Raw genomic sequence first — 114,932 nt, 5'->3', positions numbered from 1 at the left:
CGGCCAGCTCGACGTGGCGGTCAGGGAGGGCGACGGAGTTGTCCCAGTGGGCGCCGACCGTGCTGTCCGGGTGCCACCAGAGGGAGAGCTTGCGGCAGGTCCCGGTCTCGGCACCGGTCCAGCACCGGCTCTGGCCGTGCACGCCCCACAGGCGGGTGATGATGTCGAACGCCCGCCAGCCGCGCATCTGGAAGTCGGCGGGGGCGGTCGCGCCGAAGTCGACCTCGGTGCCGGTGGCGACCGAGGTCTTGGCCGCGGTGTAGCTGGTGTAGGGCGTGCTGGTGGTGAACGGCCGCACCTGCCACAGGCCGGAGTCGGCGGTGAAGCGCACCCACACCTGGGACAGGGTGGTCGTGGCGGGGAAGCACACGCGGTACGAGCCGTCCTGGGCGCTGGTCAAGCCGGTGCCGTAGGTCGTGACCTGGCTGCCGGCCGTGGTGCGTCCCTCGACGCGCACACCGGCGTTGCGGACGGGCTTCCACGTGTTGTCCGGGGTGGCGTGGCTGTAGCTGCCCTTCGCGCAGACCTGGTTCGCCGCGGCCTGCGCGTCCTGGACCGCGGTCCGCGACACGGTGGCCATGTCGGCGCCGTCCGCACCGGCCCTGGACGCACCGGGCTGTCCGGCCACGGTGAGCGTCGCGGCGGAACGGGCGGGGCGCAGCCGGGCGTCGGTGCGCACGGTCGCCTCGACCTGGGCGGGACCCGCCTGCACGGCCGTGACGCCGAAGCGCACGGTCCGCTCGGCGCTCAGGCCGATCGACTGCTCGGCGACCGTGCCGAACCCGGCCGTGCGCGGTGCGGAGAGCCCGCCGCGGTCGGTCAGCCGCAACCCGGCCGGCAGCCGCACGACGAGCTGGGCCCGGTCGACGCGGGCCTTCGGGCGCAGGTGCAGGGTCGCGGTCGCGGACTCGCCGACGGCGGGCAGCCGGTCCAGCGCGAGCTCCGTGTCCACACAGGACTCGGGTGCCGGCGGGCACTCGGCGGCGGCGGTCGCGGGCAGGGGGACGGCCAGCGCGGCCGCCGACGCGACCGCCAGGGCGGTGATGAGGTGGGGAACCATTGCAGGGGAGCCTTCCGGGCCTGGTCACACCGTTGTGACGACCGAAAGGATGGGTCGCGGGGCCCGCCGCGGCAATGACGTCGGGACGCCCTCGCCAATTGTGTGAAAAAGGTGCCGCCACGGCCGGGACGCGGCCTCAATGCTGTGAAAAACCGGTCACCAGTGCCAGCGGGTGCCGACCACGCACGGCCGCACGTCGTGGACGACCAGCGCGCTGGTGCCGGACGCGCCGACGTGCAGCGGCTCGGTGGTGTGCTCGGGTGCGGCCGGTCCGTCCTTGCGGAACGTGTGCCCGCCGGCCGGTGGGTCGCCTTCGAACCGGACCAGCTGCGCGTACTCGCCTACGGGACTGCGCAAGCGCCGGGAGTAGAACTCGACCGGCGGACCGGGCGGCGCGCACAGCCCGTACTCGACGACGGTGTGCTCGCCGGGTTTGAGCGGCCGGTCCAGCAGCAGCTCGGCCACGATCAGCCCGGAGGCGGCGTCGACCACCGTGCGGCCGACGCGGCAGAAGTCGACGGCCGTCAACGCGGGCGTGGTGCCCGGTTCGTCTGCCTCGTAGCGCACCAGGTACCGGTGGACGAGTCCGCTCAGCCCGCGCAGGACCACCCTGGACCGCACACCGCGTTCGGTGCGGTCGGCGCGCACGGTGAAGACGTCGTGCGCCGACACGAGCCCGCACCGGCCCTCGTCCGGGTCGTCGAGCTCGGCGACGAGCGGTGCGACGTGCGGGCTGTCCGGCCGGGTGACCCAGCGCCCGCGCGGGCGTGGCGCGCCCAGCAGCACGACCAGCGAGGCCGGTGGCAGGCCCAGCACCCGTTCCAGCAGCTGCACCGCGCGCAACGACTCCGGCCCCTCGGGGCGGCGGTGGCCGCGGCGCCAGTAGCTCAGGGTGGCGATGCCGATCTCGGTGCCCTGCTCGGCCAGCCGGTGGCGGACGCGGTCGAGCGTCAGCCCGCTGGCGGTGATCGCGGCGTCCAGCGCCTCGGCGAACGACGCGAGCCGTTCCCGGCCGACCTCCTGGGACATCACCGGCCTCCTGGAACTCGTCGTCCCGGTATGGTCGGCGGCTTCGTGCGGGAGTTCAAGTGCGGGGTTCGCGATGTGGACGGTCGTGTGGTGGCACAGCGCCCGGCGAGTCCTGGTCTCGCCGGGCGCCGTGCGTTCAGGGGGTGTTACGCCGCGCCGTTGAGGAACGCGGTGTACAGCAGGGCGTTGGGCGAGCTGGACCCGATGCCCGTCAGGCGGTTGGTGGTCGCGTTGCGCACGAGCGCGTCACGCACCTGCGCCGGCGTGGCGGAGGTGTTGCGCGCCAGGTACAGCGCCGCCGCACCCGCCACGTGCGGCGAGGCCATCGACGTGCCCGACATCGTCGCCGTGCCGGTGGTGCTGGAGTAGGAGGCCGACACGATGTCCGTGCCCGGCGCCCAGATGTCCAGGCACGAGCCGTAGTTGCTGTCGAAGCGGCGCTCGTCCTCCCAGGTCGCGTTGCCGACGGTGACGGCAGCCGCGACCTTCTGCGGGCTGTAGTAGCAGGAGTCGTCGGTGGAGTTGCCCGCCGCCTGCACCCACTGCACGCCGCTGGCCACGACGGCCTTGACGGCGTTGTCGATGGCGGGGGTGTTGCACCGCTGGCGGCAGCCGATGCTGTAGTTGACCACCGCGGGCTTCACGGCGTTCTTGGCGACCCAGTCGGCGGCCGCGAGGATGTCGTCGTCGTAGGCGTCGCCCTTGCAGTTGAGCACGCGCATCGGCACGATCGTCGCCTTCTTGGCCACGCCGTACTTCGTGCCCGCCGCGGTGCCGGCGACGTGGGTGCCGTGGCCGTTGCAGTCCTGGGGCGTGCGGTCGTCGTCGACGTAGTCGTAGCCCGCCGCGATCCGGCCGGTGAACTCGCTGTGGCTCGCGTTGATGCCGCTGTCGAGGATGTAGATCCGCACGCCCTGGCCCGCGCTCGACGGGTAGCTGTAGCTCCTGTCGAGCGGGTAGTCGCGCTGGTCGATCCGGTCCACGCCCCAGTTCGGCGTCGGCGTCTGGGTGTCCATCGTGGACATCCGGTTGACCTGCTGGACGTAGGCGACCTTCGGGTCCTTGGCGAGCTTCGCGGCCTGGGTCGCCGACATGGTGGCGGAGTAGCCGTCGACCACCCGGTCGTAGGTCTTGCGCACCGTGCCGCCGTACCGCTGGACCATCGCCGCAGCCGAGGCGTCAACGTTGTCCTCGCCCTTGAACACCACGATGTAGCGGTCGGCCACGGCGTCCGAGGCACCCGCGTTCAGGATCGCGGGACCGGCCTCGGGTTGCGACGCGGCGGTGCCGGCGGTCATCGCCACCACACCGGCCGCGGCAGCCGCGCAGGCGACCGCCCTCATGATTTTGTTGCGCATCGACGTGCACCTTTACTTCGCAGGGGATGCGGGTTCAGGGACCGCGGTGGTGACCGCGGTTGCTCCGCTCCACGAACGTAAAAGTGCGGTTGTGCAGCCGACAACACTCAAAGCTGCGGCCGGGACGACCACGTACCGCACCACCTACCGCTAACGGCGGGCGAACGACCGTTATCCGTTATCCGGTACGTGGACGGTCTTAGGGCGCTACCGCGCGGCGCACGCTGTCGCGCAGGAACGCCCGGCGCCGCTCGTGCTCCTCGGCGGCTTCGTCGGCGGTGGCCGCGTACACGTTGCTGACCGGCGACCACGCCATGGACATGGCGATCACCACGGCCATCACGTCGAACGGCTCGCCGGCGCGGACGAGCCCGGCGGCCTGCGCCTGGGCGATGGCCTCCAGCTTGCCCGCGTCCACCCGGTCGGCGTCGGCGACGAGGTGGCCGGTGGGGCGGCGTTCCAGCCGGGCCCAGGTGGCGAGCCGGATCAGGTCGGGCCGCTCCAGGTACTCGTCGTACAGGCGCACGGCCCAGCCTGCGAGGTCGGTGGCGTCGATGGGGACGACGTCCATGATCCGCTCCAGCGACCCGGAGAAGATCGCGTCGAACAGCCCGTCCTTGCTGCCGAAGTAGCCGTAGAGCTGGGCCTTGTTCGTCCGTGCCGCGGCCACGACCCGCTCGATGCGGGCACCGGCGATGCCGTACTCGGCGAACTCGCGGGTGGCGACGTCGATGATGCGCTGCCGCGTGGCCTCGCCGCGGGCGGTCAACCGCTGGTCGGACATGGTGCCAGCCTACAGACAGAACAGTTGGTTTGCTTTACCGGACGCCTGGGGTTAGCGTGAAATAGACAGAACAGTCTGTTTGGAGGAGAGCCCATGAGGACCACCACCGGCTGGCGGGCCCACGACGCGACCACGGTGCGCGCCGCCCCGATCCCCCGCCGCGACCTGCGCCGTGACGACATCGCGGTGCGCGTGGACCACTGCGGTGTCTGCCACACCGACCTGCACTCCCTGCGCGCCCACGACGGCGGGACCGTGCTGGTGCCCGGCCACGAGTTCACCGGCGTGGTCACCGAGACCGGCCAGGACGTGACCGCCTTCCGCGTCGGCGACCCGGTCGCGGTCGGCAACATCGTCGACTCGTGCGGCACGTGCCCGATGTGCCTGGCGGGACAGGAGAACTTCTGCCGCGAGTTCCCCACGCTGACCTACGGCGGCACGGACCGGCACGACGGTTCGACGACGCTGGGCGGTTTCTCCCGCGAGTACGTCGTGCGCGAGAGCTTCGCCCATCCTCTGCCGCCCGGCCTGGACCCGGCCGCCGCCGCGCCGCTGCTGTGCGCGGGGATCACGGTGTGGGAATCGTTGCGCGCCTTGGGAGTCGGCCCCGGCACGCGGGTCGCGGTGAGCGGCCTGGGCGGCCTCGGCCACCTCGCCGTGAAGTTCGCGGCAGCCCTGGGCGCGGAGGTCGCGGTGGTGACCCGCTCGGCCGACCGCGCGACCGACGCCACCCGCCTCGGCGCGCACGACGTGGTCGTCTCCACCGACCCCGGGCAGATGGCCGCGGCCCGCGACCGCTTCGACGTCGTCCTCGACACCATCCCGGTCGCCCACGACCTGAGCCCGTACCTCGGCCTGGTCGCCCTGGACGGCACGCTCAGCCAGGTCGGGCACCTCGGCCCGATCACGGTCGAGGCGCTGGACCTGCTGGTGGGCCGCAAGAAGCTCAGCTCCGCCGGCAGCGGAGGCCTGGCCGCCACCACCGCCATGCTGGAGTTCTGCGCCACCCACGGCATCACCGCCGACGTCGAGGTCCTGCCGTCGGCGCGGGTGAACGAGGCACTGGACCGGCTGGCGCGCGGGGACGTGCGGTACCGGTTCGTGCTGGACCTGTCCGACCTGTCCTGAACCGGAGCACCGCGGCGAGATCGCGTCCGCCGGGTGGTCAGAGGCCGCGCAGCAGCAGCTCCAGGGCGAAGTCGAACCGGTCGTGGCCCTCGCCGGCGCCGATCTTGTCGGCGTGCTCGACGGTGTGCGGGAAACGGCTCACCGGCAGCATCCGCAGCCGCGCCAGGGCCTCGGCGCGGTCGACGACGCGCGTGTCCCGGCCGCCGTCGGGGTGCCGGCGCAGCGACGCCTCGACGGTGTAGGCGCTGACGTACAGCAGTGCCGCGTCGATCGTCCACGCCGCCGCCTGCGGGTCCACGCCGCCGGCCAGCAGGATGCCGAGCATGCCCTCGGTGATGCGGAGCGTGTCGAGGTTCTTCGGCGCGGCCGACAACGCGGCCTGCGCGATGCCGGGGTAGCGCAGGAACTCGTCGCGCAGCTGCCCGCAGACGTCGGCGAACTGGGCCCGCCACCGCTCGGCGTCCGGTGCGGGCAGCGCGACCCGCTTGCCCAGCGCGCCGATGAGCAGGTCGTCGAGCTCGGCCTTGTTGCGCACGTGCGCGTAGAGCGAGGCCGGACCGGTGTCGAGGGCGGCGGCGACCCGGCGCATCGTCAACGAGGCGTAGCCGTCGGTCTCCACGATCCGCAGGGCCGTGTCGACGATGCGGCCGACCGTGATCGGTTCCTTGCGCGCCGCGGGCTGCTCGTCCAGTGCCGCGATCTGCGCCGCCCACTCGTCGCGTGCCGAGGCGCTCTTCCGGTTCATGGCACTCAGCCTACAGTTGACACGAACATCGTTCGTAAGTAGAACGATGTTCGTGTCAACCTCCACCGCGCAGCCCCGCCTGCGCTCCCCCGGTTCCCTGCGGGAGGCGTGGATCGCCCTCGCCGGGCTGTCCGCCGTCTTCCTGTTCGAGATGCTCGACGGCTCGATCCTCACCGTCGCGTTGCCCACGATCGGCCGCGACCTGCACGCCTCGACGACCGCGCTGCAGTGGGTGTCGAACTCCTACGCCGTCGTGTTCGGCGGGCTGATGCTCGTGTTCGGTGCCGTGGCCGACCGGGTCGGGCGGCGCCGCGTGATGCTCGCCGGGCTCGTCCTGCTCGGTGCCGCGAGCCTCGCGACGCTCTTCGTCACGTCCGTGGGCGAGCTGGTCGCGGTGCGGTCGGTCATGGGCGTCGCGGCCGCGATGACCACACCCGGTTCGATCGCGCTGGCCTTCCGGCTGTTCCGCGCCGACGACCTGCGCGTCCGCGCGATGACGCTGATCTCCACGGTCGGTCTCGTCGGCCTGGCCATCGGCCCGCCGCTCGGCGGCGCCCTGCTGACCGTGGCGCCGTGGCAGGCGCTGCTGCTGGTCAACGTCCCGATCTCGGTGCTGGCGTTCGCCGGCATCGGCCGCGGCGTCGAGGCCGACACCGCGGCCGAGCTGCACCGCGACCCGGCGGACCTCCTCGGCGGCGTGCTCGGCACCGCGACCATCGTGCTCGCCCTGGTCGTGCCGACGTTCTTCGTCGAACGGGGCGCCTCGTCGTGGCTGCCGTGGACCGCCTCCGCCGCAACGGTCGTGGCAGCGGTTCTGTACGTCGTCCGCGCGCGCACGGCCAGCCATCCGTTGCTGGACCTCAAGCTCGTCGCACGGCCGCTGGTCGCCAGCGGTCTCGCGCACAAGGCGGCGACCGGGCTGGCGGCGGCCGGTCTCACCTACCTCGTGACGTTGCAGCTGCAGCTCGACTGGGGCTGGTCTCCCGCGCTCGCGGCGGCCGGGATGCTGCCGCAGGTCGTCGTGCTGATCGCCGGTGGCCCGCTGGTCACCCGGTTCGTGCGCGCGGTGGGCCTGGACCGGGCGGCGTGGCTCGGCGGGAGCTGCGTCGTGACGGGCCTCGCGGTGTACGCGCTGCTCGGGCGACTCGGCTACGCGCCGGTCGCGGCCGCTCTCGTGCTCGTCGCCATCGGCATCCGCGTGGTCGGCGCGGTCGCGGGCGTGAACGTGCTGAAGGGCCTGCCGGAGAACCGGACCTCGATCGGTGCGGCGCTCGTCGACACCGCCTCGCAGGTCACCGCCGCCGCTGGGGTCGCCGTCAGCGGCACGGTGCTCGCGGTGCTGTTCGCGGGCGGCATCGCCCAGCCGGGGTGGAGTGCCGCGCAGACCGTGCAGTTCGAGCGGGCCGTCACGATCGGCGGTCTCGCGCTCACCGCCCTGTCGGCCGCCCTCGTCGGCTGGGGCTTCGTGCGCGCCCGGCGGGTGTGAACGGCGGACGTGAGCGGCGCTCGAGCCGGCCCCGAGAGCATGAGAGCGCTCTGGTCTCGGACGAGAGGGTGCACGCCGATGCTCAGCCCTGCCAAGCCCAGCACCACCGCCTCCCCCACCGCTCCCAGGGCGCGCTTCGCCCGCCCCGCGGCTCTCGTGGCAGCGGTCGTGGCCACCTCGGTCGCACTGGCGCTCGTCGCCCACGCCGTCTACACCCGCGACCCGTACTGGGGCCTGCGCTGGACGGTGGACCTCAAGGTGTACCTGGCCAGCGGGCAGGCGGTGCGCGACGGCCGGTCGCTCTACGACCTGGTGGTGCTGTCGCCGCTGTACGGGCCGATGTCCTACACCTACCCTCCGCTGGCCGCCGCCGCGATCTTCGCGCCGCTGTCGTTCCTGCCGGCCGGAGCGGCGGGCCTGCTGTGGAACACCGCGTCGCTGGCCGCGCTGGGCGCGGTGGTGTGGCTGACGGTGCGGATCGCGGGGGTCCGGCGGCACCGCGGCCTGCTCGTGGTCGCCGGTCTGGTCCTGGTGTCGTTGCTGCTGCCGGTGCGCGTGCAGCTGATCGCCGGGCAGATCAACGCATTCCTGCTCCTGCTGGTGCTGCTGGACTTCCGCCCCGGCGCGGGGCGGTGGCGGGGTGTCGGCATCGGCATCGCGGCCGGGCTGAAGATCACGCCGTTGCTGTTCATCGGCTACCTGCTGGTGACCCGGCAGTGGGCGGCGGCCCGCACTGCGGCGCTGGCGTTCCTGGGCACGGTCGCGGCCGGTTTCCTCGTCGCACCGGGTGACTCGGCCCGGTACTGGGGTGGGCTGGTGCTGGAGTCGTCGCGGGTGGCCGACGTGTACGTGACGCCGAACCAGTCGTTGCCGGGCGCGCTGGCCAGGGCGCTGGGCACGGTGGGGTTCGACCGGTCGTGGTTGCCCGTGCTGGCGCTGGTGGCGGTCTGCGGCCTGGCGGTGGCCCGGTCCGCGCACCGCCGGGGGTCGGACTTCCTGGGGTTCTCGGCCGCGGCGGTCACCAGCCTGCTCGTGTCACCGGTGAGCTGGGAGCACCACTGGGTCTGGGTGGTGCCGCTGCTGGTGTGGCTGGCGGCCCACGCGCACCTGCGGCGGTCGCCGGGCCTGGCGGTGCTCACCGCCGTGGTGTTCGTGGTGTTCGCCGTGCGGTGGTTCGCGCTGCTCGACGTGCCGGAGGTGCCGCCGCTGTCCGGCGGGCTGACGGTGTGGCAGCAGCTCGCGGCGGGGCTGTGGCCGCTGACCGGTCTGCTGCTCCTGCCGGTCGTGCTGGCCGCGGCCCGCGCACCGGCGCTGAGCAGCACACCTGCCGCGCAGGCGGTATAACGTCCACCCCGGACTCATCAGTACACAGCAGTGACGGCGGTCACAGGTCGGGGACGCTCGGGGCCGGAGCGGACAAGTACCAGCGTGACCAAGCCCAAGGAGCGCGCCGTGGACGGCAGCAGGCCGGACCTCGACGGTGAGGACCCGGCCGCCGCGTTCACCGCGCTCTTCGACACCCATGCCCCTGCCCTGCGCGGCTACCTGGCGGGCCGCGTCGGGCTCGACACCGCCGACGACCTGGTCGCGGAGACGTTCCTCGTGGCCCTGCGCAGGCGCGGCGCCTACGACCCGGCCCAGGCGCCGGTGCGCGGCTGGTTGTACGGCATCGCGACGAACCTGCTGCGCAACCACGTGCGCACGGAGCTGCGCGGTTACCGGGCGACCGAACGGCTGCACACCGAGACCGAGCACTCCCACGACGCACAGGTCGCCGCCAGGGTGGACGCCCAGCGCCAGCTCGCGCGGACGTTGCCGAGGCTGTCGGTGCAGGAGCGGGACCTGCTGCTGCTGACGTCCTGGGCCGGGCTGGACCCGTCCGAGGTCGCGACCGCGCTGAACCTGCCTGCCAGCACGGTCCGCTCACGCCTGCACCGCGTGCGCACGAAACTGCAGGCACTGCTCACAGGGGAGTCGTCATGACCGAGTTGGACGAAGCACTGGACCTGCTGCACCGGGCTGACCGCACGAGCACCCGCCCGCTCGACGCCGTGCGCGCCAGGGTCGTCGAAGCCGCGGCCACGGGCACCGTGGTTCCGCTGCGCCGCCGCAAGCTGCTACCGGTGACCGTCGCCGCGGCCGCCGTGGCACTCGTCGCCGCGGGGGTGGTCGTGGTCCGCGACACCGACGCACCGTCCCAGGCACCGCCTGCCGCCGCGCCCCCGGTGTCCGCGTCGCCGAGCCCCACCGAACAGCAGGTGGCGCTGCTGTCCGCGGCCGAGCTGCTCGACGACGCGGCGGGCAAGATCACGCCGGTCGACCAGCCGGTCGGGCCCGGCCAGTACCGCCTCATCACCGAGCACGGCACGTACGCGCGCGGCATGATGTTCGGGTCCTCCGTGGACAATCCCCAGCCGATGAGGGGCGCCACCTACGCGGTCGAGCTGACCTACCAGACGTGGATCCCCGCGGACGTCACGCAGGAGTGGGTCAACCGCCGCACCCAGAACGGTGAGGCGAAGTGGCTGGGCGGCAACGTCCCGCAGTCCGAGGCGCCTTACACCAACCAGGACACCGACACCGGCGAGCGCCGCGGCAAGTGCGGTGACTTCTTCCCGAAGTCCCAGCCGCGCAAGGTGTGCGGCGACCCGACCGACTGGGACTCGCCCGCGTTCTACGCCGCGCTGCCGCGTGACCCGGCGGCGCTGTACGAGTGGCTGCGCAGCACCACGAGCCAGCGCGGTTCGACGCCCGCGGCCATGTTCGCCAAGGCCACCGAGATCCTCCGCGCCGGCTTGATGCCCGCGGACCTGCGCGCCGGCTGGTACCGCGCCATCGCGAAGATCGACGGCGTCACGGTCTCCCCGCAGAAGGTGACCATGGACGGCCGCACCGGCGTCGGCATCACGCTGACGGACCGGCACGAGCGCGTCGAGCTCGTCATCTCCCCGGAGACGGGCGACTTCATCGGCGACCGCAGGCTCACCGGTCCCGGCAGCGAGTACACCTGGCTGCCCGAGGGCACGGTGCTGACCTCGACGGCGATCACGACGAAGGTCGTCGACAGCGTCGGCTGAGCCGGTGGCGCGGGAAGGCCGGTCGCGGGTTCCGCGGCCGGCCTTCCCGCGCCGGGCACGCGCACCGAACCGCCGTCTGGCAAGGTCAGGACCATGAGTGATCGGCAGGCCCGTGTGCTCCGCGCGTTCGAGACGTTCTTCGCCCCGGCGGCGGAGCCGTCCCCGTCCTGGGTGCTCGACCTGTTCCGCCGCACCGCCACCACCGTGCCCGCCTACCGGGACTTCCTGGCCGAGCACGGGATCGAGCCGGAGTCCGTGCAGGCGTTCGCGGACTTCCAGCGCCTGCCGCTGACGGAGAAGGCGAACTACCACCAGCGCCACCCGCTGCCCGACCTGTGCCGCGACGGCACCCTCGCGGCCTGCGACATGATCGCCGTCTCGTCCGGTTCCAGCGGCAAGCCGACGATCTGGCCGCGGTCTCTGGAGGACGAGCTGCACGTGGCCCGCCGCTTCGAGCAGGTGCTCGTCGACGGCTTCGGCGCGGACGAGCGCAGCACGCTGGCGGTCGTGTGCTTCCCGCTCGGCACGTGGGTCGGCGGCCTGTTCACGCAGGCGTGCGTGCGCCACCTGGCCGCGAAGGGCTGCCCCATCACGGTGGTGGCGCCGGGCAACAACAAGGCGGAGGTCCTGCGCGTCCTGCCTGAGCTCGCACCGCACTTCGAGCAGACCGTCCTGCTCGGCTACCCGCCGTTCGTCAAGGACGTGGTCGACTCCGGCACCGACTGGTCGTTCGACGTGAAGCTGGTGCTGGCCGGCGAGGTCTTCAGCGAACAGTGGCGCGACCTGGTCGCCACCAGGGCCGGCATCGCGGACCCGGTGCACGACATCGCCGCGCTCTACGGCACTGCCGACGCGGGCGTGCTCGGCACCGAGACCGCGCTGTCGGTGGGCATCCGCCGCTTCCTCGCCCACCGCCCCGACCTGGCGCGGCTGGTGTTCGGCGACCCGCGCCTGCCGACCCTGGTGCAGTACGACCCCGCCAGCCGCTTCTTCGAGGTCGTCGACGACACCCTCGTGTTCACCGCAGACGGCGGAATCCCGCTGGTGCGCTACCGCATCGGCGACGAGGGCGGCCTCCTCCCCCACGCCGAACTGCTCGCACTGTGCGCCGAACACGGCTTCACACCACCCGACGGCCCGCCGCTGCCGTTCGTCTACGTGTTCGGGCGCTCGCTGTTCACGGTGTCGTTCTTCGGGGCGAACGTGTACCCGGAGAACGTGACGGTGGGGCTGGAACAACCGGAGATCAGCGCGACGGTGACCGGGAAGTTCGTGATCGAGTCGGTGGAGGACGCGGACCGCGACCGGTCGCTGCGGATCACGGTGGAGGTCGCGCCGGGCGCCACCGCCGACGCACCCGCGATCGCGCAGTCGGTGCGGGCGCAGCTGCTGCGGCTCAACAGCGAGTTCGCGAACTACGTGCCGGTGGAGCGGCAGCTGCCGGAGGTGGTGCTGCGACCGGCCGGGGACCCGGAGTACTTCCCGGTGGGGGTGAAGCACCGCTACACACGCCCCTCATAGCCTGCTCCGCACCTCGGCGAGATCCTGCAGGCACATGGTGTGCACAGAACCGGAGTCGTACTCGGGACACAGGGCGACCGCCCTCTGGAGCACCTCGACCGCTTCCTGGAGACGTCCCGCGTCTCGGTACGCACGACCGAGCAGACTGAGCTTGTAGGCCTGGGCAAGGGGATGCCGCACGCGGCCTTGCGCCCGAACCAGGCTCAGAGCGCTTTCATGGCACTGGATCGCCTCTTCCAGGCGACCCAGCCCCCGGCAAGCCTCACCGCGGTTGCTCAGGAGGTTGTCCTCGTAGTGGTCGATCTGCTCCAAAGCAGCCCGCTCCTGCTGCTCGCACCACTCCAGCGACTCGTTCCACCTGCCCAGCTCACCGCTCGTGCCGGCGAGGTTCCCCAGCAGGGTGGGCAACCAACCCGCGTAGCCGATGTCCCGGGCCACCTCCAGTCCTTGCAGCAAGAGCTCACGAGCACGTTCGAGCCGACCTGCTTGTCTCAACGGGAAACAGATGTTGTTGAGGGTGACGCACTCCCCGTGCCGGTCCCCGTGCGCACGCCGCAGATCCAGGGCCCGGCTGTGACAGGCGAAGGACTCCTCGTGCTGCTGTTTCTGGGCGAACAGAATTCCCAGGCTGTTCAGGACCTCGGCCTCGGCCCAGGTGTCACCCAGGAGCGTGGCGGCGTCCAACCCGATGTGGGTGGCGGTGTGCCATTCCTCCCAGCGGTGTGTGTTCATGTAGTAGCGCGTCAGCAAGGCCGGCAGCTGCCAAGCCGGCCCGTTCACGCCGCTGTCGTGTGCGCGTCGTGTGACCGCGACCAGGTTCGCGTGCTCGTCTGCGATCCACGCCAGCGCCTCCTCCCTGGAGCGGAACCTCGACGGCACGACCCTTGCCGGCAACGGATCCGGTGTGAGAAGTCGGTAGTGCGGGTCCAGCACCCGTTGTGTGTTCGCGACGGTGTGCACGTACCAGCCGGCCACGCGCGCAAACGCTTCACGTTGCTCGGCAACGGTTTCGTCCCGGCGCGCACACTCGGCCGCGTAGAGCCGCACGAGGTCGTGGAACCGGTAACGCCGACCGTGCGCCTCCAGCAGGTGCGCTCCGACCAGCCGTTGCAACGACCGCCGAGCCTCACCGCCGACGAGTGCGTCAACGGCGGCGGCACTGATGTCCGGTCCTGGGTGCAAGCCGAGCAAACGGAAGGTCCGCGCGTCCTCTGCGGACAACGCGCGGTACGACGAAGCGAAGACGGCCCGCACCGCGCTGGGGTCCGGCGACAACGCCTCGAGCCGTGACTGCTCGTCCGCCAGCTCCGCGACGAGGTCCGGCAGTGGCACGTTCGAGGCGGCGGCCCGTTCCGCGATGATCCGCAACGCCAGCGGCAGCCGCCCGCACAGCTCGGCGAGGTTCTCGAGCGCCGCCACCGGCATGTCGTGCAGCTCGGCGGCCAGGAGCTCGACCGCCTCGCCGAGCGGCAGCACGTCCACGGTGACGCGGTGGGCTCCCTCGCGTGCCACGAGGCTCGACAACGCGCTGCGGCTCGTCACCACGACGCGGCAGAGGTTGCTCCCGGGCAACAGCGGACGCACCTGGTCCGCGGTCGCCGCGTTGTCGAGCACGATCAGGACCCGGCGGTCGGCGAGCAGCGACCGGTACAACCGCTGGCGGGCTTCGAGGTCGATCGGGATGTGCGCGTCGGGCACGTTGAGGGCGCGCAGGAAGCCTTCGAGCACCAGCCCCGGTTCCGCGGACGGTTCGACGGGGTCGTACCCCCGCAGGTTCGTGTACAGCTGGCCGTCCGGGAAGCGGTCCTGGACCCGGTGCGCCCAGTGCACCGCGAGCGCTGTCTTGCCCACCCCTCCCGCTCCGGCGAGCGCGGAGATGACCAGCGCACGCCCGTCGGCCTCCAACAGCCGGTCGAGCCGGTCGAGGTGTTCCGCGCGGCCTGCGAATCCCCGCACGTCGCACGGCAGTTCCCGCGGTACCGGCAACGCGGGCGACGAGCCGTGCACGTGCACGTTCCCGGCCTGCACCACGGTCCTGACGTCGCCGTGCACCGTGTTGTGCGTCAAGTTGTCCGGCTTCTCGGCCATCCGAGAACCATACGCACCCGAACAATCGGCCGGTCGACGTGGCCGCGTGGCCTCAACCCGTGCTCAGCTTCACCGCGGCTGTGGTCGGGGTGGCGACGATCCGCGACCGGTACGCCAGCACGCTCAACGCCACAGCCGCCAGCGCCACATAACCGTCAACCTCGTGCACAGGAATCATGAACACCGCGGTGACGATGACGAACATCGGCCAATGACCGCGCAGCACGAGCAACAACAACACAGGCACGCACCACACCCAGTGGTGCAGCCACGAGACCGGGGACGCCAACAGGCCGGCGGCCGCGATGACGAACAACGCGACGACGTCGTCATCGGAGCGCCACGCCACGAACGCCGCCGCGGCCACGGCGACGACTGACAGCACCACCCACAGCAGCGACCGGGTGCCGGGCTCCAGGCCGAGGCCGCGCAGCAGCCCCTGGATCGACTGGTTCGTCTGCAGCGCGACGCCGCTGATCCGTTCGGGGTTCACCATCGCGTGGAACCAGAACTGCACCGAGTCGCGCGGCGCCACCAGGAAGCCCACCACGGCCAGGCCGGTGGAGGTGGCGGCGGAGGTCAGCGCGGCCCGCCAGTCGCGGCGGACGAGGAAGTACAGCACGAAGATCAGCGGTGTCAGCTTGACCGCCGCCGCCACGCCGACCAGCGCGCCGCGGAAGCGACGGTCCGTGACCGCCAGGCAGTCGACCACGACCAGGCCCAGCAGCAGGAGGTTGATCTGGCCGTAGCCGAACGTCGACTCCACCGGGTCCAGCGCCAGCGCGGCGATCGGCGCGACCGGGCCGAGCGTCCACCGCAGGCCGGGCCGCACCCGGCCCGCCACGGTGACGCACACGGCGGTCAAAGCGACGAAGCCCGCGGTCAGCAGAAGCGGGTTCAGCGCCCACCCCGGAACAAAGCTCATCGCACTGAACGACACGGCCGCCAGCGGCGGGTAGGTGAATGGCAGCCCCGGGTCGAGTGGCGGGCCGGTGAACCCGGAGTAGAGCGGATTGCCCGTCAGCCAGGCGAGGCCGCCGAGCCGGTACACGTCGAGGTCGATCGGGTAGTGGCCGTGCCAGCGGATCAGCAGCCCGACCAGCGCCAACACCCACGCCAGACCCACCACCGGACGAATTCGGTGATTTTCTGCACGCTGGAGCAACCCATTGAACTCTGACACGTCTTTTCCCCGGTTCGAACAAAGAAGAACGATTACCCCGACGCTATCCGCGGAATGCGCGCACCACCTTGACGATTGACCGGCAGAACCTCCGGAAGAAATTCTCACCGAAGCGACGAGGACGCGAACGAGAACTGCCGGGTCGTGGCAACATGGCCCGGTGAGCTCGTTCGGGGACTTCCTGCGCTTCTACCGATCCCGCGTGCCGCTGACCCAGGAGGAGCTGGCGGACCGCACCGGGCTCAGCATGCGCGCGATCAGCGACATGGAACGCGGCCGGACGCTCACCCCGCAGTCACGCACGGTGCAGCTGCTCGTGAGCGGGCTCGGGCTGGCCGGGGACGAGGCCGCCGAGTTCGCGGCGCTCGCGCGGGCAGGGCGGGTGCCGGAGGCGGAGGTCCGGCCGGAGCCGCCCAGCGCGGTGCTGCCGGCGGCGAGCCTGCCGCCGGTGCTGCTGGAGCTGACCGGCCGGGAGGCCGAGCAACGGGCCGTGGACGGGTTCGCGCGCGAGGCGGAGTCGTCGGCGCTGGTGCAGATCGCGGTGCTGCACGGGCCGCCGGGCGCGGGCAAGACGGCGCTCGCGGTCGACGCGGCGCACCGGCTGGGCGCGCGGTTCCCGCACGGCGCGGTGTTCCTGGACCTGCGCGGGATGGACGCCGAGCCGTTGTCACCGGGGCGGGCCGCGCACCGGTTGCTGCGGTCGTTCAACGTCGACGAGCGGCAGATCCCCGCGGACCCCGAGGACCGGCTGTCGCTGTACCACTCGTTGTTGCGGGACCGGACGGTGCTGCTGGTGCTCGACAACGCCGCCGGCGAGGCCCAGGTGCGGCCGCTGATCGCGTCGAGCCCCGGCACGATGGTGCTCGTGACCAGCAGGAACACGCTTACCGGCCTGGACGCGCGGCACCGGCTCGCGGTGGACCTGCTGCCGCTGGAGCGGTCCGTCGCGCTGCTGCGCGCGGTGGCGGGCGACCGGGTGGACACCGAGCCCGAGGCGGCCCAGCGCGTGGCGGAGCTGTGCGGGGGCATGCCGCTGGCGCTGCTCATCGCGGGCAACCGGCTGGCCAGCAGGCCACAGTGGACGGTCGAGCACTTCGCGACGCAGCTGGCCGACGAACGGCGGCGGCTGTCGTTGCTCAAGGCGGGCGACCTGCAGGTGCGCACGGCGTTCGAGAACTCCTACCACCAGCTCAGCCCGGACGCGGCACGGCTCTTCCGCAGGCTGGCGCTGGTCCCGGGGCCGGACACGAGCGTGGAGCTGGCCGCGGTGGTGGCCGACGAGGACGGCGGGCACGGCGCCGAGGAGGTGCTGGAGGAGCTGGCCGACGCGAGCCTGCTGGGGGTCAGCGAGACGCCCGGCCGCTACCGGCGGCACGACCTGCTGCGGGTGTTCGCCGCCGAACGGCTGGAGCTCGACGAGGACCCCGCCGTGGTGCGCGAGCTGAGCACCCGGCTGCGGCACTCGCTGCTCGACATCGCCACGACGGCCGCGCGCCACTTCGACCACGACGACCCGCCGGTGCGCTCGGAGTCGTTGCCCGACAAGGAGTCCGCGGGCCGGTGGCTGGTGATGGAGCTGGAGCACTGGCGCGGTGCGCTGCGGTCGGCGGCCCGGCTCGGCGAGCACGAGCGGGTGCTCGCGCTGGCGCAGGCGATGCACTGGTACTCGGACCTGCACGGGGTCGGCGAGCTGTGGCGTGAGGTGTTCCGGGCGGGAGCGGACGCGGCGCGCGCGTTGGGCACCCCGCGGGACACGGTGGAACAGTTGAACTACTTGGCGTGGGCGCAGTACGCGTTGTGCGGGCAGCCGCGGGAGGCGTTGGTGGCGCACGAGCAGGCGGCGGCGATCGAGGTCGACGACACGGTCACGCAGGCGTGGACGTGGTACTACGGCTCGGCGATCCTGCGGCGCAACGGGGAACCGCGGCGGGCGGTCGAGCTGGGGCGGCGCGCGCTCGCGTTGTTCGAGGAGGCCGGGTACCCGATCGGCGAGAACCTGGCGTTGTCGTTGCTGGGCCTCATGCTGCACGGCACCGGTGAGCTCGGCGAGGCGGTCGAGGTGCAGCGGCGCAGCGTCGAGCAGCACCGCGCGGCCGGCGGCGACGAGGAGCTGCTGGCGATGATGCTCATCCGGCTCGCGACCAGCCTGGCCGCCACGGGCGACGTGGACGGGGCGCTGGAGTTGCTGAACGAGGCGGAGTCGTTGTTCTCCAGGCACGGCACGACCGCCGGGGTCGCGCGGGTGCGGCACAACCGCGGTCTGGTGCTGATGGACGCGGGCCGGCTCGGCGAGGCGCGCGAGCAGCTGCTGTCGGCGCTGGACGAGGCCCGGCTGTCCGACCACCGGATCGAGGTCTTGGCGCGACTGGCGGAGCTCGCCGACGTGGCCGGTGACGCCGCGCAGGCGCGCGAGCTGCGGGTGCGGGCGCTGGCCGAATGCGACCGCTACGACACGCCCGCCGTGCGCGCGATGGCCGCCAAGTTGACCGCCGACCTGGCCTGAGCAGGGACACGGCCGGTCCGCCAGAGGAACAAGACCCGTCTTCGAGCCCGGGGATCGGGCCGCGGCGCGCGGTGAACAGGACCGCCGTCCCGCGATGTGGATCGCGCCCCGACGGCGGCGGCTGTGGAAGACCAGCCCAAACAACGTCCATTGTGGACTCCCAATGCATTTGGTTCGGATGCGTGGATTGTTCGGGTTGACGTGTCTCGATAAGGTCCGCCTATCACCCGTTGCACGGAGATAGGCGGAAAGCTTGATCGACGAGGAAGGCGCTCCTCGGCCGCCTTCGGACGCGGAGCTGATCGACGCCGTGCGCCGCGGTGCGGTCGAGGCCTACGGCCGGCTGTACGAACGGCACGTGCGCGCGGCGCTCAACCTCGCCCTGCAGCTCACCGGGTCGTCCGCCGACGCCGACGACCTGGTCTCGGACGCGTTCGCGAAGGTGCTCTCGGCACTGCGCACGGGTGGTGGCCCCGACGCGTCGTTCCGGCCCTACCTGCTCACGGCGGTGCGCCACACGGCCTACGACAAGACCCGGCGCGACAAGCGGCTGGAGCTGGCCGGTGACGTCGAGGAGGTGCCCGGCGCGACCCGCGTGACGAGCGTGCAGTTCAGCGACACGGCGGTGGCCTCGCTGAACCAGTCGCTGGCGGCCACGGCGTTCGAGTCGCTGCCGGAACGCTGGCAGACCGTGCTGTGGCACACCGCCATCGAGGGCCAGTCGCCCGGCGAGGTCGCGCCGATCCTGGGCCTGTCCGCCAACGGCGTCTCCGCGATGGCCCACCGCGCCCGCGAGGGCCTGCGCCGCGCCTACCTGCAGGCCCACGTGGCCCGCGACCCCGCGGAACGCTGCCGCGCGACCGTCGCCAAGCTCGGCGCCTGGACCCGCGGCGGCCTGTCCGCGCGCGAGTCGATGCAGCTCGACGCCCACCTCGACCGCTGCGCCGAGTGCCGCGCGATCGCCGGTGAGCTGGCCGACGTCAACGCCGCCCTGCGCTCCGTCGTCGCACCCCTGGTCCTCGGCGGTGCCGCCGCCGGTTACCTCGGCTTCAGCAAGGCGAGCGCACTGGCCTCCGCGGGCGTCTCCTCGTGGTTCACCGTGGCCGCCGCCTCGACCGCCGCCGTCGTCATCGTCGTCACCGCCGGCGTCAGCGCCCCGCTCAACCCGCCGAGGGCCGACACCACCGCTCCCCCGGCCGCCTCGTTCACGTCGACCGCGCCCACCACCGGCCTGACCACCTCGGGTTCGGTCGTGACCACCACGTCCGGCACCGCCGCAACCGAAACCGCGACCTCCGGCGCGGCCCAGACCTCCGGTGCCGCGAACGCACCCGTCCCCGGCACCCCCACCACGACCACCGGCCAGGACACGTCGAACGGCGAGCCGTCGCTGGTGATGGGTTCACCCCCGGACGTCGGCATGACCACGAACGGCCCACCCACCCCGGTGGAGATCTCCCTGAGCAACGTCGGCTCCGGCACCGCACCCCCGTCCACACTGACGCTGACGCTGCCCGCCGAGCTCAAAACCGTCGGGGCGGGTTCCACGGGCGCGGGCGAGGTCGGCTGCCCGGCCGGCAAGGGGCAGGTGACGTGCTCGGCGGGCGAACTGGCCGCCAACGAGTCGATGCGGTTCGTGCTGCGGTTGCAGGCGGGGCCCAAGGCGAGCAGCGGGGTCATCACGGGGGTCACGAACACCGGGCTGCGGGTACAGATCCGGGTGACGATCACGCCGAAGTAGCCGCACCCGGTTCGCCGGCAAGACCGACGCCCGGGCACCCGGCCGATCCGCAAAAGGGTGACGCGGTCGTCGTTGTCGAACAGGTCGGGATTGGTCTCGATCACGGGGTGCGACGGAAATCCGACGGTGCGCGGATACCCGTTGCGGCCCGCGTGCCGCCGCCGGAACCGCACCATTTCCGGCGTGAACAAACGCGCCGGCAGCCGGTGGCCGCCATGGCGGACCCGCGCGGAGCAGCGGGTCGCGCCCCGGTAAAGCGCGCGCAGGACGATGTCGTTGCCCAGACCCGAATGCGCAACGCGGCATTCGAGCCCGATTAGCCGCGCCCGCCGATGTCATTGAACTGTCCGGTTTCCGACATGAGCGCGCCGCACCGCCGCCGGATTCCGCCGGAGCCCTAGGATGACGTCATGACGGAGACGGCGAAAAGACGACCCGGGCCTCGCATCGAGGAGGTCGCGCGGGTCGCCGGGGTGTCGAAGTCGACCGTCTCCCGGGTCATCAACGGCGAGCCGTACGTCAGCACGAAGGCGCGCGAGGCCGTGCACGCCGCCATCGCGCAGCTCGGCTACTCCCCCAACCAGGCCGCCCGCGCGCTGGCCGGCAACCGGGCGAACGCCATCGCGCTCGTCGTGTCGGAGCCGACCGGGCGGGTGCTGAGCGACCCGTTCTTCGCGGGCGTGCTGCGCGGGGTGCACTCCGAACTGGCCGGGCGGCACGTGCAGCTGCTGCTGATGATGAGCCAGCCGTCGGACACCGACGACCTGGTCGCCTACCTCGCGAGCGGGCACGCCGACGGTGCGCTGCTGGTCAGCCTGCACGGCGAGGACCCGCTGGTGCCGATGCTGCACGAGATGGGCATGCCGGTCGTGGTCGGCGGGCGGCCGCTGGGCAACACCAGCGTGCCGTTCGTGGACGCCGACAACTTCACCGGTGGCCTGGAGGCCGCGCGGCACCTGGTCTCGTTGGGGCGCAAGCGGATCGGCACGGTCGCCGGCCCGAAGGACATGGCGGTGGGCGCGGACCGGCTGAGCGGGTTCCGGCGCGGGCTGAGCGAGGGCAAGATCGCCACGGACCTGGTGGCGCACGCGGACTTCACGCCGGAGAGCGGCGCGCGGGCCATGGCCGAGCTGCTGGAGCAGGCGCCCGACCTCGACGCCGTGTTCGTGGCGGCGGACATCATGGCGGTGGGGGCGTTGCAGACGCTGCACGCGCAGGGCAAGCGGGTGCCCGACGACGTGGCGGTGATCGGGTTCGACGACTCGGTGCTGGCCGCGACCTCGACGCCACCGCTCACCACGATCCGCCAGGACGTGGAGGAGCTCGGCCGCACCATGACGTGGCGGCTGCTCGCGGAGCTGGCCGGTGAGGACGGTCTGCCGCCGTCGCTGCTGCTCCCGACCTCGCTGGTGCGTCGCGCCACCGCCTGACGAACTGAGAGCACCCCCTCGTTCGCTTGACGCGCCACCCGGCTGCGGTAAAGACTCCTCACTGTTTCTGGGAGCGTTCCCAGAACGCCGCCGCCGCCAGAGGAAGTCGCCAAGTGAACAGACGAGCCGGCATCGACGAGGTCGCCCGGCTGGCCGGGGTGTCCAAATCCACCGTGTCCCGCGTCCTCAACAGCGCACCACACGTGAGCGAACGGGCGAAGGCTGCGGTCAAGCGCGCCGTCGTGCAGCTCGACTACACGCCGAACCAGGCCGCGCGGTCACTGGCCGGGCACCGGGCCAACGCCATCGCGCTCGTGCTGTCCGAACCGAGCGGCCGGGTGCTGTCCGACCCGTTCTTCGCCGGCCTGATGCGCGGGGTCCACGCCGAGTTGGCGGGCCGCACCCAGCTCGTGCTGATGATGAGCCAGCCCGGTGACGTGTCCGCCTACCTGACCGGCGGGCACGTGGACGGCGCGCTCGTGGTGAGCCTGCACGGCCACGACCCGCTGCTGTCGGTGTTGCAGGAGAACGGGTTGCCCGTCGTGGTCGGCGGCCGTCCGCTGTCGGGCGGCACGGTGCCGTTCGTGGACTCGGACAACTTCACCGGCGCCCAGGAGGCGACCAAGCACCTCATCTCGTCGGGACGGCGGCGGATCGCGACCATCGCGGGCCCCGCGGACATGGCGGCGGGCCTCGACCGGCTGGCCGGGTGGCGCCGCGCCATGAGCGGCCGGGCCGCCGACCTGGTGGTGCACGGCGACTTCACGTCCGAGGGCGGTGCGGCCGCGATGGCGGCACTGCTGGACCGGGACCCGGCGCTGGACGCCGTGTTCGTGGCCGCGGACATCATGGCCCTCGGCGCGCTGCAGGTGCTGCACGCCCGCGGCCGGTCGGTGCCCGGTGACGTGGCGGTGATCGGGTTCGACGACTCGGTGCCCGCCGTACCGCCGCTGTCGACCGTGCGGCAGGACGTGGAGAAGTTCGGGCGGATGCTGACGTGGCGCCTCCTCGCTGAGGTGGACGGCGAGGAGGGACTGCCGCCGTCGGTGCTGCTGCCTACCTCGCTGGTGCTGCGGACAAGCGCCTGACCAGGTCTGCGAACTCCGCCACGTGCTCACGGTGGGTGCGGTGGCTGAGCACGCACAACCGCAGCGCGAACCGGCCGTCGAGCCGGGTGCTGGACAGGAAGAACCGCCGCGAGTCGTTGATCGCCGTGAACAGCCGCTCGCTCGTCGGGTCGTCAGCGGCCCGGAACACGACGACGCTCAGCTCCGAGGGCAGGACTTCGAGGCCTTCGACGTCGGCGAGGGCGGTGCGGACCTCGGCGGCCAGGTCGAGCTTCTCGTCCAGCGCCTCACGGAACGCGGCCACGCCGTGCAGGTGCAGCGGGAGCCAGACGCGCAGGCCGCGGAACTCGCGGGTGAGCTCGGGCCCGAGGTCGGAGTAGTTCGGCACGCCGGTGTCGTGGTCGAGGTCCTGCAGGTAGTCGCCGTCGGCCACGTGGGCCGCGCGCAGCCGTGCCTCGTCCCGGACGAGCAGCACGCCGGTGCCGTAGGGCAGGAACAGGCTCTTGTGCGGGTCCCAGGCGATGGAGTCGGCGCGTTCGATGCCGCGCAAGGCCTCCCGGCCGCGCGTGGTCAGCTGGAAGGCGCCGCCGTACGCGCCGTCGACGTGGAACCACAGCCCCTCCTCGTGCGCGAGGTTGGCGATGGCGTCGAGCGGGTCGACGATGCCGGTGCTGGTGGCGCCCGCGGTGCCGACGACCAGGAACGGCTTCAGGCCCGCCCTGCGGTCCTCGGCGATCAGGGCGCGGGCCGCGTCGACGTCCATGCGCAGGCCGGGCACGACGCGGACGCGGTCGGCGGGGAAGCCCGTGATGCGCGCGGCTTTCGCGACGCAGTGGTGGGTGTGCGCGGTGACGTAGATCGTCCCGTCCGCGGTGGCGCCGCGGTCCTCGCGGGCGGTGTGGACGGCGGACAGGGTGGCGAGCGAGGCCCCGGTCGTGAACACACCGCTGGAGCCGGCGGGCAGGCCGAACTCGGTGCAGAACCAGCGGATGACGCTGTGTTCCAGCGCCACGAGCGCGGGCGCGGTGGAGGCGACGCCGGTGTAGCGGTTGGTGACCTGGGCCAGGAGCTCCGCCAGCGCCGAGCTGTAGAGGCCACCGGCCGGGAAGTAGGCGAGGAAGCGCGGGCCCGCGGTCTCCACGGACTGGCGTGCGGCCTCCCCGAACTGCGCCAGCAGGTCGGCCAGCTCGCCGGGGGCCTCCGCCGGTGGTGGGGGCAGCAGTGCCCGGCCCGGTGTGGAGGCGGGCGCGGCCTCCAGTCCCTCGACGAACTCGTCGACGAACGCGGTGACGGCCTTCATCCACTCGGCCCTGGTCTCGCGGTCCGGTTGCAGCATGAGCACACGGTACGAAGCCCGCGCGGCGCCGCGCTCGCGGGATGCGGCCTTACAGCTCGGTGTTGATGATGGCCTCCACCAGCACCTCGCCGTCGTCGGTGAGGGTCACGGCGTCGGCGTCCATCGTGAGCAGCCCGCGTTCCCGCAGCGAGGTGAACTTGGCGAGCCGCGGCTCGTCGAACAACGACCGCCCGAAGCGGGCGCGGTGCAGGTCGTCGCGCACCGGCTGCAACGTGGACAGCGCCATCTTCACGCTCCTGGCCTCCTGCGCCTCCTCGGTGAACCGGGTCGCCGATCCGAGCGGCACGCGGCCGGCGTCCACGGCCTCCGCGTAGGACTTCCACTGCACGTCGGTGATCGCCTCCGAGGCGCGGCAGCTGGAGCTGCCGCCCAGGCCGATCGCGACCTCGGCCTCCTGGCGGTCCTGGTCGACCATGATGGACTTCCACTTCTCCGGCCCGAGGCCGTCGCGTGCGAAGTACATCGTGGGGTGCTCGGTGTAGCCGGCGGCGCGCAGCCCGTCGGTGAGCACCTCGCGCATCCGGTACTGCTCGGCCAGGGTCGGCCAGAAGTGGCCGTTCTGCACCAGCTTGTCGCGGTAGGCGGGCAGCTGCCACGGTGCCGGCTGCTCTCCGGCGACACCGGTGCGGGTGTCCGAGTAGGACTTCAGGTGCAGCTTGGTGCAGACGACGGCGGTGATCTCCTCCTCCAGCACGACGTCGAGGTCGCGCCGCACGCTGTCGACGGTCTGGTCGAGCAGCCCGTACATCAGGTCGATGCTGATCCACTCGAACCCGGCGCTCTTCGCGTTGCGCACGAAGTCGACGCACATCTGCGAGGTGTGCTCGCGGCCGCACTCGCGCAGCACCGGGTCGTCGAACGACTGCACGCCGCTGGAGAGCTTGGTGCAGCCCAGCTCCCGCAACGCCGCCAGCTTCTCCGGCGTGAACGTGCTGGGGTCGCCCTCGAACCGGATGGTGGTGTCGTCGGTGAAGCCGAAGTTGTCCCGGTAGAAGTCGAGCAGCCGGCGGATCTGGTCGAGCGGCAGCAACGAGGGCGTGCCGCCGAAGACGTTGAACTCGCCGACCGGCGCCTTGGCCAGCTCGGGCACGCGGGCGAGCCACAGCTGGGCCTCGCGGATGTTCCAGTCCACCCACCTCGTCAGCTTCTCCGTCGCGTTCGCGCCCTTGACGAGCACGACGGGGTACTGGCAGAAGCGGCACTTGTAGGCGCACGTGGGGATGTAGGACCACAGGTGGATGGGTGCGGTGCCGACGAGCTGGTCGCTGAGGTCGTCGAGGAAGCCGTCGACCGGATAGCCGGGGACGTTGCCGGGGAAGACGTGCGCCCCGAACGGGTCCTCGGTGACGTACTCCAGCAGGTGGGCGTTGGCGGGGTCCTGCAACGAACGCCAGACCCTCGGTTCGCGGTCCATCAGAACACTCCTCCGTTGCCGAAGTAGTTGTGCGCCTCGCCGGACTCGCGGTCCTCGCAGTAGTACTTCACGAACTCCGCGAACCGCTCTTGCGGCACGTCGGCGAAGCACTCCGGCAGCGGCGGCGGGTAGCCGATGTCCTTCCCCACCGCCGCGCGCAGCCGTTCGAAGAGCTCGTCGCGGAACTCCAGGTAGAGCCGGTAGGAGGGCGTCTTGTAGGAGTGGATCGGGGTGAGGTCGACGACCCGCATCTCGTCTTTGATCTCGGCGATCCGCCGGCCCAGGCGCTCGGCCAGGTCGGCGCCGAAGAACGCCACCACCGCGTCGTCGTCGAGGAACGACGGGGTGAGCAGCACGGGCAGGATGGTGTTCTTCGGCGTGAAGTCCTTGATGGAGAACTCCCACGCCTGCAGCGCTTCCTCCTCGGTGAGGTCCGCAGTCTGCGCCTCGGTGTCGGGGCGGATGTCGCGCATGACGATGATGCCGTCGGACCCGTAGGCGCGACCGGTGATGACCTCGTCGATGGCGTGGTTGACCCGGCGCGGGTTGATCTCGACCTTCGACAGCGGCGCGTAGGTGATGTCGAAGCCGGAGCCGCGGACCTTGATGCCGAAGTCCCAGTCGTCGGAGAGGTGGTTCACGAACCGGCCGTTGTGCAGCTGGTAGCAGATCTCGATGCCGCCGACGCGTTCGTAGGCCTCGCGTTCGACGGCGAAGCCCTTGCCGTCGGGGAAGCCTCCGAACAACGCGAACGTGACCGCGCGGCACCGCAGGGTGCGCTGGATGGCGTCCCACAACCGCGGCCGGCCGGTGAAGTGCTCGGCGTTGTAGTAGTAGTCGCACACGCCGATCGCGGCCTTGTCGTCCTCCATGGCGGCGAACAGCTCGGCGAGCCACCGGCGGTCGACGCGGCAGTCGGCGTCGGCGGAGACCAGGTAGAACCGCTCGCCGGGGTCCTTGCGGGCACGGCTGCGCTGGGCCGCGTAGTCCATGCCCGCCTTGCGCGCGCACGCCACGCCCTGTTCGGGTTCGGAGATCACGTGCAGCGCGAGACCGGGGTGGTCGGCGGCGAAGCGGTGGGCGATGGCGACCGTGTCGTCGGTGGAGTTGTTGTCCACCAGCACGATCTCGTACCGGTCGCGCTCGATGCCCTCCTGGTCGTGCAGGCTGGTGAGGACGGCGTCGAGGTTGGCCGCCTCGTTGTAGACGGGCAGGACGACGCTGAGCCGCACGTCCTCCCCCATGGCCGGCGGGAACAGCCGGTCGACCAGTTCGTTCGCCGCGGTCCTGCTGTGCAGGCCGAGCTCCTGGTTGTGCGCCACCACTTCCGCCCTCCTCTCCGCGTTGGTCATCAGCTCGTGGACGTCTCTTGCGAACTCCGGTGTCGGCAGGTCGTGGGCCAGGACGTCCAGCACCGGCGCCCGAAATCCCGGGTAGACGGTGTCGTACAACGCGTACCGGCTGGTCAGGTACGGCACGCCGGCCGCGACCGCCTCGCTGATCGGGTTGCCGTAGCTCTCGTAGTCGTACGAGGTCAGGAACGACACGATGTCGGCGTGCGCCAGCAGGTCTCGCACGGAGAACGCGTCGCCGGCCGACTCGGCCTGGGCGAGGGTGCCGCCGAAGACCACGCGCCGGGTCAGGCCGAGCTCGTCGACGAGCGCGCGCAGCTTCACGGTCTCGGCGGGGTGCTCACCGGTGTCGCCGGCGATGAACAGGTGCACGTCGTCGGGCAGCAGCCGGAGCAGGTGCAGGTCCCTGTCGATGCGCTTCTGCGGGATGATCCGGGTGAACCGGGCGATCAGCCGGACGTCGTCGGGGATGCCGTGGTGGCGCTTGAAGTCCGCGCGGCCCGCGCGGTGCGGCGGGCTGAAGGTGTTGGGCAGGACGTCGATGTTGCGCAGGTGCGGCTGCCACTCCAGGGTGCGGCACAGGGCTTCCTCGTGCAGCGCGAAGTAGTGGATGTGCGGTGAGTCGCGCATCGGCGGCGTGCCCGGGAAAGGGAACGTGCCGTACTTGCCGGGTTCGCTCTGCCACATCATGTCGTGGTCGCGCCAGAACACGAAGCGGCCCAGCGCGTGCCGGGCGCCGTAGCGTTCGATCGCCTGGTGGAGGGCGGTCGTGTAGGCGACGTTCTCGGGCAGGGTGCCGTTCTCGACCATCACCGTCGTGACGCCGCGGTCCTCCCAGGTCTGCTCGATCCGCCGGGCGATCCGGTCCGCGACCTCCCGCACGCAGGGAGTCTCGTCGCGCTGCACCGCCTCCAGGGTGGCGGTGACGAACGCCTGGTCGTAGCCGCTGACCTCGTCCAGGCCGTCGACGCGGTCGAGCGTGATCCAGTCCGGTACCTGTTCGTCCTGGTAGGGGCGGAAGAACGGGCCCTTGTCGGCCTTGATGTCGTAGCCGAGGTCGAGGTGGACCCGGTGACCACGTCCGGCGAACAGCGCGGCGGTCTTGACGAACTCGACCACGACGCCCGACATCGCCGTGGCGTCGAAGGACACTCCCCACAAGACGGCCATGCGCACCCGCTCCTGGTCGAAACCCCATCCACGACCGAACCTAATCCGAAAGCGCTCTCCGGACAGATCGCCGTCTCAGCAGGGGACGTGGGGAAAGGGGTTTCACCACAGATCCGGCACGGGGCGTGACGCATACCGGCGGTTAACACCCGCTCGGCCCAATCTCGCCACAGACCCGGTAACGCTCCGCTGCCGTTGTGGTGCACGGCGACGTCTGCCGGCCGAACGTGCTGGTGCGCCGGAGAGCTGGACGAGGAGGCCGCAGCCGCGGTCAACCGCGACTACGGCCTCGTTCCCGACCCCTCGGGCTCTACTGGGTACCGCTTGCCCTAACCCTGTTCGTACGGGGTGCGTTCGCCGGCTTCGACCTTGAACGGCAGGTGGTTGCCGGCGGGCGGCAGCGGGCAGGTGGCGTAGGCCGTGAACGCGCACGGCAGGTTCACGGCCCGGTTGAAGTCGAGCACGACCTTGCCGTCGACCGGCTTGGCCGAGATCTCCCGGTTCGCCGCGTAGGTGGTGACGCCGCTGGTCTCGTCGGTGAACAGGATGGTGATGCCACCGTCCTTGCCGTTGAACGCCGTCAGCGTGTGCTCGGCGCCGTCGTGCGTGAACCGCACACGCCCTGGTGCCTCGTACACGTGGCTGAGCCCTTCCACGACCGCACCGACCGTCGTCGGCACAGGGGTGTCGAACGGCTCGAAGACGCCTTCGAGCACCCACGCCTCGTCGGGCTCGTACGCCGGCACGCCGCGGAAGCTGCTGAGCACCTCGGCCTTCGGGTCGTGGATGCGCACCAGGTAGCCGCCGCGCCGGGCGATCTCGATGTCCACGTCACCCGCCCGGACGCGCGTGCCGGGGCCGCTCTGGACCAGTTTGAAGCTCGTGGGTTCGGTGATCGGCACGCCGTCGTGCGTGACCTCGGCACCTTGCGGGTCGAAGTGCGCCTCGTCGTCGTCCTGCCACCACAGCCCCGGTATGCCGTCATAGGCGCGAGGCTTGGTCTCCAGCCAGTCGAGTGACACCAGCGCCAGCCATCCGTAGGGATCGGCCAGGCCGCGTTCCCGCTCCGTCTTCCACGTCTGCCAGTTTTCCGCGAAGCCGCTCATGTCATTGCGAACGATCTGCTCGCGCAGCGCCTTCCCCGTCTCAGCTGCTGAGAAGCCGTCCGTCGCTCGACCGGGTCAACGCCTGCGGAAAATCTATGAAAAAGTTTGCAGGATTACGCCTGCTTCTCAAGTAATCCTCCTGGCGACTTGCGGAAAACTTTTGCAACGACTTTCCTGGATCGCTGACACCGCACCCACGGAAGGCAAGGACATGTCCCAGGACTGGTGGCGACACGCCGTCATCTACCAGGTCTACGTGCGCAGCTTCGCCGACTCGAACGGCGACGGCGTCGGTGACCTGCCCGGCATCCGCTCACGCCTGCCCTACCTCCGCGACCTGGGCGTCGACGCGGTGTGGATCACGCCGTTCTACGCCTCGCCGATGGCCGACGGCGGTTACGACGTGGCCGACTACCGCGCGGTGGACCCGTCGTTCGGCGGGCTCGACGACGTGCGGTCGCTGGTCGAGGACGCCCACGGGCTCGGCATCCGCGTGATCGTCGACATCGTGCCGAACCACAGCTCCGACCGGCACGAGTGGTTCCAGGAGGCGCTGGCCGGCCGCAACCGGGAGCGGTACGTCTTCCGCGAGGGCGTCGGCGACCAGCCGCCCAACGACTGGGAGTCGGTGTTCGGCGGCCCGGCGTGGACGCGCGTGGCCGACGGGTCCTGGTACCTGCACCTGTTCGCTCCCGAGCAGCCGGACCTCAACTGGGACCTGCCGGAGGTGCGCGAGGAGTTCCTGTCGGTGCTGCGGTTCTGGCTGGACCTCGGCGTCGACGGGTTCCGGGTCGACGTGGCGCACGGCATGGTCAAGGCGGCCGGGCTGCCCGACATCGGGCACACCGACCAGCTGAAGCTGCTGGGCACCGAGCCGCTGCCGTTCTTCGACCAGGACGGTGTGCACGACATCCACCGCGAGTGGCGCAAGGTGGTGGACTCCTACCCCGGCGACCGCGTGCTCGTGGCCGAGGCGTGGACGCCGTCCGCCGAGCGCACGGCGATGTACCTGCGTCCCGACGAGATGCACCAGGCGTTCAACTTCCACTACCTCACGGCCGAGTGGAGCTCCGGCGCGTTGCGCTCGGTGATCGACTCGTCGCTGGCGGCGGTGGCACCGGTGGGCGCGCCCACCACGTGGGTGCTGTCCAATCACGACGTTCAGCGGCACGTGACGCGGTACGGCGGCGGTGAGACCGGTGTGCGCCGTGCGCGCGCTGCGCTGGCATTGATGCTGGCGCTGCCCGGTTCCGCGTACATCTACCAGGGCGAGGAGCTCGGTCTGCCCGAGGTGCTCGACCTGCCCGACGAGGTGTTGCAGGACCCGATGTGGGAGCGGTCGGGCCACACCGAACGCGGCCGCGACGGCTGCCGGGTGCCGCTGCCGTGGTCGGCGTCGGGCCCGTCGCTCGGGTTCGGCACCGGCGGCTCGTGGCTGCCGCAGCCCGCGGACTGGGCGAAGCTGAGCGTCGAGGTCCAGGCCGCCGACCAGGACTCGATGTTGTCGTTCTACCGCACCGCTTTGCGCGTGCGCCGCGACCACCCGGCGCTGGGCGCCGGAGACGGCGTGACGTGGGTGGACGGGCCCGTGGACGTCCTGTGGTTCACGCGCACGCGCAAGGACCGGCGGGTGTCGTGCGTGGTGAACCTGTCCGGTGAGGTCGTCGCCCTGCCCGACCCCGGCGCCGTGCTGCTGGCCTCGTCGTATTACGGGGTGCGCGACGGCTCGCTGCTGCTCCCGCCGGACACCGCGATCTGGTTCTGACCAGCCGGATTTCCCGGTTCACCGAAAATTGTCAGACCCCCTGAGTACGGTCCAGGACATCAACTCCGGATTGGACTCAGGGGGTACGGCGTGCGCAGGTGGGAGCTCGTCTCCGGTGGCTCGGCGAAGTTCTGGGAGGTGGAGCTGACCGGGTCGGCGGTGACCGTCCGCTTCGGACGCCTCGGCGCCGCCGGGCAGACCCAGACCAAGGAGCTCGCCTCGGCGGAGGCAGCCGCGGCGCACGTCGCGAAGCTGGTGGCGGAGAAGGAGAAGAAGGGCTACCGCTCCACGTCGGCTGCCTCTCCCGACGCCGTGCAGCCGGGCGCCGCACCGTCGACGTCCAGCCGGCCCGCAGCCACTACAGCGCACACCACCGGCCATTTGACGGCCACTGCGCCTCTCGGCCAACCTGCCGCACAGCCCGCGGCTGCCACCCCCGCTCCGTCCCAGCCGAGCACCGCCCCCACCTCCACGCCTCCTTCCCCACCTCCCGTGGTGGACGAGGACACCTGGAGGATGCCGAAGGCGTGGCTGCGCGAGGCCATCCGCCAGCGCGGCTTCGACCCGGCGCCCGAGTTCACCCTCGCCCCCGAGCTCGCCGCCACCGCCCGCGCCCGCGCCGCGGACCAGGTCGCCACCTCCGACCGCCTCCTCGCCGCCGAGGACTCCCACCCCGACCTGGTCGAGGCCACCCGCCAGCACCTCGCCGGCCGGCACAACCCCGTCGGTGCCGCCTGCGTGGCCGCCATGACGGCCAAGGACGTGGCGACGGTGCACCACTGGATCGCCGACCACGGGCTCGCGTTCGCGGTGGAGGCCGTGGTCGAAAGCCTCGGCATCCAGGCCGGCAGCAAGTGGCTGCCCCAGCGGAGCGCGCCCAGCGAGCCGCACCTGTACCGCTACGGTGCCGCTGTCCACCCGCGGGTGGACAGCACGACGGGCCGGATGCTGACGGCGACCCGGTACGCGCTCGCCGTGGCCGACGACGCGGAGCGCGCGGAGGCCGAAGCCGTCCTGGAGCGGTTGAGCACCCCCGACACGGAGTTGGTGCGGGCCTACCTGGTGACGTGGCGGGCCGACTGGTTCGACCGGGCGTGCCGGGCGCAGTCCGGGGCGAGCTGGTGGATGACGATCTGCAGCGCCAGCACGCTCGACGAGGTCGACCGGTCGCACGCGTCGCTGAACACGGGGACGACGGTCCTGTACACGGCGGTGTACGTGCTCGGACCAGCGGTCGCGCCGCTGCTCGCCGCCGACCTCGACAGCACCTACCAGCGGTCGGACCGGCGCAAGCAGGCGTTGAGGGTGTTGCAGCAGCTGCCGTGCGACGAGGCGTTCACGGCCCTGCTCGACCGGCTGGACACCAAGTACGTGCGGCCCGCCGTGCTGTCGGCGATGGCGGCGTTCCCGCGGCGGGCGGCCCGGCTGCTGGGTGAGCGGGCGGGCAGCGACGCGGCCGTGCGGCAGCTGCTGACCGCGCACCTCATGTCGCACCCGTACGTCGAGGCTCCCGAGGGGTTCACCCCCGTCGAGACCGACCAGGTGCCGGAGGCGCCGGCCGAGGCGTTGCCCGCGGTGCTGGCCGCACCGCCGTGGCTGCACCGCAAGCCGCCGGTGAAGCCGGTCGTCGTGGCGGCCCTGCCGGTGCCCGGGCCGTCGGTGGTGTGGGCGCCGGGTGAACGCCCGGAGTGGCTCCGCGAGGGCTACTGGACCACCTACCAGACCTGGCAGGAACTCCTGGTGGAGTTCCACGAGCGCAAGATCGCCTACCGCGCGCGGAACCTGTTCGCGCTGGCGCCCGAGGAGGTGGTGCGCCCGCTGCTGGCCGACTGGAACCCGAACACGGGCTGGGGTGCCGAGCTCACCGGCAAGATGCTGGCCGCCCGGTTCGAGCTGGACGCGCTGCCGCCGCTGCTGCGGATGGCCGAGGCGAACTCGAACAACGCCGTGGTCCTGCTGCCGTTCGCCACGCCCGAGGTCGCGGCGCTGATGGCGGACTGGTTCGTGCGGCTCAAGCAGGTCCGCAAGGTCGCCCTGGAGTGGCTGGCCCGGCACCGCGAGACGGCCGTGCGCCTGCTCGTCCCCGCAGCGCTCGGCAAGCCCGGCGCCGACCGCCGCGCCGCCGAGGCGGCGCTCCGCCAGCTGCAGAACACGGGCGTGGACGTCGTGGCCGCCGCGCCCAAGGCGGCGGCGGAGGGTCTGCGCGCCCTGCTGTCCGTCGACCCGGTCGACGTGCTGCCCGCGAAGCTGCCGGCCATCGGCGAGTGGGCCGACACCCGGCTGCTGCCGCAGGTGCTGCTGCGCGACCGCAAGCAGGCCCTGTCCGCGCAGGCGGCGAGCCACCTGCTGATGACCGCCGCACTGTCCAAGCCCGGCGACGTCTACGCGGGCCTGCTGCTCGCCCGCGAGGAACTCGACCGCGACTCGCTGGCGGAGTTCGCGTGGACGGTCTTCCAGCGCTGGCTGGAGATCGGCGCCCCGTCGAAGGAGGGCTGGGCGCTGACCGCGCTCGGCTGGTTCGGCGACGACAGCACGGTGCGCGCGCTCGCGCCGTTGATCCGCGCCTGGCCCGGCGAGAGCCAGCACACCAGGGCCGTGACGGGTCTGGACGTCCTCGCCGACATCGGCACCGAGGTGGCGCTGTCGCACCTGAACAGCATCGCGGAGAAGGTCAAGTTCAAGGCCCTCAAGACCCGCGCGCAGGAGAAGGTCTCGCAGACCGCCGCCGAGCTGGGCCTGTCCCGCGACCAGCTGGCCGACCGCCTGGTGCCGCGTCTGGGCCTGGACGACGAGGCGTCGCTGGTGATCGACTACGGCGCGCGCCAGTTCCGCGTCGGCTTCGACGAACAGCTCAAGCCCTACGTGCTGGACCCGGACGGCAAGCGCCGCAAGGAGCTTCCCAAGCCCGGCGCGAAGGACGACCAGGACCTCGCCCCGCTGGAGCACAAGCGCTACGCGGGGTTGAAGAAGGACGTCCGCACGATCGCGGCCGACCAGATCCACCGCCTCGAACGCGCCATGGTCGACCAGCGCACCTGGACCGCCGCGGAGTTCCACGCGGTCCTCGCCGCGCACCCGCTGCTGTGGCACATCGTCCGCCGACTGGTGTGGATCACCGACGAGGGCCTGTCGTTCCGCCTCGCAGAGGACCGCACCCTGGCCGACTCCGGCGACGACGAGGTCACCCTCCCCGAGACCGCGACCGTCCGCGTGGCGCACCCGGTGCAGCTGCGCGACTCGGCGGACGCGTGGGGCGAGGTGTTCGCCGACTACGAGATCCTCCAGCCGTTCCCCCAGCTCGGCCGCCCGCTGCACGTCCTGCCCGAGGGCGAGGACCTCCTGCCGCACCTGAAGAAGTACAGCGACGTGCCGTACCCGGTGGGCAAGATCCTCGGCCTGACGAAGAGGGGCTGGGTCCGCGGCGAACCCCAGGACGCCGGCGTCGAGTGCTGGATCACCCGCCCCCTCCCCGCAGGCGGCGCCCTGGTGGCGTCGCTCGACCCCGGCATCGCGGTCGGCGCGGTCGACGTCTTCCCCGAGGTCAAGTTCGACGACCTCTGGTACTCCCCCGACGGCCGGGGCTACTGGTCCGCCCAGCAGAATGCCTCGACCGCGGTCGAGGTCGACGCGATCACGACCTCCGAGCTGCTGTCCGAACTGGAGTCCCTGCAGTCGTGAACACGAACCAGAGGAGCACCGCGGTGCGCAGGTGGGAGCTGGTCTCCGGCAGCTCGGCGAAGTTCTGGGAGGTCGACCAGAACGGCACGGAGGTGACCGTCCGCTTCGGACGGATCGGCACGGCCGGCCAGACCCAGGTCAAGGACCTCGCCGACGAGGCGAAGGCCACGGCCCACGTCGCGAAGCTGATGGCGGAGAAGGAGAAGAAGGGCTACGCCGCCGTCGGCACAATGGCAGCCACGGCGCCCACGGGCGGCACGGCACCTGCACTCGGCACGGCACCGACAGTCGGCACGGCACCGGCTTCCAGCGGCTCGGCCCAGTCCAGCGCCACCCAGCCCGCAGGCGCACAGCCTGGCGCTGCCCAGCCCACCAACTCCCAGCCCGCTGCGGCCCAACCCGGCGCCGCACAACCCGGCGCTGCCCAGCCCGCAACCGCCCCATCCTCCGCCACATCCACCGTGCCGGACTCCCCCACCCCACAACCGGCCGCCTCCACCTCCTCCCCTTCCGACGCTCCGACCAACACACCATCCGTCGCCCCGACCGACACCCCACCTCCCGCCGTCGACGAGGACGCCTGGGAGATGCCCAAGGCCTGGGCCCGCACCGTGATCCGCCAGCGCGGCCTGGACCCGGCCCCGGAGTTCACCCTCGACGCCGCCCTCGCAGCCAAGGCCCGCCGGCAGTTCGCCGACAACGCCGAGCTGATCGACCGCGCACTGGCCGGTGCGGCCCCCGACCTCGTCGAGGCGACCCGCCGGCACCTCGCCGGCCGGCCCAGCCCCCTGGGCGCGGCGGCGGTCGCGACCGTCACGTCGTCCGGTCAGCCGGTGGTGCACGCGTGGATCGCCGACCACGGCGCGGCGTTCGCCGCCGAGGCGGTCGTCGAGTTCATGGGACTGACGTTCTCCGACGAGTGGAACGCCAGGAAGGCGGCCTGGGACAAGGCCTGCCTGCACCGGGTGACCGACGGTTTCCACGCGGCGGCCGACACCGCCGAGGCCAAGATGCTCATCGCCGTCCGGTACGCGCTCGCGGTCGCGGACGACGCGGAACGGGCCGCCGCCGAGACCGCCCTGGAGGAGATGGGCGCGACGGACCGGGTGAAGGAGCTGCGGTCGTTCCTGGTGCCGGAGCGGTCCGACTGGTTCGCCGAGGTCTGCGCGCTGCCGCACACGTCGAGCAAGTGGTGGATGCTGCCGTGCACGGCGCGCAGCTACGAGGACTTCGTGCGTGCCGAGGCGTCGCTGACCAACTCGGCGTTCGTGCTGTACACGGCGGCCTACGTGCTGGGGCCGGCCATCGCGCCGTTGCTGGCGCAGGAGCTCGACGAGGAGTACGGCTGGGCGGACGGCCGCAAGCAGGCGGTGAAGGTGCTCGCGGTGCTGCCGACCGATGAGGCGTTCACGGTCCTGCTCGACCGGTTGACCGCGAAGTACGTGCGTCCCGCTGTGCTGTCGGCGATGGCGGCGTTCCCGCGGCGGGCGGCCCGGCTGCTGGGGGAACGGGCCGGGCGCGACGACGAGATGCGCCGGCTGCTGACCGCTCATCTGATGTCGCACCCCGAGCTGGAGGTGCCGGCCGAGGTCCGGGCGGTGATCGCGGAGCACGAGGTGGACGTGTGGCCGGAGGCCGAACCCGGTCAGTTGCCGCCGCTGCTGGCGGCGCCGCCGTGGCTGGACCGCAGGCCGGCGCCGAAGCCCGTGGTGCTGACCGGCCTGCCGCTGCCGGCGCCGTCGGTGCGGTGGGAGGACGGTGAACGCGACCAGTGGCTGGAGTCCGGCCGCGAGTGGATCACCGCCCACCACAGCTGGCGCAAGCTGCTCAAGGACTTCAAGAGCGGCAACATCGGCTACTACGACAACGACCTGTTCCTGGCGGCACCCGAGAACGAGGTGCGGCCGCTGCTGGCGCAGTGGACGCCGAAATACACCTACAGCGTCGAGGAGTGGGGCAAGCGGATCGCCGCGCGGTTCGAGCTGGACGCGGTGCCGCCGTTGACACTGCTCGCGCAGTCCACTCCGGGTGCCGGTGGCGTGGTGCTGGTGCCGTTCGCCACGGCCGAGGTGGCCGTGGTGATGGCCGGGTGGTTCGCGCGGACCAAGCAGCCCCGGCGCTGGGGGCTCGCGTGGCTCGCCCGGCACCGCGAGCAGGCCGCCCGGCTGCTCATCCCGGTGGCCGCGGGCAAGGCCGGTACCGCCCGCCGTGACGCCGAGGCGGCCCTGCGGCACCTGCACGGACTCGGGGTCGACGTGGCGGGACTCGCCGCGGAGTGCGGTGCGCAGGCGGCGGTCGACGCCGTGCTGTCGGTCGACCCGGTGGACGTGCTGCCCGCGAAGCTGCCGGTGATCGGCGAGTGGGCGGACACCCGGCTGCTGCCGCAGGTGCTGCTGCGCGACCGCAAGCACGCGCTGTCCCCGCAGGCGGCGAGCCACCTGCTGATGACCGCCGCGCTGTCCAAGCCCGGTGAGGTCTACGCCGGGCTGCCGGTCGCGCGTGAGGCGCTCGATCCCGCGTCGCTGGCCACGTTCGCGTGGGCGGTGTTCGAGCAGTGGCACCGGTCGGGTTCGTCCAAGGAGAGCTGGGCGCTGCACGCGCTGGGCTGGTTCGGCGACGACACGACGGTGCGCGCGCTGTCGCCGTTGATCCGCGCCTGGCCGGGTGCCAGCCAGCACGCCAGGGCGGTCGCCGGTCTCGACGTGCTCGCCGACATCGGCACCGAGGTGGCGCTGTCGCACCTGAACAGCATCGCCGAGAAGGTGCCGTTCAAGGGCCTCAAGACGCGGGCGCAGGAGAAGGTCTCGCAGATCGCCGCAGAGCTGGGGCTCTCGCGGGAACAGCTCGCGGACCGGCTGGTGCCGCGCCTGGGCCTGGACGACGCGGCCTCGCTGGTGATCGACTACGGCCCGCGCCAGTTCCGCGTCGGCTTCGACGAACAGCTCAAGCCCTACGTGCTGGACCCGGACGGCAAGCGCCGCAAGGACCTGCCCAAACCGGGTGCCAAGGACGACCAGGACCTCGCCCCGGTGGAGCACAAGCGGTTCTCGGCGTTGAAGAAGGACGTCCGCACCGTCGCCTCCGACCAGATCCAGCGGCTGGAGCGGGCGATGGTCGACCAGCGCACGTGGACGGCCGAGGAGTTCCAGACGGTGCTCGCCGCGCACCCGCTGCTGTGGCACATCGTCCGCCGGCTGGTGTGGCTCACCGACTCGGGGCTGTCGTTCCGCCTCGCCGAGGACCGCACGCTCGCCGACTCGAACGACGACGAGGTGGCGCTGCCCGCGGACGCGACCGTGCGGGTCGCGCACCCGGTCGCGCTCGGCGACTCGCTGGCGGCGTGGGGCGAGGTGTTCGCCGACTACGAGATCCTGCAGCCGTTCCCGCAGCTCGGCCGGCCGCGGCACGTCCTGCCGGCCGGTGAGGACCTGTTGCCCCGCTTGAAGAAGTACTGCAACACGCCACACCCGATCGGCAAGGTCCTCGGGCTGACGAAGAAGGGCTGGGTCCGCGGCGAGCCGCAGGACGCCGGCGTCGAGTGCTGGATCACCCGGCCGTTCCCCGGCGGCGGAGCGCTCGTCGCGTCGCTCGACCCCGGCATCGCGGTCGGTGCCGTCGACGTCTTCCCCGAGGTCGGTTTCAGCGACATGTGGTTCTCCCCCAGCGGCCGCGGCACGTGGTCCGCGCCCAAGGACGCACCTCGCTCGTACGAGGTCGACCCGATCACGACCTCCGAGCTCCTCTCCGAACTGGAGTCCCTTCAGCCATGACCAGCACCCAGACGATGCAGCGCCCACCGGCCGAGGTCCGCTACGCCGACGAGCTCGCCCGCCTGCGCGACTCCGACACCGCGCCGAAGCCGCCGGGCTGGGCGCTGAGCCTCGAAGCCGCGCGGCGGTTCGTCGTCGGCGACGAGAAGCGCGGTGTCAGCAAGAAGTTCGTCGGCGACCCGTCGCTCGTGGACCGGGCGCTGGTCACGCTCGCGACCAGCCGCGGGCTGATGCTCGTCGGTGAGCCGGGCACGGCGAAGTCGCTGCTGTCCGAGCTGATCGCGGCGGCGGTGTGCGGCGAGTCAACGCTCACGATCCAGGGCGGCGCGGCGACCACCGAGGACCAGATCAAGTACTCGTGGAACTACGCGCTGCTGGTGGCGGAGGGACCGTCGCCGCGGTCGCTGGTGCCGGCGCCGATGCTGCGGGGCATGGCCGAGGGCAAGGTCGTGCGGTTCGAGGAGATCACCCGCTGCCCGCTCGAGGTGCAGGACTGCATGCTGTCGATGCTGTCGGACCGGGTGATGGCGATCGGGGAGCTGAACGGCCCGGACGGCATGGTGTTCGCGCAGGACGGGTTCAACGTGATCGCCACGGCGAACACGCGCGACCGCGGTGTCAACGAGATGAGCGCGGCGCTCAAGCGGCGGTTCAACTTCGAGACGGTGTTCCCCATCGCGGACTTCGACACCGAGCTGGCGCTGGTCGAGCAGGAGGCCGCGAAGCTGCTCGACCGGTCCGGTGTGCAGCTCGCGCCGAAGCGGGACGTGCTGGAGGTCCTGGTCAGGACGTTCCGGGACCTGCGGGAGGGCAGCGACCGGCTCACCACCGTCATGAGCACCGCGGAGGCGGTGTCGGTGGCGCACGCGGTCGGGCTGCGCGGGTGGTTCCTGCGCGGTGAGCAGGGGTCGGCGGCGGACGTGGTCGAGTGCCTGGCGGGCACGGCGGCCAAGGACAACGCCGAGGACCTGGCCCGGCTGCGGCGGTACCTGGAGCAGCACGCGCCGCGCCGCAAGGGCAAGCAGTGGCAGGAGCTGCACCGCGCCCGGCACCTGCTGCCCGGCTGATGGGGGCCGTGTTCGTCGGCGTCCGGCACCACAGTCCCGCCTGTGCCCGGCTGGTCGCCGCCACCGTCTCCGCGCAGCAGCCGGCGTACGTGCTGATCGAGGGCCCCGCGGACTTCAACGACCGCATCGACGAGCTGCTGCTGGGCCACGAGCTGCCGATCGCGTTGTTCAGCTACTCCGACGAGCACGCGTCGTGGGCACCGTTCTGCGACTACTCGCCGGAGTGGGTGGCGATCGCGGAGGCACGCCGCTGCGGGGCGGAGGTCAGGTTCATCGACCTGCCCGCGTGGCACAGGGCGTTCCGCGACGTCAGCAACCGGTACGCCGACGCGGAGCTGCGCTACACCGAGGTGGTCGAGCGGCTGTGCCGGGAGTTCGCGGTCGACAACGTCGACGTGCTGTGGGACCACCTCTTCGAGTCCGTGCAGGACCCGCGGGGGCTCGCCGAGTACTTCGACCTGCTGCGCGGCACGGCCACGGCGGACGAGGGCGACTCGGCGCGCGAGGAGTACATGGCGCGCTGGGTTCGGGCCGCGGTGGGTGAGGCCGGGGACCGGCCGGTCGTCGTGGTCACCGGTGGTTTCCACACGCCCGCGCTCAGGGCGATGCTCGCCGCCTCCCCCGGGGACGACACCGCCGAGTGGCCGGAGGTGCCCGAACGCGAACGGGGCGCCAGCTACCTCGTGCCGTACTCGCACGCGCGGCTGGACGCGTTCACCGGCTACCAGTCGGGCATGCCGTCGCCCGGCTACTACCAGCAGGTCTGGGAGCAGGGTGCGCAGCGGGCGGCGGACTGGCTCGTCGAGTCGGTGGCGACGCGGCTGCGGCGCAGGCAGCAGCCGGTGTCGACGGCCGACCTGATCGCCGCGCGCACGCAGGCCGGGGCGCTGGCGCGGTTGCGCGGGCACGAGCAGCTCGCGCGCACGGACGTGCTGGACGGCCTGACCAGTGCGTTGATCTCCGAGGACCTGACGCAACCACCGCCGTGGTCGCGCCGGGGCACGCTGCAGCCGGGTGCGCACCCGGCGCTGGTCGAGATGCTCGGCGCGCTGCGCGGTGAGCAGGTCGGCCGGCTGCACCCGAGCACGCCGGCGCCGCCGTTGGTCGGCGCGGTGCAGGAGCTGCTGCGCACGCACGGCCTTGACCACGAGGGCACGCTGTCGCTCGACCTCACCGAGCCGCGGTCGCTGGAGCGCAGCCGGGTACTGCACCGCCTGCGGGTGCTGCGGATTCCCGGTTTCCACCGCACCAGCGGGCCGGAACGGGGCGCAGCACCGGCGCTGGAGGAGCAGTGGGTGCTGCGGCCGGCGGAGGAGCGGCTGGCGGCGTTGATCGAGGCCGCCGAGCACGGTGCCACGCTGCCGGAGGCGGCCGGGGCGGTGCTGGAGCGGCGGGCGAGGCACGCCCAGTTGCAGGAGCTGGCCGTGGTCCTGTTCGACGCGGTGCTGTGCGGCATCTCCACGTTGTCGGGCAAGGTCAAGGAGGCGCTGAACGAGGGCGTGCGGGAGACCGGTGACCTCGCGGCGCTGGGCCACGTGCTGAGCGGTGTGCTGGGGCTGTGGCGGCACGACCGGTTGTTCGGCACGGCGAAGGACCCGTTGCTGGGCGCGGTGGTCGACGCCGGCACGACCAGGGTGCTGTGGCTGGTCGAGGGCCTGCACGGCGGGCCGGCCCCGGCCGACCCGGACCGGTTGCGGGCGATGGCGGCGACCAGGGACGCGGTGCTGCACGCGAAGTCCGCGCTGTCGCTCGACATCGCGGACGTGACGGGCGTGGCGACCAGGGTGAGCGAGGACGTGCAGGCGCCACCGGACCTGCGCGGTGCCGCGCTCGGGCTGGCCTGGTCGCTGGGTGCGCAGCCGGACGTGCGCAAGGTCAGGACCGTCACGGCGCTGGGCGACTGGCTCGCCGGGCTGTTCGCGGTGGCGCGCGAGGAGGTGCTCGCGAGCCCCGAGCTGGTCGGTGTGCTGGACGAGCTGGTCAGCGCGATGACCGAGGAGGAGTTCCTGGTGGCGCTGCCCGCGTTGCGGCTCGCCTTCGGCTACTTCCCGCCCAGGGAGCGGGAGACGATCGCGGCGACCGTGCTGGAGCACCGCGGGGCCGACGGCGACGCGCGCGCCGTGACCCGGCTCGACACCGACCCGGTGCTCGTGGCGGAGGCGCTGGCGGTGGAACGGCGGGTCGACGGGCTGCTGGTGAAGGGCGGGCTGGCATGACGGACATGGAACGCTGGCGGCTGATCCTCGGTGAGCCCTCCGCGCGCTGCGCCGGTGGTCTGCGGGGCGAGGCGGCGCGCAGGGACGCGGCGCTGGAGTGGCTCTACGGGCGTGATCCCGAGCTGGCCCAGCGCGGTGTGCGCAAGGGCGGCAACGCGGACTCGGTGGTGCAGACCGTCGACTGGCTGGACGAGGTGCACGCGCTGTTCCCGAAGGAGACGGTGGAACGGCTGGAACGCGACGCGGTCGAGCGGTACGAGATCACCGACATCGTCACGGACCCCGAGGTGCTGCAACGGATCGAACCCAACGCGGCGTTGCTGCGCGCGGTGCTGCGGACCAAGCACCTGATGAACCCGGCCGTGCTCGCGATGGCCCGCAAGATCGTCGAGGCGGTCGTCCGGCAGCTGGTGGAGAAGCTGAAGACCGAGGTGCGGCAGGCGTTCAGCGGCACGCGGTCGCGGCGGCCGAGCATCCACCGCAACTCGCGCAACTTCGACTTCCGCGCCACGATCAGGGCGAACCTGCAGCGCTACCGGCCCGACGAGCGCAAGCTGTCGATCGAGCACGCGAAGTTCTTCTCCCGCAACCGCAAGCACGTCGAGCAGTGGCAGGTGGTGCTGCTGGTGGACCAGTCCGGGTCGATGACCGGCTCGGTGATCCACTCGGCGGTCACCGCGGCCTGCCTGTGGGGTCTGCCGGGGCTGCGCACGCACCTGATCGCGTTCGACACGAACGTGGTGGACCTGACCTCGGACGTGACCGACCCGGTCGAGCTGCTGATGAAGGTGCAGCTCGGCGGTGGCACGGACATCGCCAAGGCCGCCGCGTACGGCGCCGGGCTCGTGGACAGCCCGCGCAGGGCGGTCGTCGCGATCATCAGCGACTTCTACGAGGGCGGCAACCCCGAACGCCTGGTCCGCGTCGTGAAGGACCTGTGCGAGCAGGGCACCCACGTGCTGTGCCTGGCGGCGCTCGACGAGCAGGCGAACCCGGACTACGACCGCGTGCTGGGCCAGCGCCTGGCGAACGCGGGCGCCCACGTCGGCGCGATGACCCCTGGCGAGCTCGCCGAATTCGTTGCGGAGAAACTCAGGTGACCAGACCAGACCTGCTCGCGCTGACCCCGGACGCGCTGGCCGCGCTCGCCAACCGCGGGCTGGTGAAACGCGCGGTCAAGGAGCTCGACGCGGGAGTCGTGCCCGCGCTCGACACCGACCCGGCCGGCACCGTCCAGGGGAAGTTCCCGGACGGCACGACCACGACGCTGCCGCCGAACACCGCGCTCGACGCGGCGCGGTGCAGCTGTGGCGCGGCCGGTGTGTGCCGCCACCGCATCGCGGTGGTGCTCGCCTACCAGCGGACCGGGCCGGCGAGCGCACCGGTCGAGCTGTGGTCGCCGGGCGCGGTGACCGACGAGGACCTGACGGCGTTGATGGGCGAGCGCACCCTGCGCCGCGCCCGCCGGGCGTTCCAGGCCGGGTACCGCGCGAAGCTGCGCCGCCCGACCGCGGAGGACCAGACGGCGCAGGCGGAGCTGCCGACCTGCACGGTGACGTTCCTGGTGCCCGGCGACCTGTCCTACGTCCACACCGACGCCGTCCACCGCGAGGAGGCCACGGCACTGGCGGTGTGGGCGTTCCGCGCGGCGGACGCCACCGGCGCGGACACCGTGGACGTCGGCGGATCTCCCACCACGGCAACGGATCTGACCGCGGTCACCGACCTGCTCGACCAGCTCCTGCTCGACGGTGCCACGAACGCGAGCGAGGTCCTCGACGCCGCGTGGCACCGCCTGCACCGGGACCTGACCGCCCAGCGCCTGCACTGGCCGGCCGCGGTGATCGCGGACCTGCTCGCCCAGCTCACCGCCTACCGCACCCGCAGCGCCGACTACGCGGCCGAGCAGTTCGCCGCCCTGCTCACCGAGCTGCACGCCCGCACCACCGCGACCGGTCCGCGCGCCGAGGTCCTCGGCTTCGACGAGCCAGCTGAAACCCCGCTGCGCCGCGTCCGCCTGACCGCGCTGGGCGCCCGCCGCCGCACCGAGACCACCGCCGACGTGTACCTCGCCTCGGGTGACGTGGTCCTGGTCCAGCGCGACACCCCGCTGCGCACCGCTGTGCGCCTGGCCGCCTCGAACGTCGTGTCCGAGTCGGCGACCCGCAGCGCCAGCCGCGTGGTGACCCTGAAGACCAGCCGTGTCGCCAAGACGTCCCTCACCCCGGTCGGCACCGCCTGGGACGACCTGCCGCTCCCCCTGGTCGTCACCGACTACCCCGCGACCGCCGCGGCCCTGGCCGACCTGCCACCCCGCCAAGTCCGCGCCCGCGTCGAGGCGGAGCTGGTCCGCGCCCTGCACGTCACCGAGGTGTCGGACGTGGCGTACGACCCGGCCGCGCAACGCCTGACCGCGGCCCTCCACAACCCGACCGGCACCTGCCGGCTGGAGGCCGCTCACCGCGCCGTGGCACCGCACGCGCTGGACGCTCTGGCCACCGCCCTGCGCTCTTCACCGACCACGATCACCGGTTCCGTGCGCCGCCACCGCGGCACCCTGGTGATCGACCCGCTGGCCGCGCACACCGAGTCCGGTGTCGTGGTCCTGGACCTGGCCACCGGCACCGCACCCCAGCAGTTACCGCCGGGTGACACGACCGCGGACGCGCTGACCGCGGCCATCGACAGCGCGCTGACGGTCTCCTCCGAGGCCGCGCACCGCGGCCTCGACCACCTGTCCCCGAGCCTGCTCGCCCGCACCCGCGAGGTCGCCGCCCACCTGCACCGCCTCGGCCTGCGGACGGCGGCGGCACGCCTGACGGCCTTCGCCGACGGGCCGAGCTCGCAGACCTGGGTCGCCGCGCACCTCAGGCTGCTGGTGACGGCCGACGCCCGCTGACCGGCGCCAGGGGGCGGCTCGGGAGGGCAGGCGGAGTCGGCGCGGGGGCCAGGCGAGGGTCGAGCGGGGCCAGGCGGGGCGGCGCGGGGGTCAGGCGGGGCGAGCGGGGGTCAGGCGGGGTCGGCGGGGTCGGCGCGGGCCAAGTGAGGGCGAGCGGGGCGAGGCAGAGCTGACGACAAGGCGCGGCGCGGGTCGAGCGGCCTGTCTACCCGCCAGACCCGCTGGACGCAGCGGACGTGGACGCCGTCGGCACGGCGTGAACCGCTGGCACGGCCTGAACCGTTGGCACGGCTTGGTCCGCCGGAACCGCCCACACGACCGGCACCGTCGCCGCGACAACCGCAGAAGGCGCGACGACGGCGGACGACGTGGCGGCAGCGGACGACGCGACAACGGAGGAAGGCGCGACCGGTACCGGCGACGCGACCGGTACCGGCGCCCCGGCAGCAGCGCCGACACGCCCGCCCGTCGCCCTGCGTCCCGCCGCGACCCCCACTCCGCCCACCGACGCGGTCGGGTCGATCCGGTGTGCCAGCAGGAAGTCCGCCTCCGCCTCCACCGCCCGCCCGAGCCGTTGCAGCACGAACCCCCGCAGGTGTGCCGCCCGAGCCGCACCCCAGCCGCCCAGCGCCACGCCGCGCGTGTACGCCTCCACGGCTTCCTCCAGCCGTCCGCAGGCGACCAGTGCGTCGCCGCGCAACGCCCACGTGCGGTCGTCGCCGGGACTCAGGGCGACCAGTTCGTCGGCGTGGCCGACCGCGCGTTGGCCCAGGCCGATCGCCAGGTGCGTCTGCACGAGGAGGGCGTGGAGGGCGTAGGCCTCGTCGGCCCACGCCAGGCGGTCGAACTCCGCCTCGCCCGGTGCGACGGAGGTCAGGCCCTCCACGGCCCGGCCGAGCAGGCGGTGGGTTTCCACGATGTCGCGCCGCACGAACGGGATCGTGGCGACGGCCCGGTGCAGGCGGACCCGTGCCAACGCGTCGGAGAAGCCCGCGTGCGGCAGTTCCGAGGCGGCCCTCATCGCCAGTGCGGCGGCCGCGTGCAGGGACGTCGAGTCCACTCCGGTGGCCGCGGCGCGGAACACCACGAACAGGGCCAGGTCCCGCCGGGTGGCGGCGGGCAGGCCGGAGCGGGCGCCGCGCAGTGCGAGCGCCTCCACGGCCGGGGCGGGCAGGTGACAGCGCAGGACCGCGAGCTGTTCCGCTGCGAACTCGGCGGCGAAGGTGTGGTTGCGCGCGTCGGCCACGGTCAGGCCGATGACGGACGCGGCGCGGTGCGGGTAGCCGAGGCGCAGGAGCAGGTCGCAGGCCACCCGGCGTTCGGCGGGGCGCAGCGACGGCTCGCCCGCGTGGGCGTGCACCCGCCACCACAGTTCCGAGGCCAGGTCCACCGGGAACGTCGTCATGTCGGCGCCGGCGCCGTCCAGGCGGCCCCGGCTGGCCGCGGTCAGCAGCCGCAGCTGGGCCGAGGGTGGCGGGGAGAAGCGGGGTACGGCGGCGGACTCGCCGGCCACGAACGCGCGCGCCATCGCGTGTGTGATGCGGGCGTGCAGGGCGGACGTCGGCACGGGGTCGGTCAGGCCGGCGTAGACGCCGCACGCGTTGGGGACGTCGGCGGTGAGCAGGGCGCGCAGGCGGGTGGCCAGCGCGCGTGGGCTCGGGTCGGTGCGGTACCGCGGCAGCACGGTCATGCGGGCCTCCCGGTGGCGGTCAGGTGAGCAGTTCCCAGCCGCGCCTGGTCAGGCGGTGGCGGACGGAACGGCCGTTGCGGTGGGTCGACACGAAACCGGCGGTGCGCAGTGCGGTCGCGTGCTGTGAGGCGGTGGGCAGGCTGATGCCCACGTGCCGGGCGAGCTCGGTGGTGGTGCGTTCGGACGTGAGGGCGCGCAGCACGAGGGTGCGGGTGCGGCCCAGGGCCAGCTCCAGGGAGGCGCCGCCGGGCTGGGGTGTGGCGACCGGGTAGAAGAGCAGCGGTTGTGGTTCCGCGAACATCGACACGGCCGGGCGGGTGAGGCCGTGCAGCACCGGGACGATGAGCATTCCGGTGCCGCGCAACGAGATCTCGGTGTCCCAGGCGAGCTCGACGTGCAGGGCGGGTGCGGTCCAGGAGATCGACGGGTGCAGGTTGCCGAGCAGGTCGCCCAGGCCGCCGGTCACGGCCTGGCTGGACCGCAGCCGCACCTCCGCGTCGAACGCCTGGCGGGTCTCCGGCCAGTCGTGCTCGATCAGGTCGCGGTAGCCGGCGTTCAGCGCCGCGCGCAGGTCCTGGCGCGAGGTGGGCGTGCCCGCGGCGAACGAGCGCAGCCACGGCGAGGTGGTGCCGAGCATGGTCGCGATCTGGTCGCGCACGCGGGTCGCGGGCACGTCGAGCACCTGGCGCACGGCCTCGTCGAAGTCGGCGCGCGCGGAGTTGAAGAAGTCCGGGATGAACCGCCCCGGTCGCACGAGCTCGGCGAGCGGGCGGATCTGCGGCAGCAGCAGGCGGTCCCAGTTGCCGCTGTGCACCGTGAACACCAGTTCGTACATCGGCAGCGGGGCCGGTGCGAAACGGGTGCGCGCGAGGTCTTCCAGCTCGAAGAGAATGGTCAGTCCACGTCCCTTGGGCGCGGATTCGGACAACACGATCGGCATTTGCGTTCCCCCCGGAGTGCAAGCACTTCCGACGGTACGCAGATTTCGTTGTCCGGTCTCAGAGTTGTTCCGGTGTACAACGATCGGTGGACAATGTCAGACCGGCGGACCGCCCTGCTCGACAAGCTCGAACAGCAGGTCACGGGTGTCGTCGCGGTTCAACGACCGCCCTGCGGAAGATCGGCGGGCGTCACCCTGTCGAGTGCATCGGAATGAGTCGGCGCAGCCCGTCTGAATCGATTTGCCGGTGCGCTGGCTGAACTTCGGGAACGGCCAGGAGCGCGACGCGGTCGTTCCCGCAGGCAAGTAACCCGTCAGTGGCGCGGCCACCGCTCGTGGTGGTCGTCGATGCGGAACGGGTGGGCGTGCCGCCACGCTCCCCCGGCCGGGACCGCGTCGCACAGGTGGTCGTGGCCGGGGTCGAGGTCGTCGTGGACGTGCTCGACGACCTCGGGGTCGGCCGTGGGCCACAGGTGCAGCGCGGCCAGGGCGGCGGTAGCGGCGAGCACGCCGAGCACGGCGAACGCCGCGGTGGTGCCGGCCGTGCTCGCGACCCAGCCGGCCAGCGGGTAGCAGACGAGCCAGCAGGCGTGCGAGAGCGCGAAGTCGGCGGCGAACAGCGCGGCCCGGTCGGGGTCGGCCGCGGACCGGCGCAGCAGCCGGGCTCCTGGCGTGAGCGCGAAGCAGCACCCCGCGCCGATCAACGCCCACAGCACGAGCACGCCCGCCCAGTGTGCCGAGACCGCGGTGACGCCGGCGAACAGCAGAGCGGTCAGTCCCGCGCAGGCGCGCAGCACGACCACGCGGTCGGGCAGCCGGTCGAGCAGGCGGGGCAGCACGAGTGCGGCGGCCAGCGAGCCGATCCCGTTGGCCGCCAGCGCGACCGCGACGTCCGGGGCGGCGCGGCCCAGCCCGTCGCGGACGTGGCCGACGGTGTTGACGAGCACCATGGACCCGGCGGCCGCGGCGGCGAGGTGGACGGCGAGCAGGCCGCGCAGCCGTGGTGTCGCCAGGTAGATGCGGAGGCCGCGGGTGGTGGCGCGGCAGCGGCCCGTGCGGGCCACCGGACGGGGCAGCAGCACCGACACCACGAGCACCGCCGACGCGGCGAAGCCGACGGACGTGCCGGTGAACAGGTGGCCGAAGCTGACGACGGTGAGCAGTGCGGCGGCGAGCGCGGGGCTGAGGAGGCCTTCGAGGTCGTAGGCCAGTCGCGACAACGTGAGCGCGCGGGTGTGGTCGCGTTCGTCGGGCAGCACGTCGGGGATGGTCGCCTGGAACAACGGCGTGAAGGCGGCGGATGCGGCCTGCAGCACGAAGATCAGCGTGTAGACCTGCCAGATCTCGTCCACCCACGGCAGCGCCACCGCGACCGCCGCGCGCACGAGGTCCAGCGCCACGAGCACCGCCCGCCGCGGCAACGCGCCGAGCACGGCGGCCGCGACCGGTGCCACGCCGACGTAGGCCAGCATCTTGACCGCCAGCGCGGTGCCGAGCACCGCACCCGCCTGCGCACCGGCGAGGTCGTGGGCGAGCAGCCCGAATGCGACGGTCGCGAGGCCGGTGCCGGTGAGCGCGACGACCTGCGCGCCGAACAGGTGGCGGTAGGTGCGGTTGCGCAGCACGACCAGCATGCGCGGCACTATATGTGCACATGTACGCACACGTCGACCGTGACATCATGCGGGCATGGGCTCACGCGACCACGTTGCAACAACGGAGTCTTGGCAACAGCTGCCGTCGGGCAAGCACGTCGAGACCGCAGTCGACGGGTTCCGGATGCTCGCCGACCCGACGCGGCTGCGCATGCTGTGGTTGTTGTGCGGCGACGAGTACGACGTGACGACGCTCGCCGGGAAGGTGCAGATCGCGCGGCCCGCGGTGTCACAGCACCTGGCGAAGCTCCGACTGACCGGGCTGGTCACGGTGCGGCGCGACGGCCGCCGTTCGCTCTACCGCGCCCGCGGCGGGCACGTGCGCAGGCTGCTGTCCGAGGCCGTCAGCGCCGCCGACCACCACCTGACCGGTGCGCCCGACCACGACTGACGGGCTCAGTCCTGAGCGCGGCCGGCTTCGGCGAGGCGCTCGTGCAGGCGCTCCCTGATCTGGTCGGGCGTGTAGGCGGCCCGGCGGCGCTGGTTGCGGGCCACGAGCGCGCCACTGGCCGCGACACCGGCGAACGCGGCGATGCCGAGCACCTTCCAGAGCTTCATGTTGCCTAGGCTACGTGCCCATGGCGACAACCCTGGACGAAGCCGTCGAACTGACCAGGACCGGCGACGTGTGGGTCTTCCGCGGCCGCAGCGCGGCGGACCGGGCGATCCAGGCGATGACCAACAGCCCGGTCAACCACGTGGGCATGGCGGTGGTCCTGGACGACCTGCCGCCGCTGATGTGGCACGCGGAGCTCGGCAAGTCGCTCAAGGACATGTGGTCGGGCACCCACCAGCGCGGTGCCCAGCTGCACGACCTGCGCGACGCCGTGGTGACGTGGCACGACAAGTACGGCCAGCGCGCGTGGGTGCGGCAGCTGCACCACCCCGTCACCAAGGAGGTGGAGGACGCGGTCCTGCAGACCATCGCCCGCCTGGACGGCACGCCGTTCCCGACCACCGCCCGGCTCGCGTCGCGCTGGCTGCGGGGACGGGTCCCGATGCGGCCCAAGGCGGACGCGACGCTGGAGAGCGCGTTCTGCGCGGAGGTCGTGGCAGTCACCTACGAGGCCATGGGGCTGCTGCCCCAGCGCCGGCCGAACTGGTACGACCCCGGGCGGTTCTGGAGCGGGGACGACCTGGAGCTGCTGGACGGGGCGAAGCTGGGCGCGGAGATCGCGGTCACCGTCTGAGCACGGACCACGCCCGGCTGTCCACAAAACGACTTATATCGATCAGCACCTTGACCGCCGACCGGCCCGTCTCACACGATCGGGCCGGTCTCACCTCGAGGAGCTGACAACGATGTCATGGCAGATCGACCGCAGACGCTTCCTCCACGCCACGGGCCTGCTCGCCGCCGCGCCCGGGATCCTCGCCGCGGCGCCGGGCACCGCGCTCGCCCGCGAGGCGGCCCCGCAGCGGGCTGTGCGGGACGTCTACCACGAGGTGCTGCTGCGGCACACGAGGTGGTCCGAGACCCAGTTCGACGCGACGGCCGGGCGGTACCGGCGCACGGACTTCGGGTTCGCCGTCGTGCTCGGCAACGCGGTGCTGCTGACCAGGGGCACCTACGACGCGGCGCTCGCGGGTGTGGAGAAGGAGGTGCTCCGGCAGCGCACGCTGGCCACGATCAGGCACTTCGCCGCGAGCAACGTGCTGACCGGCGGCACGGAGTGGGGCAAGACCCTGTTCTGGGACACCACGTTCCAGTCGTACTTCGTGCTGGCCGCGCGGTTGCTGTGGCACGAGCTGGACGCGGCGACGCGGGCGAACGTCGAGACGATCGCACGGGGGCAGGCCGACTACACGACGTCGCTCGGCACGGGCAACGACCCGCGGTCGGGCAGCTGGACGCCGAACGGGCTGACCGGCGGTCACCGCGGCGACACCAAGCTGGAGGAGATGGGCGTCTACGCGCAGGCGCTCGCGCCGGGGCTCGCGTGGCACGGTGACGGCAGCGGGTGGCGGGAGGCGTTCGGGCGGTGGAGCCGCAACGAGGCCGGGTTGCCGGCCGCGGACCTCGCCAACCCGGCGCTGGTGGACGGTGTGCCGATCACGGCGAACACCGCGCGGAACCTGCACGACACGTTCATCGTGGAGAACCACGGCTCGTTCGGCCCGCACTACCAGGAGGAGCTGTGGCGCACCTCCGGGCGCAACGCCGTGCACTTCCTGCTGGCGGGGCGGCCGCTGCCGGAGGTGCTGACCCGGCAGCCGAACGGGGAGCTGTTGTGGCGCACCATCCTCGCGACCATGAGCGACGCCGGTGAGCCGTTGATGCCGATGGTCGCCGACCGGGAGCACCTCTACGGGCGTGACGTCATCCCGCTCGCGTTCCGCGCGACCGTGCTGGGCGACCGGATGGCGGCGTGGGCGGAGAGCGCGCTCGCGGCCCGGTTGCTCGCCTACCAGAACCACCCGCCGACCTACCGGCTCGCGAAGTTCTCCGGTGAGGCCAAGTACGAGCCGGAGGCGCGGGCCGAGATCGCGATCAGCTACCTGCTGCACGAGCTGCGCCCGGCGCCGGCTCCGGTGTCGCAGCAGGAGTTCTTCGAGCGGGCCGCGTTCACGGTCGACCACGGCGCGGACCCCGGTCTGCTCACGCACCAGTCCGCGGCGGCCTGGGCGGGCACGGTCACGAAGCCGGGCTTCACGAAGCTCGCCTGGCAGCCCGCGCACGACGACTGGCTGTTCAAGATCAGCGGGGCGACCCCGATGCTGCTGCCGCCCGCCGCGGTGACCAAGCGCGCCACCGTCGTCTACCGGGAGGTCCGCGACGGGTTCGCCGCCACGGCGAGCCTGCTGGCGTTCGCGGACGGCTTCGCGGGCACGGCCACGCTGCCCACCGGCACGATCGTGTGCGCGCTCCCCCGGCCCGGCCGGGTGGACGTGCACAACCTGGACATGCCCGGCATCCTCAGCGGCTCCCGCACGTACCGGGGTTCCGCGGGCACGGCCGTGGTGCGGGCACGGGAGGCGTCCCGGGTCGACGAGCTGACGTTCCCGGAGACCACGGCCCGCCATGTCCGCGTGGTCGGGGTGCGGCCGCATCCCACCTACGGCTACTCGGTGTTCGACTTCGACGTGAACGGCGACCTCGCCCGCGGCAAGGCGACCACGGCGTCGTCGTACGACACCGGCCGTGAGCCGCGCATGGCCACGGACGGCAACCCGGACACGCGGTGGGCGGTCTCCCGTGCCGAGCGCGGGCGGGTGGACAGCTGGCTCGCGGTGGACCTGGGTGCCGCGCACGCGGTGCGGCAGGTGCGGCTGCGCTGGGAGTCCGCGGCGGCGGGCGCCTACCGGGTCGAGACGTCGGTGGACGGCGCCGCGTGGAAGACGGTCGTCGAGTACCCGCGGCCGGACCTGAGCACGCCGGGCTGGCTCGACGTCGACGGCCGCGCCGGGTTCGTCGCACGCGGGGCAGAACCGATCAGGGTGGAGGGCGACACGATCACGCTGCCCGCGGGCGTGGTCGAGGGCTACGTGCGGGCCGATCTGCGGGCCATCGCCGCGCAGGCACCGCCGCAGTGCCCGCCGGGGGTGCGGGCGAGCGTCGCCGACGGGTACCTCAGCCTCTTCAACCTCTCCGGCGCCGCCGTCACCGGCACGGTCGCGCTGCGCGGGTCGCGGTTGTACCGGGGCACGCAGGTCACCACCGCCGGTGGGACGAACTACGCGCTCACCTTGCCCGCCGCCACCGCGCGGGTCGAGGCGCCGTGGTTCACCGCGCGCGACATCCCGGCCGGCATCACGGCCGTGGTGCACGACGGGCGGCGCGTGACGTTCCGCGGCGGTCCGGCCCGGTTCACGCTGGAGCACCGGGACGGCCGCACGCTGCCGGTGGTGCTGGGCCAAGCCGAGCACACGGTCACGATGCCGGGCGCGCAAGCGTTTCCGTTCGACGACCTGGCGCTCGGGCGGGTCACGTTCCCGAACTCGGTGCTGCCGCAGGGGATGACCGATCCGGCCGCCGCGGTCGACGGTGACCAGCGGACCGCGTGGACACCGGGGCAGGACGGGCGCATGGTCGTGGACCTCGGTGCGGTGCACCGGATCGAGGAGGTCCGGCTCATGTGGACGGACGGGCCGGTGCCGCCGCACACGACCGGGTACAGCGTCGACGGCCGGACGTACGGGACGGCGACGGAGGCGCGGTACGTGGCGGTCTCGACCGGGTGGCGTCCGGGGCACGCCTCGCTCAAGAGCATCACCGTGCGGTGACGCTGGTTTCAACGGCCGGGCCCGCGGCAAACCAGACGCATGTTCGACGGTCTGCGATCCGCGGCTCGGGAGAGCGCCTTCCGGGCTCTGGTCGACGTGCCGAGGCTGGTGCGCCACCCGGTGTGGCGCGCGGGCGACCCGTCAGCGGGCCGCGGTCTCGGCGTGGTGCTGGCGCCTGGTTTCGGTGCGGGTGACGTGAGCCTCGCACCGGCGGCGTCGTGGTTGCGCGCTCGCGGCTACCGGCCGGTCAGCGCGCGGATCGGGTTCACGCTCGGCTGCACGACCACGTTGTTCGGCCGGTTGCTGCGCAGCGTCGAGGCGCACGCCGAGCGCACCGGTGCGCCGGTGGTGCTGCTCGGCCAGAGCCGCGGCGGCGGTCTAGCGCGCCTGGCCGCCGCCAGAAGACCCGATCTGGTGCGCGGTCTGGTGATGATGGGCAGCCCGGTGCTCGACCCGCTGGGCGCGCATCCCGGTGTCATGCGCGTCGCGCGGTTCCTGACGCGGCTGTCGGCCGCCGGTCTGCCGGGCCTGCTCGACGCCGACTGCTTCGACGGGCCCTGCTACGCCGAGCACATCGAGTCGATGACCGAGCCGCTGCGGGTGCCGGCGATCTCGATCTTCTCGCGCGCGGACGGCGTCGTGCCGTGGGAGCTGTGCCAGGACCCGTACGCCGAGTGCGTCGAGGTGCAAAGCACGCACACCGGGATGGGGTTCGACCCGCACGTCTACGCACTGCTCGAACCCCGCCTCGCTCAGTGGGCGCGGTCTCAGGACAGGGTGGCGGCCACGTAGGCGGCGGCCTCCGCGAGCAGCGCCTGGTCGTAGGGCGCGTCCGCAGCGGGTTTGCTGGACATGAGCGTGATCAGCAGCGGCTCACCGGTGGGCGGCCAGGCGATGCCGATGTCGTTCATCGTGGCGTAGCTGCCGGTGCCGGTCTTGTCGGCGACCTTCCAGTCCTTCGGCACGCCGGCGCGGATGCGCTGGTCACCGGTGGTGTTGCGCTCCATCAGGTCGCGCAGGAACGCCCGGTGCCGCTCCGGCAGCGCGGTGCCCGTCACGAGCGCGCGGTAGGTGGTGCCGAGGGCACGCGGGGTGCTGGTGTCGCGCGGGTCGCCCGGGACCGCGGAGGTGATGTCGGGCTCGACGCGGTCCATCCTGGTCACCTCGTCGCCGAGACCGCGCAGGTACGCGGTGAGCTCCGCGGGGCCGCCGGCGGTGCGCAGCAGGAGGTTTCCGGCCGTGCCGTCGCTGTAGCGGACCGCCGCGTCGCACAGGTCGCGCAGGGACATGCCGGTGGTGACGTGCCTTCGGGTGATCTGCGAGCTCTTCATCAGCTCGGCCTCGGTGTAGGTGACGACGGTGTCCAGTGCGACGTCACGGCTGAGCACGGCCGCGGCGGCCAGTGCCTTGAACGTCGAGCAGAACGCGAACCGCTCGTCCGCGCGGTGCTCGACGGTGCGGTCGCCACGGCTGGCGAACACACCCAGGCGTGCGCCGAACTTCTGCTCCAGCGCGAACAGCGGCTCGTGCCGCGCCGCAGTCGTGGTGGTGGTCGTGGTCGTCAACGGCGCGGCAGTGGAGGTGGTCTGTTGTTGCGGGGGCGGTGAAGCCGTGCATCCGGCGAGCGGAACCGCGGCGGCGGTGAGGAAGACACGGCGAGACAGACCCATGGCCTACAACCTAGTCACGGCGTGACGGGCACGATCCGCGCGTCGAGCAGTTCGCCGTCCTCGACGTGCAGCAGGGCGAGCGTGCCGTGCGGCTGGCGGCGCTTGTCGGTGGGCGAGCCGGGGTTGAGGATCCGGAAGCCGTCGTCCTGCTCGTCCAGCGGGATGTGCGAGTGTCCGAACACGACCAGGCGCGCGGCCGGGAACCGGCGGCGCAGGCGGGCGAGCCTGCCGGTCTTCTGGCCGCTGTCGTGGACCATCGCGACGGGCAGGCCCGCGATGTCGAGCTCGACGGTCTCGGGTGCGCCCCACGCCACGACGTCCGCGCCGTCGTTGTTGCCGCACACCGCGACGACCGGCGCGTACTGCGCCAGCTCGTCCAGGACGGGCGCCACGCACACGTCACCGGCGTGCAGGATCAGCTCGGCCGTGCGCAGGTGTTCGGCGACGGCCGGTGGGCACCGCTTCCAGAACCGCGGCGCGTGGGTGTCGGACAGGACTACGACTCGCACCCCACCGACCGTAGTGGTGCCGGGACGCGCCTGCCCGCGCGCCCCGGCGCCGAGGTCAGCCCACGCAGTCGTCCTCGTAGGGGATGTTCGCGCGGATGTCGCCCTTGAGGTAGATCGCCGGGGTCAGGTAGCGACCGCCGTCCATCATGCTGACCATGATCCAGACGTTGTTGCTGTAGCCCAGGTCCCGCACGTACTGGCCGTACTCCCAGCAGTAGGCCACGTGCGTCTCACCTGCCCTGATCACGCCGACGGGGGTGCAGGCGAGGTGCTCGCAGTCCCTGATCACGGCGTCGTGCCAGGCCTCCACCGTCCAGGTGTCGGGGGTGGAGGCCTGCGCGGCCCCGGTGGTGCCCAGCAGGGCGGCCACGGCGAAGCCGAGCCCCAGTAGTGCCTTCTTCAATTTTCCTCCCCAGGAAAGTGTCGATCACAGGGGAAAACGCCGCCGGGGGCCGAGGAGGTTGCATGATCACTTTTGACGCAGGTTCCACTCGCGCGCGAGCGGGTACCCGGCCCTCATGGCACGGGCGATCTGGAGCGGGTCCGTCTCCTTCGGACTGGTGAACATCCCGGTGGAGCTGTACAGCGCCACGCAGGACCACACGGTGCACTTCAACCAGTTCCAGCGCGGCACGTCGGACCGCATCCGCTACAAGCGCGTCAACGAGCGCACCGGCCGCGAGGTGCCCTACGACAAGATCGTGAAGGGCCACGAGGTCGACGACGGCGAGTACGTGGTGGTCGAGCAGGAGGAGCTCGACGACATCGCACCCGGCCGGTCGCGCACCCTGGACATCGAGGCGTTCGTGGACCTCGACGAGATCGACCCGGTGCACTTCCAGAAGACGTACTGGCTCGGGCCGGCCAAGGAGGAGTTCTCCCGGCCGTACCTGCTGCTCGCGCAGGCGATGAAGAAGACGAACAGGGCGGGCATCGCGGTGTTCGTCATGCGCGGCAAGCAGTACCTGACCGCGTTGAAGGAGGAGAACGGCTTCCTCGCGGTGCACACGCTGTACTTCGCCGACGAGATCCGCACGCCGCAGGACGTGCTGGACGTGGCACCGCAGGGCCGGGCACCGCGCGGCAAGGAGCTCGACATGGCGGTGTCGCTGGTCGAGTCGATGTCCGATGACTGGCGGCCGAAGGACTACCGCGACACGTACACCGAACGGGTGAACAAGCTCATCAAGGACAAGCAGAAGGGCCGCGAGGTCGTCGTCGAGGCGGAGCCCGAGGCCGCCACCGACGTCATGGACCTCATGGAGGCGTTGCAGCGCAGCGTCGAGGCCAGCAAGAAGAAGCGCAAGAAGGCCGGCTGACCCCGCGCCCTCAGCCGACGACGAGGGCCGTCGCGTTGTCCGTACCGCCCGCGTGCAGCGCCGCGCGCACGAGCCGTTCCGCCGGCCTATGGCCGGCCATGATGGCCGCGATGCCGTTGTGTCCCAGCGGCCCGTAGACGCCGTCGGAGACGAGCGCGAGCCGGGGCGCACGGGTGCTGGCACGGCCGATGGTGGCCGGTGTCGCGTGCCGCACGGTGTTGGTGACGACGTGTTCCATCCGCCGTCCGGGCACGACCCCACGCCGGCGGAAGTACTCGGCGACGGTGTGGTCGGTCGTCAGCTGCACGAGGTCCGCGCCGTCCGAGGCGTACGCACGGGCGTCACCGGCCCACGCGAGGTCGAACCCGCCCTCGACGCGGGCGACGGCGACCACGATCACGGCGTCACCGGTGTGCAGCTGCAGCGCGGCCTGAGCGGCGAGGATCGCGGCGACCGGGTCGGTGAGCAGCGCGGCGGCCTGGGCGGCGGCGTGCGCGGCCTCGGCGGCGGCCGACGAGTCGCCGACGCCGTCCACGAGCACGAAGGTGCGGTGGTGCGAGGCGTACGCGTCCGCGTTGTGGGTGCGCGGGCCGCGTTCGGACGAGCCCGTGACTCTCAGCGCGGTCCCGAGGGGGACGGTGTGTTCGACCAGCATGGCGACCTCCCTGCCCTCCAGTTAGCCCCGGCCGGCTGGGAGCCTGCTGTCAACAGCCTGAGAAAGCCCTGAGCACCTGGCCGGAAGCCTTCCCCGCCCCCTCGTTGCTTGCCCCAAGGCGTCAGCAACGCCCGCACGGCCGTCTCGCCGAGGCCTGGGGCGTTCCTGGGCTGACACCACCGGCCTCGCCCCGCGGTGTGCGGGGCGAGGCCGGCCGCTGCTACAGCCCGAACGCCAGGAGCACGTGGCCGTGCGGGTTCTCGAACTCGGGCCAGTAGCCGGAGTGCACGTAGACCATGCCGTCCGAGACCACCGCCCCGCTGCCGGGACCGGCCATGAACCCGCCCCGCCCGGTCACACCGTTGACGCCGCGCACGTCCTGCACGGTGTCGTGCGTCCACAGGACCGCGCCCGTCTTCGCGTTGTAGGCGCGGAACTTCCCGTCCCCCGCACCCAGGTAGACCACCCCGGGCGTGCTGGTCACCGGAACGCCGTGCGCCCGCGCGCAGGCCGCCTGCCCAACCGCACCGCCGGTGGAACAGCCGTCCGCCGGCGCCGGGGTCTCCCACAGCACCTTGCCCGTGGCCGGGTCGACCGCGAACAGCGTGCCCGGATCGGCGAAGAACGTGGAGATGTAGAGCCGCTTGCCGTCGTAGCTCGACCCCCACTGGATGCCCGAGATGCCACCGCTGGGCAGCGGCACGCCGAGCTGGCGGCGCCACACGACCTGACCGGTCCGCGCGTCGAACACGTGGTACACACCGGACTTCTGGCCGACACCGACGAGCAGGCGGCCGTCGACCTCGAACAGGTTCGGCGTCGCACCGATGTCGTAGTCGAGGTTCGTGTTGTCCTTCAGGCCGGGGCAGTAGCCCTCGGCGTCGGGCTCGTTGCAGGCGCTGCGCCACGTGTCGGCGTCGGTGACCTGGTTGGTCCACCGCACTCGGCCGGTGCGCGCGTCCAGCGCGAGCAGCGAGTCGAACTCCCCGCCCTTGCCCGTGTAGTTCTGCCCCGTGCCCACGTACAGCGTGCCGGACCTGCGGTCGATCACCGGCGAGCTCCACACCCCGGCACCGGACGGTTCGAACCGCTTGGCGCCGTTGGGCCACGTACCGGCCTCGACCGGCTCCGGCACGGTGTAGTGGCGCCACACCAGCGCCCCGTTGGTGATGTCGTAGGCGTCGACGTGACCGCGGAACGTGCAGCACGGGTAGTCGCGCGGCAACGTGTTCTCCCCGCTGGACGTGCCGACGTAGACGAGTCCGTTGTGGACGGTCGGTGAACTGGTGATCAGCGCGGCGGCGTTGTCGTCGGTCTGCGCCCGCCACACCTCGCGGCCGGTGCGCTGGTCGAGCGCGAACAGCCGGCCCGCGCTGTCGCCGAAGAACACCTTGCCGTTCGCCACCGTCGGGCCGTCGGAGTTGAACGCGTACCGGGGTGCCGGCGGCAGCGCGAACTCCCACCGGGCGCGACCGGTGCGGGCGTCACGGGCGTAGAACTTCCCGTCGGGGCCACCGAAGTAGATGGTGTCGCCGACGACGGCGGGCTGGCTGCGCGGTGTGTTGTAGTCACCCCGCTCGTAGGCGAACGCCCACTTCACCTTGAGCCTGCCGACGGTGCCGGCGTTGATCCGCCACTCCGCGGCGTTGTGCCGGGAGCCGGCCAGGTCCTTCGTCCACCCCGCCCAGTCACCGGACCGGTGCGCGTCGGCGGGCACGGCGGTCAGCACGACGAGCGCTGTCGTCAGCAGCGCTGTTCTCCTCAACATGGAACCTCCCCCTTCCACCACCACCCTGGCAGCGGCGGAAAGGCGGCGCGATCGTCCGAAGGCATCGACCCGGCCGACGGAAGTCGGGCCCAGGACCAGCCGAACGGTTGATGCGGTCCGGCTTGCGAACGCGTTACCGGCGAGCCACGGCCGCCGCCACCCCGTCGAGCAGCACCTCCAGGCCGCCGCGGAAGTTCTCCACCGCGTCGTTCTCCAGGTACGGCAGCTCCGGGTCGACGGGCTCGCGGTCGCCTTCCAGCAGGTGCAGCACCGGGAACCGCCGCGCGAGGTCCGGTTCGACCTCCAGCAGCACCGCCGACCGCGCGTACCACCACTCCTCGTCGCCCTCACCGGTCGCGGTGCGGGCCGCCCGCGCCTCGGCCAGCGCCTGGGCTGCGCCGCGCACGAAGTAGTTGATCGCGCCGACGATGCCGCGCAGCCGCCGGGCGGGCAGCCCGGTCGTGACCACGACGGCGGCCAGCGACTCGATGACGGCGAACTCGTGCGGGCCGAGCACCGGCCGGGCCTGCGACACCTGCAGCACCCACGGGTGGCGGCCGTAGAACTCCCACATGGCGTTCGCCCACGCCGTGGCGGCCGCGCGCCACCCGTCACCGAGGTCGTAGGAGGTGGGCAGCTCGGCCATCGCGCGGTCGTACATGAGGTCGACCAGCTCGTTCTTGCCCGGCACGTAGGTGTAGAGCGCCATGGCCGTGCGCCCGAGCCGCTCCCCCACCGCGCGCATCGACAACGCCGCCATGCCGGCCTCGTCGGCGACCGCGATGCCCGCGTCCACGATCGCGTCGACGCTCAGCGCGGGCCGCGGGCCGGGGCGGCGTTCCGGCACGGCCCCGGCACGCCAGAGCAGCTCGATCGAACGGCGGGGATCGCCCTGCCCTGCGTAGACGACCACCTTGCGACTCCTTACAGCGTAAAGTAACCTCGTCAGTCCACACTTTACGGCATAAGCAATACACCGGGGGAAAGCACTCGCAATGACCGCTGCCGACAGCCACGACGTCATCGAGGTCCGCAGGGCCAGGGAGAACAACCTCGCGGACATCTCGCTCGACCTCCCCAAACGCCGCCTGACCGTCTTCACCGGCGTGTCCGGGTCCGGCAAGTCCTCGCTGGTCTTCGGCACCATCGCCGCCGAGTCCCAGCGCATGATCAACGAGACCTACACCGCGTTCCTGCAATCGTTCATGCCCTCGATCGGCCGCCCGGACGTGGACGCGCTGCGCAACCTCAGCGCGGCGATCATCGTCGACCAGGAGCGGATGGGGGCGAACGCCCGCTCCACCGTCGGCACCGCCACCGACGCCCACACGATGCTGCGGATCGTGTTCAGCCGCCTCGGGCAGCCGCACGCCGGCACGTCCGGCGCGTTCAGCTTCAACCTGCCCGAGGGCATGTGCCCCACCTGCGAGGGCCTGGGCAAGGTCACCGCGATCGACGTCGACGCGTTCGTGGACCGCACCAAGTCGCTCAACGAGGGCGCGATCGACGCACCCAACTACGGCGTCGACACCTGGTACTGGCGGGTCCTCGCCCACTCGGGCCTCTACTCCCCCGACAAGCCGATCGCCGAGTTCACCGAGCAGGAGCTCCACGACCTCCTGCACAAACCGACCACGAAGATCACCATCGGCGGCACCAACGTCACCTACGAGGGTCTCGTCGTGAAGCTGCAGCGCACGATCCTCGCCAAGGACCGCGAGTCCATGCAGCCGCACGTGCGGGCGTTCGTCGACCGCGCGGTCACGTTCACCACCTGCCCCGCCTGCCGCGGCGCCCGGCTCAACGAGGCCGCACTCGGCTCGCGGATCAACGGCGTGAACATCGCCGACTGCTGCGCCATGCAGATCAGCGACCTCGCGCGGTTCGTGCGCTCACTCGACGACCCGTCCGTCGCACCACTGCTCGCGACACTGCGCGGCACGCTGGACTCGCTGGTCGAGATCGGCCTCGGCTACCTCTCGCTCGACCGCGAGTCCGCCACGCTGTCCGGCGGCGAGTCGCAACGCGTGAAGATGGTGCGGCACCTGGGTTCCTCGCTCACCGACATCACCTACGTCTTCGACGAACCGACCGTCGGCCTGCACCCGCACGACATCCGGCGCATGAACGACCTCCTGCTGCGCCTGCGGGACAAGGGCAACACCGTCCTCGTCGTCGAGCACAAGCCGGAGACCATCGCGATCGCCGACCACGTCGTCGACCTCGGCCCCGGCGCCGGCGTCAACGGCGGCCACCTCTGCTACTCCGGCGACGTCAGCGGCCTGCGCTCCTCCGGCACCCTCACCGGCCGGCACCTCGACCACCGTGCCAAGCTGCGCTCCGAGTTCCGCTCCCCCAAGGGCTTTCTGAGCATCACCGGCGCGTCGCACAACAACCTGCGCGACGTCTCCGTCGACCTCCCGCTCGGCGTGCTCACCGTCGTCACCGGCGTGGCCGGCTCCGGCAAGTCCTCGCTCGTCCACGGCTCGCTGCGGGGCCGCCCCGGCGTCGTCACCGTCGACCAGTCCCCGATCCGCGGGTCGCGCCGCTCCAACCCGGCCACCTACACCGGGCTGCTCGACTCCGTCCGCACGGCGTTCGCCAAGGCCAACGGCGTGAAGGCCGCGTTGTTCAGCGCCAACTCCGAAGGCGCCTGCACCCACTGCAAGGGCATCGGCCTCGTCTACACCGACCTCGCGATGATGGCCGGCGTCGCCACCGTGTGCGAGAAGTGCGAAGGCAAGCGGTTCACCCCCGAGGTGCTGCGCTACACGTTGCGGGGCAAGAACATCAGCGATGTCCTGGCCATGCCGGTCGCCGAGGCCCGCGAGTTCTTCCCCGCCGGCCAGGCCCATGCCGTGCTCTCCCGGCTGCACGACGTCGGCCTGTCCTACCTGTCCCTCGGCCAGCCGCTCACCACCCTCTCCGGCGGCGAACGGCAACGCCTCAAGCTCGCCATCCACATGGCCGAGAAAGCCGCCACCTACGTGCTCGACGAACCCACCTCCGGCCTGCACCTCGCCGACGTCGACCAGCTCCTCGGCCTGCTCGACCAGCTCATCGACGCCGGCAACACGGTCGTCGTCATCGAGCACCACCTCGCCGTCATGGCGCACGCCGACTGGATCGTCGACATGGGACCGGGAGCAGGCCACGACGGCGGCCGCGTCGTCTTCACCGGCACCCCCGGCGACCTCGTCGCACACTCCGACACGCTCACCGCGCACCACCTGAAGGAGTACCTGGCATGAGCCTGCTGACGGTCACCGGGGTGCGGGCGCTGACCCCGCGGATGACCCGCGTGACGTTCACCGGCGACGGCCTCGCCGACCTCGGCACGTGGCCCGACCAGCAGCTGAAGCTGTTGTTCCCCAAGCAGGGCGGCTCCGCTCACGTCTCGGACGCCACCGACACCGGCACCTGGTACCAGGCCTACCTCGCCCTCCCAGAGCAGACCCGGCCATGGATGCGCAGCTTCACCGTGCGCGCGCTGGCCGACGGCGTGCTGACGGTCGACTTCGTGCTGCACGGCGACCACGGCCCAGCCGCCCGATGGGCCGCCACCGCGAAACCCGGTGACGTGCTCGGGCGGTTCGGGCCGTCCCGCGACTACGCCCGGCCGCTCGGAACCGCCGAACTGCTGGTGTTCGCGGGCGACGAGACCGCGTTGCCCGCGATCGGCTCGCTGCTGGAGGTCCTGCCCGCGCACCAGCGGTTCCTGGCCTTCGTCGAGGTCGCCGACCCCGCGGAGGAACAGGACCTGCCCGGCGTGCGGTGGGTGCACCGCAGCGCCGGGGAGGACCTGGTGTCCGCGGTCAGCGCCGTGGAGGTGCCCGCCTCCGTCTGGGTGTGGCTCGCCGGCGAGGCCTCCGCCGTTCGCCTGCTGCGCAGGCACTTCGTGAGCCTCGGTGTGTCCAGGGAGGACATCGAGTTCACCGGCTACTGGCGGCGCGCGCTCACCCAGGACGACGCCCCGACCGAGGACGACCTCGCCGAGGCCCGGGAACGGATCGCCGCGCTCACCGAGTGACCCCGCGGAACTCCAGCAGGTAGCGCTGCGGCGTCAGCTCCACGACCTGGTCGAGCACCAGCCCGCTGTCCGCCGCCACCCGCTCCAGCTCGTCGACCCGGCGTTCCCGGCCACCGAAGTGCACCAGCATCACCAGGTCCATCTCGGTGCTCGCCCGCAGTCCGCCGACCGCCTCCACCACCAGCACCCGACCGCCCTGCGGCGCCGCCTCCGCGCAGCGCCGCAGGATCCGCCGGGCGTGCTCGTCGTCCCAGTCGTGCAGGACGTCGAACAACAGGTAGGCGTCGGCCCCCGGCGGCAACGGGTCGAAGAAGCTGCCCGCCGTGGCCTTCGCGCGGTCGCCGAACGGCTCGAACGCCTTCTGCGCCTCGGTCACGTCCAGGTCGACCAGGTGCCCGGTGATCCCGGGGTGCGCGGCCAGGACCGCGGCGAGCTGCCGGCCGGGACCACCGCCGACGTCGACGACCGTGCCGAACCTGGCCCAGTCGAAGCCGGCCACGACCTGCGGGAGCTGCTCGCGGATGCGGAACGCCATCTGCGCGTCGAACGCCCTGCGCAGGTGCGGGTGGTCGGCCAGGTCGGACCAGAAGTCCTGGCCGTAGCGCAGCGGGTAGGCCGCCTCGCCGGTCGTGACGCTGTGCCGCAGGTCGACGAACGCCAGGTCGGCGCGGCCAGCGGCGGTGCTCGCGTCCAGCAGGTTCGCCAGGCCGTTGTCCGCGTCCCACCGCAGATGGGCGCCGAACGGCGTGGTGCGGTAGCCCTCACCCGCGCGTTCCAGTACGCCGAGCGTGACCAGATGCCCCAGCAGCAGGTCCAGACCCAGCGGCGAGACGTCGAGGTCGGCGGCGAGCTGGTGCGCGGTGCCCGGTTCGGCCAGCAGCTCCGGCAGGCCGAGGGTCACCGCGACCCGCAGTGCCATCGGCGTGACGAGGCCGGCCATCTTTCGCAGCGTCTGCACTTCGTTCTTGTGGTCCACGACGGTCCACCGTCCCACCGGCGTCAACTTGTTTTCACTCAACACTGAAGAGATAGTGTGGAACAAGTCGACGTTCGGCGCCTACCGTGTGCATATGAGGACCAACTGGGCCGGCAACGTCACCTTCTCCGCGGCCTCGGTCGTCACGCCCGAGTCGGCCGACGACCTGCGAGCCGTGGTGCGCGGCGCCTCGGCCGTGCACGTCGTCGGGAGCGGGCACTCGTTCAGCACGGTCGCCGACACGACCGGGACGCTGGTGTCGCTGGCGGCGATGCCGGAGGAGTTCGAGGTCTCCGGGACCACGGCACGGGTGAGCGCGGGCATGACGCTCGCACAGCTGGCACCGCGGCTGGAGGCCGAGGGGCTGGCCCTGCACACCCTGCCGTCGTTGCCGCACATCACGGTCGCGGGCGCGGTCACTACGGCCACCCACGGCTCGGGTTCCCGGTCGCTGGCCGGTGCCGTGCGCGCGGTGGAGGTGATGCGCGGCGACGGGTCCGTGGTGTCGCTGACCTCACCGGGCGCGGTCGTGTCGCTGGGCGGGCTGGGCGTGGTCACGGCGGTCGAGCTGGACGTGGTGCCGTCGTTCCAGGTGGAGCAGACGGTGTACGACGACGTGGCGTGGACCGCGCTGCTCGGGTCGCTGGAGCAGGTCTTCGACGGCGCGTACAGCGTGAGCGCGTTCATCGACTGGCAGGGCAGCGCGACGCTGTGGGTGAAGCACCGGGTGGGCGACCACCCGCACGCCTTCCCCGGCCGGCCGGCGGACGGCCCGCGGCACCCGGTGCCCGGCCAGCCACCGTCGCGGTGCACCGTGCAGGGCGGGGTGGCGGGACCGTGGCACGAGCGGCTGCCGCACTTCCGCGCCGAGTTCACCCCGTCGGTCGGGGCCGAGCTGCAGACCGAGTACTTCGTGCCGCGCACCCGCGCGGTGACGGCGTTGCGCGCGCTGGCGGAGATGTCGACGGTGATCTCACCGCTGGTGCAGACCTGCGAGATCCGCACGATCTCCGCCGAGCCGCAGTGGCTGAGCCCCGCGCACGACCGGGACAGCGTCGCGATCCACTTCACCTGGGTGCCCGACACCCGCCGGGTGCTGGAGGTGCTGCCGCGCATGGAGGAGGCCATCGCGCCGCGGCCGCACTGGGGCAAGCTCTTCACGGTGCCGGCGCCGTTGCTGGCCGCCCGCTACCCGCAGTGGGACGCCTTCCGGGCGTTGCTGCGCGAGCACGACCCGAAGGGCGTGTTCCGCAACGACTTCCTGACCCGCTACCTCGGGTCGACGGCATCCAGCTGACGCCGCGGCAAGTCCGCCTCCGGCCCGCGCAACCGCGTCAGCGGCCACCGCGGGGTCGACGTCATCGCTGTCGAGCCGCAGGATGCCCTGCGGGCCGGTCATCCACCCTCGACCACCGCGTCCCCTTCCCTGCGCAGCTCCTCCAACTGCCCGTCCGAGAACCCGTACGTCGTCACCACCGTCATCTTCGCGCTCGTCACCAGCAGCCCCGGCCCCCACGCGTCCACCACGACCCCGCGCTGGTGCTCGGCGGTGAAGAACGGCCTCCCGTCGACCGCGAACGCCACCTCGGCCGGCCAGAACAGGGTTCGCCGCGCCTGGCCGGGGTGGAACTCGTGCGCGAACTTCAGCTGGTGCAGGAACGTGACCCAGCCCTCGGTGATGTCGTCGTAGTAGTCGTCCCACTCCGGCGACGTGCCCTTGGGTGCGCGGGTGCACACGACCCGCGTGCCCTCGGGGACCGGGGACAGCGCGAACGTGTCGTGGCCGTGGACGACCAGGGTGGTGCCGTCCTCCCGCGCGTTCTCGAAGTAGATCTGGTCGATCTCCGCGTCGAGCTCGGGGAGGTCCCAGCCGTGCCAGTGGCGGATCTTCTCCCTGTCGCGGAACGACCGCCACACCTGCTCGACGGGTGCGGCCACGGTGATCTCGATCCGGACGCCGTCATCGCTCATCGGGAACTCCAGGGTGCCCCAGTGCGACCACCCGGTACGGGCGGCCGGTTTCGGTGTCGTAGCGCAACGCGAGCTGCCGCACCGCTTCGGCCAGGTCGCTGGTGAACTCGTGGACTGCGCCGGGCTCGCCGAAGCGGACCGTGGTCTCCACCGTGAACGTGAGCAAGCGCTTTCCGGCGTCGGCGGCCGAACCGGCCATCCGCCCGACCTCGCGTGCGGTGTCCGCGGCGACCGACACGAGGTGGGTGGCGGCGAACTGGTCCTGCACGCCGGCGGCCACCGACCGGCCGGGGCGGGCGCGCAGCACGCGCTCGACGCAGCCGCGGCGCCGGCGTTCCTCGACGAGCTCGACGAGGCCGGCCTGCTCCAGGGCGCGCACGTGGTAGTTGACCCGCTGCCGCGGCAGGTCGAGCGCTGCCGCCAGCTGGGTCGCCGACGCGGGCGAGGCCAGCAGCTCCAGCAGCGAGCGGCGCAACGGGGAGAGCTCCACGGCCGTCACGGTGCCATTTGACAAAATCATTTGTCAATACCGGAACGCGACCGGAAACAGGTAAGTTCGTTGACGGTTGCAACAAACCGCCTCCACCCTGGGACCGTGAGAACCCCCCTGCTGGTGGCAGCGTTGGCAGCAGCAGCGATCGTTCCCGTGTGGACGGTCGCCGCGCAGGCCGACGTCGTGCCAGGAACCGCTTATCAAGTGACGAACGTCGGTAGCGGGAAATGCGTGGAGTCGCTGGGATCGACGAACGGCGCACAGCTCCGGCAACAGGCCTGCTCTGGGCAGACGTGGAAGTTCACGCCCACGAGCGACGGCTACCACACGGTCGGCGAAGGTGCCGTCTGGGACGTCTCGAACGTGTCCACCACGGACAACGCGGCGATCCACATGTGGCAGTCCTTCACCGCGAACAACCAGCAGTGGCGCGCCGAGCAGGTGGGCACGGACACCTACCGGTTCGTGAGCCGCCACAGCGGGAAGTGCCTCGACGTGCCCGGCGCCACCACGGGCGACGTCCAGCTGGTCCAGTACACCTGCAACGGGACCAACGCGCAGCTCTTCCGCCTCACCTCCGGCACCCCGAACCCCGGCCAGCCCGACTTCGGGCCGAACGTGCTGGTCTTCGACCCGTCGACGCCCGCGAGCACCATCCAGGCGCGCCTGGACGACGTGTTCCGGCAGCAGGAGACCGGGCAGTACGACGCCCGCCGGTTCGCGATCATGTTCAAGCCCGGCAACTACAACGTCGACGTCAACATCGGCTTCTTCACCCAGGTCCTCGGCCTGGGCCTGCTGCCCGACGGCGTGACGATCAACGGTCAGGTGCACGTCGAGGCCGACTGGTTCCAGGGCAACGCGACGCACAACTTCTGGCGCGGCGCGGAGAACCTCGCGATCCGGCCGCCGAGCGGCACCAACACGTGGGCCGTCTCGCAGGCCTCCGCGATGCGCCGCACCAAGACCTACGGCAACATGCAGCTCGACGACAACGGTTGGTCCAGCGGCGGCTTCCTCGCCGACTCCGTGGTCACCGGCCAGGTCCGTTCCGGTTCGCAGCAGCAGTGGCTGTCGCGCAACACCGAGTGGGGCTCGTGGACCGGGGAGAACTGGAACATGGTGTTCGTCGGTGCGCGCAACGCGCCGCAGACCTCGTTCCCGGAGCCGCCGTACACCACGGTCGCGCAGACGCCGGTCGTGCGGGAGAAGCCGTTCCTGAACGTCGACGCCGGCGGCGGCTACAACGTGTTCGTCCCGGCGCTGCGCAGCAACTCCAGCGGCACCACGTGGGCGAGCGGGCAGCAGCAGGGCACCAACATCCCGCTGTCGCAGTTCTTCATCGCCAAGCCCGGCACGAGCGCGGCGACGATCAACCAGCAGCTGGCGGCCGGCAAGCACCTGCTGCTGACGCCGGGCGTCCACCAGGTCTCCGAGCCCATCCGCGTCACGCGGCCGGACACGGTGGTCATGGGCCTCGGTCTCGCGACCGTCATGCCCACCAACGGGAACATGGCCCTGGACGTGGCCGATGTGGACGGTGTGAAGATCGCCGGTCTGCTGCTCGACGCGGCTCCGACCAACTCGCCGCTGCTGGCGCAGATCGGCGCGCCGGGCAGCAGCGCGCGGCACCAGGCCAACCCGACCTCGGTGCACGACCTGTACGTGCGCATCGGCGGTTCGGCGGTCGGGCGGGCCACGACCTCGTTGGTGGTCAACAGCCACGACGTGATCGGCGACCACCTGTGGCTGTGGCGCGGCGACCACTCCTACGGCGTCGGCTGGAACCTCAACACCGCGGACACCGGGCTGGTCGTCAACGGCAACAACGTGACGATGTACGGCCTGTTCGTCGAGCACTACCAGAAGTACCAGACCATCTGGAACGGCCAGGGCGGCCGGACGTATTTCTACCAGAACGAGATGCCGTACGAGGTGCCCGACCAGGCGGCGTGGATGAACGGGTCCACCCGCGGCTACGCGGCCTACAAGGTCTCGAACAACGTCACGACGCACGAGGCGTGGGGACTGGGCAGCTACGCCTTCATGAACGCGAACCCGTCCGTGGTCGCCGACCGGGCGTTCGAGGTGCCGAACACCCCTGGCGTGAAGTTCCACAGCATGGTGACGGTGTCGTTGGGCGGCAAGGGAACCATTCAGCGGATCATCAACAGCTCGGGCGGCACGGCGACCGCGGGGTCGACCGAGGCCTACCTGGCGAACTACCCGTGATGACGCGCTGAACCCGGAGGAACCGGCCCCGTGCTCCGCCCTGGAGCACGGGACCGGTCCGTCCCGGTCAGCCCAGCCGCTTCGGGCGGTTGATCTTCATCTCGTCCATGTCGGTGACCTTGGCCTTGAGGCCGCGGAAGTCGACGCCCAGCTCGTCGAGGGCGGCGCTCGCACGCCGCAGGCCCGCGTCGTCCGGCTTCTCCGCCGCCGTGAGGATCACCCGGTAGCTGAAGAAGTCGAGCTTCTCGTCGAACGTCAGCGCGCCCTCCTCGCTGAACCCGGCGTCGCGCAGGAAGTCGAAGCCCTCCAGGCGTTCCCGCAGCGCGGCGCGCTGGTCGTCGGTGAGGTCGGCGAAGCGACCGCGGACGAGTACTCGGTAGGTGTGTTCAGCCACGAGAAAACATCGTGCAGGAACGCCCCGCACTCTGGCGAACGATTTCCGCGGTGCGCAAGAATCATGATCCATGAACGCAAAGGACCTGGTCACGCGCATCCGGACGGAGCTGCACCCCGGTGAACACGACAACCTCGTGGTCAAACTGATCGAAACCGGACAAGCCCCGCGCGCCGTGATCGCCACGTTCGCCGCCGAGGAGCACCACATCGTCTCCTCCGACTGGCGAACATTCCTCACCCTCGCCGCGAAGGCAGAGGAGCCGAACGCACGGGCGTTCTTCACCCTGCTCGCCGGTGGCGAGGAGCTGGTGCTGCCGATGCTGGAGCCGCTGGCCCGCGCGGCCGGCATGACCGCGAAGGACTTCCACGCGCACGAGCCGTTCCCCGGCTGCCAGGCCTACCCGGCCTACCAGTCGTGGATGGCGCTGAACGGCGAGCCCACGGACGTCGTCCTGGCGATCCTGGCGAACTTCACGGCGTGGGGCGGCTACTGCGCCCGGATGGCCAAGGGCCTGCGCGAGCACTACGACTTCGGCGACGAGGCGTGCGGGTTCGTCGACTTCTTCGCCCAGCCGGCCCCGCAGGTGGAGGAGCGGGCGCTGGCGGCGATCCAGGCGGCGCTCGACGCCGGGTGGCAGCCGAAGCACGCGTGGCGCTACGGACGCCTGCTGCAGGCCTACGAGCTCCAGTTCTGGTCGACGCTGGCCTGAGGCCAGAGCGTGGTTCCCGTCGTCCGGCCGGGAGGGCGGGAGCCGCGCTTCACACCTCGTCGGGGACGTGCACCCACCCCTTGCACTCCTCGCCCGCCACCTCGACCCTGGGCAGCGGCACGAACACCCAGTCGTCGACGCCGTCGTAGCCGTGCCGGATCACCGAGCGGTGGATCGGCTCGGACACCACCAGCACGAGCGGGGCGGTGGCCTGCTCGTGCGTCGACGCGGTGAGCAGCCTGGTCGCGATGTCGATGTCCTCGCCGAACCAGCCGAAGTCGTCGCACGCCACGTCACCGGGGTGGATGACGAGCCGCAGCCGCAACGGGTGGTCCTGCCCGGCGTTGCGCTCGTCGAGCAGCGCCTTCAACCGCGGTACGAGCCTGGTGAGCAGCCAGGTCTTCGGAATCCGGTCCGTCGGGTGGACCAGCACGATCAGCCAGTCGCCGCGGTCGACGAACCGGTCCCGCAGGTCGGGGGTCACGCCGCTGTCCACGAGCGCGTGCTCGACGAGGTCGATCACGGCCCTGCGCAGCAAGGCCATCACGAGGTTGCTGCAGGCCGTCGGTGGTGTCATGGCCACAGCGAGGATCGTGCGCTGACACGGTTGTATCGAGGGGGTACTCATGGCTCCCCGCCTCCTGACCTTCGAACGTGCGGAGGTACGGGCACTGGCGGTGGTTCACCCGTTTGGGCAGTGAACTTCAGTTAACTTCAGTTGATCTACTTTTAGGTCTATATTTGAGAGTAAGGCTCGACTGAAGTTCAGGCAATAGGGAAGATTGTCTGCAAAGTCTTCGGTTGACTGAAGCGAAACTGAAGGACGTGACGGCATGTCTTCTGCCGAGGAGTCGGCACAACACCTGGCGCGGCGACTGCGCTCGCTGCGCAAGCAGGGCTGGCCGGGCAAGCGCATCACACAGGAGCAACTCGGCGAAGCGTTCGACGTCAGTGTCCCGCTGATCTCGTCCTGGGAACGGACGTCCAACCCGGTTCCTCCTCCGGAGCACCGCCTCGAGGCCTACGCCACCTTCTTCGCCACCTCGCGTTCCACAGAGCGTCGGCCGTACCAGGTCCTCACCCACTTGACCGAGGAAGAGCAAGCGATCAGGGACTCTCTGCTCGCCGAGCTCATCGACCTGCGCAACAGGGCGCAAGGCGAATACCATGCTGGAGGTGCGGCGGCGTTCACGGACAACCTGTGGCGGTTCCCGCCAGGCGAGGACATCACGATCGTCTGCTCCGCGTTGCCGCCGAAGCTGCTGCGGCAACTTCCCGCATCACACTCGGACGACCCGGACTACATCGAGCTGTACCAGTACTCCGACCTGGATTCCCTCTTCGAGATCCACGGTCACATCCGCGCGATGAACCCCGACAGCACCGTGTACGTGCGCCCGGGGTCGGACAACCTCGCAACCGACGAGTACATCGGTCACCTCGTGCTGCTGGGCGGAGTTGACTGGAACCAGGTGACCGGCGAAGTGTTGCAGCGCATGAGCCTGCCCGTGCAGCAGCAGGGTCGGCCCGACGACACGGACACAGGTGGGTTCGACGTCGTCGAAAACGGCGTGGTGGTCAGGACGTTCCAGGCCGAACTGCGCACGATCGACGGACGAAGACTGCTCGAACAGGACGTCGCACACTTCTACCGGTCGCGCAACCCCTTTAACAAAGATCGCACTGTCACCATTTGCAACGGCATGTACTCGCGCGGAGTGCTCGGCGCTGCCCGGGCTTTGTCAGACACCCGGTTCCGCGATCGCAACACGGCATATGTACGAAGCCGGTTCGCCGGTTACGACTCGTTCAGCATCATCAGTCGCGTGCAAGTCCTTCCCGGAGGAGCGGTTGTGACTCCGGACTGGACCGATCCCGAACAACTGTTGCACGAATGGCCCGCGTGAACAGCGTGACCGATGACGCCCAGTAAACAGTCCCGGCATCACCACGGCTCACACCGGGCACTGCTCTACGCCGCGCCGAAGAACTCGCCTCAGGCGCCAGTGGACGCGATAATCGTACCCACCATTCGCGAGCCTCAGGCCATGCACCACGCCATCGCCCTCGCCACGTCGCTGAACTGCCCTCTGATCGCGATGTGCAGTGGCGACAAGACGTCGACAGATGCGGTGAGCATGCTCGCAGTCGAAAGAAAGGTGGAGGTGCTCGCTGTCGACGTGGACAGCCTCCCCGCCGGACTGCTGCCCCGGTTCAAGACCAGCGCCTTGCTGGCGAGGACGAAGTTCGATTGGCACAGTGACATCAGCCGCAAACGCAATCTCGGGCTCGTGATCGCACAGGTGGCGGGCTGGGAACGCATCGTCTTCCTCGACGACGACATCGAGGTACCCGACCCGGCGGACCTGCGCAGGGCGGCCGCGCTCACCGACAACTACGCCGCGGCCGGCCTGAGCATAGGCGGATACCCCGACAACTCCGTCGTGTGTCGCGCATATCGCGAGGCCGAGGGGGCACAAGAGGCATTCGTCGGTGGAGGCGCGCTCGCGGTGCACACCAAGTCGAGGTCGTCGTTCTTTCCTGACATCTACAACGAGGACTGGTTCTTCCTGCTCGGCGACAAGAAGCTGCGGCCGACAGCCGTCATCGGCGCCGCGTTCCAAACGGCATCAGACCCGTTCGAGTTCGACGAGCGGGCGAGGTTGGAGGAGTTCGGCGACGTGCTGGCGGAGGGACTGTTCTGGCTCCTGGACGACAAGAGGTCGCTGACGGATGCCGACACCGCCTATTGGTCCCGATACCTGCTCAAAAGGTCGAATTTCATCCTCGAGACCATGGAGATGGTGCGTCGGTTCGAGGACGACGCTGAACGGAAGGCGAAAAAACTCAGCTCGCTGACAGCGGCGTTGGAGCGTTCGAAACTCATCAGTCCCGAACGGTGCGAGAACTACCTGCAGGCCCTGGCGCACCGATCGGAGCACATGGCGCCGACACCTCGGAACACTACAGCCGAACCGGAAGCGGCACCGTTGCAAGGACGACCTCCGCGCGGTCGTGACTGACCTCGGGCTGGGCCTCTGCAGCAGGTACCTCCGGCGCTAGCGGCTTCTCCATCACGTCGCACAGTTCTACGAACCGGTGGCCGTGCTCGTCTGGATACGAGTAGCACTTCACCTGTTCGTGGGGCCAAGACGCATACCCGAGCCGGATGTACAACCTGGCGGCTGCCGTGTTGCTCTCCTCCACCGCCAACGCGACCTTGTGGTGGCCCATCGCCGCCAACTGCCGCTCTGCGGCTTCGAGCAGCCTGGTTCCCACCTTCTGCCCCCGGTGACCCGGGTGCACCTCCAGGTGCGTGATCAGCGGAACGCCCCGCAGATGCGTCCGGATCTCTGGTTCCTCCGCAGGCGCCAGCCACAAGAAGACGTGGCCGATCGGCGCGTCGCCCTGCCAAGCGACCAGAAGTACGCCGAGGCCGCCCGACTGGCGTTCAAGCCGGTCAGCGAAGTACTGCCGCTGACCCAGCTGCCGGTCCAGCGAAGCCAGATCCCCAGGTCGCATCCGTCTTATGATCAAGTTGTGCATGACGAACCTCTGCACCACCGAACTGGTCGTTTGTCCTATCGTACCGCCGCCACTGGTCCGAAATGGACGGAGGTCCGGCAGTTCCGCGGCTGACCGCATTCCGCGTCAGCTCCGCAGGCGAGATGCCGGTTCAAGGACAGAAACCTGACACGGCGGGAAACAGCCTCGGCTTGCGGGTAGCTTGCCCGCAGGAGTGCGCTGCCAGGACAGGATCACCGTGACGAGCGAAGCGTCCGACATCGTTGTCGTGCTGACGGCCTTGGAGAGCGAGTACACCGCGGTCAGGGACCTCGTCGAGGAGCCGGCGGTACTCCGCCACGCCGCCGGCACGCGGTTCGAGGTCGGCCGGATCCGGGGCGGCACCGGGCGGGTGGCGCTGGCGTCGGCGGGTGCGGGCAACCAGCCGGCCGCGGTGCTGGCCGAACGGGCGATCGCCGAGTTCCGGCCGCGGGCCGTGTTCTTCGCCGGGATCGCGGGGGCGCTGCACGACGACCTCGACCTGGGCGCCGTCGTCGTCGCGACCAAGGTCTACGGCCACCACGGCGGTGTCGAGGGCGAGAACGGGTTCGGCGCACGGCCGCAGGCGTGGGACGCCGACCACGAGCTGGAGCAGATCGCGCGTGCGGTCAGCCGGGACGGGCGGTGGCGGCTGCCGACCGCGCCCAGGGTGGTGTTCCGGCCGATCGCCGCCGGTGAGGTCGTGCTCGACTCCCGGCTCACGCCGTCGGCGGAGCACCTGCGGCGGCACTACTCGGACGCGGCCGCCGTCGAGCTGGAGAGCGCGGGCACGGCGAAGGCGGCGCACCTGAACCGGGCGCCGTTCCTGACGGTGCGCGGCATCAGCGACAAGGCCGACGGGCGCAAGCTGGACACCGACCGCGCCGGGTGGCAGTCGATCGCGGCGGGCAACGCCGCCGCCTTCACCCTCGCGGTCGCCGCCGAGCTGTTCGCCTCGGCGCCCCGCCTGCCCGCGCCGGTCCCGGGCCACAGCGCCGCCGCGATCACGTGGCAGCGGCCGGTGGAGCTGAGCTGGCGCACCGACCTCATCGGCACCGGTTCGGTGGTCGAGCGGTGTGCCGTCGAGGTCCACCTCGTGCCGATGGACGAGTACGGACGGCTGGAGGTGCCCGCGCTGGAGCGCCTGCCGGAGCTCCTGGCCGCGCACGGGCGCGGGCACGGCCTGTTCACCGGCTCCGAGCGGCTGACCTCCGACGTCACGGCGGACGCGGTGTGGGTGCGGTCGGCGCCGAGCCCGGACGGTCACCGCGGGCTCGCCGTCCGCCGCTCCGGCCAGCGGTGCGCGTGGTCTCCCCTGCGGTACGACGCGCACGGGTCGGTGGTCGACCGCACCGCGCTGGGGCAGCAGGTCGAACGGTCGCTGCGGCTGCTCACCGAGCTGTCCGGGCTCTCCGGTGTGCCCGCGCCGGCCGCGGTCGCCGTCACCGCGGGGCTGGAACCGGCCGCGGGGCTGACCGAGCACGGTGCGGGCCACCTGCCGGGTGCCGGCGGGTTCTGCACGGCCGCGCGGATCAGGGTGCAGTCCGGTGCCGCGGTGCCGTTCCACGCCCTGCTGGCGCGCCCGCAGGAGGCGGCGCAGGAGATCACGGCCCGGCTGCACCTGGCGTTCCGGCAGGCGTGCTGAGCGGTTCCGCCGCCGGGGGACGACAGCGGAACCGCCCGCGGTGGCGCTACCTCGGCAGGTAGGCCCGGTGCTGCTTGGAGAACTCGGAGCCGTTGAACTTGTCCCAGTTGATCGACCACGTCATGAGGCCGCGCAGATTCGGGTACACGCCCTTCGGCTTGTAGCTGCCGCAGTTCGTGCCCTTGGTGAGGCAGTTCAGCGCGGTGTGGACGTCCGCGACCGACGTGAAGCCGTTGCCGGCGTTGACGGACGCGGGCAGGCCGATCGCCACCTGCTCCTGGCGCAGCGGTGCGAAGAACTTCGTCGCGTCGCCCCGCACCGGGAACCCGGCGAGCACCATGTCGGCCATGGACACGTGGAAGTCCGCGCCGCCCATCGAGTGGTACTGGTTGTCCAGGCCCATGATCGGGCCGGAGTTGTAGTGCTGGACGTGCAGCAGCGTCAGGTCGTTGCGCATCGCCTCGATCACCGGCAGGTACGCGCCGGTGCGGCTGTCCGCGCCGCCCGTGCCGCCGTAGAACTGGTAGCCGACCTGCACGAAGAACGTCTCCGGCGCCATCGTGAGCACGAAGTCGGCGCCGTAGCGGGACTTCAGCGACTTCAGCGCGGAGATCAGGTTCACGATGACCGGCGTGGTCGGGTTCTTGAAGTCGACGTCACCGGCGTTGAGCGACAGCGAGTGGCCCTCGAAGTCGACGTCGAGGCCGTTCAGGCCGTACCTGTCGATGATCGCCGACGCCGAGCGCACGAACGCGTCGCGCGCGGCGGTGGTCTCCAGGCGCACCTGGCCGTTCTGGCCGCCGATGGAGATCAGGACCTTCTTGCCCTTCTGCTGCTGGGCGCGGATGCCGGCGATGAAGTCGGCCTCGGACTCGACGTTCGGGCACTCCGCGACCGGGCACTGCGCGAACCGCAGCTCACCGCTGGTGGCGCTGGTGGGTTCCGCGAACGACAGGTTGATCACGTCCCACTCGTCCGGCACGTCGCGCATCCGGAGGTAGCCGGAGCCGTTGGCGAAGCTCGCGTGCAGGTAGCCGACGAGGACCTTGCGCGGCAACGAACCCGTGGGCGGCGGTCCGCTCGTGGTCGTCGTCGTAGTGGTGGTCGTTGTGGTCGTTGTGGTGGCGCTGGTCGTGGTCGTGGAGGTCGGCGGGGTGCCGCCGCCCGCGCACGCCGCGCCGTTGACGGTGCAGTTCTGCGGGTCGGCGGTGCCGGTGGCGTTGAACCCGAAGGAGACGCTGGCGCCGGGCGCGACCGAGCCGTTGTACTCGCGGTTGGTGAACACGTGGTGGTTGCCGCTCTTGGTGAGCAGCGCGTCCCAGTAGGCACCGGCGCTCGTGCCCGCGGGGAGGTCGAACTCGACCTTCCAGGAGCCGATGGCCGCGCTGGTCTCGTTCTTGACCGTGACCGTGGCGGTGTACCCGGTGGCCCAGGACTGCTTGGTGACCGTCGCCGTGACTCCGGCGGCGCTGGCGGGGGCGAGGCTCACGAGCACGGTGCCGAGCACCAGTGCGGCCACCGCGGCTATTCGAGCGAACAACGTCATGGCTGATCCATCCCTCACGCGTGGCGGCCGGCAGGGGGTCCACCGTGAATTGGACTAGACCATCTACCACCGCGTCAAGGTCGTAGACTGCGCACCCGTGCCCCACGCTCGTGCGACGGACGGAACCGCGCTCTTCTACTCGGTCGAGGGCTCTGGCCCTCCGCTGCTGCTCATCGCGGGCCAGGCGAACTCGTCGCGGTGGTGGCGGCAGGTCCTGCCGGACTTCACGCCGCACTTCACGACGATTGTGATGGACAACCGCGGCACCGGTTCCAGCGACAAGCCGGAGTCCCCGTACAGCACGCGGCTGTTCGCCTCGGACTGCGTCGCGGTGCTCGACGACCTCGGCCTGGACCAGGCCCTGGTGTACGGCACGTCGATGGGCGGGCGGATCGCGCAGTGGATCGCGGCGGCCCACCCGGAGCGGGTCTCCCAACTAGTGCTGGGCTGCACCTCCCCCGGCGGCCCGCACGCCGTGGAGCGCAGTGCCGAGGTCAGGAGGTCGCTGGCCCAGGTCGACCAGATGAAGGCGCGCAAAGCGCTCGTCGACCTGATGTACACACCGGCGTACCGCGGCCCGTTCAACACGCTCGGCGATCCCGCGATGCCGCCCTACGCGCGCAAGCTGCACCTCATGGCCAGCGCGGAACACGACGCGTGGGACGCCCTGCCGTCGATCTCCTGCCCGACCCTGGTCGTGCACGGCACCGACGACATCTTCAACCCCACCGCGAACGCACCGCTGATCGCCGAACGGATTCCGGGCGCGCGCGTGGAGCTGATCGAGGGCGCACGGCACGGCTACTTCGAGGAGTTCCGCGCGGTCGCGTCACCGCTGGTGGTGGACTTCCTCAGCTCGTGACCCACCGCAGCCCGCGCATCAACGCGTGGCCGGCGAGCTTGACCCCGGTGGCCTCGGAGACCGGCAGGTAGGGCAGCCGCAGCGGCATCCGCGCCCACACCGGCAACGTGGCCACGGCCGTGGCGCCCAGCACCGCGTACGGCCCCTTCGCGACCAGCGGAAGCGGTGCCTTGAGCAGCAGGAACCGCGCCGCCTCCCGGGCCTCCGGCGTGCCCTTGAGCTCGGGCCGGTAGGCGTCGAGCCGGTCCGCGAGCTCCCGCGTGGTCTCCGGCGGGTCCGCGATGCCCATGGCCCGCGCGATCACCGCCATGTCCCGCACGTACCCGTCGTAGTCGTCGAGCGGCTGCTCGCCGTAGCGCTGGTGGCAGCGCAGGAAGCTGTCCACCTCGGCCACGTGCACCCACTCCAGCAGGTGCGGGTCATCGGCGCGGTAGTGGCGTCCGTCGGACGCCGTGCCGTGGATGTACGTGTGGATGCGCGCCAGCTTGTCGATCGCCTTGTGCGCGTCCTCCTTCGTGCCGTACGTGGTCACGCCCACGAAGAGGCTCGTGCGCTGAAGACGCCCCCACGGGTCCGTGCGGTAGTCGGAGTGCTCGGCCACCGCCGCCATCGCCAGCGGGTGCAGCGACTGCAGCAGCAGTGCCCGCAACCCGCCGATGAACATGGCGTGGTCGGCGTGCACCTGCCGGATCGGGCGGTCGTCGGCGAACATGCGGGGGCCGGGTGCCTCGTGGATGGTGCGGACCTGGTCTTCGCGGTCCGGGCCCACGACCCTCTCGAACAGGCCGTTGCTCAGCTGCCGCCGCAGTGCTTCCAGCATGACCCCATGATGCGCGGCGGTAGCTGAGAACGGGACCTCCTCCGCTCAGGAAGGCGGGTAGGACGTCTTGCGCCGCGAAAGCAGCAGCCGCCTCTCGGCTGTCCGGGTGAACACCCCGGTTCGTCCGCGGTACCTCCTCCGCGCTGGAGCGGGACGTGATACGACAACGTTCGGAGGCAGACGATCAGCGTTGGCGGAGAGGGAGCACATGACCGACGCGGACTTGCCCGGCTTTTTCCACGACGCGGACGAGGCGTCCCGCCAAGGGCAGCGGAAGACGTTGCTGCTCAGCCGCGTGCGGCTGGTGAGCGCCGTGGTCGCCGCGATCGGCGGCGCGTTCAAGTGGAAGATCGGCGGCACCTACGACCTGTGGGCGTTCGTCGCCCTGGCCGGTTTCTTCGTCGCGCTGTTCACGGAGATCCTGCTGTGGGCGCAGCACCCCGAGCAGAAGTGGAACGCCGGCCGCGCCGTCGCCGAGCAGATCAAGTCGCTGGTGTGGCGCTACGCCGTGGGCGCCGACCCGTTCACGGGAGCCGGCGCCAAGCAGCTGCTGCAGCTCAGGATCGCCGAGGTCGTGGCCGAACACGGCAAGAAGCTCCGCCTGGCCAGCACGAACCCCTCCGGCGCCGAGCGCCGCGAGGAACTGCGCCGCAAGCCCTTCGCCGACCGCCGCACCGCCTACCGCGAGGGCCGGGTGAAGGACCAGCTGGAGTGGTACCAGGCCCGCGCCGCGACCAACGAGTTCCGCGCGAACCTGTGGCGCATGCTGCTGATCGCCGGCGAGTTCGTCGCGATCCTGTTCGCCGGCGCCCGCGTCATGGGCGCCTGGGACGTCGACATGTCCGGCGTCATGGCGGCGGCGGTCGCCGGCGGCGCGGCGTGGCTGGGGCTCAAGCAGCACGAGAACCTGTCCCTCGGCTACTCCGCGGCCGCGAGCGACCTGGCGCTGATCTATGAACGGCTCGCCGACGTGGAGGAGGCCGACTGGCCCGCCGCGGTGGCGGAGGCCGAGGGGGCGATCAGCAAGGAGCACAGCGCGTGGCTGGCGTCGCGGCCGAGCACGACGTGACGGAGCGGCTGAGGATCTTCGTCGCCTCTCCCGGCCGGATTCTCGACGGTCCCGGGAAGTGGACCGACCTCGACGCGATCAAGGCGCACCTGTACCGCCCGGTCGGTGCCGCCGTCGGCGAGCGGCTCGGGTGCGAGGTCGACGTGCTGGTGGAACGGGACCGGCAGGCCGCGGGACCGATCCACCACACGATGTTCGCCGAGGCGGTCAGCGCGACGATCTACATCGCCGACCTGACCGACGCGAACCCCAACGTGTACCTCGAGCTCGGGGCGCGGTGGGCGCTGCGGGACAACGTGACCATCCCGGTGTGCCAGAACCCCGAGCGGGACCTGATGTTCAACGTGGCGGCTACGCGCGCGGTGCTCTACAGCAGCGACCCGGCCGAGCTGGAGCGTGCGCGGACCACCATCACCAACATGATCGTCAACGGTCTGGACCTGGGCCACGTCGACAGCATGGTGCGGCACGGAGCCGACCAGATCACCGTGTCCAGAGCGGAGTACGACCAGCTCACCGCCGAGGTGAGCAAGCTGCGGCGGGAACGCACCGGCGAGCTGCGCAGCGCCGCCCTGCTCGCCTCCGGCCACGACCGGATCGACCTGCTCCGGCGTGCTGTCGAGATCAACCCCGCCGACGCGGACGCTCACGGCGAGCTCGGCAGGGCCTATCGCGCGGCAGGAGATCCCCGCCGCGCCGTCGGTTCCCTCACCACCGCCGTGCAGCGCCGGCCGAGCTCCGCTCTCTGGACCCGTGAGCTGGGCCTCGCGCTCGCGGCGGCGGGTGATCTGGACGGAGCCGTCGCCTCGTTGCACGCCGCCACCGCGCTCGACGAGTCGGACGCCGAGTCCCGCCGAGCGCTCGGTGACGTCTGCTGGCAACGAGCCAGGGTCCGGCACGACCGGGCGGCGTTGACGGAGGCGCGCGACGCCTACCGGGCGGCGGGGAGGATCACCGCGGACGACACGGGCTCGCTCCTGAACGAGGCGCGCCTCGACGTGCTGCTGGCGGAGCACGTCGAGGCGCGGGCCAAGGCCCTGGCCGGCTTCCGCGACCTGTGCGGCTACCTGAAGTACCTGGCCGCAAGAAGACGTGACCAGACGGTGCGGCTGCACCACGCGGAAGCACTGGCGTTCTGCGGGAACCGCGACGCGGCGGTCAAGACCGCACGCGGCGCACTCGGCCCGATGCCGCCGATGTGGAACGAACTGCTCGCAGTCAGCTGGCTGCCGGACGACGTGACGGAGGCGTTGCGCGGGCTCGTGCGGGAGAGCGAGCAGGCCGGTTAGGAGCCCAGCGCCGCCACCACCCGTTCCACCACCGCCTTCTCGGCCACCGCCACCGCCCCGTCGGCCCCGGCCACCGACCGGCACATCTCCGCCACCGCCGCGCGGAAGATGGGCACGTCGCGCGGCTCGTGCGCGGCGATGATGTCCACGGCGGAGCGCAGCGCGGTCAGGACGCCCTCCTCCACGTCGGCCGACGAGCCGCGGGGCAGGGACGGTGGGGCCGCGGCGATCACTTCGCGCAGGTTGTCGGAGAGCAGGGTCATGGCGCGGATGCCGGCGTGGCTCTCCTCGTCCACGGCGCCGGGGTCCGCGGTGGAGACCAGGACCATGGCACCGAAGACGGCGGTGCGGAGCGTCTGGCCCTCCGCCTCCGTGTAGGCAGTCATGCGGTCAGCCTATGCAACGATCTCGCGGTATGAGTGCGGGTCGGGTGCTCGGCGCCAACATCAGGGCGTTTCGCGAGCAGCGCGGGTTGTCGTTGTCGGAGCTCGCGCGGCGGTCGTCGATCGCGAAGGGCACGCTGTCGCAGCTGGAGAGCGGGTCAGGGAACCCGACCATCGAGACAGTGTTCAGTTTGTCGAACGCTTTGAACGTGCCGGTGTCGGAGCTGCTGTCGGAGCGGACGGCGCCGGAGGTCATCCTGGTGCGGGCCAGGGACGTGGAGCAGCTCAGCAGCAACGCGGTCGACCTGCGGCTGATGCGCCGGATGGACGTCGCGGACACCGTCATCGAGATCTACGACCAGCGTGTGCGGCCGGGCGCGACGCAGACCAGCGAAGGTCATCCCGGCAAGGAGCACGTGCTGGTCACCGGCGGGACGCTGCGGGTGGGGCCGACGGACTCGCCGTTCGAGCTCGGGCCCGGCGACTACGTGTGCTTCCCCGGCTCGGTGCCGCACCTGTACGAGACCGTCGGCGGTGAGGTCAGCTCGGTACTGGTGCTGGAGTACCCGAAGCACTAACGTTCATTCTATTGAACGGAGGTGGAGTGATGCACCCGGACGTCGTGGTGGTGGGAGCAGGGATCGTCGGGGCCGCGTGCGCGCAGGCGCTGACGGCGCGCGGGCTCGACGTCCTGGTCGTCGACCGCCACGGGCCGGCGGCGGGCACCAGCGCGGCCGGCGAGGGGAACGTGCTGGTCAGCGACAAGGGACCGGGACCGGAGCTGGAGCTCGCCCGAGCCAGCCGGGAGCTGTGGCCGGAGCTGGCGCAGGACGCGGAGTGGGAGGAGAAGGGCGGGCTCGTCGTCGCCACGACCGAGCAGGCCGTCGAACCGCTCAGGGCCTTCGCCGCCGGGCAGCGCGCCGCGGGCATCGACGCGTGCGAGCTCACCGCGCAGGAAGCCCTCTCGTGCGAACCGCACCTCAACCCCGGTGTCACCGCCGCGGTCCACTACCCCCAGGACGCCCAGCTCAACCCGGTCAAGGCGACGAGGACCCTGCTGCGCGGCATCCGGGTCCTCCAGGCGGAGACGTCCGCGGTGGACGGCAGGTCCGTCACCACCGACCGGGGCGTCCTGCACTGCGGTGCCGTCGTCAACGCGACCGGGCCGTGGGCGCGCCGGTTCGGCGTGAACGTCCTGCCCCGGCGCGGCGTCGTCCTCGTCACCACGCCGATCCCCGGCACCATCCGGCACAAGGTCTACGACGCGGACTACGTCGGCGCGGTCGCGAGCGGCGAGGCCGACCTGCAGACCTCCGGCGTGGTCGAGTCGACGCAGGCCGGCACGGTCCTGATCGGGTCGAGCCGGCAGCGCAAGGGGTTCGACGACACGATCGAGTCGAAGGTCCTGAAGGCGTTGGCGCGGAGAGCGATCGCGATGTTCCCCATGCTCGCCGGAGTGCCGGTCATGCGCGCGTACGGCGGCTTCCGCCCGTACGCGCCGGACCACCTGCCGATCATCGGCGAGGACCCGCGCACACCGGGCCTGTGGCACGCCACGGGGCACGAGGGCGCCGGTGTCGGGCTCGCACCGGCAACCGGGCGGCTGCTCGCCGAGCTTCTCACCGGTGCCGCGCCGCACGTCGATCCCCACCCGTTCCGCGTCGACCGGCCGGAGGTGCTGGTGTGAAGGTCACGTTCAACGGCCTCCCCCGCGAGGCCGACCACGTCGCGGAGCTGCTGCCCGGCCGGTTCTTCTGCGGCATCGGCGTCTGCTTCGGCTGCGTCGCCGAGATCAACGGGACCCCGGAGGTCCGCGCCTGCCGGCACCGGCTCGCGGACGGCGACACCATCAGGACCACGTCGTGAGGGTCGTGGTGGTGGGTGCCGGACCGGCCGGCATGGCCGCCGCCAGGACCGCCGCCGACGCGGGCGCGGACGTCGTCATGGTCGACTCCGAACCCGAGGCGGGCGGCCAGTTCCTGCGCGGCAGGACCACGTTCGCGCACCCCGGCGTCACCCACCTCCGCGACACCGAGGCGTGGCTCGTCGAGGACGGCGTCCTGCACCTGCGCGGCCCGCGGCAGCTCCCCTTCGACGCACTGGTCGTCGCCACCGGCGCCTACGACCGCCCGCTGCCCTTCCCCGGCTGGGACGGGCCCGGCGTGATCACCGCCGGTGCCGCCCAGGCGCTGGCCAAGCAGGGCGTCACGCTCGCCGAACGCGTGGTGGTCGCGGGCACCGGCCCGTTCCTGCTGCCGGTCGCGACCGCGTTGCAGGACCTCGGCGCCACCCTCGTCGGCGTCTACGAGGCGAACTCGCCGCTGGCGTGGGCGAAGGAGGCCAGGGCGGTCGCCGCGAACCGGCACAAGGTCGCCGAGCTCGCGCGGTACCGGAAGGTGTTGCCGCGCCTGGAGACCCGCACCGCCGTCGTCGCCAAGCACGGCGACCGCGTCACCGTCGCGAAGCTCGACAGCGCCTGGCGCCCGGTCGGCCACCGCACCGTGCGGGCAGACCTCGTGTGCGTCGGCTACGGCTTCCTGCCGCGCGCCGACCTCGTCCCGCACGCCGCCAGGACCGGCGGGTTCTACGACGTGGACGACCACCAGCGGACCTCGGTGCCCGGCGTGTACGCGGCCGGTGAGGTCACCGGCATCGGCGGCGCCGACCTGTCCGAGGCCGAGGGCGTCGTTGCCGGGGCCGCGGCCGCCGGGCGGCAACCACCGGCGGCTGCGCTCAGGGCCGTGCGCGACGGCCGCCTGTTCGCCGCGGCACTGGCGCGGGTGCACGCCGTCCGGCCCGGCTGGCGGACCTGGCTCACACCGGAAACCACGGTCTGCCGCTGCGAGAAGGTGACCCGCGCGGCGCTCGACACCGCCGCCGCCACGACCATGCGCGAGCTCAAGCTGACCAGCCGGGTCGCGCTGGGCCGCTGCCAGGGCCGCATCTGCGCCCGCAACGCCGCCGAGCTCACCGGAATCCCGTTCGACGACCAGCGCCGCGTGATCGCGGTCCCGATCCCGCTCGGCGAACTCGCCGCGCTCCCCGAGGAGGACTCATGACCGAACGTCTCGACGGCGTCATCGTCGCCACCGCGTTGCCGTACAAGGAGGACGCGGGTGCGCCCGCCGGGCTGCGGCCCGACCTGGACCGGTTCGCCGAGCACTGCCGCTGGGTGGTCGAGTCCGGCTGCCGCGGCGTCGGCCCGAACGGCTCGCTCGGCGAGTACTCGTCGCTGACCGACGCCGAACGCCGGGAGGTCGCGCAGACCGCCATCGCCGCGGTCAAGGGCAAGGGCATCGCGGTGGTCGGCGTGCACGGCGTCGGCGCGCACCAGGCCCGCCACTGGGCCGAACTGGCCGCCGAGGACGGTGCGGACGGCGTGCTCTGCCTGCCGCCCACGATGTACCGGGCCAACCGCGGCGAGGTCGTGCACCACTTCCGCGAGGTCGCCAAGGCCGGTCTGCCGATCATGGTCTACAACAACCCGATCGACACCAAGGTCGACCTCACCCCGGACCTGATCGCGGAGCTCGGCCAGATCGAGCACGTCGTGGCCGTGAAGGAGTTCTCCGGCGACGTGCGCAGGGTGCTGGAGATCCGGGCCGCCGCACCGCACCTGACCGTCGTGGCCGGTGCCGACGACGTGGTGCTGGAGAGCCTGCTGATGGGCGCCACCGGCTGGTTCGCGGGCTACCCCAACGTGTTCCCGGCCGAGTCGGCCGAGCTGTTCGACCTCGCGCGGGCCGGCAAGCTCGACGAGGCCCGGTCGCTGTACGAACGCCTGGTGCCCGCCTTCCGCTGGGACTCGCGCACCGAGTTCGTGCAGGCCATCAAGTACTGCATGGACCTCGTCGGCCGCTTCGGCGGACCGTGCCGTCCCCCGCGCGGCCCGCTGTCCGACGCGCAGCGCACCCGGATCGAGGCCGACATGGAGCTGGCCACCTCATGAGGTTCGCCCGGTACTTCAGCGCGGTCGACTCGCACACCGAGGGCATGCCCACGCGCGTCATCACCGGCGGCGTCGGCGTCATCCTCGGCGAGACGATGGCCGACAAGCGGCTCAACTTCATCAAAGACCACGACCACGTCCGCAAGCTGCTCGTCAACGAACCGCGCGGCCACGCGGCGATGAGCGGTGCGATCCTCCAGCCGCCCACCCGTCAGGACGCCGACTGGGGCGTGCTCTACATCGAGGTGTCCGGCTGCCTGCCGATGTGCGGCCACGGCACCATCGGCGTGGCCACGGTCCTGGTCGAGACGGGCATGGTCGCGGTGACCGAGCCGGTGACGACGGTCCGGCTGGACACCCCGGCCGGCTTGGTGCTCGCCGACTACGACACCCGCACGAGGCTCGTGACGATCCGCAACGTCCCGGCCTACGCCCACGACCTCGACGCGACGGTCACCGTGCCCGGTCTCGGCGAGGTCCGCTACGACATGGCCTACGGCGGCAACTTCTACGCCATCCTGCCGCTCGCGGACCTCGGCATACCGTTCGACCGCATGGAGAAGGACCGCATCCTCGCCGCCGGACTGTCCATCATGGACGAGATCAACCGCACCAACCGGCCGGTCCACCCGACCGACCCGGCGATCGGCGGCTGCAAGCACGTCCAGTTCACCGCGCCCGGTCACGACGGCGCCCACTCGCGCAACGCGATGGCCATCCACCCCGGCTGGTTCGACCGCTCCCCCTGCGGCACCGGCACCTGCGCCCGGATGGCGCAGCTGCACGCCCGCGGCGAGCTCGCGCTGGGCGCGGAGTTCGTGAACGAGTCGTTCATCGGCACCCGCTTCATCGGAACGCTGCTGGAGGAGGTCGCGCTCGGCGACCGCACCGCCGTGCTGCCGACGGTGGCCGGCCGGGCGTGGATCACCGGGATGGGCCAGTACCTGCTCGACCCGGCAGACCCGTTCCCGGAGGGCTTCTCGCTGTAACCGGTGGGCTCCGCGGAGTCGTTAGGCTCACGGGGGTGAGCACCACGCCCAGCCTCGAGGCACTGCTGCGCATCGGGCCGTTCCACGCGGCGCTGAGAGCCGCGATCCGCCGGCGTGGGCTCACCCTGGAGCGGCTGCGCTCGCGGCTGGCCCAGCAGGACGTCCCGGTCGCGCTGTCGACGCTGAGCGACTGGCAGCAGGGCCGGGTCCGGCCGGTCTCGCCGAAGTCGCTGCGCGCGGTCGCGGTGCTGGAGGAGCTGCTCGACGTCCCGCACCGCTCGCTGCTGGACCTGCTGGAGCAGACCGGTCCGAGCGGCTGGCCGGACGTCGTGCCCGGCATGATGCCCGGCTTCGACGCCAACGACCTGGAGGTCGTCGCCCGGCACGACCGGGTGTTCGTCGACGCCGACCGGCACGCTTCCCGCGCCCTGGTGAAGATGGTCGTCCGGGCGCACACCGACGGCGTGGACCGCTACAACGCGCACTACTACGGCGACGATTTGGTCCGCGTGGCGCACGAACCGCTGCGCAACTGCCGGCTCGGCCAGACCGTGCTGGAGGACCGGACGACCGTGGAGGAGCTGCTGTTCGACCGGCCGCTGCGGCTGGGCGAGACGTGGGTGTTCGAGTACTCGATCCACGACCCGACGCGCGTGGACAGCGTCGAGTACGCGCACGGCGTGCGGTGCTTCCTCGCGCAGAGCCTGATCGAGGTCCACTTCGACCCGGCCGCGCTGCCCGTCGACCCGCACGTCTACCTGCAGGACTGGGAGGAGACCGAGCCGCACCGCACGATCGACCTGTCGCTCGACCACACGCACTCGGTGCACCACTTCGAGTCGAACGTGTCGGTGAACTGGGTCGGCATCCGGTGGAGCTGGGTGTAGGTCCGGCGACGAGAACGGCCAAGGGCTCCCGAAAACGCAGCTCGCCGGTTAGCGTGCGCTGGTGCAGTTGCCGTGGAGAGCCGCCCCTCGGGCAGCGCTGTCGAGCCCGCTCACGCTCGTCGTGAGCATCGTGACGACGTTGCTGCTCGGCTTCGTGGTGGCCGCGGCGGTCCTGCACTCCTCGGCGGCCGGCAGCGCGGCGCTCGCCTACCAGCAGGGCCGCGTCTGTCCACAGTCGATGCACCCCTCCCTCGACGGCGACGGGATTCCGCTGGCGCAGGCCGTCCGCACGGCCACGACCAATGGCGGCCTGGGTGCCGTCTACACCAACATCGCGCGGCCGGACTTCACCGGGCTCGCGACCTACGCGCGGTTCGGGTACCGGCCGGGTGCCACCGAGCACCTGCGGGTGCTGCAGGGCGGCGGCACCGGGTTGTGGGTGCCGCAGACGGTCGCGTCCGCCGCGAAGGTGAAGATCGGCGACCGGCTCGTCGGGTCGACGCTCGTGGTCAGCGCGATCTACGCGGACCTCGCGCACCCGGTGGCGGACTGGTGGTGTTCCGAGGCGAAGACCGTCGTGCCGAACCCGCTGGCCGGTGAGGGCGCCAGCACGTCGGTGATCTGGGTGCACCAGGCCGCCGACCTCGCACTGCTGCCGGCGGACTTCTCCAGCGCCACGGTGTCGATCCGGTTCCCGGCCGAGCCGGTGACCACCATCGCCGAGGCGGAAGCGCTGCGCGACAACGGGAACGCGCTGCTGGCGAAGCTCGGCCTCCCGCTGACCAGGACCGACCTCGTCAGCGCCGCGATCACCGCGTCGGCCACCGCGCGGGACAACGTCGGGTCGGCGTTGCTGCCGCTGGTGGTCGTGAGCGTGCTCGTCGGGCTCGCCGGTGTCGGCACGGTGACCGTGCAGTGGGCCCAACGCAGGCACTCCGAGCTGCGGCTGCTGTGGGTGCGCGGTGCCGGCCCGCTCGCGCTGGGCCTGCGCGGGGTGCTGGAGCTGGGGCTGCCGCTGGTGCTCGGCGGTGTGCTGGGACTGGTGGCCGCGCGGGTGCTGCTGCCCCTCTACGGGCCGGGCACGGCGCCGGCGCCCGGAACGCTGTGGACCGCGCTCGGCGCGGTGCTCGCCGTGGTGGTGCTGAGCCTCGCGGTGACCGTGCTGACCGCCTGCTGGAAGACGCACCGGACGTTCCAGGGACGGCCCCGGCGGTGGCGGCTCGCCGTGCTGCCGTGGGAGCTCGCGGTCGGCGGGCTCGCGGTGCTCGCGTGGCTGCGGCTCGCGGAGAACGGGCTGGGCACCCGGCCCGGGGCCGGTGAGCTGCCGCGCATCGACGCGGCGGCGCTGACGTTCCCGCTGCTGGTGGTGCTCGCGGCGGCGTTGCTCGCCACGCGGGTGCTGCGCTGGACGCTGACCTGGTCGCACCGCGTGCAGTTCTGGCGGGTGCCGGCCGCGCAGCTGGCGGTGCGCCGGCTCGCCGCGGCCGCCGGACCGGTCACCGGCGTGGTGCTCGTGGGGGTGCTGGCGGTCGGCACGATCGCGGTCGGCAGCTCGGTCGCCGGTGCCCAGCGGTCGGCGCTGGACTCGAAGTCCGCCGTGCACGTGGGCGCCAACAGCACGGCGCAGGTGTCGCAGGACCTCGCCACCGGCAAGGTGGCGCTGCCGGAGTCGTTGCGCGGCACCACAACGCTCGTCGGCGTGAGCTCCGGCGCGCTCGTCGTGGACCCGGCGACGTTCACCGACGCGGCCATCGTCGGCGACCCGGACCGGGTGCGGGCGGTGCTGGCGGGCCTGGGCAGGACCGGCGCGGTCGCCTCCGCGGTGCGGATCGGGCGGGCGGCGAACCAGGAGATGCAGGTCCCCGGCCTGCCGCTGCTGAAGCCGTCCGAGTCGCTGCCGTCGTTCCCGAAGCTCGGCACCCGCGGGTACGTCATCACGCGGTCCGCGGTGCCCGCGCCCGAACAGGTCGGGTCGTGGCACCTGTGGTCGTCGCTGCCGGTGAGCGCGCTGACCGCGGAGCTGCAGAAGGCGGGCATCCACTACACGAACGTCGCCGACCGCGCGAAGGTGCTCGACGGGCTGCCGTTCCTGACCGTGCAGTGGACGTTCGGGTTCGTGGCGGCGATCGGCGTGGTGCTCGCGGTGGTGGCGGCGGTGGCGCTGCTGCTGGCGATCGAGGTGCGGCGGCGGCAGAACGCCGTGTCGGGCGCGCTGTCCACGCGGATGGGGATGAAGCCCGCACTGCTGTGGTCGAGCCACCTGCTGGAGGTGGGCGCGATCGCGGTGGCGGCGGTGGCGGTCGGTGCGGTGGCGTCGTTCGTGAGCGCGGGGGCCGCGGTGCCGCGGCTGGACCCGGCGCCGTGGCTGAACCCGGCACCGGTGCTGCCGGACCTGGTGCCGTTGCTGGGGCTGATGGTGGTGTGCGGTGCGGCGGTGGTCGCGGCGGCGGCGTGGCTCGCGTTGCGCGGCGTGCGCACCGCGCGGATGGGAGAGCTGCTCAGGTGATTCGCGCTTGTGGCGTCGGGGTGTCCTACGGCGGGGTGCGGGCGGTGGCGGACATGTCGCTGCGCACCGCGCCCGGCCTGACCGTGCTGTCGGGGCCGTCCGGGTCGGGCAAGTCGACGTTGCTGCGGGTGCTGTCGCTGGTCGAACGGCCGTCCGCCGGCGAGGTCTTCGTGCACGACCGGCCGACCTCGCAGCTGTCGTGGCGCGAGCTGAGGTCGTTGCGGCGCAAGGAGATCGCGGTCGTGTTCCAGAACCCGGCCGACAACCTCATCGGGCACCTCACGGTCGGCGACAACCTGCGGGCGGCGGGCGCGACGGACCTGTCGCTGCTGGAGCGGCTCGGGCTGGGCGGCTCGGGGACGTGGCGGATCGGGGCGTTGTCGGGCGGGCAGCAGCAACGGCTCGCGTTCGGCTGCGCGCTGGCGCGCGGTGCCTCGGTCGTGGTGGCGGACGAGCCGACCTCGCAGCTCGACGCGCGGTCGGCGGACCTGGTGCTGGAGATGCTGACGTCGTTGCCGGTGCCCGTACTCGTGGCCTCGCACGACCCGCGGCTGGTCGAGCTGGCCGACCTCTGCGTGCCGCTGGTGGCGTCGTGATCAGCGCGACGGGGGTGCGGCGGTCGTTCGGCGGCGTCGAGGTGCTGCGCGGGGTCGACCTGTCCGTGGCACCGGGCGAGCTGGTGACGCTGAGCGGGCCGTCGGGGTCGGGCAAGACGGCGCTGCTGTCCGTCCTGTGCGGCTTCGACTTCCCCGACTCCGGCACCGTCAGGCCGGGGCCGGTGGCGTGGTCGGCGTGCGCGGTGCTGCCGCAGTCGCTGGGACTCGCGACCGAGCTGACGCTGGAGGAGAACGTCGCGCTGCCGCTGCGGTTGCGCGGGCTGCCGGTCGGCCCGGTGGCGGACGTGCTCGCCGAGCTGGGGATCGCGGACCTGGCCCGGCGGTACCCGGCGCAGGTGTCGTTCGGGCAGCAGCAACGGGCGGCGCTGGCGCGTGCGGTGGTCGCGAAGCCGTCGGCGTTGCTGGCGGACGAACCGACCGCGCACCTGGACGCCGTGAGCGCCGACGCCACGATCGGGCTGCTGCGCCGGGTCGCCGACGACGGCGCCGCGGTGCTGATCGCCACGCACCACGACGCCGTGCACGCCGCCGCCGACCGGGTGTTGGAGCTGGCCGGCGGCCGGATCAGCTCGGGCTCGCGGCGAACAGCGCCCTGAGGTTCTGCTCGATCTCCGCCGGGATCTGCGCGTAGGCGTGCGGCGGCTGCGGGTCGTACTCGATGCCGACCTGCACGGTCTGCGCGACCGCCGTGCCGAACTCGCGTTCCACCAGCTGCAACGCCATGTCGATGCCGGCCGACACGCCCGCACCGGTCACGACCTTGCCGTCGAACACGACCCGGTCGGTGCACGCCTGCACCCCGCGCGCGGTCAGGTCGTCGCGGGCGGCCCAGTGCGTGGTGGCCCTCGTGACCACCCCGGCCTCGGCGAGCAGCGTCGAGCCCGTGCACACCGACGTCGTCCACTTCGTCGTCGAGTGCACCTCCCGCAGCCACGCCACCAGCTCGGCGGACTCGCGCAGCACCTCCCTCCAGCGGCCCGACCCCGGCACCACGACCACGTCCGCCGACTTGAGCGTGTCGAACGTGTCGGTGGGCACCATGGTCAGGCCGTTGTCGGAGCGCACCGGGTCGAGCGTCCGCGCGACGAAGCGCGGTGTCACGACCGGCACGCAGCCGAGCACCTCGAACGGCCCGACCAGGTCGAGCGCGGTCAGGTTCGGGTAGAGCACGTACGCGACGTCCATCAGGCGACCCCCGTCGTCCGGAAGCGGGCGCGGTAGCTGCCCGGCGACACGCCGAGCACGCGCAGGAAGGCCCGGCGCAACGTCTCGGCCGAGCCGAAACCGCTCTGCCGCGCCACCAGGTCCAGCCCGTCACCGGTGCTGGCCAGGCGGTCGGCCGCGGCCTCGACGCGGGCCCGTTCGACGTACTGCGCGGGTGAGATGCCGACGCTGCGCGAGAAGACGCGGGCGAAGTGGCGGACGCTCATCATCGCCCTGCGCGCCATGACGGGCACGGTCCACTCACGCGTCGGGTCGGCGTGGATCGCGTCCAGCAACGCCCTCAGCGCGTCGTCGGACACCGGTGGCGTGCGGGTGTGCACGCTGAACTGCGACTGGCCACCGCTGCGCTGCAGGAAGACCACCAGGTACTGCGCGATCCGGCGGGCCAGCGCCGGGCCGTGGTCCTGCTCGACCATCGCGAGCGACAGGTCGATGCCCGCCGTCACACCGGCCGAAGTGGACACCTGACCGTCGCACACGAAGATCGCGTCCGGTTCCACGTCGACCCCGCGCGCCGCGAGCTCGCCCGTGAACGCCCAGTGCGTCGTCGCCTTCTTCCCGTGCAGCAGCCCGGCCCCCGCCAGGACCACCGCACCGGTGCAGACGCCCGCGATCCGCCGCGACTTCAGCGCGAGCCGCCGCAGGTGCGTCGTGAGCACCGGGTCGGTCGCGGCCTCGTCGTACCCCCAGCCGCCCACGACGAGCAGCGTGTCGATGGGCCGGTCGAGCGTGCGCAGGTCCGCACCTGCCCCGATCCGCACCCCCGCGGTGGCGGTGAACGGTTCTCCCCCGAGCGTGGCCACGGTGACGCGGTAGCGCTGACCCCCGTGGTTCGCCGCCTGGAACACCTCTACCGGCCCCGCCAGGTCCAGCAGCGCCGTGCGGTCGTAACCGACCACGACTACTTCCCTCAAGTTCCCCACAACTCCACTTTCCTCATCACCCGCAGTGGCGGCAACGCCATTCCGCCCTCTCATTCGGCCACCGCTCAGGTGCACGCGGGGAGCTTCCGTACTCCCCTGGCGCACGAAAGGCCCCCACGTGCAGCAAGCAAACCGCCGGGGTGCACGCGGGGAGCTTTCGTACTCCCCTGGCGCACGAAAGGCCCCCACGTGCGGCAAGCAAGCCGGCAGGGTGCACGCGGGGAGCTTTCGTACTCTCCTGGCGCACGGGAGGTCCCCGCGTGCGGCAAGAGGGCGGGCGGGGAGGGGGTCGGTAGGCTGGTGTGCGATGCGCAGAGTTCTTCCGCTGATGGCGATCGTCGTGCTGGCGATCGTGCTGGTCGTGAGCGACCACCCGTTCCCGCCGCCGTCCGACCCCGACCGCGAGTCCAGGACGGCGGTGGTGGCGCTCGGCGACAGCACCCTGTCCGGTGAGGGCGCTGGCTCCTACGAGCCGGGCACGAACGGCGAGGAGGGCGGCAACTGGTGCCACCGCTCCAGCGAGGCGTCGGTCATGAAGGCGCGGTTCGAGGCCGACGAGCGGTTCAACCTGGCCTGTTCGGGCGCGAACTCGGACCGGCTGCGCACCCAGCAGCTGCCGGAGCTGCGCAGGATCGCCGGCTCGCACCGGGTCGTCGCGCTCGTGGTGGCCGTCGGGGCCAACGACGACCCCAAGTTCGCGGACATCCTCAACACGTGCGTGCAGGCGTGGGGTGCGCGCAGCGACTGCACGGCGAAGGTGGCGCCGGAGTGGACCAAGCGGGTCGCGAAGATGGTGCCGAAGGTCGAGAACACGCTGAACGCGATCCGCCAGACCATGCGCGACTCGGGCTACCTCGACTCGTCCTACCAGCTCGTCGTGCAGTCCTACGCGGCGCCGGTCGCGCCGAACGTGCCGAAGTCGCTGCAGAACCTGTCCGGCTGCCCGCTGCGCACCGGTGACCTGGAGTGGGTCGTCGAGGAGGGCGTGCCGGAGCTGTCGAACGGGTTGCGCGTGGCGGCCGGGAAGGTCAACGCCCGGTTCCTCGACCTGGCACGGGCCGGTGAGGGCCACGAGGCGTGCGCGGGCGGCTCGTCACCGGAGGAGGAGTGGTTCACCCGGCTGACGCTGGACTGGGACGGCCTGAAGGACGACCGGCGGTCGGCGCACGCGTGGCAGGAGTCGTTCCACCCCAACGCCCGCGGGCACGAGCAGCTCGCGAACTGCCTGAGCGAGTTCCTGGCCGCCGACGAGCGCGACGGGGCCTGCGTGCCGAAGCTCGACGGCACGCTCGGGCTCACCACCGAAAACTGACCTCGCGCGGCCAGCCGGGGTTGCCGGTGTGCGCGAACGCGGCCCACGCCCGTGCGATGTCGCCGCGGAACACGGCGGGCACGTCCGCGCCGGGGTGCGCGTAGACCAAGCGGTAGCCGCCGGCCTGCTCGGCGAGGCGGGTGCCGGTCGCCGAACGCGCCGGTCGGCTCGCCGTCGCAGTCCACGGGCGGACGCAGGCGCAGCGGGCCGACCGCCGGTTCGGCGTACCGGATGCCCGGGTGGGCGGTCAGGCCTGCACCGCGGCGGCCGGCACCGACGGCAGCACGCGCAGGTTCGCGGCCGCGCGTTCCAGCCGGGACAGCACGCTGGGCCGCAGGTTCGCGATCTCCTGGTCGGCCGCGGGGCCCGCGACCTCCTGCAGCAGCACCTGCATCGGGTGCTCGCCCTCGGCCTCGGAGACCGCGAGCACCCGGAACGTGGTGCCGGGCGGGAAGACGACGCGTTCCTCGGTGGCCACGGCGACGCGGTCGGCGACCTCGACCCTGCGGCCGGTGACCGACCACAGCAGGTACTCGACCGCGCCCTCGACGCGCTGGACGGGGTTCGCGACGGCGTCCAGCAGGCCGTGCTCGACCAGGACGTCACCGCTGCGGTAGCGCCGCGGCCCGGTCGGGCCGGTGACACCCCACACGGTCGCCACGCCGTTGTGCACCGGCAGCCGGTTCAGGCCCGAGACGATGCACGCGACATACGGGCGCAACCGGCCCAGTCGGCCCATGCGCAGCGTCTCGACGACCATCTCCTCGTCCTGCGACACGCACGCGAGCAACGCCGTCAGGTCCGTGACCATCGCCTCGAACGCCGCCGGGTCCTCCTCGGCGTCGGGTCGTTGCGCCAGCAGCCGGCACACGGTCGCCGCGTGCGCGCCGTACCGTTCGCCCAGCGCACGGCGCACGGCGTCGCGTTCGACCTCCGAGCTGCTGTGGTCGGGTGCCACGGTCTCGCGGTCGCCGGTGCCCCGCGCGGGCTGCTCCCACAAGGCCAGCGGCTGGGCGGGCAGCGGCCCGTCGACGCGGAACCGCACTGCGGCGGCGTCCGGGTCGGACGACGGGTAGGCGGCGTCGTCGGGGTCGGCCAGCGCGTGCGACGTCACGGCCGCCATGGCCGGACCGCCCTCGACGGCCGCGGCACCGAAGGCGGGCCGGGCCGGCTGTTCCGGATCAGCGCCCACCGCGGCGAACGCGACCCGGACCGTCGCCTCCTGGTCGACCGGCACACCGGCGAACACCGGGCGGGGCGACTCGGGCTCGGCGAACGCGGACCGGGCAGGCTGGTCGGTGTCGACCGGGATGCCGGCGAACGTGGCGCGCGGTGCCTCGGGTTCGTAGGCGGGTCGCGGCTCGTAGTCGGCCGTCACCCCGGCACCGAAACTGGGCCGTGCCGGGTGGTCGGGCTCCGCGTACGCCGGTCGCTCCGATCCCGCGGGCGTCACCCCGGCACCGAACGTGGGCCGCTCCGCATCCGCTGGCGTCACGGCCGCGAAGAAGCCGGTGCCGTTGTCCGCGGAGTCGCGCTGCGACAACGCGTGCGCAGCCGCACCGAGCGCCGCGGCGATGGTGGCGGACGACCCGGTCTTCGCCACCGGTGGCGCTTCGGCGGGCTCGGCGAACCCGCCGTCCACCGCGGCGTGGGCCGGGGCGGCGTGCTGCGGCACCGAGGGGGGCGGCGGAGGCGGCGGTGACACCTTCGAGTCGCAGAAGACGACTCGAAGCAGCTTGCGGACCTCGGGCTCAAGGCGTTCCACGAGAGCAGCGCCGTGCACCGCGACCGCACCGGGCGTCGTGCGCCCTGGCGTGCCCACGGTCAGACGTGCCCATTCCGGGTCCACGGCCTGAGAGCGGACCTCGGCGGCGTTGTACGGCTCGTCGTGCTCGCGCACCCACAGACCCGAGGGCACGACTTCGAGCACCACGCCGTCGCCGAGCGAGAACACGCCCGGCGAGACCTCGCTCAGGCCCGGCACCGGCGTGCGGTAGCCGGTCACGACCGGCACGCTCTCGTGCGGGACGCACTGCACCTCGGTCACGAACGGCCGCCACGTCTGCTGCCCGCGCGGGTCGACCGCGATGACCGCGGGACCGCCGCCGCGCAGGTTGCCGACCGGCAGGCCGGTGAACGCGGCGATCGGCTCGCCGAGTTCGTCGGCGACCAGCTTGCCCAGCTCGGCGTCGACGCCGTAGGGCACGAGCCGCACCCGCGACCGGGCGGCCTGGGGCAGCGCGGTGAGGAGCCGGCAGACCTCGTCGGTCGGGATGGCCGGCTGGCCAGGCCCGCCGACGACCACGGTCAGCACGTTGTCGCGGCACGGCAGCGCCACGATCGGGCGGGCGTCCGGGGCGGACGGGTCGAACGGCGGCTGCTGCGCGCGCAGCCACAGCCCCGACGGGATGGGTTCGGAGACGCCAACCTCGCCGGTGGGCCACGGCGAGTTCGGGTCCATTGCCTCCCACTGCGGCACCGGGAAGCGGCGGCCGAACGGCATCGGCGAGGCGTTCGGCTGGAACCGCACCCAGCTGCCGTAGCCCTGGGAGCCGACCACGAACGCGGCACCCGGCACGGTCGTCAGCACGCCGTCCGGGGCCACGACCTCGGTCTGCAGCTGCTCGGCCAGCCACTGCGCGGGCGCGGTGGGGCGCATCGTGCCGGCGTGCGAGACGGCGAGCCGGACCGGCCCGCGCCCGTTCAGCGCCGTCACGACGTGCGGCCAGAACGTGCTCTGGTCCCCGCTGGGGAAGTCGACGACGACCACGGTGCGACCGCGGTCGGCCGGCAGTGCGCGCGCCAGCCCGGTCGCGCCCTGACCCGGTCCCTCCGGTGCGGAGACGACGAGCGTGGCACCGACGAAGTTCGCCGCGTACGGCGTCCGCTGTGGCTGCGGCGGCTTCGGCGGCTCCGGTTCGTACTCGTACGACGACGGGGCCTCGTAGGACGCCGGCACCTCGTAGGTGGGCGTCGGCTGCTCGGCCGGTTGCAGGGCCTGTTCCTGGGCCTGTGCGTGCATCGGCTGCACCTGTTGCGTCTGTTGGTCGCCGCGGGCGGCGGCACGTCGGCCCATCAAGCGCCTGATCACCTCCGTGCCATCCCGTTCACTCGCCCTTTCGGTGGAACCGGGCAACGGTCGTGCACGCTATCAACACGCGTCAGCGCTCCGTCACCCAGTCGGGTTATTTGGTGTCATCCGATCGAGACCCACACCGCGGTCGCCCGGCCGCACACACCGTCCGGGCCGATGATGGCCGACGCGGAGTACGCCTTGCGCCCCTCGCGGCCGAGCTCCCACGCGAGCAGCACGTGGTCCACGTCCAGCTCGACGGGCCGCTCCACCTGCGCCACGAACGTGCCGAGCACGAACGCCGGACCGCCGTCGGGGGCCACCGGCTGGGCCGACGGGCAGTCCAGCGCCGCCCACACGACCTCGGGCAGCACGTGCCCGCCCTCGTGGGGCAGGACCGCGGTCGGGCGCCAGACCCCGGCCCACTCCTCCCGGCCCACGAGCGGCCCGAGCAGCGCGCCGATGCCGTCCTCGCGGTCGGGGCCGCAGCCGAAGCAGGTCGGGAACGGGTGCCGGTCGCGCCACGGCACCTGCGCCGCCGCCGCGCGGGCCTCCGCCAGCGTGGGGACGGCAGGGACCGCCAGGTCGAGCGCCGCCGGTGCGGCCGAGGCGATCACCACGTCACCGTCGAGCAGCTCACCGTCGCGGACCCGCATCTCCCGGTCCAGCGGCACCGGCTTGCGCAGCCGCACGCTCACCGGACCGGCGCCGACGTGCGCGGCGAGGCGGCCGGAGACGTAGCCGCCGTTGCCCGTCCCCGGCGGGCCGTTGAACCGGCTCCCGATCGTCACGGTCGTCACTTCTGGTCACCCTCCAGGTACACCCACTGGCCGTTCTCCCTGATGAAGCGGCTGCGCTCGTGCACGACACCGCCCACGTAGTGCGCCCGGAACTCGACGACGCCCTCGTTCTGGAGCAGTCCGCCGTTCTCGGTCGCCAGCACCTCGAGCTTCAGCCAGCGGTCGTTGTCGCCGGTCCCCGCGTCCGACGGCCGGTGCCGCGAGTGCCAGGTGCGCAGCAGGTAGTCCTCATCGGACAGTGCGAAAGCGCTGTACCGGGAGCGCATCAGCTGCTCAGCGGTCGCCGCCGTGCGGACGCCGGAGTGGAGCGCACCGCAGCAGTCCACATAGGACTGGCCGGTGCCGCAGGGGCACAGTTTGGTGGTCACGTCCACATTGTGCCCGGTGAACTCGGTAGAACCGATGCCGCACCGCGTACGTACCCCCTGTCAGGACTGACTCGCGGGAGGCATGGGAGGCCGCACGTGACCGTCGAGAGCAGGGCGGACCTGGTTCCGCTGCGCACGTGGTTCGGGCTGCGCTGGCGCGGCTACGACCGGGACGAGGTGGACGACTACGTCGCCGAGCTGGAGGCCGAGCTGCGCCTGGTCACCGCCGACCGCGACGCCTCCGAGGCCCGCGCCGACGCGCTGGCCAGCAGGTTGATGTCGGTGCAGGAGGAGAACACGGCGCTGCAGGACGGCCTGCACCGCATCTGCCTGACCCCGATCGACCTCAGGGGCCTGCCCGAACGGCTCGCGCGCATGGTCGCGCTGGCCGAGGAGGAACGCCGCGAGGTCATCAGGGACGCGCAGCTCCAGGCGCTGATGATCGTCGGGGAGGCCGAGTCGCGCGCCCGCGGCCTCGAAGAACAGGCCGCGGCCCAGCGCGAGGAGGTCCGCGAGGACTTCCGGCTCGCCATGTCCGCCCGCCGCGCCGAGGCGATGCGGGCCCTCGCGGAGCTGCGCGACGTCGCACTCGACGAGGCGGACCGGATCGTCGCGGAGGCGAGGGTGCGGCGCGCGGGGATCGAGCACGGCGGATGACGCGGCCCCGCCCCGCGCGGACGGGAGCTACGGCTCCTGGTCGAGGTCGTGGAAGTCCGGCACGGTCGTCGTCCCCGTGCGCCAGTCGTGCCGGAGCACCGCGTACCCCACCGAGTCGAACCGGCGGCCCTCGCCGTCCGGCCACGCCCGGCGGTAGTGCGCCTCCTTGACGTAGCCGCACTGCGCGAACACGCGGCGCATCGCCAGGTTGTCCTGCCGGGTCGTGGCCTCGATCCGCTGCACGTGCACCAGCTCGGTGAAGAGCTTGTCGGTGAGCCAGCGGACCGCGGCCCTGCCCAGGCCACGGCCGCGGTGCCGTGCGCCCACCCGCAGGTCGAACATCGGCGTCTCGTCCCCGAGGTCGAACAGCCGCACGATCCCGGCGCGCTCCCCCGCCACCTCGATCCAGTACGTCTCGTCGTAGTACCCGGACCGGACGCGGTCGAGCACGTCCGCGCGGTCGACGGTGGCGTTCGCGTGGAACGGCCACGGCTCGCCGGCGAGGAAGTCGGCCAACGCCTCCGCCTCGCCGGCCTCGAACCGCCGGAACACCTAGTCCCTCTCGATCAGGTGGCCCACCACGTCCGGACCGGGGTGCGCGTGCCCGGACCCGTCGCGGCGCGGGTCGATCTCCGGCAGCTCCACCGGCGTGCCCTTCACGTCGGACCCGGCCGGCCGCGACCCGATCCACGCCACCACCAGGTGCGTCTCGCCCTTCAGGAACCGCTGCGACCGCACACCGCCGGTTGCGCGCCCCTTCGCCGGGTACTCGGCGAACGGCGTGACCTTGACGCTCTGCCCGCTCGACGTGACCACCATCGGCTCGCCGTGCTGGCCGTCACCCGTCTTGACCGCGCCGAAGAACAGCACGTGCGCGTCACCGCTGAGGTTGATGCCCGCCATGCCGCCGCCCTTGAGGCCCTGCGGCCGCACCAGCTTCGCGTCGTAGCGCAGCAACGACGAGTCGGAGCTGACGAACGCCAGCGCCTCCGTACCGTCGTCCAGCCAGGTCGCGCCGACGACCTCGTCGCCGTCCTTGAGCGTGATGACCTCGAACTCGTCCGACCGCACCGGCCACTCCGGCGAGCACACCTTGACCGTGCCCAGCTTCGTGCCCAGCGCGATGCCCGGCGAGGACCCCGGGTCGAGCGGCGCGATGCCGACGACCTTCTCGCCCTTCTCCAGCGGCACCAGCTCACTGGCCGCCATGCCGCCGCGCAGGCTCACCGTCCCGCTCTGCTCCGGCAGCACCGGCAGCGGCAGCACGTCCGTCTTGAACGCCCGCCCCCGGTTCGTGACCAGCACGACCTGACCGCGCGCCGTGGAGTGCACCAGCGCGGCCACCGCGTCGTGCTTCACCCGCCCGGCCCGCCGCTTGCCCTCCGACGCCTCCTCCGACTCCGCCGCCGTGCGCGCGACGAGCCCGGTGGCGCTCAGGATCACCTGGCACGGGTCGTCCGCGACCTCCAGCGGCCCGGCCGGCTTCGACGCCGCCAGCACCTCCTTGAGGTCACCGTCGATGAGGCTCGTCCTGCGGTCCCCGCCCAGCTCCTTCGCCACCGCGGCCAGCTCGCTCGACACGAGCTTCTTCAGGACACCCTCGTCCTCCAGGATCGCCGTCAGCTCCGCGATCTCCCTGGTGAGCTTGTCCTGCTCGCCCTCCAGCTCGATCTTGTCGTACCTGGTGAGGCGCCGCAGCGGCGTGTCGAGGATGTAGGACGCCTGGATCTCCGAGAGCGTGAACTGCTTCATCAGGCCGTCCTTCGCGGCAGCGGCGTTCTCGCTGCCCCGGATCAGCTTGATGACCTTGTCGATGTCGAGCAGCGCCCTGAGCAGCCCCTCGACCAGGTGCAACCGCTCCTCGCGCTTGCGCCTGCGGAACTTCGTCCTGCGCGTGACGACGTCGTAGCGGTGCCGCAGGAAGACCTCCAGCAGCCCCTTGAGCCCGAGCGTCCGCGGCTGCCCGTCCACCAGCACCAGGTTGTTGATGCCGAACGACTGCTCCATCGGCGTCAACCGGTACAGGTCCGCGAGCAGCGCCTGCGGGTTCACCCCGACCTTGCACTCGATGACGAGCCGGATGCCGTTCTCGCGGTCGGTCAGGTCCTTGACGTCCGCGATGCCGGTCAGCCGCTTCGACTTGTTCACCTCGTCGGTGATCTTCTCGACGATCCGCTCCGCACCCACGCCGTACGGCAGCTCCGTGACCGTGATGGCCTGCCGCCCGCGCGACCCCTCCAGCGGGCCGATCTCGATCTTCGCGCGCATCCGCACGACACCGCGACCGGTCTCGTAGGCCTTCCTCACCTCGTCGAGGCCGAGCAGGATGCCACCGGTGGGCAGGTCCGGCCCCGGGACGAACTCCATGAGCTTGTCGAGGTCGGCGTTCGGGTGCGTGATGAGCCACCGCGCCGCACCCACCACCTCGCGCAGGTTGTGCGGGATCATGTTCGTCGCCATGCCGACCGCGATGCCGGACGTGCCGTTGACCAGCAGGTTCGGGAACGCCGCCGGCAGCACGCTCGGCTCGTCCAGCGAACCGTCGTAGTTCGGACGGAAGTCGACCGTCTCCTCGTTGAGCTCACCGACCAGCTGCATGGCGACCGGCGACATGCGGCACTCGGTGTACCTGCTCGCCGCGGGACCGTCATCGGGGCTGCCGAAGTTGCCGTGGCCGTCGATCAGCGGCTCGTTGAGGCTGAAGTCCTGAGCGAGACGGACCAGCGCGTCGTAGATCGCCGTGTCACCGTGCGGGTGGTACCGGCCCATGGTGTCGCCGACTACGCGCGACGACTTCACGTACGGGGTGTTCGGCCTCTGCCCGTTCTGGTTCATCGAGAACAGGATGCGGCGGTGCACCGGCTTGAGGCCGTCCCGCGCGTCCGGCAGAGCCCGCGAGTGGATGACCGAGTACGCGTACTCCAGGTACGAGTCCTCGATCTCCGTCTTCAGCGAGTTGTCGAGCACACGGGCACCGGCCCGGTCGAACGCGGCCGGGTCGACCTTGGTCGTGGGTCCCTTACGGCGTGCCATGACTTCGTAACTCCGTCTGTTCTCTCGAGAAGGCTTAGAGGTCGATGGCCGACTGGTCGACCCGTGCGGCGGACTCGACGAGCCAGTTGCGGCGCGGCTCGACCTTCTCGCCCATCAGCAGCTCCAGCGCGACCTCCGCGGCCTCGACGTCGTCCATCGTGATGCGGCGGACACTGCGGGTCGCGGGGTTCATCGTGGTCTCCCACAGCTCGTCCGCGTCCATCTCACCCAGGCCCTTGAACCGCGGCACCGGCGTCACTACCTGCTTGCCGGCCTTCTCCAGCCGCGCGACGGTCTGCTCCATCTGCCGCTGGGTGAAGGTGAAGTGCGTCTCGGCGTTGCGGCCGCGGGTCATGACCTTGTGCAACGGGGGCATGGCCGCGTAGAGGCGGCCGTCCTCGATCACCGGGCGCATGTACTTCGCGAACAGCGTGATCAGCAACGTGCGGATGTGGCTGCCGTCGACGTCCGCGTCGGCCATCAGGATCACCCGGCCGTAGCGCATCTGGGAGATGTCGAACGTGCGGCCGGTGCCGGCGCCGAGGACCTGGACGATGGAGGCGATCTCGGCGTTGCGCAGCGTGTCGGCGAGGGACGCCTTCTGGACGTTGAGGATCTTGCCGCGCAACGGGAGGAGCGCCTGGTACTCGGACACGCGGGCCATGCGCGCGCTGTTGTGCACGAACACACCGGCTTCGAGCGCGAAGTTGTGGTAGCCGTCCACGGTCAGGTCGTAGACGTCCTCGCGCTCCGGCAACGCCTCGACAGCGGCGACCGCGTGGTTGACCAGCGTCGCCGCTTCCCGCAGTCGGATGAAGTCGTCGTCGTAGTGCGCCAGCACCTTCAGGAACTTCAGGCCCGTCTTGGCGTTCGCCTTGCGGTCGAGCTCGTAGGACAGCGCCAGCTCGAAGTTCGACGGCGTGTCCAGCATCGGGGCGAGCCGCTTGAGCGCCGCGATCCGGCGCCCCTCGACCTGCTTGGCCACCCGCTCGGCACGGGACGTCGACTCGACGTAGCGGCGGCGACCGGCCTGAACCGCCTCCAGGTGGCCGGTCGACGCGTCGGCCATCCGCTGCTTCATGCGTGCGGAGTGCTCGCGGCCGAACTCGGGGTGGCTCTCATGCCACGCGATGACGGCCTCACGCTGGCGCTGCCGCTCGGCCGGGTCGGCGAACTGATCGACCGTGGTGCGGGAGCGCCAGGCGAGCAGCTCTTCGTCCTGCCACTGGGCCAGCGAGCGCTCGCTCCACTCCTCCCGCCTACCGGGCTGGGCGAAGAACGCGCGCACCCGCGCGGCGGCCGCCGCGCGGTGCTCCGGCTCGGCCCAGTACTCGGCCTGCAGCGCACGCATGCGCTCGGCGTAGGCGGCCTTGTCGGCGTCGCTCAGCTCGGCGTACCAGTCCTGGAAGCCCTGCTCGATGCGAGCGCGGAACGCCGGGTCCTGGTTGCGGGCGGCGAGCCTGGCCAGGCACGCCGCGCGGAACTCCTGGTCCTTCCACTGTTCGGACAGCATCGCCGACTTGATCTCGGTGCCGCCGGCCGCGAGCCACGCCCGGTAGCCCTCGTGCACGTGCTCGCCCATCATCGCGGCGTGCAGCGCGGCGTGGTCTTCCCACGTCATCCGCTTGAGGTTGCGCGGGTCGTTGTTGCGCTTGTCCACGTCCACGTGGTGGCGGACGTTGCCGTTCGCGGCGCTGTCGAGGCCGTGGCGCAGGTTGTGGGCATCGGCCAGGTAGTGGGTGTAGACCCATTCCTGCCGGTCGTTCATCCACACCCGCTCGTAGCCGTCGAGGTTGTGGCCCTCGGCCTTCGACGACACCGACCGGTAGAGCGGCATCAGCGAGTCGCCGGGCTGCAGCGCGTCGGCGCGGCGGTACGAGCCGTCGCGCAGGCGGAACAGGTGGTCGGGGGTGCAGCGGACCGACGCGCCGTTGTCCAGGGTGACGCGGACCAGCGGGGCATCTTTCTTCGTCAGCCGCGGCTCGACCAGCGGCACGACGACCACGCGGCCGGCCTTGTTCGTCGCGTAGCCGAAGTGCGTCACACCGCGCTGCCAGTCCTCGACCAGTTCCAGGAACGACAGCGACTTGCCAGACGCCAGCGCGACCTGCGTCTCAGCGGTGAAACACCCGAGGGCGCTGTCGCCCTCCACGAGGAAGAGCTCAGACCGCGACACACCCGTGGTCCGGCAGTCCACCAGCTTCGCCGGCATCGCCGCGCCTTCGAGCGCCGTCTTGCGCCGGGCCGCGTCCTTCTGCTGCTTCTGGGTCAGCCGGACGCGGGAGGCGTCGACGACCTTCTGGAGCACGGTCTTGGCCTCGACCTTGGTCCTGCGGTCCTCGGTCCAGGCGCGCACCTGCTGGTCGACGATGCCCTGCAGCACCTTGGTGATGCCGGCGGTGGACAGCTCGTCCTTGGTCTGCGAGGTGAACTGGGGTTCGGGGATGCGGACGTGGACGACGGCGGTCATGCCCTCCAGCACGTCGTCCAGCGTGGGCGGGTCCTCCTTGGGCTTCAGCAGGCCGCGGGTCTTGGAGATGGCGTCCTGGACCGCCTTCAGCACGGCGCGGTCGAAGCCGCGGCGGTGGGTGCCGCCGTGCACGTTGCGGATGGTGTTGGTGAAGCACTCGACGGTGCGGTCGTAGCCGGTGCCCCAGCGCAGGGCGACCTCGACCTCGGCCTGTCGCTCCACTTTGGACCGCATGACGCCGTTCTCGTCGGCGGCGTTCTCGAAGTAGGTGCCGGTGCCGGTGATGACGAGGGTGCCGGAGACGGCGCGGTCGCCGGAGGGGGCCAGGAAGTCGACCATGTCGGTCAGGCCGTTGGGGTAGTGGAAGACCTCTTCGGAGATCGCGTCTTCCAGCGCCGACTTGAGCACGTAGGTGACGCCGGGCACGAGGAACGCCGTGTTGCGCAGCTTCATGCGCACGGTCTCGACGTCCAGGGAGGCGCCGTTCTCGAAGTAGCGGGCGTCGTACCAGTAGCGGATGGAGGTGCCGGTCGACTCGCCGCGCTTCATCTTGCCGACGACGTTGAGGCCGTTCTGGCGGGTGAACGCGGCCTTGGGGCCGGGGCCGTCGAAGACGCCGGGGACGCCGTGGGCGAACGACATCTCGTGGACCTTGCCGCCGCGGCGGACGGTGACGTCGAAGCGGTGGGAGAGGGCGTTGACGGCGGAGGCGCCGACGCCGTGCAGGCCGCCGGAGGTCTTGTAGCCGGAGCCGCCGAACTTGCCGCCCGCGTGCAGCTTGGTGAGGACCAGTTCCACACCGGACAGACCGGACTTGGCGTGCACGTCGGTGGGGATGCCGCGGCCGTCGTCGTCGACCTGGACGCTGCCGTCGGCGTGCAGGGTGACGACGATCTTGGTGGCGTGGCCGGCCACGCCCTCGTCGGTCGAGTTGTCGACGATCTCGCTGAAGAGGTGGTTGATGCCCCGGCTGTCGGTCGACCCGATGTACATGCCTGGCCGCTTGCGGACGGCCTCGAGACCTTCGAGGTGCGTCAGGTCGTCGGCCCCGTACAGGGTCTCAGCGGTCACGGGTGGTGCTCCCTGGATTGTGTGCGGACTGCCAGCAGGGTATCCGCCTGGACCGACAATTTTCCGCAACGGTGGTGCCCTGCGACCCGCAGGGCGGGTGACGTCGACCTCGCGCGCCGGTCAGGCGGTCCCGAGAAAGCCTGCTGACCTGGCAAGACGCGGTTCACCGGCCCAAACGACCACGGCGACCGGGCGGTTGTCGAACGTCACGGGCCCGAGCGCGCCCCGAGGCCGGGTGCCCGAGCACGTGCGGGGTCGGGCGAGGGACCGGATCAGGCGGTTGTGATCGTCCACTGTGGACCGGAAACGGCGGGTGCTCCCGGTCGGCGGCGGGGGCCGAGGTTGCGCGCGTGACCCAGCCGAGACCTTCCCGACACTGGTCCGTGAACCGCTGTGAACGGCGGCACGTATGCCCCGGTGTCAGATCGACGACCGGGACGGGGTGATCGCATGCGGCACGGTGTGGACCTGGGTCTCTGCCAGCGGACCGCGCACAGCCCGTCCTGCTTCGAGCCGGCCAGGACGGGCGCGGGTGAGCCGGTGGGCTTCCGCACCCCGTGCAACCCGCACTTCCCGACCCCGCAGACGTTCGAGGAGCCGGCGAAGAGCCTGCGGCTGCTGTCCCGGCACCGGGTCCTCATCCGCGAGTGCGCCACCGAGCTCGGCATGAGCAGCGGCTTCGCGCGCCTGGTGGTCCGGCCGGAGTCCGACGTCGAGCGGCTCGTCGAAGGCATCCGCGACTTCACCAGGGCGAGGTGGACCTCAGCGCACTCAGCCCACCCCGGCGAACCCCCGCTGCTCATGCACAGCGCCTGACCCCCTCGAAAGGCAGACCAGAGATGTCGTCACCGCACGTCCTCAGCGGTCGGCGCGGCCAGGTGGCCGCGGCCGCGCTGGTGGCAGCCACCCTGCTCAACGCCGCCCTGTTCGGCGGATCCGGCGCCACCGCGTCCTCCCACCGCGAGGCACCGCTCATCGCCGGTGACCCGGCCGTGGACAACACGGACCTGTACGCGTTCGTCAGCCCCGACCACGGGGACACGGTCACCCTGGTCGGCAACTGGTTCCCGTTCCAGGAGCCCAACGGGGGCCCGAACTTCTTCCCGTGGGCCACGGACGCGCAGTACGACTTCAACATCGACAACGACGGCGACGCCAAGGCCGACGTGGTGCTGCGCTGGCAGTTCCACGACGACGACCGCCGCAAGAACAACACGTTCCTCTACACCAACGGCCAGGTGGACTCGCTCGACGACGAGAACCTGCTGTTCCGCCAGCGCTACGACATCGAGGCGATCTACGAGAACGGCCAGAAGGTCAAGCTCGTCGACAACGCCCCGGTCGCGCCGTCGCCGAACGGCCCCGCGTCGATGCCGGACTTCAAGAAGCTGCGCGACCAGGCGACGGTGCAGCTGCCCGGTGGCGGCAAGGTGTACGTCGGGCCGGCCGAGGACCCGTTCTTCCTGGACCTGCGGGTGTTCGACCTGCTCTACGGCGGGAACCTGAGCGAGGTCGGCCAGGACACCCTGCGCGGCTACAACGTCAACACGATCGCGATCCAGCTGCCCAAGCACGCGCTGGCGCTGAAGAACGACGCGAACCGCAACCCGAACATCGGCATCTGGAGCACCACGCAGCGCCGCACCATGAAGCTGTCGCCGGGCAAGGCGGAGGCGGTCGGTGACTTCGTGCAGGTCTCCCGGCTGGGCAACCCGCTGGTGAACGAGGTCGTGGCGCCCGCAGGCCTCAAGGACGCGTTCAACGGCCTGCGCCCCGACCAGGACGCCGGGGTGAAGGAGCTGGTGGACCGGGTGGTGAACCCGGAGCTGCCGAAGCTGGTCGAGGCCATCTACAAGATCCCGGCGCCGAAGGGCCAGCGCGACGACCTGGCCGAGATCTTCCTGACCGGCATCAGCACGAAGATCGGCGCGCAGATCAACGCCGACCTGAACTCGCAGATCAACAACGCCGACGTCGACAAGCACCGGTTCCGGCCCGCGGAGATGCTGCGGCTGAACATGTCGATCAACCCCAACCCGAACCCGAACCGCCTGGGGCTGCTCGCCGGTGACACACAGGGCTTCCCGAACGGCCGCCGCCTCACCGACGACGTCGTGGACATCGGCCTGCAGGCGTTCGAGGGCGCGGCGGTGACGGGCAAGCTCGTCGAGGCGCTGGCCGCCGGTGACAAGGTCGACCAGAACGACCAGCCGTTCGAGGCGGCGTTCCCGTACGTGGCGCTGCCCCGCAACGGCACGGCCGTGAACACCTCGGGCACCACCGCAGAGGTCGCGGTGAACCCGGTCGGCCGGATCGGCAACCTCGACCCGATGGCGATGACCACCGCGGTCGGCTCGGCGCTGGTGTTCGGCGCGGGTTTCTTCCTGTGGCGCAAGCGCCAGGTTCACATCCGCGAGTACGGGTCGCACTCGAAGTGAGGTATCAGCAGCGGCAGGCCGTCGCGGTGGGTCTCCTGGTCACCGCGGCGCTTGTCCACCTGGTCGCCTCCGGTCCTGCCGGCAGCAGGGCCGGGGGCGAGCCCCCTGTTCCCGTGGTGGCGCAGCAGAACCAGCTGCACCGGGTGGTGCACCAGCTCCAGCAGCGGCTGCACCGGGTGCCCGACGACCCGGCGTCGTGGGCGCGGCTCGGCGCTTCCTACGTGGAGCTCGCGCGGGTCACGGCCGACCCGGCGTACTACGCGAAGGCCGAGGGCGCGCTGAAGAACGCGGGCGACACCGGTCTGGCCGCCGTCGGCATGGGCACGCTGGCCAACGCCCGGCACGACTTCCACGCCGCCCGCGAGTGGGGGCTGCGGGCGGTCGCCGCCCTGCCGTCCTCCGCGGAGGGCTACGGCGTGCTGGCCGACGCGCTGACGCAGCTCGGCGACGACGCGGGTGCACAGGACGCGGTGCAGCGGATGCTCGACCTCAAGCCGAACACGGCCTCGTTCGCCCGCGCCTCCTTCCACCTGGAGCTCCACGGCGACGTCGACGGCGCCCGCGCCGCGATGACCCGCGCGCTGAACGCGGCCGCGACGCCCGAGGAGATCGCCTTCTGCCGGTACCGGCTGGGCGAGCTCGCGTTCGACCACAACCGGCTCGACGAAGCCGCTCAGCACTACGAGCGGGGTCTGGCGGCGAGAGGAGACGACATGACCCTCACCCAGGGCAAGGCGAAGGTCGCGGCGGCACGCGGTGACGTCCCGGTCGCGATCGAGGAGTACCGCAGGCTCGTGGCCCGCGCTCCCCTGCCGCAGTACCTGCAGGAGTACGCGGAGCTGCTCGCGGCCGACGGCAGGGCGCAGGAGGCGGCCCGGCAGTACGACGTGCTGTCCGAGCAGCAGCGGCTGATGGAGTCGCAGGGTGCCTCCGACGACCTCGCCGCGGCGCTCGTGGCGGCCGACCGCGGTGACGGGGTGCGGGCGCTGCGCCGGGCCGAGTCGGAGTGGGGCAAGCGGCAGAGCGTGTTCGTCGCCGACGCGATGGCGTGGGCGCTGCACGTGAACGGGCGGGACGCCGAGGCGTTGGCCTACGCCGACCGCGCTGCCGCGCTGGGCTGGCAGAACGCGACGTTCTCCTACCACCGCGGCATGATCCTCGCCGCGCTCGGCCGGGTGGCCGAGGCGCAGGAGGCGCTGGTGCTGGCGCTGCGGCTGAACGCGAACTTCTCCCCGCTGCACGCGCTGAAGGCGGGCCGCAAGCTCGCCGAGCTGCGGGGCGGGCGGTGAGGTACGCCGTCATCGGCGCCCTGCTGCTGGCCGGGTTCTTCGGCCTGCAGGGCGAGGCCTTCGGGCACCCGCTGGGCAACTTCAGCGTCAACCACTACCACGGCCTGCACCTGCACCCCGACCGGATCGACCTCAGGTCGGTGGTCGACGTCGCGGAGATCCCGACGCTGCAGGAGAACCTGCGGGACCGCGACGCCGGGCGCTGGTGCGACGAGCTGGCCGGCACCGACCGGTCCACCGTGGACGGCCGGCGGATCACCTGGACCGTCGCCGGCGCCACCAAGGAGCACCCGGTCGGGCAGGCCGACCTGGTCACCACCCGGCTGGTCTGCGAGCTCACCGCGAAGGTCGACCTCGCCCGGCCGGCCCGCCTGGAGTTCCACGACGAGTCGAACACCGACCGGGTCGGCTGGCGGGAGATCACCGCCGCCGGCACCGGGGTGCGGCTCACCGGCTCGCCCGTGCCCACCGAGAGCATCAGCGGCGAGCTGCGGACCTACCCGGAGGACCTGCTCAGCAGCCCGCTCGACGTCCGCTCGGTCGCGTTCACCGCGCAGCCCGGTTCCGGGTCGGAGCCCAAGCAGGCCACCGGTTCCCCGATCCGGTCGTTCAGCACGACGGCCGCCGCCCTCAACGACATCCTGGGCAGCGACGAGCTCACGCCGTGGCTCGGTTTCCTCGCGCTGCTGCTCTCGCTCGTCCTCGGTGCCTCGCACGCCGCGCTGCCCGGTCACGGCAAGACGCTCATCGCCGCCTACCTCGCGGGCCGTCAGGGCACGCCGCGCGACGCGTTCGTCGTGGGTGCCTCGGTCACGGTCACGCACACCGGTGGCGTGCTGCTGCTCGGCCTGGTCATCAGCGCCTCCAGCGCGCTGGCCGGCGAGCAGGTGCTGCGCTGGCTCGGGCTGGTCAGCGGCCTGCTGATCACCGGCATCGGCGTCCTGCTGCTGCGCTCCGCGCTGACCCGCGAACCCGCGCTCGCGCGAGCCGGGCACGGGCACAGTCATGGACACGGACACGGACACGGACATGGGCACGGGCATGGAACCGGGCACGGTCACGGGTACAGCCGGGCGAGCCTGATCGGCATGGGCGCGGCCAACGGCCTGGTCCCGTCACCCTCCGCGCTCGTCGTCCTGCTCGGCGCCGTCGCGCTCGGGCGCACCTGGTTCGGCGTGCTGCTGGTCCTCGGCTACGGCTTCGGCATGGCCGCGACGCTGACCGGCGTCGGCCTGCTGCTGGTGAAGGCCCGCGACCGGGTCGAACGGCTGCTGGACGGCCGTGCCACAAAACTGCTCTCGCATTGCGCACCCGTGGGCACAGCCGCGTTGGTCATCGTGGTCGGCGGGTGGCTCGCATTGCAGTCCGCATAAATGACATCAATGCGAGAAGGGCCCGCATTCCGAACAGAATGCGGGCCCTTCTTCGTCCGTTCCTACATGGTGGCCACGACGAACGGCTTGCCGTCCCCGTTCTCGACCGCCACCGACTTCACCTCGTCGAGGGGAACGCTGACCATGCCCCGCACGGTCACCCCCTCGAGCCGCCCCTTCTCGCTGGAGGTCCACACGTGGGCCTCCGTCCTCGTCCCGTCGGCGCCGATGACGACGAGCCTGCACCTCTGGGCGGCGGGCAGGCCCTCGATCCTCGCGGTGACCTCGTAGCGGTCCTGCGAGGACGGAGTGACCTCCGCGACCAGCCTGATCCCGCCCGAGGTCCCCTCGCCGCTGCGCGACGCGGAGATGGACGTGTCCGGTGCCCGGTTCTGCATGAAGACCGCGCCACCGCCGAACGCCACCACCGCGGCGACGGCCGCGGCGGCGAGGTAGCCCGGCCAGCGCCGGGCTTTGGCGTGCTGCGGCTCCGCGAGCTCCTCCACCTGCCGCGGACTGGCTCTGGGCTGCGGGTCGGCCACCCGCGGCTGCGGGATGACCGACTCCTGCCTGATCTGCCGCAGCGCCCGCTGCAGCACCAGGTCCGACGGCGTGGGCAGGTCGTCTTCGAGCTCGTGCAGGAACACCTCGCGGGGCACCTCGTCGAGCGCCCTGCGGATCCGGTGGAAGTCGGCGACCTGCGCACGGCAGGAGGGGCAGCCCCTCAGGTGCTGCTCCACGCCATGGCTCTCCTGCGCGTCCAGAACGCCGAGCGCGTAGCAGCCAAGTGTGACCGCATCGTGCGCGCCAGCTGTCATGCGACCTCCTCGTCGTCCCGAATCGACCCCCGCGGCGAAACGGTGTCACAAGGAAAACGGGCGGACGGGAGTGCTCGGTTCAGCCCGTGAACGAGTTGAATCCGATTGCGCATAACAATGGCATTACGCAACCGCTCGACTCCGGTTCACCGGTGCGCTGAACAGCGCATTTCACTCGAACGGCCGACTCAAGTCCACCTCACCGGGCACACAGGACTACTGGCACGTCTCTCGACGAACCACCGGTCGTTCTCCGGACTCCAGGAACACCGCGAGACCGTCGAGAAGACGTGCGAGACCGAACTCGAACTCGTCCAGCGGCCGTTCGAAACCGCCCGTGTTCCAGATGTGGGTCATCATCGGCAGCCGGTCCGGCGTGAAGTGCTCCCAGAGCGCCTCCCTGCCGGTCCACCAGTCCTCCTCGGACACCCCGGTCTCGCGTTCGGTCCGCACGCGGTCGGCCATCGCGCGGCCGACCCCGTCGACGTGGTGAGCGACCGCCGTCACCACGGCCACGATCTCCTCCGGCCGCAGCCCCAGCTGCGAGACGGCGGCGTAGGCCGCGTCCCGGCGGGTCATGGCGTGCGGTCCCGGCATGACCCGCGAGGTGGTGAGCTGCAGCATCCACGGGTGCGCGCGGTACATCGCCCACATCTGGCGCGCGAAGAACTCCAGGCCCTCCCGCCACGGTCCGGGCGGGGTGCGCTCGGTCTCGCCCCAGGCCGCGTCGACCATCAGGTCGAGCAGCTCCGACTTGCCCGGCACGTGCCGGTACAGCGCCATGGCCGTGCTGCCCAGCGCCTCGGCGACCCGGCGCATGGTGAGCGCGTCGACCCCCTCGGCGTCGGCCACCTCCATCGCCGCCCCGACCACCCGCGACTGGCTCAGCGCCGCCTTCGGTCCCCTGGTCGGCTCCGCCGGCGGCGCCCACAGCAGGCGCACGCTGCGGTCCCGGTCGCTCTGCTTCACCCAGCCCCCTCGTCCACACCGCACTTGCCGGTGAATCCTAAAACCGTGTACAACGTACACCTCGTATACGTTGTACACAGTTCAGTCACGGGGGTGAGGACGTGGGACACGCGGTGCTCGCGGAAGGCCTGCGCAAGGGGTTCGGCGGGAAGGCGGCGCTCGACGGGTTCGACCTGGCGGTGCCGGCGGGAACGGTGTGCGGCCTGCTCGGGCCCAACGGCGCCGGCAAGACGACGGCGGTGCGCATCCTGGCCACGCTGCTGCGGCTGGACGGCGGCCGGGCCGAGGTGGCGGGCCACGACGTCGCGCGGGAGGCGCCGCGGGTGCGGCGGCAGGTGGCGCTGAACGGTCAGCAGTCCACGGTGGACGACGTGCTGACCGGCCGGGAGAACCTGGTCATGTGGGGGCGGCTCTACCACCTGTCCAGGAAGGAGGCCCACGCCCGCGCGGAGGAGCTGCTGGCGCAGTTCGGTCTGACCGATGCCGCCGACACGCGCGTGAAGGCCTACTCGGGCGGCATGCGGCGGCGCCTGGACCTCGCGTCGAGCTTCATCACGCGGCCGTCGGTGCTGTTCCTGGACGAACCGACGACCGGGCTCGACCCGCGCAACCGCGGTGAGGTGTGGCGGGAGGTGAAGCGGGTCGTCGCCGAGGGCACGACGGTCCTGCTGACCACGCAGTACCTGGACGAGGCCGACCAGCTCGCCGACCAGGTCGTGGTGCTCGACACCGGCCGGGTCGCCGCCCAGGGCACGCCCGACCAGCTCAAGTCCACGCTCGGCGGCGACCGGATCGAGGTCGTGGTCCGCACCGCGGAGGAGCTGCCGGTCGTGGCCGGTGTGCTCGGACCGGACGCCGAGGTCGACCACGACGCGTTCCGGGTGAGCGCGGCGGTCGCGGACCGGGTGGCGGCGCTGACGCGGGTGACCTCCGCGCTGGCGGCCCGCGGGGTGGAGGCGGAGGACATCGCACTGCGGCGGCCGACGCTCGACGAGGTCTTCCTGGCGATCACCGGCCACCGGGCGGAGGCGCGGGCGTGAACGCGGTCGGGTACGCGGCGGTCGACTCGTGGGTCGTCGCCAAGAGGGAGCTCGTCCACTGGGTGCGCGAACCGGTCAGGGTGTTCGCGAACCTCGCCTACCCGGTCATCTCGGTGCTGATCTTCGGGCTGGTGTTCGGCAGCGCCATGAACGTCTTCGGCGGCGGCGACTACATCGAGTTCCTGCTGCCGGGCATGTTCGGCCAGACCGTCGCGTTCGGCGTCGGCAGCACGCTGTTGATGGTGTCGATGGACGCCGACCGGGGCGTGACGGACCGGTTCCGCGCCTCGCCGATGTCGCAGACCGGGGTGGTGGCCGGGCGCAGCATCGCCGACCTGGTCAACTCCTCGCTGGAGCTGCTCGTGCTCGCGCTGTGCGGGCTGGCGATCGGCTGGTCGTTCCACGACGGGCTGGTCAACGCGCTGCTGGCGTTCGCACTGCTGCTGTGGCTGCGGTTCGCGCTGGTCTGGGTCGGCATCTACGTCGGCCTGCTGGTGAAGCCGGCGGCGGCGCAGGCGTCGTGGATGTTCCTGTTCCCGTTGACGATGTTCGCGAACACGTTCGTCTCGCCGGAGCTGATGCCGGGCTGGCTGCGCGTGGTCGCGGAGTGGAACCCGCTGTCGTCCACGGTGGCCGCGGCGCGGGAGCTGTTCGGCAACCCCGGTGTCGGCGGTGACTCCTGGGCGGCGCAGCACTCGGTGCTGCTGGCCGTGCTGTGGCCCGCCGTGTTCGTGGCGGTCTTCTGGCCGCTGTCGGTGCTGAAGTACCGCGACCTCAACCGTTAGCGCCGCGCGGTAGCCGGCGCAGCCCGCGATCCGGTGCACGCGCAGCGACACCGGGTCGGGCGTGGTTGCCGCGGCACGGCTTTGCGCGCGTCCGGCAGGTCGCACGGACGCGCGCCGCTCGGATCGCTCAGCCGGTCCAGAGGTCGCACCGGTGGTCGGCCGGTGCGACCTGCCCGGTCGCGAAGACCCGGACGTCCTGGCGGGCCCAGCCGGGACGTCCGGTGCGCGCGAACCGCGTCCACACACCGGCCATCTCGTCCGCCAGCGCCCGTTGCCGCGCGGTGAGCTCGACGCCGCCGCCGCCGTAGCCGAACAGAAACGGCAGCTCCGAGCCGTGGTGGGCGCCGTACAGGAACTCCGGCATCCCCTGGAAGGTCATCGGCGGGTCCGGTTCGGCGAACTCGTGCGTCTGCGCGCGCAGCCCGGCCGTCGGGCACGCCGAGGTCATGTCCGACAGCGCCGCGGACATCGGCACCCGTCCACTCCGGACGATCGCCCGGTGGAACAGCCCGCGCGTCCGGGGCGAGGTCAGCTGGGCGCACGTGGAGAGCCCGCCCGCCGACGCCCCGAACAGCGTGACGTTGTGCGGGTCACCGCCGAAGCCCCGGATGTTGCGCTGGACCCACTCCAGCGCGGCCTGCTGGTCGCGCAGCCCGAACGCGCCGGACCCGGCGAGCCCGGGGAAGCCGAAGTACCCGAAGGCACCCAGGCGGTAGTTGACGGTGACGACGACGGAACCCCGGCTCACCAGTCGTTCGACGCCGTAGTCGGCTCCGGCGCCGGTGGTGAAGCTGCCGCCGTGGACCCAGACCAGCACCGGCCGGTGCGCGGCCCGCGGCGGCCTGGTGACGTTGAGGTACAGGCAGTCCTCTGCCTGGTCGCACCGCGGCCCTGGCCGGTCCGGCTTCAGGACGCCCTGCCAGGGCGGGCGGGCTGCGGGTCGCGCCAGCGGTTCTCCCCGACGGGGCGAGGAGAACGGCCGCGAGCAATGTGGTTGTGGTTGTGGTTGAACGCATGTCACGCTCAACCCAGCCACAGCCGCAACCGCTTCAGCCGACCGCGGTCCTGTTCCGCGCCAGCAACTTCGCCGCGATCGCCGCCGGCAGGTACATCAGCACGCCGTACACCGCGGGCGGGATCGCCATCGTCTCGTCGTTCAGCACGGTGAGGGCGAGGGTGATCGCGATCGTGGCGTTGTGGATGCCGATCTCCATGGCGCTCGCGATGGCCTGCCCGCGGTCGACGTTGAACGCCTTGGGCGCGTAGTAGCCGATCAGCAGGCTGAAGACGCTCAGCAGCAACGCCACCGGGCCGAGCGTGGTGATGTTGTCGAGCAGCTGCCGGTGGGCCTGCGCGATCGCCGCGATGATGACGAGCACCAGCACCACCACCGACGCGACGCGCACCGGGTCGTTCATCCGCAGCGCCCACGCCTCGAACCTGCGCCGCACCAGCATGCCGATCGCCACCGGCACCAGCACGATCGCGAAGACCTGCACGAACTTCGCCGGCTGCAGCCCGACCTCGGCGCTGTCCGCCATGAAGTGCGCCATGCTCAGCCCGACCACCAGCGGCAGCGTGAACACCGCCAGCACGGAGTTGATCGCCGTCAGCGTGATGTTGAGCGCGACGTCGCCGCCCGCGAGGTGGCTGAACAGGTTCGCCGACGTGCCGCCCGGCGACGCGACGAGCAGCATCATGCCGACCGCGAGCACGCCCTGGAGCCCGAACGCGAGCACCAGGCCGAGGCAGATCGCGGGCAGCACCACCACCTGGCAGACGAGAGCGATGACGGCCGCCCTGGGATATCTCGCGACCCTGGCGAAGTCCCCGGTGGTGAGCGTGAGGCCGAGGCCGAACATGACCAGGGCCAACGCCAGCGGCAGGAAGATCTGGACGACGAGCACGGCGGCCTCCGCGGATTGTCCGGCTTGTGCAGTTTGATCTGTTCG

94 protein-coding genes (1 of these 94 only partly in view) are annotated in these 114,932 nt (G+C 71.8%); 51 read left to right on the top strand and 43 right to left on the bottom strand.

Going from position 1 to position 114,932, the window contains the following annotated elements:
• The 4 genes from ACZ7CH_RS23760 to ACZ7CH_RS23745 all read right to left on the bottom strand — a co-directional run.
• A protein-coding gene (locus ACZ7CH_RS23760; protein WP_470374880.1) for a hypothetical protein crosses the window boundary here: on the bottom strand, positions 1–1,060 show its 5' portion. The gene continues 500 nt to the left of window position 1, outside the view; only the first 1,060 of its 1,560 coding nucleotides appear in the window; its start codon is at positions 1,058–1,060; its stop codon lies beyond the left edge, outside the window.
• Positions 1,061–1,216: 156 nt separating this feature from the next.
• Entirely contained in the window at positions 1,217–2,089 is an 873-nt protein-coding gene (locus ACZ7CH_RS23755) for a helix-turn-helix domain-containing protein (protein WP_360392927.1), read from the bottom strand.
• A 146-nt stretch (positions 2,090–2,235) separates the two neighbouring features.
• Positions 2,236–3,447 carry a S8 family peptidase gene (locus ACZ7CH_RS23750; RefSeq protein WP_360392924.1) on the bottom strand — a complete coding sequence of 404 codons (1,212 nt, stop codon included), beginning with the start codon at positions 3,445–3,447 and terminating at the stop codon, positions 2,236–2,238.
• A gap of 199 nt (positions 3,448–3,646) precedes the next feature.
• Positions 3,647–4,231, bottom strand: coding sequence for a TetR/AcrR family transcriptional regulator (locus tag ACZ7CH_RS23745; protein ID WP_470371141.1), 585 nt, complete (start codon positions 4,229–4,231; stop codon positions 3,647–3,649).
• A 93-nt stretch (positions 4,232–4,324) separates the two neighbouring features.
• On the opposite strand from ACZ7CH_RS23745, the gene ACZ7CH_RS23740 reads away from it, so the two are divergent.
• Positions 4,325–5,359 carry an NAD(P)-dependent alcohol dehydrogenase gene (locus tag ACZ7CH_RS23740; protein ID WP_470374879.1) on the top strand — a complete coding sequence of 345 codons (1,035 nt, stop codon included), beginning with the start codon at positions 4,325–4,327 and terminating at the stop codon, positions 5,357–5,359.
• Positions 5,360–5,396: 37 nt separating this feature from the next.
• Here ACZ7CH_RS23740 and ACZ7CH_RS23735 read toward each other — a convergent pair whose 3' ends face one another.
• The gene (locus ACZ7CH_RS23735) at positions 5,397–6,104 is read right to left on the bottom strand and encodes a TetR/AcrR family transcriptional regulator (protein ID WP_470374878.1); all 708 of its coding nucleotides are present in this window, start codon (positions 6,102–6,104) and stop codon (positions 5,397–5,399) included.
• Between the two features lie 52 nt (positions 6,105–6,156).
• Here ACZ7CH_RS23735 and ACZ7CH_RS23730 point away from each other — a divergent pair, with 52 nt between their 5' ends.
• From ACZ7CH_RS23730 to ACZ7CH_RS23710, 5 genes are all read left to right on the top strand, one after another.
• Positions 6,157–7,590 (top strand): MFS transporter, encoded by a 1,434-nt coding sequence (locus ACZ7CH_RS23730; RefSeq protein ID WP_470374877.1) that lies wholly within the window; start codon positions 6,157–6,159, stop codon positions 7,588–7,590.
• Positions 7,591–7,668: 78 nt separating this feature from the next.
• Complete coding sequence (locus tag ACZ7CH_RS23725; RefSeq protein WP_470374876.1) at positions 7,669–8,934, top strand: glycosyltransferase 87 family protein; 1,266 nt, start codon at positions 7,669–7,671, stop codon at positions 8,932–8,934.
• An 84-nt stretch (positions 8,935–9,018) separates the two neighbouring features.
• Positions 9,019–9,573 (top strand): RNA polymerase sigma factor, encoded by a 555-nt coding sequence (locus ACZ7CH_RS23720; protein ID WP_470374875.1) that lies wholly within the window; start codon positions 9,019–9,021, stop codon positions 9,571–9,573.
• The gene (locus ACZ7CH_RS23715; RefSeq protein WP_470374874.1) at positions 9,570–10,667 is read left to right on the top strand and encodes a CU044_5270 family protein; all 1,098 of its coding nucleotides are present in this window, start codon (positions 9,570–9,572) and stop codon (positions 10,665–10,667) included. Before ACZ7CH_RS23720 ends, ACZ7CH_RS23715 begins: the two co-directional genes overlap by 4 nt.
• A gap of 93 nt (positions 10,668–10,760) precedes the next feature.
• The gene (locus ACZ7CH_RS23710) at positions 10,761–12,188 is read left to right on the top strand and encodes a phenylacetate--CoA ligase family protein (protein WP_470374873.1); all 1,428 of its coding nucleotides are present in this window, start codon (positions 10,761–10,763) and stop codon (positions 12,186–12,188) included.
• On the opposite strand, the gene ACZ7CH_RS23705 is transcribed toward ACZ7CH_RS23710, so the two are convergent.
• Together ACZ7CH_RS23705 and ACZ7CH_RS23700 are read right to left on the bottom strand one after the other, a co-directional pair.
• Positions 12,183–14,276, bottom strand: a complete 2,094-nt coding sequence (locus ACZ7CH_RS23705; RefSeq protein ID WP_470374872.1) for an ATP-binding protein — start codon at positions 14,274–14,276, stop codon at positions 12,183–12,185. The genes ACZ7CH_RS23710 and ACZ7CH_RS23705 overlap by 6 nt on opposite strands.
• 52 nt (positions 14,277–14,328) lie before the next feature.
• Positions 14,329–15,405, bottom strand: coding sequence for a glycosyltransferase 87 family protein (locus ACZ7CH_RS23700; protein ID WP_470374871.1), 1,077 nt, complete (start codon positions 15,403–15,405; stop codon positions 14,329–14,331).
• 214 nt (positions 15,406–15,619) lie between these two features.
• Here ACZ7CH_RS23700 and ACZ7CH_RS23695 point away from each other — a divergent pair, with 214 nt between their 5' ends.
• The 4 genes from ACZ7CH_RS23695 (at position 15,620) to ACZ7CH_RS23680 (ending at position 22,221) form a co-directional block, all read left to right on the top strand.
• Complete coding sequence (locus ACZ7CH_RS23695; RefSeq protein WP_470374870.1) at positions 15,620–17,962, top strand: ATP-binding protein; 2,343 nt, start codon at positions 15,620–15,622, stop codon at positions 17,960–17,962.
• A gap of 253 nt (positions 17,963–18,215) precedes the next feature.
• Complete coding sequence (locus ACZ7CH_RS23690; protein ID WP_470374869.1) at positions 18,216–19,703, top strand: sigma-70 family RNA polymerase sigma factor; 1,488 nt, start codon at positions 18,216–18,218, stop codon at positions 19,701–19,703.
• A gap of 410 nt (positions 19,704–20,113) precedes the next feature.
• Positions 20,114–21,133, top strand: a complete 1,020-nt coding sequence (locus tag ACZ7CH_RS23685) for a LacI family DNA-binding transcriptional regulator (protein WP_360392889.1) — start codon at positions 20,114–20,116, stop codon at positions 21,131–21,133.
• Between the two features lie 113 nt (positions 21,134–21,246).
• Positions 21,247–22,221, top strand: coding sequence for a LacI family DNA-binding transcriptional regulator (locus ACZ7CH_RS23680; protein ID WP_458431424.1), 975 nt, complete (start codon positions 21,247–21,249; stop codon positions 22,219–22,221).
• On the opposite strand, the gene ACZ7CH_RS23675 is transcribed toward ACZ7CH_RS23680, so the two are convergent.
• From ACZ7CH_RS23675 to ACZ7CH_RS23660, 4 genes are all read right to left on the bottom strand, one after another.
• Entirely contained in the window at positions 22,190–23,536 is a 1,347-nt protein-coding gene (locus ACZ7CH_RS23675; protein WP_470374868.1) for a pyridoxal phosphate-dependent decarboxylase family protein, read from the bottom strand. The two genes, ACZ7CH_RS23680 and ACZ7CH_RS23675, sit on opposite strands and share 32 nt — an antisense overlap.
• 49 nt (positions 23,537–23,585) lie before the next feature.
• The gene (locus tag ACZ7CH_RS23670; protein WP_470374867.1) at positions 23,586–24,971 is read right to left on the bottom strand and encodes a radical SAM protein; all 1,386 of its coding nucleotides are present in this window, start codon (positions 24,969–24,971) and stop codon (positions 23,586–23,588) included.
• Positions 24,971–27,493, bottom strand: a complete 2,523-nt coding sequence (locus ACZ7CH_RS23665; RefSeq protein ID WP_470374866.1) for a glycosyltransferase — start codon at positions 27,491–27,493, stop codon at positions 24,971–24,973. The genes ACZ7CH_RS23670 and ACZ7CH_RS23665 overlap by 1 nt, the downstream gene beginning before the upstream one ends.
• Positions 27,494–27,822: 329 nt before the next feature.
• On the bottom strand, positions 27,823–28,599 hold the full coding sequence (locus tag ACZ7CH_RS23660) for a DUF1684 domain-containing protein (protein WP_470374865.1): 777 nt from the start codon (positions 28,597–28,599) through the stop codon (positions 27,823–27,825).
• Between the two features lie 211 nt (positions 28,600–28,810).
• On the opposite strand from ACZ7CH_RS23660, the gene ACZ7CH_RS23655 reads away from it, so the two are divergent.
• The 7 genes from ACZ7CH_RS23655 (at position 28,811) to ACZ7CH_RS23625 (ending at position 43,994) form a co-directional block, all read left to right on the top strand.
• The gene (locus ACZ7CH_RS23655) at positions 28,811–30,364 is read left to right on the top strand and encodes a glycoside hydrolase family 13 protein (RefSeq protein ID WP_470374864.1); all 1,554 of its coding nucleotides are present in this window, start codon (positions 28,811–28,813) and stop codon (positions 30,362–30,364) included.
• Between the two features lie 90 nt (positions 30,365–30,454).
• Complete coding sequence (locus ACZ7CH_RS23650) at positions 30,455–34,042, top strand: DUF4132 domain-containing protein (protein WP_470374863.1); 3,588 nt, start codon at positions 30,455–30,457, stop codon at positions 34,040–34,042.
• 23 nt (positions 34,043–34,065) lie between these two features.
• Complete coding sequence (locus ACZ7CH_RS23645; RefSeq protein WP_470374862.1) at positions 34,066–37,812, top strand: WGR and DUF4132 domain-containing protein; 3,747 nt, start codon at positions 34,066–34,068, stop codon at positions 37,810–37,812.
• Positions 37,809–38,879 carry an ATP-binding protein gene (locus tag ACZ7CH_RS23640; RefSeq protein WP_360392849.1) on the top strand — a complete coding sequence of 357 codons (1,071 nt, stop codon included), beginning with the start codon at positions 37,809–37,811 and terminating at the stop codon, positions 38,877–38,879. The genes ACZ7CH_RS23645 and ACZ7CH_RS23640 overlap by 4 nt, the downstream gene beginning before the upstream one ends.
• Positions 38,879–41,095, top strand: a complete 2,217-nt coding sequence (locus ACZ7CH_RS23635; RefSeq protein ID WP_470374861.1) for a DUF5682 family protein — start codon at positions 38,879–38,881, stop codon at positions 41,093–41,095. The genes ACZ7CH_RS23640 and ACZ7CH_RS23635 overlap by 1 nt, the downstream gene beginning before the upstream one ends.
• On the top strand, positions 41,092–42,195 hold the full coding sequence (locus tag ACZ7CH_RS23630) for a VWA domain-containing protein (RefSeq protein ID WP_458431409.1): 1,104 nt from the start codon (positions 41,092–41,094) through the stop codon (positions 42,193–42,195). Before ACZ7CH_RS23635 ends, ACZ7CH_RS23630 begins: the two co-directional genes overlap by 4 nt.
• Entirely contained in the window at positions 42,192–43,994 is a 1,803-nt protein-coding gene (locus ACZ7CH_RS23625) for an SWIM zinc finger family protein (protein ID WP_470374860.1), read from the top strand. The genes ACZ7CH_RS23630 and ACZ7CH_RS23625 overlap by 4 nt, the downstream gene beginning before the upstream one ends.
• A gap of 205 nt (positions 43,995–44,199) precedes the next feature.
• Here ACZ7CH_RS23625 and ACZ7CH_RS23620 read toward each other — a convergent pair whose 3' ends face one another.
• The 3 genes from ACZ7CH_RS23620 to ACZ7CH_RS23610 form a co-directional block, all read right to left on the bottom strand.
• Entirely contained in the window at positions 44,200–45,684 is a 1,485-nt protein-coding gene (locus ACZ7CH_RS23620; protein ID WP_470374859.1) for a BTAD domain-containing putative transcriptional regulator, read from the bottom strand.
• A gap of 19 nt (positions 45,685–45,703) precedes the next feature.
• A complete protein-coding gene (locus ACZ7CH_RS23615) occupies positions 45,704–46,624 on the bottom strand; it encodes an ArsR/SmtB family transcription factor (RefSeq protein ID WP_470371155.1) in 921 nt (306 codons plus the stop codon).
• 314 nt (positions 46,625–46,938) lie between these two features.
• Positions 46,939–48,258, bottom strand: coding sequence for an MFS transporter (locus ACZ7CH_RS23610; RefSeq protein ID WP_470374858.1), 1,320 nt, complete (start codon positions 48,256–48,258; stop codon positions 46,939–46,941).
• A gap of 55 nt (positions 48,259–48,313) precedes the next feature.
• Between ACZ7CH_RS23610 and ACZ7CH_RS23605 the strand changes: the two genes are divergently transcribed.
• The gene (locus tag ACZ7CH_RS23605; RefSeq protein WP_470374857.1) at positions 48,314–48,670 is read left to right on the top strand and encodes an ArsR/SmtB family transcription factor; all 357 of its coding nucleotides are present in this window, start codon (positions 48,314–48,316) and stop codon (positions 48,668–48,670) included.
• A gap of 5 nt (positions 48,671–48,675) precedes the next feature.
• On the opposite strand, the gene ACZ7CH_RS23600 is transcribed toward ACZ7CH_RS23605, so the two are convergent.
• On the bottom strand, positions 48,676–48,837 hold the full coding sequence (locus ACZ7CH_RS23600; protein ID WP_360392826.1) for a hypothetical protein: 162 nt from the start codon (positions 48,835–48,837) through the stop codon (positions 48,676–48,678).
• Positions 48,838–48,857: 20 nt separating this feature from the next.
• Between ACZ7CH_RS23600 and ACZ7CH_RS23595 the strand changes: the two genes are divergently transcribed.
• From ACZ7CH_RS23595 to ACZ7CH_RS23585, 3 genes are all read left to right on the top strand, one after another.
• On the top strand, positions 48,858–49,469 hold the full coding sequence (locus ACZ7CH_RS23595) for a hypothetical protein (RefSeq protein WP_470374856.1): 612 nt from the start codon (positions 48,858–48,860) through the stop codon (positions 49,467–49,469).
• Positions 49,470–49,581: 112 nt separating this feature from the next.
• Positions 49,582–52,503: a discoidin domain-containing protein gene (locus ACZ7CH_RS23590; RefSeq protein WP_458431402.1), complete on the top strand. Its 2,922-nt coding sequence runs from the start codon at positions 49,582–49,584 to the stop codon at positions 52,501–52,503.
• Between the two features lie 39 nt (positions 52,504–52,542).
• Positions 52,543–53,295 (top strand): alpha/beta fold hydrolase, encoded by a 753-nt coding sequence (locus tag ACZ7CH_RS23585; protein ID WP_360392817.1) that lies wholly within the window; start codon positions 52,543–52,545, stop codon positions 53,293–53,295.
• Here ACZ7CH_RS23585 and bla read toward each other — a convergent pair.
• Genes bla through ACZ7CH_RS23570 form a run of 3 tightly spaced genes read right to left on the bottom strand, consistent with a single transcriptional unit; the run spans position 53,271 to position 55,085 of the window.
• Complete coding sequence (gene bla / locus ACZ7CH_RS23580) at positions 53,271–54,173, bottom strand: class A beta-lactamase (RefSeq protein ID WP_470374855.1); 903 nt, start codon at positions 54,171–54,173, stop codon at positions 53,271–53,273. The genes ACZ7CH_RS23585 and bla overlap by 25 nt on opposite strands.
• A gap of 14 nt (positions 54,174–54,187) precedes the next feature.
• Positions 54,188–54,682 (bottom strand): metallophosphoesterase family protein, encoded by a 495-nt coding sequence (locus ACZ7CH_RS23575; RefSeq protein WP_360392811.1) that lies wholly within the window; start codon positions 54,680–54,682, stop codon positions 54,188–54,190.
• A gap of 55 nt (positions 54,683–54,737) precedes the next feature.
• Positions 54,738–55,085: a hypothetical protein gene (locus ACZ7CH_RS23570; protein ID WP_360392808.1), complete on the bottom strand. Its 348-nt coding sequence runs from the start codon at positions 55,083–55,085 to the stop codon at positions 54,738–54,740.
• 115 nt (positions 55,086–55,200) lie between these two features.
• On the opposite strand from ACZ7CH_RS23570, the gene ku reads away from it, so the two are divergent.
• The gene (gene ku / locus ACZ7CH_RS23565; RefSeq protein ID WP_458431399.1) at positions 55,201–56,001 is read left to right on the top strand and encodes a non-homologous end joining protein Ku; all 801 of its coding nucleotides are present in this window, start codon (positions 55,201–55,203) and stop codon (positions 55,999–56,001) included.
• A gap of 10 nt (positions 56,002–56,011) precedes the next feature.
• On the opposite strand, the gene ACZ7CH_RS23560 is transcribed toward ku, so the two are convergent.
• The 3 genes from ACZ7CH_RS23560 to ACZ7CH_RS23550 all read right to left on the bottom strand — a co-directional run bounded on the left by ACZ7CH_RS23560 (position 56,012) and on the right by ACZ7CH_RS23550 (position 59,337).
• Positions 56,012–56,656 (bottom strand): PP2C family protein-serine/threonine phosphatase, encoded by a 645-nt coding sequence (locus ACZ7CH_RS23560; protein ID WP_470374854.1) that lies wholly within the window; start codon positions 56,654–56,656, stop codon positions 56,012–56,014.
• 220 nt (positions 56,657–56,876) lie between these two features.
• Positions 56,877–58,424 carry an outer membrane protein assembly factor BamB family protein gene (locus ACZ7CH_RS23555; RefSeq protein WP_360392805.1) on the bottom strand — a complete coding sequence of 516 codons (1,548 nt, stop codon included), beginning with the start codon at positions 58,422–58,424 and terminating at the stop codon, positions 56,877–56,879.
• Positions 58,425–58,557: 133 nt separating this feature from the next.
• Complete coding sequence (locus ACZ7CH_RS23550; RefSeq protein ID WP_360392802.1) at positions 58,558–59,337, bottom strand: TetR/AcrR family transcriptional regulator; 780 nt, start codon at positions 59,335–59,337, stop codon at positions 58,558–58,560.
• Between the two features lie 82 nt (positions 59,338–59,419).
• On the opposite strand from ACZ7CH_RS23550, the gene ACZ7CH_RS23545 reads away from it, so the two are divergent.
• Both ACZ7CH_RS23545 and ACZ7CH_RS23540 read left to right on the top strand, forming a co-directional pair.
• Positions 59,420–61,675, top strand: coding sequence for an ATP-binding cassette domain-containing protein (locus ACZ7CH_RS23545; RefSeq protein ID WP_470374853.1), 2,256 nt, complete (start codon positions 59,420–59,422; stop codon positions 61,673–61,675).
• Entirely contained in the window at positions 61,672–62,454 is a 783-nt protein-coding gene (locus ACZ7CH_RS23540) for a siderophore-interacting protein (protein ID WP_470374852.1), read from the top strand. Before ACZ7CH_RS23545 ends, ACZ7CH_RS23540 begins: the two co-directional genes overlap by 4 nt.
• Here the strand turns inward: ACZ7CH_RS23540 and ACZ7CH_RS23535 are convergent.
• Positions 62,444–63,430 carry a methyltransferase gene (locus ACZ7CH_RS23535; protein WP_470374851.1) on the bottom strand — a complete coding sequence of 329 codons (987 nt, stop codon included), beginning with the start codon at positions 63,428–63,430 and terminating at the stop codon, positions 62,444–62,446. The two genes, ACZ7CH_RS23540 and ACZ7CH_RS23535, sit on opposite strands and share 11 nt — an antisense overlap.
• Before the next feature lie 94 nt (positions 63,431–63,524).
• On the opposite strand from ACZ7CH_RS23535, the gene ACZ7CH_RS23530 reads away from it, so the two are divergent.
• Positions 63,525–64,727, top strand: a complete 1,203-nt coding sequence (locus ACZ7CH_RS23530; RefSeq protein WP_470374850.1) for an FAD-binding protein — start codon at positions 63,525–63,527, stop codon at positions 64,725–64,727.
• A gap of 98 nt (positions 64,728–64,825) precedes the next feature.
• Here the strand turns inward: ACZ7CH_RS23530 and ACZ7CH_RS23525 are convergent, their stop codons facing one another.
• Both ACZ7CH_RS23525 and ACZ7CH_RS23520 read right to left on the bottom strand, forming a co-directional pair.
• Positions 64,826–65,401 carry an SRPBCC family protein gene (locus tag ACZ7CH_RS23525; protein WP_470374849.1) on the bottom strand — a complete coding sequence of 192 codons (576 nt, stop codon included), beginning with the start codon at positions 65,399–65,401 and terminating at the stop codon, positions 64,826–64,828.
• Positions 65,391–65,900 carry an ArsR/SmtB family transcription factor gene (locus ACZ7CH_RS23520; RefSeq protein WP_470374848.1) on the bottom strand — a complete coding sequence of 170 codons (510 nt, stop codon included), beginning with the start codon at positions 65,898–65,900 and terminating at the stop codon, positions 65,391–65,393. The genes ACZ7CH_RS23525 and ACZ7CH_RS23520 overlap by 11 nt, the downstream gene beginning before the upstream one ends.
• A 96-nt stretch (positions 65,901–65,996) precedes the next feature.
• Here ACZ7CH_RS23520 and ACZ7CH_RS23515 point away from each other — a divergent pair, with 96 nt between their 5' ends.
• Positions 65,997–68,126, top strand: coding sequence for an RICIN domain-containing protein (locus ACZ7CH_RS23515; protein WP_470374847.1), 2,130 nt, complete (start codon positions 65,997–65,999; stop codon positions 68,124–68,126).
• Between the two features lie 67 nt (positions 68,127–68,193).
• Here ACZ7CH_RS23515 and ACZ7CH_RS23510 read toward each other — a convergent pair whose 3' ends face one another.
• Entirely contained in the window at positions 68,194–68,520 is a 327-nt protein-coding gene (locus tag ACZ7CH_RS23510) for a DUF6204 family protein (RefSeq protein WP_470374846.1), read from the bottom strand.
• A 70-nt stretch (positions 68,521–68,590) separates the two neighbouring features.
• Here ACZ7CH_RS23510 and ACZ7CH_RS23505 point away from each other — a divergent pair, with 70 nt between their 5' ends.
• Positions 68,591–69,232, top strand: a complete 642-nt coding sequence (locus ACZ7CH_RS23505; RefSeq protein ID WP_360392777.1) for a thiaminase II/PqqC family protein — start codon at positions 68,591–68,593, stop codon at positions 69,230–69,232.
• A gap of 49 nt (positions 69,233–69,281) precedes the next feature.
• Here the strand turns inward: ACZ7CH_RS23505 and ACZ7CH_RS23500 are convergent, their stop codons facing one another.
• Complete coding sequence (locus tag ACZ7CH_RS23500) at positions 69,282–69,809, bottom strand: hypothetical protein (protein WP_360392774.1); 528 nt, start codon at positions 69,807–69,809, stop codon at positions 69,282–69,284.
• Positions 69,810–70,065: 256 nt separating this feature from the next.
• On the opposite strand from ACZ7CH_RS23500, the gene ACZ7CH_RS23495 reads away from it, so the two are divergent.
• Together ACZ7CH_RS23495 and ACZ7CH_RS23490 are read left to right on the top strand one after the other, a co-directional pair.
• On the top strand, positions 70,066–71,139 hold the full coding sequence (locus ACZ7CH_RS23495; RefSeq protein WP_360392771.1) for a helix-turn-helix domain-containing protein: 1,074 nt from the start codon (positions 70,066–70,068) through the stop codon (positions 71,137–71,139).
• 141 nt (positions 71,140–71,280) lie between these two features.
• The gene (locus ACZ7CH_RS23490; RefSeq protein ID WP_470374845.1) at positions 71,281–72,255 is read left to right on the top strand and encodes a hypothetical protein; all 975 of its coding nucleotides are present in this window, start codon (positions 71,281–71,283) and stop codon (positions 72,253–72,255) included.
• Here the strand turns inward: ACZ7CH_RS23490 and ACZ7CH_RS23485 are convergent.
• On the bottom strand, positions 72,197–72,778 hold the full coding sequence (locus ACZ7CH_RS23485) for a GNAT family N-acetyltransferase (RefSeq protein WP_470374844.1): 582 nt from the start codon (positions 72,776–72,778) through the stop codon (positions 72,197–72,199). The two genes, ACZ7CH_RS23490 and ACZ7CH_RS23485, sit on opposite strands and share 59 nt — an antisense overlap.
• Positions 72,779–72,995: 217 nt before the next feature.
• Between ACZ7CH_RS23485 and ACZ7CH_RS23480 the strand changes: the two genes are divergently transcribed.
• Positions 72,996–74,420, top strand: coding sequence for a 5'-methylthioadenosine/S-adenosylhomocysteine nucleosidase family protein (locus tag ACZ7CH_RS23480; protein WP_470371168.1), 1,425 nt, complete (start codon positions 72,996–72,998; stop codon positions 74,418–74,420).
• A gap of 46 nt (positions 74,421–74,466) precedes the next feature.
• On the opposite strand, the gene ACZ7CH_RS23475 is transcribed toward ACZ7CH_RS23480, so the two are convergent.
• Positions 74,467–75,966: a chitinase gene (locus ACZ7CH_RS23475; protein WP_470374843.1), complete on the bottom strand. Its 1,500-nt coding sequence runs from the start codon at positions 75,964–75,966 to the stop codon at positions 74,467–74,469.
• Positions 75,967–76,063: 97 nt separating this feature from the next.
• Here ACZ7CH_RS23475 and ACZ7CH_RS23470 point away from each other — a divergent pair, with 97 nt between their 5' ends.
• Complete coding sequence (locus ACZ7CH_RS23470; protein WP_470371170.1) at positions 76,064–76,828, top strand: alpha/beta fold hydrolase; 765 nt, start codon at positions 76,064–76,066, stop codon at positions 76,826–76,828.
• Here the strand turns inward: ACZ7CH_RS23470 and ACZ7CH_RS23465 are convergent.
• Complete coding sequence (locus ACZ7CH_RS23465) at positions 76,818–77,648, bottom strand: oxygenase MpaB family protein (protein WP_360392753.1); 831 nt, start codon at positions 77,646–77,648, stop codon at positions 76,818–76,820. The genes ACZ7CH_RS23470 and ACZ7CH_RS23465 overlap by 11 nt on opposite strands.
• 208 nt (positions 77,649–77,856) lie before the next feature.
• On the opposite strand from ACZ7CH_RS23465, the gene ACZ7CH_RS23460 reads away from it, so the two are divergent.
• Both ACZ7CH_RS23460 and ACZ7CH_RS23455 read left to right on the top strand, forming a co-directional pair.
• Complete coding sequence (locus ACZ7CH_RS23460) at positions 77,857–78,717, top strand: DUF4231 domain-containing protein (protein ID WP_360392750.1); 861 nt, start codon at positions 77,857–77,859, stop codon at positions 78,715–78,717.
• Entirely contained in the window at positions 78,687–80,006 is a 1,320-nt protein-coding gene (locus ACZ7CH_RS23455) for a tetratricopeptide repeat protein (protein WP_470374842.1), read from the top strand. The genes ACZ7CH_RS23460 and ACZ7CH_RS23455 overlap by 31 nt, the downstream gene beginning before the upstream one ends.
• On the opposite strand, the gene ACZ7CH_RS23450 is transcribed toward ACZ7CH_RS23455, so the two are convergent.
• Complete coding sequence (locus ACZ7CH_RS23450) at positions 80,003–80,392, bottom strand: hypothetical protein (protein ID WP_458431384.1); 390 nt, start codon at positions 80,390–80,392, stop codon at positions 80,003–80,005. The genes ACZ7CH_RS23455 and ACZ7CH_RS23450 overlap by 4 nt on opposite strands.
• A gap of 29 nt (positions 80,393–80,421) precedes the next feature.
• On the opposite strand from ACZ7CH_RS23450, the gene ACZ7CH_RS23445 reads away from it, so the two are divergent.
• The 10 genes from ACZ7CH_RS23445 (at position 80,422) to ACZ7CH_RS23400 (ending at position 89,933) form a co-directional block, all read left to right on the top strand.
• Positions 80,422–80,967: a helix-turn-helix domain-containing protein gene (locus ACZ7CH_RS23445; protein WP_360392744.1), complete on the top strand. Its 546-nt coding sequence runs from the start codon at positions 80,422–80,424 to the stop codon at positions 80,965–80,967.
• 29 nt (positions 80,968–80,996) lie between these two features.
• Entirely contained in the window at positions 80,997–82,076 is a 1,080-nt protein-coding gene (locus ACZ7CH_RS23440) for an NAD(P)/FAD-dependent oxidoreductase (protein ID WP_458431382.1), read from the top strand.
• Positions 82,073–82,255 (top strand): 2Fe-2S iron-sulfur cluster-binding protein, encoded by a 183-nt coding sequence (locus ACZ7CH_RS23435; RefSeq protein ID WP_458431381.1) that lies wholly within the window; start codon positions 82,073–82,075, stop codon positions 82,253–82,255. Before ACZ7CH_RS23440 ends, ACZ7CH_RS23435 begins: the two co-directional genes overlap by 4 nt.
• Entirely contained in the window at positions 82,252–83,448 is a 1,197-nt protein-coding gene (locus ACZ7CH_RS23430; RefSeq protein ID WP_458431380.1) for an FAD-dependent oxidoreductase, read from the top strand. Before ACZ7CH_RS23435 ends, ACZ7CH_RS23430 begins: the two co-directional genes overlap by 4 nt.
• Positions 83,445–84,338 carry a dihydrodipicolinate synthase family protein gene (locus ACZ7CH_RS23425; RefSeq protein WP_360392732.1) on the top strand — a complete coding sequence of 298 codons (894 nt, stop codon included), beginning with the start codon at positions 83,445–83,447 and terminating at the stop codon, positions 84,336–84,338. The genes ACZ7CH_RS23430 and ACZ7CH_RS23425 overlap by 4 nt, the downstream gene beginning before the upstream one ends.
• Complete coding sequence (locus tag ACZ7CH_RS23420) at positions 84,335–85,327, top strand: proline racemase family protein (RefSeq protein ID WP_470374841.1); 993 nt, start codon at positions 84,335–84,337, stop codon at positions 85,325–85,327. The genes ACZ7CH_RS23425 and ACZ7CH_RS23420 overlap by 4 nt, the downstream gene beginning before the upstream one ends.
• 35 nt (positions 85,328–85,362) lie before the next feature.
• Positions 85,363–86,214 (top strand): hypothetical protein, encoded by an 852-nt coding sequence (locus tag ACZ7CH_RS23415; RefSeq protein ID WP_360392726.1) that lies wholly within the window; start codon positions 85,363–85,365, stop codon positions 86,212–86,214.
• Positions 86,215–86,275: 61 nt separating this feature from the next.
• Positions 86,276–88,720, top strand: coding sequence for an ABC transporter permease (locus ACZ7CH_RS23410; protein ID WP_470374840.1), 2,445 nt, complete (start codon positions 86,276–86,278; stop codon positions 88,718–88,720).
• Positions 88,717–89,316, top strand: coding sequence for an ABC transporter ATP-binding protein (locus tag ACZ7CH_RS23405; protein WP_470374839.1), 600 nt, complete (start codon positions 88,717–88,719; stop codon positions 89,314–89,316). The genes ACZ7CH_RS23410 and ACZ7CH_RS23405 overlap by 4 nt, the downstream gene beginning before the upstream one ends.
• Entirely contained in the window at positions 89,313–89,933 is a 621-nt protein-coding gene (locus ACZ7CH_RS23400) for an ABC transporter ATP-binding protein (RefSeq protein WP_470374838.1), read from the top strand. The genes ACZ7CH_RS23405 and ACZ7CH_RS23400 overlap by 4 nt, the downstream gene beginning before the upstream one ends.
• Here the strand turns inward: ACZ7CH_RS23400 and ACZ7CH_RS23395 are convergent.
• Complete coding sequence (locus ACZ7CH_RS23395; RefSeq protein ID WP_360392718.1) at positions 89,902–90,522, bottom strand: DJ-1/PfpI family protein; 621 nt, start codon at positions 90,520–90,522, stop codon at positions 89,902–89,904. The two genes, ACZ7CH_RS23400 and ACZ7CH_RS23395, sit on opposite strands and share 32 nt — an antisense overlap.
• Positions 90,522–91,460: a GlxA family transcriptional regulator gene (locus ACZ7CH_RS23390; RefSeq protein ID WP_360392715.1), complete on the bottom strand. Its 939-nt coding sequence runs from the start codon at positions 91,458–91,460 to the stop codon at positions 90,522–90,524. Before ACZ7CH_RS23390 ends, ACZ7CH_RS23395 begins: the two co-directional genes overlap by 1 nt.
• A 331-nt stretch (positions 91,461–91,791) precedes the next feature.
• Here ACZ7CH_RS23390 and ACZ7CH_RS23385 point away from each other — a divergent pair, with 331 nt between their 5' ends.
• Positions 91,792–92,796, top strand: coding sequence for a GDSL-type esterase/lipase family protein (locus ACZ7CH_RS23385; RefSeq protein WP_470374837.1), 1,005 nt, complete (start codon positions 91,792–91,794; stop codon positions 92,794–92,796).
• Here the strand turns inward: ACZ7CH_RS23385 and ACZ7CH_RS23380 are convergent.
• From ACZ7CH_RS23380 to ACZ7CH_RS23365, 4 genes are all read right to left on the bottom strand, one after another.
• Positions 92,780–92,905 (bottom strand): hypothetical protein, encoded by a 126-nt coding sequence (locus ACZ7CH_RS23380; protein WP_470374836.1) that lies wholly within the window; start codon positions 92,903–92,905, stop codon positions 92,780–92,782. The two genes, ACZ7CH_RS23385 and ACZ7CH_RS23380, sit on opposite strands and share 17 nt — an antisense overlap.
• A 138-nt stretch (positions 92,906–93,043) precedes the next feature.
• Entirely contained in the window at positions 93,044–95,818 is a 2,775-nt protein-coding gene (locus tag ACZ7CH_RS23375) for a hypothetical protein (protein ID WP_470374835.1), read from the bottom strand.
• Between the two features lie 173 nt (positions 95,819–95,991).
• The gene (locus ACZ7CH_RS23370; protein WP_470374834.1) at positions 95,992–96,669 is read right to left on the bottom strand and encodes a hypothetical protein; all 678 of its coding nucleotides are present in this window, start codon (positions 96,667–96,669) and stop codon (positions 95,992–95,994) included.
• Positions 96,666–97,037, bottom strand: coding sequence for a YchJ family protein (locus ACZ7CH_RS23365; RefSeq protein WP_360396473.1), 372 nt, complete (start codon positions 97,035–97,037; stop codon positions 96,666–96,668). Before ACZ7CH_RS23365 ends, ACZ7CH_RS23370 begins: the two co-directional genes overlap by 4 nt.
• A gap of 96 nt (positions 97,038–97,133) precedes the next feature.
• On the opposite strand from ACZ7CH_RS23365, the gene ACZ7CH_RS23360 reads away from it, so the two are divergent.
• Positions 97,134–97,694, top strand: coding sequence for a DivIVA domain-containing protein (locus tag ACZ7CH_RS23360; protein WP_360396472.1), 561 nt, complete (start codon positions 97,134–97,136; stop codon positions 97,692–97,694).
• A 27-nt stretch (positions 97,695–97,721) separates the two neighbouring features.
• On the opposite strand, the gene ACZ7CH_RS23355 is transcribed toward ACZ7CH_RS23360, so the two are convergent.
• Genes ACZ7CH_RS23355 through ACZ7CH_RS23345 form a run of 3 tightly spaced genes read right to left on the bottom strand, consistent with a single transcriptional unit; the run spans position 97,722 to position 104,268 of the window.
• On the bottom strand, positions 97,722–98,246 hold the full coding sequence (locus ACZ7CH_RS23355) for a GNAT family N-acetyltransferase (RefSeq protein WP_470374833.1): 525 nt from the start codon (positions 98,244–98,246) through the stop codon (positions 97,722–97,724).
• Positions 98,247–100,727 carry a DNA gyrase/topoisomerase IV subunit A gene (locus ACZ7CH_RS23350; protein ID WP_360396469.1) on the bottom strand — a complete coding sequence of 827 codons (2,481 nt, stop codon included), beginning with the start codon at positions 100,725–100,727 and terminating at the stop codon, positions 98,247–98,249.
• Between the two features lie 34 nt (positions 100,728–100,761).
• Positions 100,762–104,268 (bottom strand): ATP-binding protein, encoded by a 3,507-nt coding sequence (locus ACZ7CH_RS23345; RefSeq protein ID WP_470374832.1) that lies wholly within the window; start codon positions 104,266–104,268, stop codon positions 100,762–100,764.
• 450 nt (positions 104,269–104,718) lie between these two features.
• Between ACZ7CH_RS23345 and ACZ7CH_RS23340 the strand changes: the two genes are divergently transcribed.
• The 4 genes from ACZ7CH_RS23340 to ACZ7CH_RS23325 are packed head-to-tail and all read left to right on the top strand — an operon-like array spanning position 104,719 to position 109,368.
• Complete coding sequence (locus ACZ7CH_RS23340) at positions 104,719–105,084, top strand: hypothetical protein (RefSeq protein ID WP_470374831.1); 366 nt, start codon at positions 104,719–104,721, stop codon at positions 105,082–105,084.
• Positions 105,085–105,107: 23 nt separating this feature from the next.
• Positions 105,108–106,706 carry a DUF4331 domain-containing protein gene (locus tag ACZ7CH_RS23335; RefSeq protein ID WP_470374830.1) on the top strand — a complete coding sequence of 533 codons (1,599 nt, stop codon included), beginning with the start codon at positions 105,108–105,110 and terminating at the stop codon, positions 106,704–106,706.
• Positions 106,703–107,995, top strand: a complete 1,293-nt coding sequence (locus ACZ7CH_RS23330) for a tetratricopeptide repeat protein (RefSeq protein WP_470374829.1) — start codon at positions 106,703–106,705, stop codon at positions 107,993–107,995. Before ACZ7CH_RS23335 ends, ACZ7CH_RS23330 begins: the two co-directional genes overlap by 4 nt.
• Positions 107,992–109,368 (top strand): nickel/cobalt transporter, encoded by a 1,377-nt coding sequence (locus tag ACZ7CH_RS23325; RefSeq protein WP_470374828.1) that lies wholly within the window; start codon positions 107,992–107,994, stop codon positions 109,366–109,368. Before ACZ7CH_RS23330 ends, ACZ7CH_RS23325 begins: the two co-directional genes overlap by 4 nt.
• A 62-nt stretch (positions 109,369–109,430) precedes the next feature.
• Here the strand turns inward: ACZ7CH_RS23325 and ACZ7CH_RS23320 are convergent, their stop codons facing one another.
• Both ACZ7CH_RS23320 and ACZ7CH_RS23315 read right to left on the bottom strand, forming a co-directional pair.
• Positions 109,431–110,186: an anti-sigma factor family protein gene (locus ACZ7CH_RS23320; protein ID WP_470374827.1), complete on the bottom strand. Its 756-nt coding sequence runs from the start codon at positions 110,184–110,186 to the stop codon at positions 109,431–109,433.
• Positions 110,187–110,402: 216 nt separating this feature from the next.
• Positions 110,403–111,155 carry a TetR/AcrR family transcriptional regulator gene (locus ACZ7CH_RS23315; protein ID WP_360396455.1) on the bottom strand — a complete coding sequence of 251 codons (753 nt, stop codon included), beginning with the start codon at positions 111,153–111,155 and terminating at the stop codon, positions 110,403–110,405.
• Between the two features lie 101 nt (positions 111,156–111,256).
• Between ACZ7CH_RS23315 and ACZ7CH_RS23310 the strand changes: the two genes are divergently transcribed.
• Positions 111,257–112,195: an ATP-binding cassette domain-containing protein gene (locus ACZ7CH_RS23310; protein WP_470371188.1), complete on the top strand. Its 939-nt coding sequence runs from the start codon at positions 111,257–111,259 to the stop codon at positions 112,193–112,195.
• A complete protein-coding gene (locus tag ACZ7CH_RS23305) occupies positions 112,192–112,980 on the top strand; it encodes an ABC transporter permease (RefSeq protein WP_470371189.1) in 789 nt (262 codons plus the stop codon). Before ACZ7CH_RS23310 ends, ACZ7CH_RS23305 begins: the two co-directional genes overlap by 4 nt.
• Positions 112,981–113,107: 127 nt before the next feature.
• Here ACZ7CH_RS23305 and ACZ7CH_RS23300 read toward each other — a convergent pair whose 3' ends face one another.
• Positions 113,108–114,001: a carboxylesterase family protein gene (locus ACZ7CH_RS23300; RefSeq protein WP_470374826.1), complete on the bottom strand. Its 894-nt coding sequence runs from the start codon at positions 113,999–114,001 to the stop codon at positions 113,108–113,110.
• Between the two features lie 28 nt (positions 114,002–114,029).
• The gene (locus ACZ7CH_RS23295; protein ID WP_470374825.1) at positions 114,030–114,887 is read right to left on the bottom strand and encodes a bile acid:sodium symporter family protein; all 858 of its coding nucleotides are present in this window, start codon (positions 114,885–114,887) and stop codon (positions 114,030–114,032) included.
• Between the last annotated feature and the right edge of the window lie 45 nt (positions 114,888–114,932).

Source organism: Lentzea sp. NPDC037011, assembly GCF_055607425.1.
The sequence above is the reverse complement of the archived record's forward strand: the minus strand, read 5'-3'. Positions and strand labels throughout refer to the sequence as shown.

What these genes read in the sequence shown, in the direction of transcription:
- ACZ7CH_RS23755 (WP_360392927.1), bottom strand. Translation starts at nt 2,089, where the DNA reads ATGTCCCAGGAGGTCGGCCGGGAACGGCTCGCGTCGTTCGCCGAGGCG.
- ACZ7CH_RS23750 (WP_360392924.1), bottom strand. Translation starts at nt 3,447, where the DNA reads ATGCGCAACAAAATCATGAGGGCGGTCGCCTGCGCGGCTGCCGCGGCC.
- ACZ7CH_RS23745 (WP_470371141.1), bottom strand. Translation starts at nt 4,231, where the DNA reads ATGTCCGACCAGCGGTTGACCGCCCGCGGCGAGGCCACGCGGCAGCGC.
- ACZ7CH_RS23740 (WP_470374879.1), top strand. Translation starts at nt 4,325, where the DNA reads ATGAGGACCACCACCGGCTGGCGGGCCCACGACGCGACCACGGTGCGC.
- ACZ7CH_RS23735 (WP_470374878.1), bottom strand. Translation starts at nt 6,104, where the DNA reads ATGAACCGGAAGAGCGCCTCGGCACGCGACGAGTGGGCGGCGCAGATC.
- ACZ7CH_RS23725 (WP_470374876.1), top strand. Translation starts at nt 7,669, where the DNA reads ATGCTCAGCCCTGCCAAGCCCAGCACCACCGCCTCCCCCACCGCTCCC.
- ACZ7CH_RS23715 (WP_470374874.1), top strand. Translation starts at nt 9,570, where the DNA reads ATGACCGAGTTGGACGAAGCACTGGACCTGCTGCACCGGGCTGACCGC.
- ACZ7CH_RS23710 (WP_470374873.1), top strand. Translation starts at nt 10,761, where the DNA reads ATGAGTGATCGGCAGGCCCGTGTGCTCCGCGCGTTCGAGACGTTCTTC.
- ACZ7CH_RS23705 (WP_470374872.1), bottom strand. Translation starts at nt 14,276, where the DNA reads ATGGCCGAGAAGCCGGACAACTTGACGCACAACACGGTGCACGGCGAC.
- ACZ7CH_RS23685 (WP_360392889.1), top strand. Translation starts at nt 20,114, where the DNA reads ATGACGGAGACGGCGAAAAGACGACCCGGGCCTCGCATCGAGGAGGTC.
- ACZ7CH_RS23675 (WP_470374868.1), bottom strand. Translation starts at nt 23,536, where the DNA reads ATGCTGCAACCGGACCGCGAGACCAGGGCCGAGTGGATGAAGGCCGTC.
- ACZ7CH_RS23670 (WP_470374867.1), bottom strand. Translation starts at nt 24,971, where the DNA reads ATGGACCGCGAACCGAGGGTCTGGCGTTCGTTGCAGGACCCCGCCAAC.
- ACZ7CH_RS23665 (WP_470374866.1), bottom strand. Translation starts at nt 27,493, where the DNA reads ATGGCCGTCTTGTGGGGAGTGTCCTTCGACGCCACGGCGATGTCGGGC.
- ACZ7CH_RS23660 (WP_470374865.1), bottom strand. Translation starts at nt 28,599, where the DNA reads ATGAGCGGCTTCGCGGAAAACTGGCAGACGTGGAAGACGGAGCGGGAA.
- ACZ7CH_RS23655 (WP_470374864.1), top strand. Translation starts at nt 28,811, where the DNA reads ATGTCCCAGGACTGGTGGCGACACGCCGTCATCTACCAGGTCTACGTG.
- ACZ7CH_RS23640 (WP_360392849.1), top strand. Translation starts at nt 37,809, where the DNA reads ATGACCAGCACCCAGACGATGCAGCGCCCACCGGCCGAGGTCCGCTAC.
- ACZ7CH_RS23635 (WP_470374861.1), top strand. Translation starts at nt 38,879, where the DNA reads ATGGGGGCCGTGTTCGTCGGCGTCCGGCACCACAGTCCCGCCTGTGCC.
- ACZ7CH_RS23630 (WP_458431409.1), top strand. Translation starts at nt 41,092, where the DNA reads ATGACGGACATGGAACGCTGGCGGCTGATCCTCGGTGAGCCCTCCGCG.
- ACZ7CH_RS23620 (WP_470374859.1), bottom strand. Translation starts at nt 45,684, where the DNA reads ATGACCGTGCTGCCGCGGTACCGCACCGACCCGAGCCCACGCGCGCTG.
- ACZ7CH_RS23615 (WP_470371155.1), bottom strand. Translation starts at nt 46,624, where the DNA reads ATGCCGATCGTGTTGTCCGAATCCGCGCCCAAGGGACGTGGACTGACC.
- ACZ7CH_RS23610 (WP_470374858.1), bottom strand. Translation starts at nt 48,258, where the DNA reads ATGCTGGTCGTGCTGCGCAACCGCACCTACCGCCACCTGTTCGGCGCG.
- ACZ7CH_RS23605 (WP_470374857.1), top strand. Translation starts at nt 48,314, where the DNA reads ATGGGCTCACGCGACCACGTTGCAACAACGGAGTCTTGGCAACAGCTG.
- ACZ7CH_RS23600 (WP_360392826.1), bottom strand. Translation starts at nt 48,837, where the DNA reads ATGAAGCTCTGGAAGGTGCTCGGCATCGCCGCGTTCGCCGGTGTCGCG.
- ACZ7CH_RS23595 (WP_470374856.1), top strand. Translation starts at nt 48,858, where the DNA reads ATGGCGACAACCCTGGACGAAGCCGTCGAACTGACCAGGACCGGCGAC.
- ACZ7CH_RS23590 (WP_458431402.1), top strand. Translation starts at nt 49,582, where the DNA reads ATGTCATGGCAGATCGACCGCAGACGCTTCCTCCACGCCACGGGCCTG.
- ACZ7CH_RS23585 (WP_360392817.1), top strand. Translation starts at nt 52,543, where the DNA reads ATGTTCGACGGTCTGCGATCCGCGGCTCGGGAGAGCGCCTTCCGGGCT.
- bla (WP_470374855.1), bottom strand. Translation starts at nt 54,173, where the DNA reads ATGGGTCTGTCTCGCCGTGTCTTCCTCACCGCCGCCGCGGTTCCGCTC.
- ku (WP_458431399.1), top strand. Translation starts at nt 55,201, where the DNA reads ATGGCACGGGCGATCTGGAGCGGGTCCGTCTCCTTCGGACTGGTGAAC.
- ACZ7CH_RS23560 (WP_470374854.1), bottom strand. Translation starts at nt 56,656, where the DNA reads ATGCTGGTCGAACACACCGTCCCCCTCGGGACCGCGCTGAGAGTCACG.
- ACZ7CH_RS23555 (WP_360392805.1), bottom strand. Translation starts at nt 58,424, where the DNA reads ATGTTGAGGAGAACAGCGCTGCTGACGACAGCGCTCGTCGTGCTGACC.
- ACZ7CH_RS23545 (WP_470374853.1), top strand. Translation starts at nt 59,420, where the DNA reads ATGACCGCTGCCGACAGCCACGACGTCATCGAGGTCCGCAGGGCCAGG.
- ACZ7CH_RS23540 (WP_470374852.1), top strand. Translation starts at nt 61,672, where the DNA reads ATGAGCCTGCTGACGGTCACCGGGGTGCGGGCGCTGACCCCGCGGATG.
- ACZ7CH_RS23530 (WP_470374850.1), top strand. Translation starts at nt 63,525, where the DNA reads ATGAGGACCAACTGGGCCGGCAACGTCACCTTCTCCGCGGCCTCGGTC.
- ACZ7CH_RS23525 (WP_470374849.1), bottom strand. Translation starts at nt 65,401, where the DNA reads ATGAGCGATGACGGCGTCCGGATCGAGATCACCGTGGCCGCACCCGTC.
- ACZ7CH_RS23505 (WP_360392777.1), top strand. Translation starts at nt 68,591, where the DNA reads ATGAACGCAAAGGACCTGGTCACGCGCATCCGGACGGAGCTGCACCCC.
- ACZ7CH_RS23500 (WP_360392774.1), bottom strand. Translation starts at nt 69,809, where the DNA reads ATGACACCACCGACGGCCTGCAGCAACCTCGTGATGGCCTTGCTGCGC.
- ACZ7CH_RS23495 (WP_360392771.1), top strand. Translation starts at nt 70,066, where the DNA reads ATGTCTTCTGCCGAGGAGTCGGCACAACACCTGGCGCGGCGACTGCGC.
- ACZ7CH_RS23490 (WP_470374845.1), top strand. Translation starts at nt 71,281, where the DNA reads ATGCACCACGCCATCGCCCTCGCCACGTCGCTGAACTGCCCTCTGATC.
- ACZ7CH_RS23485 (WP_470374844.1), bottom strand. Translation starts at nt 72,778, where the DNA reads ATGCACAACTTGATCATAAGACGGATGCGACCTGGGGATCTGGCTTCG.
- ACZ7CH_RS23475 (WP_470374843.1), bottom strand. Translation starts at nt 75,966, where the DNA reads ATGACGTTGTTCGCTCGAATAGCCGCGGTGGCCGCACTGGTGCTCGGC.
- ACZ7CH_RS23465 (WP_360392753.1), bottom strand. Translation starts at nt 77,648, where the DNA reads ATGCTGGAAGCACTGCGGCGGCAGCTGAGCAACGGCCTGTTCGAGAGG.
- ACZ7CH_RS23460 (WP_360392750.1), top strand. Translation starts at nt 77,857, where the DNA reads ATGACCGACGCGGACTTGCCCGGCTTTTTCCACGACGCGGACGAGGCG.
- ACZ7CH_RS23450 (WP_458431384.1), bottom strand. Translation starts at nt 80,392, where the DNA reads ATGACTGCCTACACGGAGGCGGAGGGCCAGACGCTCCGCACCGCCGTC.
- ACZ7CH_RS23445 (WP_360392744.1), top strand. Translation starts at nt 80,422, where the DNA reads ATGAGTGCGGGTCGGGTGCTCGGCGCCAACATCAGGGCGTTTCGCGAG.
- ACZ7CH_RS23440 (WP_458431382.1), top strand. Translation starts at nt 80,997, where the DNA reads ATGCACCCGGACGTCGTGGTGGTGGGAGCAGGGATCGTCGGGGCCGCG.
- ACZ7CH_RS23425 (WP_360392732.1), top strand. Translation starts at nt 83,445, where the DNA reads ATGACCGAACGTCTCGACGGCGTCATCGTCGCCACCGCGTTGCCGTAC.
- ACZ7CH_RS23420 (WP_470374841.1), top strand. Translation starts at nt 84,335, where the DNA reads ATGAGGTTCGCCCGGTACTTCAGCGCGGTCGACTCGCACACCGAGGGC.
- ACZ7CH_RS23395 (WP_360392718.1), bottom strand. Translation starts at nt 90,522, where the DNA reads ATGGACGTCGCGTACGTGCTCTACCCGAACCTGACCGCGCTCGACCTG.
- ACZ7CH_RS23385 (WP_470374837.1), top strand. Translation starts at nt 91,792, where the DNA reads ATGCGCAGAGTTCTTCCGCTGATGGCGATCGTCGTGCTGGCGATCGTG.
- ACZ7CH_RS23375 (WP_470374835.1), bottom strand. Translation starts at nt 95,818, where the DNA reads ATGCACGCACAGGCCCAGGAACAGGCCCTGCAACCGGCCGAGCAGCCG.
- ACZ7CH_RS23350 (WP_360396469.1), bottom strand. Translation starts at nt 100,727, where the DNA reads ATGGCACGCCGTAAGGGACCCACGACCAAGGTCGACCCGGCCGCGTTC.
- ACZ7CH_RS23340 (WP_470374831.1), top strand. Translation starts at nt 104,719, where the DNA reads ATGCGGCACGGTGTGGACCTGGGTCTCTGCCAGCGGACCGCGCACAGC.
- ACZ7CH_RS23335 (WP_470374830.1), top strand. Translation starts at nt 105,108, where the DNA reads ATGTCGTCACCGCACGTCCTCAGCGGTCGGCGCGGCCAGGTGGCCGCG.
- ACZ7CH_RS23320 (WP_470374827.1), bottom strand. Translation starts at nt 110,186, where the DNA reads ATGACAGCTGGCGCGCACGATGCGGTCACACTTGGCTGCTACGCGCTC.